The organism is Scytonema sp. NUACC21 (genome assembly GCF_054684315.1).
The window spans coordinates 173,014-288,356 of sequence record NZ_BAAFZH010000105.1 but is presented as its reverse complement, the minus strand read 5'-3'; the positions used below and the strand labels follow the sequence as shown (position 1 = coordinate 288,356).

General features: G+C 41.2%; 82 protein-coding genes, 2 tRNA genes and 3 pseudogenes (1 of these 87 running past the window's edge). 37 read left to right on the top strand and 50 right to left on the bottom strand.

Features of this window, described 5'->3' with window-relative positions; genetic code table 11:
- Positions 1 to 168 carry the 3' end of a DUF1565 domain-containing protein gene (locus ACYRY3_RS37800; RefSeq protein ID WP_460206870.1) on the top strand. Its footprint begins 1,344 nt before the window's first position, so 168 of the gene's 1,512 nt are visible here — the last part of the coding sequence; its start codon lies off the left edge, out of view; its stop codon occupies positions 166 to 168.
- A gap of 68 nt (positions 169 to 236) precedes the next feature.
- Positions 237 to 986, top strand: a complete 750-nt coding sequence (locus ACYRY3_RS37795) for a hypothetical protein (RefSeq protein ID WP_460206890.1) — start codon at positions 237 to 239, stop codon at positions 984 to 986.
- A gap of 4 nt (positions 987 to 990) precedes the next feature.
- On the opposite strand, the gene ACYRY3_RS37790 is transcribed toward ACYRY3_RS37795, so the two are convergent.
- Positions 991 to 2,415 (bottom strand): hypothetical protein, encoded by a 1,425-nt coding sequence (locus tag ACYRY3_RS37790; RefSeq protein ID WP_460206869.1) that lies wholly within the window; start codon positions 2,413 to 2,415, stop codon positions 991 to 993.
- A 29-nt stretch (positions 2,416 to 2,444) separates the two neighbouring features.
- Complete coding sequence (locus tag ACYRY3_RS37785) at positions 2,445 to 2,897, bottom strand: hypothetical protein (protein ID WP_460206868.1); 453 nt, start codon at positions 2,895 to 2,897, stop codon at positions 2,445 to 2,447.
- Positions 2,898 to 3,122: 225 nt separating this feature from the next.
- On the opposite strand from ACYRY3_RS37785, the gene ACYRY3_RS37780 reads away from it, so the two are divergent.
- The 3 genes from ACYRY3_RS37780 to ACYRY3_RS37770 all read left to right on the top strand — a co-directional run bounded on the left by ACYRY3_RS37780 (position 3,123) and on the right by ACYRY3_RS37770 (position 8,924).
- Positions 3,123 to 7,517, top strand: coding sequence for an nSTAND1 domain-containing NTPase (locus tag ACYRY3_RS37780; RefSeq protein ID WP_460206867.1), 4,395 nt, complete (start codon positions 3,123 to 3,125; stop codon positions 7,515 to 7,517).
- 100 nt (positions 7,518 to 7,617) lie between these two features.
- Positions 7,618 to 8,154 (top strand): hypothetical protein, encoded by a 537-nt coding sequence (locus tag ACYRY3_RS37775; RefSeq protein WP_460206866.1) that lies wholly within the window; start codon positions 7,618 to 7,620, stop codon positions 8,152 to 8,154.
- A gap of 41 nt (positions 8,155 to 8,195) precedes the next feature.
- Positions 8,196 to 8,924 (top strand): hypothetical protein, encoded by a 729-nt coding sequence (locus tag ACYRY3_RS37770; protein WP_460206865.1) that lies wholly within the window; start codon positions 8,196 to 8,198, stop codon positions 8,922 to 8,924.
- 41 nt (positions 8,925 to 8,965) lie between these two features.
- Here ACYRY3_RS37770 and ACYRY3_RS37765 read toward each other — a convergent pair whose 3' ends face one another.
- A complete protein-coding gene (locus ACYRY3_RS37765) occupies positions 8,966 to 9,157 on the bottom strand; it encodes a hypothetical protein (RefSeq protein ID WP_460206864.1) in 192 nt (63 codons plus the stop codon).
- A 295-nt stretch (positions 9,158 to 9,452) separates the two neighbouring features.
- Here ACYRY3_RS37765 and ACYRY3_RS37760 point away from each other — a divergent pair, with 295 nt between their 5' ends.
- The gene (locus ACYRY3_RS37760) at positions 9,453 to 12,206 is read left to right on the top strand and encodes a PAS domain-containing protein (protein ID WP_460206863.1); all 2,754 of its coding nucleotides are present in this window, start codon (positions 9,453 to 9,455) and stop codon (positions 12,204 to 12,206) included.
- Positions 12,207 to 12,240: 34 nt separating this feature from the next.
- Here the strand turns inward: ACYRY3_RS37760 and radC are convergent, their stop codons facing one another.
- From radC to ACYRY3_RS37745, 3 genes are all read right to left on the bottom strand, one after another.
- Positions 12,241 to 12,972 (bottom strand): RadC family protein, encoded by a 732-nt coding sequence (radC, locus tag ACYRY3_RS37755; protein ID WP_460206862.1) that lies wholly within the window; start codon positions 12,970 to 12,972, stop codon positions 12,241 to 12,243.
- A 132-nt stretch (positions 12,973 to 13,104) separates the two neighbouring features.
- The gene (locus ACYRY3_RS37750; RefSeq protein ID WP_460206861.1) at positions 13,105 to 14,040 is read right to left on the bottom strand and encodes a phosphoribulokinase; all 936 of its coding nucleotides are present in this window, start codon (positions 14,038 to 14,040) and stop codon (positions 13,105 to 13,107) included.
- Positions 14,041 to 14,414: 374 nt separating this feature from the next.
- A complete protein-coding gene (locus ACYRY3_RS37745) occupies positions 14,415 to 14,621 on the bottom strand; it encodes a hypothetical protein (protein WP_460206860.1) in 207 nt (68 codons plus the stop codon).
- Positions 14,622 to 14,995: 374 nt separating this feature from the next.
- On the opposite strand from ACYRY3_RS37745, the gene ACYRY3_RS37740 reads away from it, so the two are divergent.
- Positions 14,996 to 15,673, top strand: coding sequence for a class I SAM-dependent methyltransferase (locus tag ACYRY3_RS37740; protein ID WP_460206859.1), 678 nt, complete (start codon positions 14,996 to 14,998; stop codon positions 15,671 to 15,673).
- Positions 15,674 to 15,691: 18 nt separating this feature from the next.
- On the opposite strand, the gene trhO is transcribed toward ACYRY3_RS37740, so the two are convergent.
- A complete protein-coding gene (gene trhO / locus ACYRY3_RS37735) occupies positions 15,692 to 16,588 on the bottom strand; it encodes an oxygen-dependent tRNA uridine(34) hydroxylase TrhO (RefSeq protein WP_460206858.1) in 897 nt (298 codons plus the stop codon).
- Between the two features lie 85 nt (positions 16,589 to 16,673).
- Between trhO and ACYRY3_RS37730 the strand changes: the two genes are divergently transcribed.
- Positions 16,674 to 16,746: transfer RNA gene (locus ACYRY3_RS37730), tRNA-Ala, on the top strand.
- Here ACYRY3_RS37730 and ACYRY3_RS37725 read toward each other — a convergent pair.
- Positions 16,747 to 17,136, bottom strand: coding sequence for a 6-pyruvoyl trahydropterin synthase family protein (locus tag ACYRY3_RS37725; RefSeq protein WP_460206857.1), 390 nt, complete (start codon positions 17,134 to 17,136; stop codon positions 16,747 to 16,749).
- Between the two features lie 464 nt (positions 17,137 to 17,600).
- Here ACYRY3_RS37725 and ACYRY3_RS37720 point away from each other — a divergent pair, with 464 nt between their 5' ends.
- Entirely contained in the window at positions 17,601 to 17,858 is a 258-nt protein-coding gene (locus tag ACYRY3_RS37720) for a hypothetical protein (protein ID WP_460206856.1), read from the top strand.
- A gap of 172 nt (positions 17,859 to 18,030) precedes the next feature.
- Positions 18,031 to 18,357, top strand: coding sequence for a hypothetical protein (locus ACYRY3_RS37715; protein ID WP_460206855.1), 327 nt, complete (start codon positions 18,031 to 18,033; stop codon positions 18,355 to 18,357).
- Here the strand turns inward: ACYRY3_RS37715 and ACYRY3_RS37710 are convergent.
- The 3 genes from ACYRY3_RS37710 to ACYRY3_RS37700 are packed head-to-tail and all read right to left on the bottom strand — an operon-like array spanning position 18,310 to position 22,298.
- Positions 18,310 to 20,646: a CHASE2 domain-containing protein gene (locus ACYRY3_RS37710; RefSeq protein ID WP_460206854.1), complete on the bottom strand. Its 2,337-nt coding sequence runs from the start codon at positions 20,644 to 20,646 to the stop codon at positions 18,310 to 18,312. The genes ACYRY3_RS37715 and ACYRY3_RS37710 overlap by 48 nt on opposite strands.
- A gap of 23 nt (positions 20,647 to 20,669) precedes the next feature.
- Positions 20,670 to 21,632, bottom strand: a complete 963-nt coding sequence (locus tag ACYRY3_RS37705) for a DUF1822 family protein (protein ID WP_460206853.1) — start codon at positions 21,630 to 21,632, stop codon at positions 20,670 to 20,672.
- A gap of 33 nt (positions 21,633 to 21,665) precedes the next feature.
- Positions 21,666 to 22,298 (bottom strand): sigma-70 family RNA polymerase sigma factor, encoded by a 633-nt coding sequence (locus ACYRY3_RS37700; protein WP_460206852.1) that lies wholly within the window; start codon positions 22,296 to 22,298, stop codon positions 21,666 to 21,668.
- A 220-nt stretch (positions 22,299 to 22,518) separates the two neighbouring features.
- Between ACYRY3_RS37700 and ACYRY3_RS37695 the strand changes: the two genes are divergently transcribed.
- Together ACYRY3_RS37695 and ACYRY3_RS37690 are read left to right on the top strand one after the other, a co-directional pair.
- Positions 22,519 to 22,734, top strand: a complete 216-nt coding sequence (locus ACYRY3_RS37695; protein ID WP_460206851.1) for a hypothetical protein — start codon at positions 22,519 to 22,521, stop codon at positions 22,732 to 22,734.
- Between the two features lie 517 nt (positions 22,735 to 23,251).
- Positions 23,252 to 23,800, top strand: coding sequence for a DUF2808 domain-containing protein (locus ACYRY3_RS37690; protein ID WP_460206849.1), 549 nt, complete (start codon positions 23,252 to 23,254; stop codon positions 23,798 to 23,800).
- Between the two features lie 60 nt (positions 23,801 to 23,860).
- Here the strand turns inward: ACYRY3_RS37690 and ACYRY3_RS37685 are convergent, their stop codons facing one another.
- The 10 genes from ACYRY3_RS37685 to ACYRY3_RS37640 all read right to left on the bottom strand — a co-directional run bounded on the left by ACYRY3_RS37685 (position 23,861) and on the right by ACYRY3_RS37640 (position 48,194).
- Positions 23,861 to 26,548, bottom strand: coding sequence for a type I polyketide synthase (locus tag ACYRY3_RS37685; RefSeq protein ID WP_460206848.1), 2,688 nt, complete (start codon positions 26,546 to 26,548; stop codon positions 23,861 to 23,863).
- Between the two features lie 267 nt (positions 26,549 to 26,815).
- Complete coding sequence (locus ACYRY3_RS37680; protein ID WP_460206847.1) at positions 26,816 to 27,184, bottom strand: DUF4342 domain-containing protein; 369 nt, start codon at positions 27,182 to 27,184, stop codon at positions 26,816 to 26,818.
- Between the two features lie 260 nt (positions 27,185 to 27,444).
- Positions 27,445 to 28,407, bottom strand: coding sequence for a TauD/TfdA family dioxygenase (locus ACYRY3_RS37675; RefSeq protein WP_460206846.1), 963 nt, complete (start codon positions 28,405 to 28,407; stop codon positions 27,445 to 27,447).
- Between the two features lie 68 nt (positions 28,408 to 28,475).
- Positions 28,476 to 30,482, bottom strand: a complete 2,007-nt coding sequence (locus ACYRY3_RS37670) for a carbamoyltransferase family protein (RefSeq protein ID WP_460206845.1) — start codon at positions 30,480 to 30,482, stop codon at positions 28,476 to 28,478.
- Between the two features lie 92 nt (positions 30,483 to 30,574).
- A complete protein-coding gene (locus ACYRY3_RS37665) occupies positions 30,575 to 31,636 on the bottom strand; it encodes a glycosyltransferase family 2 protein (RefSeq protein ID WP_460206844.1) in 1,062 nt (353 codons plus the stop codon).
- A gap of 122 nt (positions 31,637 to 31,758) precedes the next feature.
- On the bottom strand, positions 31,759 to 35,658 hold the full coding sequence (locus ACYRY3_RS37660; RefSeq protein ID WP_460206843.1) for an amino acid adenylation domain-containing protein: 3,900 nt from the start codon (positions 35,656 to 35,658) through the stop codon (positions 31,759 to 31,761).
- Between the two features lie 12 nt (positions 35,659 to 35,670).
- Positions 35,671 to 40,380 (bottom strand): condensation domain-containing protein, encoded by a 4,710-nt coding sequence (locus ACYRY3_RS37655; protein ID WP_460206842.1) that lies wholly within the window; start codon positions 40,378 to 40,380, stop codon positions 35,671 to 35,673.
- A gap of 8 nt (positions 40,381 to 40,388) precedes the next feature.
- Positions 40,389 to 41,408: a TauD/TfdA family dioxygenase gene (locus ACYRY3_RS37650; protein ID WP_460206841.1), complete on the bottom strand. Its 1,020-nt coding sequence runs from the start codon at positions 41,406 to 41,408 to the stop codon at positions 40,389 to 40,391.
- Between the two features lie 226 nt (positions 41,409 to 41,634).
- Positions 41,635 to 45,567, bottom strand: coding sequence for a non-ribosomal peptide synthetase (locus ACYRY3_RS37645; protein ID WP_460206840.1), 3,933 nt, complete (start codon positions 45,565 to 45,567; stop codon positions 41,635 to 41,637).
- A 53-nt stretch (positions 45,568 to 45,620) separates the two neighbouring features.
- The gene (locus ACYRY3_RS37640) at positions 45,621 to 48,194 is read right to left on the bottom strand and encodes a condensation domain-containing protein (protein ID WP_460206839.1); all 2,574 of its coding nucleotides are present in this window, start codon (positions 48,192 to 48,194) and stop codon (positions 45,621 to 45,623) included.
- A 48-nt stretch (positions 48,195 to 48,242) separates the two neighbouring features.
- Between ACYRY3_RS37640 and ACYRY3_RS37635 the strand changes: the two genes are divergently transcribed.
- The 5 genes from ACYRY3_RS37635 to ACYRY3_RS37615 all read left to right on the top strand — a co-directional run bounded on the left by ACYRY3_RS37635 (position 48,243) and on the right by ACYRY3_RS37615 (position 53,737).
- The gene (locus ACYRY3_RS37635; protein WP_460206889.1) at positions 48,243 to 48,980 is read left to right on the top strand and encodes an amino acid ABC transporter ATP-binding protein; all 738 of its coding nucleotides are present in this window, start codon (positions 48,243 to 48,245) and stop codon (positions 48,978 to 48,980) included.
- Positions 48,981 to 49,749: 769 nt separating this feature from the next.
- Complete coding sequence (locus ACYRY3_RS37630) at positions 49,750 to 51,876, top strand: KAP family NTPase (protein ID WP_460206838.1); 2,127 nt, start codon at positions 49,750 to 49,752, stop codon at positions 51,874 to 51,876.
- A 235-nt stretch (positions 51,877 to 52,111) separates the two neighbouring features.
- Positions 52,112 to 52,804 carry a hypothetical protein gene (locus ACYRY3_RS37625; RefSeq protein WP_460206837.1) on the top strand — a complete coding sequence of 231 codons (693 nt, stop codon included), beginning with the start codon at positions 52,112 to 52,114 and terminating at the stop codon, positions 52,802 to 52,804.
- 274 nt (positions 52,805 to 53,078) lie between these two features.
- Entirely contained in the window at positions 53,079 to 53,375 is a 297-nt protein-coding gene (locus ACYRY3_RS37620; protein WP_460206836.1) for a hypothetical protein, read from the top strand.
- 101 nt (positions 53,376 to 53,476) lie between these two features.
- Entirely contained in the window at positions 53,477 to 53,737 is a 261-nt protein-coding gene (locus ACYRY3_RS37615; RefSeq protein ID WP_460206835.1) for a tyrosine-type recombinase/integrase, read from the top strand.
- 101 nt (positions 53,738 to 53,838) lie between these two features.
- Here the strand turns inward: ACYRY3_RS37615 and ACYRY3_RS37610 are convergent, their stop codons facing one another.
- From ACYRY3_RS37610 to ACYRY3_RS37600, 3 genes are all read right to left on the bottom strand, one after another.
- A complete protein-coding gene (locus ACYRY3_RS37610; protein WP_460206834.1) occupies positions 53,839 to 54,846 on the bottom strand; it encodes a hypothetical protein in 1,008 nt (335 codons plus the stop codon).
- A 397-nt stretch (positions 54,847 to 55,243) separates the two neighbouring features.
- On the bottom strand, positions 55,244 to 55,504 hold the full coding sequence (locus ACYRY3_RS37605) for a hypothetical protein (protein WP_460206833.1): 261 nt from the start codon (positions 55,502 to 55,504) through the stop codon (positions 55,244 to 55,246).
- A gap of 339 nt (positions 55,505 to 55,843) precedes the next feature.
- The gene (locus ACYRY3_RS37600) at positions 55,844 to 56,308 is read right to left on the bottom strand and encodes a hypothetical protein (RefSeq protein ID WP_460206832.1); all 465 of its coding nucleotides are present in this window, start codon (positions 56,306 to 56,308) and stop codon (positions 55,844 to 55,846) included.
- Between the two features lie 177 nt (positions 56,309 to 56,485).
- On the opposite strand from ACYRY3_RS37600, the gene ACYRY3_RS37595 reads away from it, so the two are divergent.
- Positions 56,486 to 56,764 (top strand): hypothetical protein, encoded by a 279-nt coding sequence (locus tag ACYRY3_RS37595; RefSeq protein ID WP_460206831.1) that lies wholly within the window; start codon positions 56,486 to 56,488, stop codon positions 56,762 to 56,764.
- Between the two features lie 248 nt (positions 56,765 to 57,012).
- Here the strand turns inward: ACYRY3_RS37595 and ACYRY3_RS37590 are convergent, their stop codons facing one another.
- The 3 genes and pseudogenes from ACYRY3_RS37590 to ACYRY3_RS37580 all read right to left on the bottom strand — a co-directional run bounded on the left by ACYRY3_RS37590 (position 57,013) and on the right by ACYRY3_RS37580 (position 58,828).
- Positions 57,013 to 57,456, bottom strand: a complete 444-nt coding sequence (locus tag ACYRY3_RS37590; RefSeq protein ID WP_460206830.1) for a helix-turn-helix transcriptional regulator — start codon at positions 57,454 to 57,456, stop codon at positions 57,013 to 57,015.
- A gap of 17 nt (positions 57,457 to 57,473) precedes the next feature.
- Positions 57,474 to 58,715: pseudogene (locus ACYRY3_RS37585) on the bottom strand (hybrid sensor histidine kinase/response regulator); the annotation flags it as partial.
- Positions 58,667 to 58,828, bottom strand: coding sequence for a response regulator (locus ACYRY3_RS37580; RefSeq protein WP_460206829.1), 162 nt, complete (start codon positions 58,826 to 58,828; stop codon positions 58,667 to 58,669). The gene ACYRY3_RS37580 and the pseudogene ACYRY3_RS37585, both read right to left, overlap by 49 nt.
- A gap of 145 nt (positions 58,829 to 58,973) precedes the next feature.
- Here ACYRY3_RS37580 and ACYRY3_RS37575 point away from each other — a divergent pair, with 145 nt between their 5' ends.
- Both ACYRY3_RS37575 and ACYRY3_RS37570 read left to right on the top strand, forming a co-directional pair.
- Positions 58,974 to 60,236: an AAA family ATPase gene (locus ACYRY3_RS37575; RefSeq protein ID WP_460206827.1), complete on the top strand. Its 1,263-nt coding sequence runs from the start codon at positions 58,974 to 58,976 to the stop codon at positions 60,234 to 60,236.
- A 5-nt stretch (positions 60,237 to 60,241) separates the two neighbouring features.
- Positions 60,242 to 60,829, top strand: coding sequence for an HNH endonuclease family protein (locus tag ACYRY3_RS37570; RefSeq protein WP_460206826.1), 588 nt, complete (start codon positions 60,242 to 60,244; stop codon positions 60,827 to 60,829).
- 357 nt (positions 60,830 to 61,186) lie between these two features.
- On the opposite strand, the gene ACYRY3_RS37565 is transcribed toward ACYRY3_RS37570, so the two are convergent.
- Positions 61,187 to 64,270 (bottom strand): bifunctional diguanylate cyclase/phosphodiesterase, encoded by a 3,084-nt coding sequence (locus tag ACYRY3_RS37565; RefSeq protein WP_460206824.1) that lies wholly within the window; start codon positions 64,268 to 64,270, stop codon positions 61,187 to 61,189.
- 703 nt (positions 64,271 to 64,973) lie between these two features.
- On the opposite strand from ACYRY3_RS37565, the gene ACYRY3_RS37560 reads away from it, so the two are divergent.
- A complete protein-coding gene (locus ACYRY3_RS37560; protein ID WP_460206822.1) occupies positions 64,974 to 66,485 on the top strand; it encodes an effector-associated domain EAD1-containing protein in 1,512 nt (503 codons plus the stop codon).
- Between the two features lie 106 nt (positions 66,486 to 66,591).
- A complete protein-coding gene (locus tag ACYRY3_RS37555; protein ID WP_460206888.1) occupies positions 66,592 to 67,095 on the top strand; it encodes a GUN4 domain-containing protein in 504 nt (167 codons plus the stop codon).
- A 423-nt stretch (positions 67,096 to 67,518) separates the two neighbouring features.
- Here the strand turns inward: ACYRY3_RS37555 and scyF are convergent, their stop codons facing one another.
- On the bottom strand, positions 67,519 to 68,784 hold the full coding sequence (scyF, locus tag ACYRY3_RS37550; protein ID WP_460206821.1) for a scytonemin biosynthesis PEP-CTERM protein ScyF: 1,266 nt from the start codon (positions 68,782 to 68,784) through the stop codon (positions 67,519 to 67,521).
- A 496-nt stretch (positions 68,785 to 69,280) separates the two neighbouring features.
- Between scyF and ACYRY3_RS37545 the strand changes: the two genes are divergently transcribed.
- Complete coding sequence (locus ACYRY3_RS37545; protein WP_460206819.1) at positions 69,281 to 69,676, top strand: winged helix-turn-helix transcriptional regulator; 396 nt, start codon at positions 69,281 to 69,283, stop codon at positions 69,674 to 69,676.
- Positions 69,677 to 70,117: 441 nt separating this feature from the next.
- Here the strand turns inward: ACYRY3_RS37545 and ada are convergent, their stop codons facing one another.
- The 8 genes from ada to ACYRY3_RS37505 all read right to left on the bottom strand — a co-directional run bounded on the left by ada (position 70,118) and on the right by ACYRY3_RS37505 (position 78,902).
- Entirely contained in the window at positions 70,118 to 71,212 is a 1,095-nt protein-coding gene (gene ada, locus ACYRY3_RS37540) for a bifunctional DNA-binding transcriptional regulator/O6-methylguanine-DNA methyltransferase Ada (protein ID WP_460206817.1), read from the bottom strand.
- Between the two features lie 251 nt (positions 71,213 to 71,463).
- Positions 71,464 to 72,210, bottom strand: a complete 747-nt coding sequence (locus tag ACYRY3_RS37535; protein ID WP_460206815.1) for a M24 family metallopeptidase — start codon at positions 72,208 to 72,210, stop codon at positions 71,464 to 71,466.
- Between the two features lie 470 nt (positions 72,211 to 72,680).
- Positions 72,681 to 73,604, bottom strand: a complete 924-nt coding sequence (locus tag ACYRY3_RS37530; protein WP_460206813.1) for an alpha/beta fold hydrolase — start codon at positions 73,602 to 73,604, stop codon at positions 72,681 to 72,683.
- Entirely contained in the window at positions 73,605 to 74,885 is a 1,281-nt protein-coding gene (locus ACYRY3_RS37525) for an ATP-grasp domain-containing protein (protein WP_460206811.1), read from the bottom strand.
- Positions 74,875 to 75,822 (bottom strand): alpha/beta hydrolase, encoded by a 948-nt coding sequence (locus ACYRY3_RS37520; RefSeq protein WP_460206809.1) that lies wholly within the window; start codon positions 75,820 to 75,822, stop codon positions 74,875 to 74,877. Before ACYRY3_RS37520 ends, ACYRY3_RS37525 begins: the two co-directional genes overlap by 11 nt.
- Before the next feature lie 113 nt (positions 75,823 to 75,935).
- Positions 75,936 to 77,201, bottom strand: a complete 1,266-nt coding sequence (locus tag ACYRY3_RS37515) for an MFS transporter (RefSeq protein WP_460206807.1) — start codon at positions 77,199 to 77,201, stop codon at positions 75,936 to 75,938.
- A gap of 1 nt (position 77,202) precedes the next feature.
- Entirely contained in the window at positions 77,203 to 78,474 is a 1,272-nt protein-coding gene (locus ACYRY3_RS37510) for an ATP-grasp domain-containing protein (protein ID WP_460206806.1), read from the bottom strand.
- 185 nt (positions 78,475 to 78,659) lie between these two features.
- A complete protein-coding gene (locus ACYRY3_RS37505; RefSeq protein ID WP_460206804.1) occupies positions 78,660 to 78,902 on the bottom strand; it encodes a hypothetical protein in 243 nt (80 codons plus the stop codon).
- Positions 78,903 to 79,147: 245 nt separating this feature from the next.
- On the opposite strand from ACYRY3_RS37505, the gene ACYRY3_RS37500 reads away from it, so the two are divergent.
- From ACYRY3_RS37500 to ACYRY3_RS37490, 3 genes are all read left to right on the top strand, one after another.
- Complete coding sequence (locus ACYRY3_RS37500; RefSeq protein WP_460206803.1) at positions 79,148 to 81,403, top strand: IMS domain-containing protein; 2,256 nt, start codon at positions 79,148 to 79,150, stop codon at positions 81,401 to 81,403.
- 97 nt (positions 81,404 to 81,500) lie between these two features.
- Positions 81,501 to 83,477 carry a hypothetical protein gene (locus ACYRY3_RS37495; protein WP_460206802.1) on the top strand — a complete coding sequence of 659 codons (1,977 nt, stop codon included), beginning with the start codon at positions 81,501 to 81,503 and terminating at the stop codon, positions 83,475 to 83,477.
- 20 nt (positions 83,478 to 83,497) lie between these two features.
- Positions 83,498 to 84,202: a CHAT domain-containing protein gene (locus tag ACYRY3_RS37490; protein WP_460206801.1), complete on the top strand. Its 705-nt coding sequence runs from the start codon at positions 83,498 to 83,500 to the stop codon at positions 84,200 to 84,202.
- 188 nt (positions 84,203 to 84,390) lie between these two features.
- Here the strand turns inward: ACYRY3_RS37490 and ACYRY3_RS37485 are convergent, their stop codons facing one another.
- From ACYRY3_RS37485 to hpnA, 3 genes are all read right to left on the bottom strand, one after another.
- Entirely contained in the window at positions 84,391 to 85,530 is a 1,140-nt protein-coding gene (locus tag ACYRY3_RS37485; RefSeq protein ID WP_460206800.1) for a glycosyltransferase, read from the bottom strand.
- A 328-nt stretch (positions 85,531 to 85,858) separates the two neighbouring features.
- Positions 85,859 to 86,881, bottom strand: a complete 1,023-nt coding sequence (hpnH, locus tag ACYRY3_RS37480; protein WP_460206799.1) for an adenosyl-hopene transferase HpnH — start codon at positions 86,879 to 86,881, stop codon at positions 85,859 to 85,861.
- A 121-nt stretch (positions 86,882 to 87,002) separates the two neighbouring features.
- A complete protein-coding gene (hpnA, locus tag ACYRY3_RS37475; protein WP_460206798.1) occupies positions 87,003 to 87,998 on the bottom strand; it encodes a hopanoid-associated sugar epimerase in 996 nt (331 codons plus the stop codon).
- A 211-nt stretch (positions 87,999 to 88,209) separates the two neighbouring features.
- Between hpnA and ACYRY3_RS37470 the strand changes: the two genes are divergently transcribed.
- The 3 genes from ACYRY3_RS37470 (at position 88,210) to ACYRY3_RS37460 (ending at position 90,577) form a co-directional block, all read left to right on the top strand.
- Positions 88,210 to 88,938 carry a 5'-methylthioadenosine/S-adenosylhomocysteine nucleosidase family protein gene (locus ACYRY3_RS37470; protein WP_460206797.1) on the top strand — a complete coding sequence of 243 codons (729 nt, stop codon included), beginning with the start codon at positions 88,210 to 88,212 and terminating at the stop codon, positions 88,936 to 88,938.
- A gap of 109 nt (positions 88,939 to 89,047) precedes the next feature.
- Positions 89,048 to 89,626, top strand: coding sequence for a Uma2 family endonuclease (locus ACYRY3_RS37465; protein WP_460206796.1), 579 nt, complete (start codon positions 89,048 to 89,050; stop codon positions 89,624 to 89,626).
- Positions 89,627 to 90,223: 597 nt separating this feature from the next.
- Entirely contained in the window at positions 90,224 to 90,577 is a 354-nt protein-coding gene (locus ACYRY3_RS37460; protein WP_460206795.1) for a hypothetical protein, read from the top strand.
- 171 nt (positions 90,578 to 90,748) lie between these two features.
- Here the strand turns inward: ACYRY3_RS37460 and ACYRY3_RS37455 are convergent, their stop codons facing one another.
- The 3 genes from ACYRY3_RS37455 to ACYRY3_RS37445 form a co-directional block, all read right to left on the bottom strand.
- A complete protein-coding gene (locus ACYRY3_RS37455; protein ID WP_460206794.1) occupies positions 90,749 to 95,875 on the bottom strand; it encodes an nSTAND1 domain-containing NTPase in 5,127 nt (1,708 codons plus the stop codon).
- Positions 95,876 to 96,082: 207 nt separating this feature from the next.
- Positions 96,083 to 97,441: a radical SAM protein gene (locus ACYRY3_RS37450; RefSeq protein WP_460206793.1), complete on the bottom strand. Its 1,359-nt coding sequence runs from the start codon at positions 97,439 to 97,441 to the stop codon at positions 96,083 to 96,085.
- Positions 97,442 to 97,544: 103 nt separating this feature from the next.
- Positions 97,545 to 97,913 (bottom strand): hypothetical protein, encoded by a 369-nt coding sequence (locus tag ACYRY3_RS37445; RefSeq protein WP_460206792.1) that lies wholly within the window; start codon positions 97,911 to 97,913, stop codon positions 97,545 to 97,547.
- 237 nt (positions 97,914 to 98,150) lie between these two features.
- On the opposite strand from ACYRY3_RS37445, the gene ACYRY3_RS37440 reads away from it, so the two are divergent.
- Both ACYRY3_RS37440 and ACYRY3_RS37435 read left to right on the top strand, forming a co-directional pair.
- Positions 98,151 to 99,320 (top strand): sigma-70 family RNA polymerase sigma factor, encoded by a 1,170-nt coding sequence (locus ACYRY3_RS37440; protein ID WP_460206791.1) that lies wholly within the window; start codon positions 98,151 to 98,153, stop codon positions 99,318 to 99,320.
- Positions 99,321 to 99,371: 51 nt separating this feature from the next.
- Entirely contained in the window at positions 99,372 to 100,547 is a 1,176-nt protein-coding gene (locus ACYRY3_RS37435; protein ID WP_460206790.1) for a DUF1822 family protein, read from the top strand.
- Positions 100,548 to 100,566: 19 nt separating this feature from the next.
- On the opposite strand, the gene ACYRY3_RS37430 is transcribed toward ACYRY3_RS37435, so the two are convergent.
- The 3 genes from ACYRY3_RS37430 to ACYRY3_RS37420 form a co-directional block, all read right to left on the bottom strand.
- A complete protein-coding gene (locus ACYRY3_RS37430) occupies positions 100,567 to 101,301 on the bottom strand; it encodes an ABC transporter ATP-binding protein (RefSeq protein ID WP_460206789.1) in 735 nt (244 codons plus the stop codon).
- A 144-nt stretch (positions 101,302 to 101,445) separates the two neighbouring features.
- A complete protein-coding gene (locus ACYRY3_RS37425; protein WP_460206788.1) occupies positions 101,446 to 102,615 on the bottom strand; it encodes an FtsX-like permease family protein in 1,170 nt (389 codons plus the stop codon).
- 50 nt (positions 102,616 to 102,665) lie between these two features.
- Positions 102,666 to 103,913 carry a glycosyltransferase gene (locus ACYRY3_RS37420; RefSeq protein ID WP_460206787.1) on the bottom strand — a complete coding sequence of 416 codons (1,248 nt, stop codon included), beginning with the start codon at positions 103,911 to 103,913 and terminating at the stop codon, positions 102,666 to 102,668.
- A 111-nt stretch (positions 103,914 to 104,024) separates the two neighbouring features.
- On the opposite strand from ACYRY3_RS37420, the gene shc reads away from it, so the two are divergent.
- Entirely contained in the window at positions 104,025 to 105,944 is a 1,920-nt protein-coding gene (gene shc, locus ACYRY3_RS37415; RefSeq protein WP_460206786.1) for a squalene--hopene cyclase, read from the top strand.
- A 574-nt stretch (positions 105,945 to 106,518) separates the two neighbouring features.
- Here the strand turns inward: shc and ACYRY3_RS37410 are convergent.
- The 3 genes and pseudogenes from ACYRY3_RS37410 to ACYRY3_RS37400 form a co-directional block, all read right to left on the bottom strand.
- Complete coding sequence (locus ACYRY3_RS37410) at positions 106,519 to 108,150, bottom strand: FAD-dependent oxidoreductase (protein ID WP_460206785.1); 1,632 nt, start codon at positions 108,148 to 108,150, stop codon at positions 106,519 to 106,521.
- Positions 108,151 to 108,219: 69 nt separating this feature from the next.
- Positions 108,220 to 108,804 (bottom strand): annotated as a pseudogene (locus tag ACYRY3_RS37405) (SGNH/GDSL hydrolase family protein); the annotation flags it as partial.
- A pseudogene (locus ACYRY3_RS37400) lies at positions 108,798 to 109,292 on the bottom strand (iron uptake porin); the annotation flags it as partial. The pseudogenes ACYRY3_RS37400 and ACYRY3_RS37405, both read right to left, overlap by 7 nt.
- Before the next feature lie 519 nt (positions 109,293 to 109,811).
- Between ACYRY3_RS37400 and ACYRY3_RS37395 the strand changes: the two are divergent.
- Complete coding sequence (locus ACYRY3_RS37395; protein WP_460206887.1) at positions 109,812 to 110,798, top strand: metal ABC transporter substrate-binding protein; 987 nt, start codon at positions 109,812 to 109,814, stop codon at positions 110,796 to 110,798.
- Positions 110,799 to 110,915: 117 nt separating this feature from the next.
- Complete coding sequence (locus ACYRY3_RS37390; RefSeq protein WP_460206784.1) at positions 110,916 to 111,764, top strand: metal ABC transporter ATP-binding protein; 849 nt, start codon at positions 110,916 to 110,918, stop codon at positions 111,762 to 111,764.
- A 36-nt stretch (positions 111,765 to 111,800) separates the two neighbouring features.
- On the opposite strand, the gene ACYRY3_RS37385 is transcribed toward ACYRY3_RS37390, so the two are convergent.
- Positions 111,801 to 112,211, bottom strand: coding sequence for an ArsR/SmtB family transcription factor (locus ACYRY3_RS37385; RefSeq protein WP_460206783.1), 411 nt, complete (start codon positions 112,209 to 112,211; stop codon positions 111,801 to 111,803).
- Between the two features lie 87 nt (positions 112,212 to 112,298).
- On the opposite strand from ACYRY3_RS37385, the gene ACYRY3_RS37380 reads away from it, so the two are divergent.
- The 3 genes from ACYRY3_RS37380 (at position 112,299) to ACYRY3_RS37370 (ending at position 114,455) form a co-directional block, all read left to right on the top strand.
- A complete protein-coding gene (locus ACYRY3_RS37380; protein WP_460206782.1) occupies positions 112,299 to 113,171 on the top strand; it encodes a metal ABC transporter permease in 873 nt (290 codons plus the stop codon).
- 84 nt (positions 113,172 to 113,255) lie between these two features.
- Positions 113,256 to 113,328, top strand: a tRNA-Phe gene (locus ACYRY3_RS37375).
- A 164-nt stretch (positions 113,329 to 113,492) separates the two neighbouring features.
- Positions 113,493 to 114,455 carry a tyrosine-type recombinase/integrase gene (locus ACYRY3_RS37370; RefSeq protein ID WP_460206781.1) on the top strand — a complete coding sequence of 321 codons (963 nt, stop codon included), beginning with the start codon at positions 113,493 to 113,495 and terminating at the stop codon, positions 114,453 to 114,455.
- Positions 114,456 to 115,343 lie beyond the last annotated feature (888 nt).

Below are 115,343 nucleotides of genomic sequence, written 5' to 3'. Positions count from 1 at the left end.
AATAAAGTTATTATTAATTTTCCAGATACCAAGCAACTTCAACCGAATCGAGAAGCAACACGTGCTGAAGTAGCAGCGATGGTTTACCAAGCATTGGTTGCGATAGGGAGAGTACCTGTTATTCATTCGCCCTATATCGTTTCTCTTCCCATATTAGAAGTAGAATGAAAGACACCTGTTTATGTACTGGGATACGCTTGGCAAACACAACTCTAGCTCAAAATACGACAGGCTATATGAGAGGGGAGCAAAATTTAAGCCTATTGCCAGAAGTCGATAGTCAGATGTTTACTCCAGCCCCGGTAACCTTTGCCGACTTGGCAATAGCCTTATTAATTCACTATAGTTTTGACCTCAGTGGCTATAGCGCCGTTGAGCTAGTAGAACTTTGGCAAAAGCAGTACCCAGGAAACTGGTTGCATTTAGCTGTAATTGAGGCACTATATCAAGGGCGATACAAAGCAGTTTCAGTGCAACAAATCTTAACTTGCTGGCAAAGGCGAGGACAGGCAATCTTTCATTTTAATATGGAATTTGAACGCTTGATTTGCAGCAAATTTCCCCAAAACTTAACCGCCCTTCCAGTATTACCCCCAGCCCCCGCTTCCACTACAGGACACGAGGAGCAAAGACAGTGGGTGACAGAGCTACCAGCACCGCAAACGAGTTTTCCATCGCCAGCAAGTGGTGTTGGGGTGACTTCCATTGAAACCAGTAGTGGTAAAGTATCTGTTGACACACAAATAAGGGAACACGAAGAAATAGCTTTATCTGCCCATTCACCTATTTGTCTACAAACTCACCAAGAGGATAATTCCCTCCCAGTTACAACAAACAATCCTCCCATCGAGCAGTTCACTCCAGAAACACAGGTAGGTTCGGAGTCTTTTACATCAAAATTAAAAGCTATTTCCTATGAGACATTACCTTCTAGAAGACTGGTAACCGGTCGTGTTCGCACTCGGGTTCGCTATGAGAATGACTAAAAGCTTAACGCGATCGCAATTGAGCTACCAGCCAAGCCCACAAGCGAATTCCCAACCAAGTTAATACCGCGGCTAAAATAGCTGCACCAACACCATATATGAGTGGAATCGCTGGTTCAAACCACCAAGTTTTTGAATTTCCCAGAGATTTGGCAAGGACAGTCCTAACTGGGTCAGTTTTAGCCTCACCCAATTTTTCTAGAGACGCAACCATCGAACCAGCTGCCAATCCCACACCCACGATAGCGACAGTATCTTGGAAGTTTTGACCATTTTGGGCTTGACCAACTTCCACCTCGGCTCGAATAAAGTTGACTGCTATCTCTAACATTTGCAAGCCTTTACTGAGATTACGATCGTCCTTTTGTAATTGTCTCAGGTATTTTTCTTGTCCCTGTTGGCTAAATTTATTCAAAAACTTTAAGTCATTTTGAATTTCCCTTGTACTTAACTCTTCCAGTATTGTCTTCAAACGCTGGGAGTAATTATACAAATTGACTTCAATAGTATTACATTGATAATCCAAGTAGTTTAAATCAATTGCATATTGAGAAAATAAGTTTTCGGCTTTATCTAAATTTTGCTGTAGTTGCTTTAAGGTAATTTTTTCTGATTCTTTTTTTCTTAAGAGTAAGACATAATTTTGAATATCAATAAAATCTTTTTTCAAATATGTCTTTAGCTTCCGACTTTCATTATAAGCCCAAATTATTTTACTTCTATAACAGAAAAAACGCAGCCAGTCATCAATCAAATTACCTGCTTTTTCCGCAGTTTTTGTATCGGGATAAATTACGATGATAACATGATGATTATCCTCTATTCTGTCTTCAATCGTTGCTGGAGTTTCCAAATTTATAGAATTAGATTGCCAGAGTTCAAAAATATTGCCTCCCAAAATATTGCCTTTCCCTTGGAGGTTTTTTTCCCAGCTAGCTTTAGGAATTAAGGCATGGTAGCATTCTTTAGCAATGGCTTCGGGATTTTGGCTAGAATTTATATCTGGAACGGTACCAGAAATTAGCCAAGTCTCACCGAGATTAGCGCTCTGGTAATTAATGCTTTTGTAAATCAGGTTTCGCAAAGTTTTGATGCTACTAACTGAATAAGGAGACGTTTTATCTGCAACCGAACAATCTACCAATAAACCATAGGTATCGCTCAATCGGACTGGGTAATAATAACCTTCATAATCTTGAGATTCTAAATTTAAACTGACAATTTGTTTTTCACCAAGTAATTCAAGAAACTCAGCGTCTGATTCTGCTTTAAAATCCTCATCCTGTTCTAAAACCAGAGAATGAATACTAGCTGGAAGTTTTTGAAAAAACAAATCCCGATTTTCTAGAATTTTTTCGTAATTCTGTCCCAGAGCATCTCGCAGATCGTAGAGAAACAAATCGATAGTGGGGTACAGTAGATGAGCCATGAAACTGGTAAATATCCTTTTAAAAGCGGCTAAAGATTTTTTTGAATACGCTCAAGGAAGCTGAGCTTTTTAGCTTCCTCCGTGGGCTCTTCGCTTCTTAAAATAGGGACAACAATATCATTAATAATTTCATTGTTGTTATCAGCTTTGGCAAACTTTGGAGGTTTGGCACCACGTACTTCACGGTGATTATCATTTGCTAGCTCCTGTGGCAGCTCGCCTTGATTGGGTAATAAGGAAACGAGTCGAGCGCTGTCCATAAGATCGAGCTTGGCTTTACTTGCTTGATATCGTTGATATAACGAGATATTCGCCGAAATTACCTTCATCAAGCGTGCTTCAATGTCATGCCAGCGTTGAGGAAAGTCGAGAGCAAGTTGATCCCCAATGGTTTCTAACTCAGCAGTTTCAAAAGGAGTCAAAGTGACATCGAAGTCCTTGAGAGCCAGTAGTAGAGCTAGTAAAGTTGTGTTAGCAGACATAAATACAAAAATCTTAAGAGGACAAGAGTATCAAAGTTAATAAATGAATAAAATAAAGATAAAGTAAAGCACAACTACGAATAATGGTCGATAGATTCATGCCTACGTGTAGCCAAAATATAGTAAAATACCTATACGGTATGCAAAGCATATACAATTCGTTGTAAAGCTATTCCGGAAAATTTGTTAAGACAAAAACTGCCATCCTTCAGGTTTTGCCCGTGCATGGGTACCATTACAGCGGGGAACGAGGGCGCGAACAAATTAAACAGCAACCTGAAATTTACTTTTGTTATGAAGCGGGAAGCCTTAGTAGTTGGTATTAATCGTTATCCTTACATGGGACATCTCTCGCAACCAGCAAAAGATGCGGAGGCAGTAGCACGGCTTCTAGAGGAATATGGCGACTTTGAGGTGCAGCGATTGCCTTTTCACCCAGGGATGCGGAAAGTAGATCCAAAAGGCTTGGTAGATAAACCAGAGCTAGAAGAAGCGATTAAGCGGCTTTTCCAACCCAAAAGCAGTATAATTGCTAACACGGCATTAGTCTATTTCGCGGGTCATGGTTTACTTAAGCAGGCGCAAGAAGAAACACAAGGTTTCTTAGCTACAAGTGAAGCAGATCCAACATATGGGAAATGGGGTATTTCACTGAAAGATTTACGGGGGATTTTAGCAAATAGCCCGGTGAAGCAACAGATAGTCTGGCTTGATTGCTGCTACAGTGGCGAGTTGTTGAACTTTACGGAGACAAACTTATCTAAAACACAAAAAAAACGCGATCGCTGTTTCATTGCTGCGGCTCGCGAGTTCGAGGTAGCATACGGGCAGGAATGTGGAGAATATGGAGAACTGACGAGTGTACTCCTACAAGGTCTTAACCCAAATCATAGAGAAGATGGTTGGGTGACTAACTACACGCTGACAGATTTCGTTGAACAGGCGATGAAAAAAAATGCTCCTCAGCATCCTGTTTTTAGCAACTCTGGTAGCGAAATTATCCTGACTGGCATAAAAGGAGTTTACGGTAAAATCTGCCCCTACAAAGGGTTAGAATGTTTTGACTTCAATCCGGAAGCACCAGAACAAGCAAAAGACCCTGATTTTTTCTATGGGCGATCGCACTTAACGAAGCAGCTCTTGGACAAGGTAGAAAATAGCAATTTCTTGGCAGTACTGGGGGCATCTGGGAGTGGCAAATCTTCTGTTGTGAGAGCTGGGTTACTCTATCAATTGTACTTAGGTGAGAGAATACCAAATAGTACGCAGTGGAAAATATACAAACCCTTTACTCCTGGCGAGCATCCGCTACAGAGTTTAGCAGAGGTATTTTTGAAGCCTACAGTCACCCCAGAAGAATTTATCGAGCTGATTGCAAGTGTTAAAGCTCCTCGCGTAGTGCTTGTGATAGATCAGTTTGAAGAAGTTTTTACCCTCTGTCAGAATAAGAACGAGCGGCAGGAGTTTTTTGAATGCTTGATGGCTGCAGTCGATCGTCTGGGGAATAAACTTTGCCTGGTGGTGATTATGCGATCGGACTTCCAAGGCAATTGTGCTGAGCAGGAATATGCGGGATTAGTCACAAAGATTGACCGGAATCTGGTGAGAGTTATGCCAATGAAGCCAGAGGAATTACGGGAAGCAATTACTCAACCAGCCGAACAGGTGGGGATCGCAATTGAGAACCCACTGGTTGATAAGATGATTGCTGATGTGAAAGGAGAAGCCGGCGGCTTGCCCCTGTTGCAGTACGCACTGACAGAACTGTGGAAACAGCGACCTTTAAAGAGGTGGACTCTGTCAGATTATTATGACATTGGTGGGGTTGAAAAGGCGCTGGAAAAACGAGCGGATGAAGTGTATGAATCTCTTTCAAACGAAGAGCAACTGGTTGCCAAACGAATTTTTTTGGAACTCACTTATCTGGGTGATGTAGCAAACACTCGCAGACGGATACACAAACAAGATTTGGTCAACAGACAGCAAACTAACACTCCTCTGCTGGAAAGGGTAATCCAAAAGTTAGCTGCACCAGAGACACGATTAATCACCACAGACAAAGGGTCAAAACCCGGTGATGTCATTTTAGATATTGCCCATGAGGCTCTAATTCGCTACTGGCAGAAGTTGCACGGCTGGGTAAGAGAGTACCGGGCAGCAATGGAGATAGAACGCAAGATTGAAGCAGAAGCTAAAGAATGGGAGAAAAGAGGCAAGCCGGACAATTACCTTTTGCAAGAAGCTAGATTGGTTGAAGCTGAGGATTACCTGGAAAATTACCGTCATCTTGGTTTGTTGGATAGTATAGCCCTAGAATTTATTGAGGAAAGTCAAAGACGCCGTGAGATTGAGCGACAAGAAAAAGAAAGGGTTGCTTTTTTAGAACGTACACTAGCTGAAAAAGAGCAGGCACTGATTGAAGCTACACTTCCAGAGCAAGCCGAAAGAGTTTTGAGTTTATTACCAACGCAACCTTCAAATGCCCTCAAACAATCTATAGAGTTAATGGGTCAGAATTTAGAGAAACTACCAGACAAAATTCTCACTTCAATTCAGACCAATTTATTAACTGTAATGAACACAGTCCGCGTGTCCAACAGATTCTGGGGGCATGAAGGTTCTGTTGTGTCCGTTGCTATCAGCACTGATGGCAAAACGATTGTCAGTGGCAGTGATGACGGCACAGTCAGGTTGTGGGACAACATTGGTAACCCCATCAGCCCACCATTGCGCGGGCATCAGGGTTACGTTAGCTCCGTTGCCATTAGTATCGATGCCAAGATAATTGTCAGTGGCGGTAAGGATGGGACAGTACGCTTGTGGAATAATGGGGGCAATCCCATTTGCAAACCATTGCTTGGGCATCAAGGTTGTGTCAGAACCGTTGCTATGAGCAGCGATGGCAAGATAATTGCCAGTGGCGGTGATGACAAGACGGTGCGCTTGTGGAACAGTGCTGGCAATTTTATATGCAAACCGTTACGCGGACACAAGGACTATGTCAAAGCTCTTGCTATAAGCCCTGATGGCAAGGTAATTGTGAGTGCGGGTGCTGATAACACGGTACGCTTGTGGGACAGTACTGGCAATCTCATTAGCACACCGCTGCACGGGTATAAAGATTATCTCATATCCGTTATCCTTAGCGCTGATGGCAAGATGACGATCGTCACTGGCAGTAAGGATGGAGTTGTACGGTTGTGGGACAGCGCTGGCAATCCCATTGGTAAACCCTTGCGCGGACATGAGGCTTACGTCAATGCTGTTACCATTAGCACCGATGGCAAGATGATTGTCAGTGGTAGTGCTGATAACACAGTGCGGTTGTGGGATATCTCTGGCAATCCTATCGGCATACCTTTACGCGGGCATCAGTCTTTTGTCAATGCCGTTGCCATCAGCAGCGATCGCAAGATAATTGTCAGTGGCAGTGATGACAAAACAGTACGGTTGTGGGATGTCTCTGGCAACCTCATTGGGGAACCTTTGTGCGGACATGAGGATTACGTCAATGCCGTTGCCATCGGTAGCGATGGTAAGATAATTGTCAGTGCAAGTGCTGACAGTACGGTACGGTTGTGGGACAGCACTGGCAATCCCATCGGCAAACCTTTAAGGGGGCATGAGGATGATATAAATGCTGTTGCTATCAGTAGCGATGGCAAGCTCGTTGTCAGTGGTGGTGCCGATAGCACGATACGCTTGTGGGATAGGACTGGCAAACCCATTGGTAAACCCTTGTGCGGGCACGAGCGTTCTGTCAATTCAGTTGCAATTAGTGCTAAAGGCAAGATAATTGTGAGTGGCAGTGACGACAAGACTGTACGCTTGTGGGACAGCATCGGCAGAAGCATTGGCAAACCGTTTCGCGGGCATAAGGGTTATGTTAAATCCGTTGCCATCAGCGCTGATGGAAAGACGATTGTCAGTGGGGGTGCTGACAGTACAGTGCGTTTATGGGACACTGCGAGCAACCCCATAAGCACACCGTTACGCGGGCATGAGTATTTTGTCAATGCCGTTGCCATCAGCGCTGATGGAAAGATGATTGTCAGTGGCGGTGCTGATGGTACAGTACGTTTGTGGGACGGCGCAGGCGACTCCATTGGCGAACCGTTGCGCGGGCATGAAGGTTCTGTGATATCCGTTACTATTAGTGCTGATGGGCAGATGATTGTCAGTGGTGGTGCTGATGGCACTGTGCGATTGTGGGACAGCACTGGCATTCCTATTGGCGAACCGTTGCGCGGACATGAGAGTTCTGTCATATCTCTCGTTACTAGTGTCGATGGGAAGATGATTGTCAGTGGCGGTGCTGATGGCACTGTTCGCCTGTGGCGTGGCGGGTGGCGGGCATGGCTCGAAATTTGCTGTCAGCGTTTCATCTACCATCTTATTTCAGAAAATCCGGAAATTGATTTGACTCAAGGCACCTGTGGCATCCGTCTAGAAGAAATTTTGAGCAATGCAGATTTAGCGCTAATTTTAATAAGGCAAGGTAACGATTTGGCACGATTGGGACATTTTGACAAAGCAATTGTTAAGTTTCAGCAAGCTGTTGAACTAGACTCGACCCTCAATCTCAATCCCCAAATTGCAGCCCAATGCTGGCTGCGCTAAATTTGCGCCACCTAATACTTCAGATTATACTTTCCAGGTACCATTCAAAGTCAAAAATATAAGCCATACTGGTTAAAACAGAAAATACTTACGTACACAAATGAGAAGAACCCATTTTGTTTTGTTACTAGCATCCAGCCTGTTAGTCATTTCAGGGTTAGCAGTAAAATTGACATCTGTGTCTAGTGCTTCTAGTACTGGTATTCCAAAGGAAGCAAAAGAAGCCTACGAGAACAGTAAAAAAGACACAAAAAAAATTGAGGAGCAATATAAGGACAATAAAAACCTGACAAAAGATAAGTTAATTCGGGAAGATAAGGCTATTGAAAAGGCAGCACCAGGAGGTACTCTGGTTAAAACAAAACTCACAACTTTAGGGTCAACTGAAAAAGAATTAGGTCTAGCTAGGGCATACTATGCAAACGAAAACAGACAGGTGTGGGTAGTTGAAAAAGAGCATTTAGATGGTTTTTTAGCTCCTGGAGGCAAGTATAAAAAAGCCAAAGTCTACAGCCTTATTGATGCAGAAACAGGAGTCACTATGGGAATAGCTGTAAAGAGCAACAGGGATGATTTTAGCCATAATATGGAGGCACCCACTCCCGTTAATCCTGAACCTCCAAAACCCGGAATCTAAAATTTAAAAAAGCTTAAATAAGGATTTAAAGAACCAAAATCATGATTGAGAATCTTAAACTTTTTCTGGTTGCTCTTCCTTTAGTAGTTATAAACAGTCAGACATCATTAGCTTACCGTATTGAGCCTCACGCCTATGCTGAACACTCGGTTTTTGCTCCAGATATCCAAGGTGTGAAAGCTGTCTCCAATAATAAAGTGGATTTGATTGCTCCCACAGGGAATTCTTATGGCTCTTTCATTACTAAGGAGATATGGATTAGAATTGAAAATACTGGAGTCGGAGAATTTATTGAGAACGGTGCTTTAGCTGGGCAGTGGGGTAATTGGGACGGCAGTGGGTTTTACCCTTTTACGGGCCACTTTTATGGTTATCGTTACTGTGATGGAACGGGTAATTCTAACTGTACAACTTACTATGGAAACCCTTACGTTAATAATCCTCCTCCAGGATACAATGCCTATGAAATAAGAAAAATAGGCTCAACTTGGTATGTTATTACTGATGGAAATATTATTTCTTCTACTCCTTTTAGCAATTATCAAAATGGAAAAAGAGGGGATGTTGGTATTGAAAGCAGTGATACTGATTTTTCCTTTGTAAGTGGAACAGCTTTGTATAACTACTCTGTTCGATTAGGAGATTACAATGAATTCGTAGTGGCAAGCGGTATTTACAACACAGACTACAATACTTATAACGGAATGAGATCGGCGTTTAGTTACAACTCTGCAACTAACGAAAACGCAATCAGTCTTTACCACAACTAAAAACTAAAAAAGTCTCGGTTACATAACCGAGGCTTTCTTTACTATCTTATTTTTTTCTTCAAAATGTACAAACCTATGACTCCTATGCCTATAATGCTAGAATGTTCTGGGACAGCTTTTGTGACAAATCCTCTTGGTGGTTCAAGATGTCCTGTTGGTATGTAGGGCGAAACAGATTTTGGTGTTTGTACTTGTAAATTAAGAACAAGGCTTATAGCTAATAAACTTTGCATATCGCTCTCTTTAAATTTGAGTTATCTAATACTATATTATTTGGAAATTTATTTTAAATAATTTAAATAAATTTGAAGCCAGTTAGCATGAATAAAGTTCAGGAGTTAATATTGTTTTTGGTCATTTATTATTCGTAACAAGTGAGGATTTCTGCTCTTTCCAGGAATTACCTAATTAGCAGTAATGTGAGTTTGAGGAATTTATGCCCTTTAGTAGAGGCAACGATTAATATACTAATTGGTATATTCAGTAAAATCTGTGCTTTCCAAGGAAAGTTTAACTATCGCTCAAAATATGGAAAAGGTCTTAGATAGCATTACTGACGGATTTGTTACCCTAGACAAAGAATGGCGCTACACTTTTGTTAATAAAAAGATAACCCAAATAGCAGGGATGCAAAAAGAAGACTTTTTGGGCAGAAGTATTTGGGAGTTATTTCCAGATACAGTTGGTAGTTCCTTTGACACAGAATTACACCGAGCTATCGCAGAGCAAATCACGGTGCATTTTGAATATTTTTACTCCAAATGGAATCGTTGGTTTGAAAATCGAGTGTATCCATCAGATAAAGGGGTATCAATATTTACAATTGACATTACCGAAAACAAACGCGTTCAAAAGCGTTTAGCTGTGCATTATGCGATCGGTTGCGTCCTCGCTGAAGGCACCAAACTTGCTGATGCTGTTCCAGCTATCTTACAATCTCTATGTGAAAGTTTGGAATGGGAAGTCGGCATCTTTTGGAGTGTAGATCCTCAAGCTGATGTTCTGCGCTGTGTTGATATTTGGCATACATCAGATATCAATTCCAAAACTTTTAACCAGTGCAAAACCTTTTCCTTTGGAGAAGGTTTACCTGGTCGTGTTTGGGCAAGCGGTCAGCCTGCTTGGATCGAGAATATTAATGAGAATGATAACTTCCTTAGAACAGACGAAGCAGTAAAAAGCGGGCTAAAAACCGCCATTGAGTTACCAATTATATCGGGTAACAAAATTTTAGGCGTGATTGAGTGTTTTAGCAATCGTATTCAAGAATTTGATGCAGAATTGCTACAGATAATAGCAGCAATTGGCGGTCAAATAGGACAGTTCATGAACCGGAAGCGCACAGAAGAAGCTTTACAAAAAAGCCAAGAACTCTTTGACAGCTTTATGAGTAATAGCCCTGCTACAGCATTTATCAAAGACCAAGAAGGACGCTATGTTTACGTTAATCGATTAGTAGAGCAAACTTTTAACCGCAATTTAGAAGATTGGGTTGGGAAAACAGATTTTGACCTTTTTCCCATCGAGACGGCGCAGCAATTGCGTAAAAATGACTTGATGGTGTTGGAACAAGGACAGACTATCAAGCAATTGGAAACTGCTCCCCACGAGGATGGAGAACACCATTACATCTCCTTCAAGTTTCCTATAGGAAATGCTGTTGGAAAACAACTCGTGGCAGGGATGTCTGTAGATATTACAGAACGCAAGCAAGCCGAAGAAGCTTTGCGAGAAAGCGAGTTAAATTTCCGCACTTTGGCAGACACAATGCCGCAATTGTTTTGGACAACTCGTCCCGACGGCTACCATGAGTATTTTAACCAGCGCTGGTATGAATACACTGGTATGACTTTGGAGCAAACTCAAGGTTGGGGGTGGAGCCATTTGTTACACCCAGAAGACAAACAAAGGTGTTTGGATGTCTGGAATGAATCCTTAAGGACAGGTGAAAAGTACAACATTGAATATCGTTTTCGACGTTCTAGTGATGGGCAATACCGTTGGTTTTTGGGTCAGGCATTTCCTTTGCGAGATGCAGATGGACGGATTATAAGATGGTTTGGCTCCTGTACGGATATTCACGACCAGAAATGTGTAGTTTTTGAGCGCGACCAGGCGTTAGAACGAGAACGAGCCGCACGTGCTGCGGCTGAATCGGCTAACCGTATTAAGGATGAGTTTCTGGCAGTGCTTTCTCACGAACTGAGATCGCCCCTCAATCCAATTCTCGGTTGGGCAAAGCTGTTGCAGAAGGGTAAAGTCACTCAACAAAATCTTCGACGCGGTTTAGAAACTATTGCGCGGAATGCGGAATTGCAAGCTCGATTGATTGAGGACTTGCTTGATGTGTCTAGAATTTTACGTGGGAAGCTCACTCTCAGTGTTTGTCCCGTGAATCTAGAATTCATTATTTCAGAAGCTTTAGAAACGGTTCGTTTGGCAGCCCAAGCAAAAAAGATTCAATTAACGACGGTATTGGAGCCAGATGTCGGTCAAGTTGTGGGTGATGCGGCTCGCTTACAACAAGTGGTTTGGAATCTTTTGTCTAACGCCATCAAGTTTACCCCTCAAGGTGGGACAGTAGAGGTTCGATTAGAGCGAGTTGGTACAATTGCCCAGTTGCAAGTCATAGATACCGGCATTGGTATTAGTCCAGAATTTTTACCAAACATATTTGATGACTTTCGTCAAGAAAATAGTTCAACAACAAGGAAATTTGGTGGATTAGGGCTGGGACTGGCAATTGTTCACCATTTAGTAGAACTACACGGTGGAACAGTGCAAGCGGAAAGCCTTGGAGAAAACCACGGTGCAACCTTTACTGTCCGTTTGCCTTTGGCGAGCAATCGCGCTGATACTTTGATTAACAGTAAGCCACAAGATGAGTTTTTCAATTTAAACGGTATTAAAGTTTTAGTCGTAGATGATGATGCTGATTCGCGAGATTTTATAGCCTTTGCACTAGAACAATCTGGGGCATTGGTTACCGCAGTATCATCGGCATCTGAAGCACTAGAAGTTATGACAAGGGTAATGCCAGATATTTTAGTCAGCGATATAGGGATGCCAGAAATGGACGGTTATGAAATGTTACGACAAATCCGGGGTTGGACAAAAGAACAAGGAGGGCAGATACCAGCGATCGCACTAACCGCATATGCAGGAGAGTGCGATCGAAAACAAGCACTTGCCGCAGGTTTTCAGGTACACATATCAAAACCCATAGAAATTTATACTTTAACAGCCGCAACGATCGGATTACTGAGAGGCAGTTACATGTAGCTAGGAACTTACTTTTACAGCCGCAACCCTACTTTCAATCTCCTTGCGGGCACTCCTCCCACAAAGTTGTAATCTCTCGCAAACTTTGGTGATTGCCATCCCCTAAAATAAGATGGTCTAGCAAAGGAATACCTAACAGCTGTGCTCCGGCTAACAACTGGCGCGTTAATTCAATATCTGCTTGACTGGGTTCAACATTTCCAGAGGGGTGGTTGTGTGCGACTATGAGCCGAGTTGCTCCCTGTCGTATGACTTCCCGAAAGATCTCTCGAGGTGGTGCTAAGGTTTCTGTAGCAGTGCCAATTGTAATCACTTGCGTTCCTAACAAGCGGTTTTTTACGTCCAACAGAACAACAGCGAATTTTTCCTGATTTTGCCACATCAAGTCTTGACTGAGAGCCGCCGCCGCCGCCGCCGGACTATCAATGACTGTTTTTTCTCCCGGACGAGCGTGAAAGGCTCGTTTACCCAACTCAACTGCCGCTAAAATAGTCGTTGCTTTCGCTGGCCCAATGCCAGGAATTTGCATTAACTCAGTGGCGCTAACATCTCGCAAAACGACTAACGGTTCTCGCTGATGTTTGCTCAGTTCGTTTAAAATATATTGCCCCAATCCTACAGCAGAGAGTTTTCCGGGTCCCTGACCAGTTCCTAGCAGAATTGCTATTAACTCGGCTGTGGCTAAAACTTTGGAACCGTAAGTTAGCAAACGCTCTCGCGGACGTTCAGTCTCAGGCATATCAGCGATTCTGAGGCAATAAGTCATACACGCATACAGGTAGATAAGGATGATACATTTACTTCTTCCTAGAAATCCCCTGTAAATTTTGAAACTTATACTTTTTTGACAAATTATTTAATATTTGCCTGTTCCTCAATTGTTTCTCTGCTCTGCTACTTAATGAATTTGTGTAGCCTTAAGCATATGATAGGTAATCAGTAACTGAGTGAGGGCAAGTGGGTAACTTTGGATTGTCTCCCCTGTTGTACCTGCTACTTTGCCTAATTCTGGGTTCCCTTCGCGATCGCATATATTCTGTAAATAGGGCATATCAGAACAAAGAATATGTTCGAGCTTATTCACCTGTTCTAGAGTTGCATGACCATCGACTTCCAAAACATCCACTGGCTTACCCATATCCCTATCTAATCCCAAGCGGATTGCTGATTCAAAATTCCCATTCCCGTAGTTGATAATTTGGGTGAAGTCAGGGTGAGGAATGGTGGGACGAAGTACCAGACGGACATTCAGGTGTCCGTTAGTTTGCTCCAAATCATTACTAGGAGGGTAGAAACTCACCACTATATCAGACCATTGCCGTTGGGGGCGGATAAACTCTTCTGAATCTGGTTCGCGTTTTCTGAGTTCTTCAAGAACTTGTTCTTCCGTATAGCCTCGCTTCTGTGTGTCTCGCTTCACTTTCCACTGAGCGCGAAGGTCTTCAGGGGGTGCAAGGTAAACTTTTACATCATAACTCTCACGAGCGACACGAGTAGAATAACCTAACAAGCCTTCAATAATGACAAATTTCTTCGGTTTTATATATGTAGGAGGCTCAAATGTACCGGTCTTGTGGCTGTAAACCGGTTTGAGAATCGGCTGCCCTGTCCGCAGTAGCGACAGGTGCTGCTGCATGATATCTAGATGGTTGCAGTCATGATGCAGTGCAGTAATATTTATCTCCGCACGCTGTTTGCGATCGTACTTATGATAGTCATCAGTACATATCACCGTGACATTTTCTGGTCCAAGAATCTGAGCAATTCCCTTACTTAATGTTGTTTTTCCAGCGGCGCTGTCACCAACAATACCAAGTATAATAGGACGGCTCATAATTTTTCCCCCAGTAGTACAGTAAATCGCATTTTTAAATTGTATGATACTTTACTAAATTTTAGATTAATAAGGAAACACTATTCCAAAAAGAAAACCCTTCTTGACAACCCGTGTCACCTCATTTTTGTCACGAAATCTTGATAAGAACATCAAAAAATTAGGGTTTTTTGTTATTTAACTATACAGCTATTTATATTTATAACTAATTTAATACTTTTATTAACAAAATATTTAATGGCAACAAAAACCTGGTTTTTCCAAGCAACCAGGTTCCTATGTGAAATGTGATTCAGAGGATTTGAAACGAAAAATCAGTCTTTTCAGACGCAAAAACCGAATTTTCCTTCAATTTTGATTAAGAAACGAGTGCTCTAACAAGATTTGCGAACGTAACTGCAATCGAAGTATTCTAGCGCCTCTGCAGTAGAGTCAAAGTTACCCATAGTGTAAATCGGTTCTCCTTGTCTGCCAGATTGCCCTTCCCACACCTTCAAGTAGTAACTTTTATTATCTGTTGTTCGCCAAATTTCGTAACTGTAACCACCACCTGCCCCATTCAGGGTTAATGAATCAGCCATTACAGCAGTCGATAAGGTTAACAGGGACAATAATGTTAAAAAAGTTACTTTAATTTTTAAGCCAAACATTGTTAGACGTGATAAATTACACTTCTTTGATAACCCTTTTGATTGTAAAAAATAGTAAAGCGTTTTTGTTATAAGAATAAAGAGACCTTGTTTTTTTGATTGCTCAAGAAACAAGTTGCTTGATAATAATCGTAATATTACTTACTCTAAGTATTACTGCTTGAGTTCAAATGTATAAAACATTGAAAATGTCCTTTGCCCTTTGCAAATGACAAATGACTGAGGACAGATAACGACAAATTATAGTTATATTTAATTCGCCTGCTAAGTTAACCTTACAATTAACAATTAGCAATGAGCAAAATATGACAAATCAAACACTGGGACTGGAAAAAAATCTTTATGAGTACCTACTGTCTGTATCTGTAAGAGAACCGGAGATATTAACAAAACTCAGGCAGGAAACAGCACAGCATCCGATGAGCCGAATGCAAATTGCTCCAGAACAGGGGCAGCTTCTGTCATTATTAATACAATTATTGGGGGCAAAAAAAACGTTAGATATAGGTGTATTTACAGGATACAGTTCGCTGGTAGTGGCAATGGCATTACCACCAGGAGGTAAGGTCATTGCTTGTGATGTGAGTCAGGAGTATACAGCGATCGCCCGTCGTTATTGGCAGCAAGCAGGCGTGGCAGATAAAATCGAGCTACATATCGCCCCAGCAGCGGAAACATTAGACCGCTTGCTTGCACAAGGAGAAGGGGAAACATTTGATTTTACTTTTATCGATGCAGACAAAAGCAACTACGATAATTACTACGAGCGAGCTATAAAGTTGGTGCGACCGGGCGGGCTAATTGCTATTGATAATGTACTGTGGTCGGGAAGAGTTGCAGATTCTCAAGTGCAAGACAATAGAACAAACCACATCCGGGCTTTTAATCAGAAGCTGCATCAAGACCAACGAGTTACAATCAGCTTATTGCCAATTGCCGATGGTTTAACTTTGGCACTAAAGCTTAAGACGGTTAGTGGTTAGTGGTTGATGGAAAAACTATTAACCGTTATGTAGCTTCTTTTTTGCTAATTCTAACTGTCGTTGTTTTTCTTGCTGACGTACTTTTTTCTCTTCGGAGAGACTATCAAAACAGTAAGGGCAGGAAACTCCTTCTTGGTATTTAGAAGAGGTTTTATCAGCCTCAGAAATGGGATGTCCGCAGCTGGGACACATATCATAAGTACCTGGTTCCAAACTGTGACGAACAGCGATACGTTGATCGAAAACAAAACATTCGCCTTCCCACAAACTCTCAGACTCTGGCACTTCCTCTAAATATTTAAGAATTCCGCCTTTTAAATGATACACTTCTTGAAACCCCTGGGAAAGCATGAAGGACGAGGCTTTCTCACAGCGAATTCCACCCGTACAAAACAAAGCAACTTTTTTGTGTTTTTTGGGATCTAACTGATGGCGAACGTATTCTGGAAATTCTCGGAATGACTTTGTATTGGGGTTTTGCGCTCTTTTGAAAGTTCCGATACTAACTTCGTAGTCATTACGCGTGTCGATAACGGTAACTTCTGGATCGTTCAGGAGGGTGTTCCAATCTTTAGGATTGACATAAGTGCCTACTTGTTCATTTGGGTCTACCTCAGGTAACCCAAGGGTCACAATTTCCTTTTTCAGACGCACTTTCATGCGTTCAAAAGGTGGGGTGTCAGCCTCAGACTCCTTAATTTCCAAATCGGCTAGGCGAGGATCGGAACGCAGAAAGGACAAAATTGCATCAATGGCTCGACGGGAACCTGCGATCGTACCGTTAATGCCTTCTGCTGCTAGCAGAACTGTTCCTTTAACGTCTTGTGCTTGGCACAAAGACAACAAAGGGTCTTGTTTGTCAGCAAAATCTGGCAAACTAACAAATTTATAAAGTGCAGCAACAACTAAAGCCATTTTTTGATTTATCCCCTTTCCGTAAACCAGCAGTTTGAGTTATGATACTTTCGTCAGGACAAATAGGTTACTTTCTCCATGTTAAGGGGGTATAGCTCAGTTGGTAGAGCGCCTGCTTTGCAAGCAGGATGTCAGGAGTTCGAGTCTCCTTACCTCCATTAGTCATCTTCGTATTCTACCCAAGAGTTTGGCGTCTCTGAGACCGCCACTTTTAATTGCACACCGGGCGGTACCCGTTTCTTGGTTTCATCATAAATATATTTGGCAATCATCTCAGCAGTTGTCTCATACTCAGGAGGCATAACTTCGTTGAGAATACCGTGGTCAAGCCCTCCTTTTGTGACATCCTGCTTAGCCCAACGCAAGGTTCTGAAATCAGCTACCATGACTGGATGGGGACAGTATTGCGAGGAGTGCAGCTTTGATGAGGTTGCTTCAATTCTTACCTTATAAGTGTGTCCGTGCAGGCGACCGCAAGGTCCATCATAATCCTTAATGTAATGGGCGCTATCAAATGTAAATTCAGTGCTCACTTTCCATTTAGGCATTTTTATATCCTTTTATAGCAACACATTTATTAACTAGCATTTTTGCTATGCGATCGACAATTATCTTGACAAGAAAATAGAATAATTTTCCTCAATAATTAAATTATTTGGTATAAATAGTTATTGTAAATAATTTATAAAATTTGCCAATTCCAATTTCTTTAAAATACTGAGTTTCTGATATCTCGCCCTTCAGATTAATTGGATAGGATAGCTATAAAAATTAATTTTCATATTTGTTTAACTTTATCATTAATTTTTTGACTGTATTTTTATTTTTTTATCAATTCAAGAGAGTTTGTTAAGCAAACATTAAAACCTCGTAGGTTGGGTTGAGGAACGAAACCCAACATTTTGCTGTACCGCATGAAAAACGCTCGCAGTAAAGGAGAACAACAGGAAACAGACTCATTAGATGAATCTAGGAGAAACGTTTCTCCTAACTCAGAATCTACAGAATCCGAGTGAAAGATGACGAACTGCGAAAACAACTCTTGTCAGAAGCAATAACAAACAATTGGTCTTTAAGCCAAATCAAAGAACAAATCATCGCCTACTCTTCATTTGAAACACCATCAACTAAAACACCTAACCAAATACCAGAACGGCTGAAAGATATCACCCAGCGCATAAAAAAACGTCAGCTATGGAAAGAACCCAGAAAACAAAAACAGTTAGTAAACCTTCTAAACAAGCTGGAAGCATTACTTGGGGACGAGTAATAACAATTCGCAATTCGCAATTAAAACACTCAGGTATTATCTGGGTTCTAGAGGTGGATATGTTTCATTATTTTAGCGAAATGGTATGAATTAGGGTAAATTATTAAGCAATCTCTATTTCTAGAGTTTTAAAACCAGTAATTCATAATTGGGTTCTTTGGGAGAAACAGAGATGGCTGAAGATTTACAGATTCGGCAATTACTCAAAGCTTGGTTAGATTACATCCACATCGAACATTTGAGTAATGCCAAAGTAGAAGCTGACGACTCAGAACACCCAAACATCTGGGATTCTCAAGTAAATCTGGTAGGGGATAAATTATTAATAGACGAGTCTTTATTTAAAAACATCAAGCAACAGTTTAGAAATTCAAAAAACCAAGGTCAAACAGAATTACCAAGATACAAGTTACAAGAAAAACGGCTGAAAGTCCCTAAGCCTTTTTGTTCCTTACTGATACCTCAAATTGGTAGAAATCATCTGGTGTTGATGGTGTGAAGCCAGGTACATCACCACAGTGCCACTAGTAACTACTAACACTAAGGCTGATGGAACGAGAGGAAGCCAGATGCCTTGGACGAAGAGGAACACACAAATAAAGTATAAAACGAAGAATGCGCTAACTATTGCCAGTATGAGATACAGTCTTGGCCAAAAACCCAAAGCAAGCGTGCCTCCAACGACAGCCCAACCCCAAATCCAAAAGACCTCGCCCCAGAGAGGTAAAATTGACATTAAAGGTCGTCCATCTTTCGCCGCGCTTACTAGCTGACTTACCATTTGCGCTTGCAAAATTACCCCAGGCATTTCCTGGTAAAATCCCTGTCCAACACTGTAGGGGGTACTCATATAATCATGGGCACTTTCCGCAGTAACACCAATCAGGATTATTCGATCTTTTATTTCTTTGGGGTTGACTTTACCTTTGAGAACATCTGCAAGCGTAACAGTAGGGGCAATTTCTAAAGGAGAACCTTGATGAGAACGGTAATTAAGCAATATTTGGTAGCCTTGTGTATCCTCTTGCTGATAGCCGCCCACGGGCGATCGCAACCGTTTGAGAACAACTTTACCTAAGTGCAATTCCCCTTGAGCATTCTTGGAAAGAATGTTTTCTTTTTCTAGATAGTGAAATGCCAACTGGGTACTGAGGGCGTAAGGTGAAGTGCAAGGGGATGCAGGATCGGTCGATTTCATTGCTATCAAATGACGACGCACAACCCTATCCGAGTCTTGGACAACATCACTAAAGCCAAGGCGTGATTGTGGAACTTCTGGAGGGGATGAAGTTCCTGGATGGTTTTTTGTGCGATCGCTGACTTTGCAAATGGCAAAAAAGCTGTCATCAGTTTGCAGACGAGTGACTAAAGCAGCCTGCTTGGATTCTACTGGAAAATCACGGTAAACATCTAAGCCTATCGTCCGTGGTTGGAACTGTGCTAGTTTTTCCAACAGTTGCGCCAGTGCTGTATCTGATAGCGACCCAATTCTATGCTGCTGTTCTGGCAGTTGAAAATCTTCTTCGGTGATTGTGACTATTAACAGGCGCGAATCTTGACTTTCCTGGGGACGCGATCGCATGAGTCTGTCATAAGCCTGTAACTCCCATGTTTGAAGTACTCCTTGGTATCGTACTCCCAGCACGCCGACGGTTACCAACAGACTAATAAGTAGAGAAGTTCCAAGGCAGCGACTGTTAAGCAAATGCCGAGGCTTTGGCCAAGTTATTGGCACTACGCCAGGGTGTTCGCAAATGACAGGCAACCAACTTGCACTCGGGCATTCTTTCTCCAATCCTTCGAGCCTTTCTCTAGCAGTCCGAACTGCTGTATAAATTGACTGTCCTGAAGAAAAAGCCACTAAAAAATGCCTGAGGAATGTTTGAGCCACCAAGTCCGGTACTGGTTCCCGCATGACAATTATTTGCGGAATGTGCAAATCTTGTAGTTCTCGCGCTAATCCCAAACCATCACAGGAGTTAAAAATTGCTAAGTGCAATCCGTTAGCAACAGCATTTCTCAAGGCATACTTGAGTTCGGGAATTGTGAGGCTTTCTGTCTGATTGATATAAATCCGACCTGTTTCACCCTCAGTCTTGCTATGACCGGCGAAAAATAGAATGTCCCAAGGCTGGTTCCACAGTTGGTCGTTGATTTCTTGAGGTTGAGGCTTTTCCAGAAAGGTGATAGCAGCATTTGGTAATTTTTTTAGCAATTGACGGTCTTGGTCTAAATTAATACCGTTGCTATCTCCAAAAATTGCCAAAATTTTAATTTTATTCCTTTTTCCTGGTGTCTGCGATGCAGCTAATCCTTCTGACTCTGGAACACTCAAGGCGACTTCAGCTTTGCGATAATCCCGATCCACCAAATCCCACAAATGCCAGGGAAGTTTATTTAGCTGCAAACAAGGAGTGCGAATGAGCACTCGCACTTCGTCCTCAGGCGTTAAGTATTTGAGTAATTTCTCCCGAACAGGACGAAAAGACTCACACAGCAGCCAGTTATTCAGGTGCTTACGCAACTCATGAGTTAAGTTGTAGCAATCCTCGCGTCGCTGCGAGATAGAACCATCATAAACAATTTTTTTTGCCTTAATGCGGCTAAATTGCCATAGACTGCGGTATGTTGACTGCCAATGGTTAATTGCTGTCACCATGTTTGAATTTGGGGGCAGATTACCAGTTATTTCTGTAGTGGGACGTTCGCCCTCAAACCCAATCTCTAGAGTTACCCGCACTCCCTCTTGCAAATTGCCATCTAGTTTCAGCACAACCAACTTTCTCATTGCCCGCCCCCGTGTTGTTCGCTTCAGATGACAAAATCTTCTACATTGCTGATATCCCCCAGTGCCAGTTTAATACTGAAACGTTCTCCCTCCTCAGCGCTAAACTGCAATTGAATGTTCTTATTGGTGCTTCTTGTTTGGGCTTCCATAACAGATGTTCCCTCAAAGTCAAGTACCATCAGTTGGAGATTTGATGGCAAATAATTTTGTTGACTTGTAGGATGTACTTCCACGATAATGTCCATTTCTCGGTCATTCTCTGGTGTAAGGGTAACTACTAAAATGACTGCTTGCTCAGTTATTTGGTTTCCCAAAGTAATTAACTTGCCCCTGCTAACAAAATCACCTTTAATACTTCTCAGACTGCTAGCTGCATACACTGCTTGAGTGCCTAAGAGAGCTTCAACTTCTTGCCAATCAGCAACAAAAATATCCTCGAACCATTGCCTTAATCTAATTAAATTTTGACTGATATTAAGCGATTGAAAATCTAAATCTGCTGCTTTCAATTGAATCAAATCAGCTAAATATTCCAGTAAAAACTCTAAAGATTGCAGTTGACTGATTGATACTAAATCGCTTGATAGCTCCTTAACAAATCCTAGCAGTTTTGCCTCTCGAAATGATTTACTAATTTGTACAACAACATAGCCAATTCGGTCTGAATGTGCTTCAATTGGCACATAAATAAACTGTTCTCCTTCCAATACCGGACGACACTCTAACTTGCCCAAATTCTTTAGCTCCAAATCGGCTACATCAAAAAGTATTTGCTGCAGTGTATTCCAACTATCACTAGCTTCCAAGTCTGTCTCAAAACCCATGAATTGCAGATACGAATTCACAAAAGATACAGATAAAGTATTCAGACGAACTTGTTCGCTTTTCTCTTGTGTAGCTTGTTGTCGGCAAAACTGTTCGGCTAGCTGTCTGGCTCCTGGAGATATGGGACCCGTATATGTTAAAAAAACTGTTTCGTTCATCATAATTCTTTGATAGACTATAAAATAATATGAAATCTACAAATACTCTCGTAATTTAGGAGCAAATTTTTTCACACACCTTTGATAAAAGTTATGTAATGTCGTAATTCCAATTTTTCCGTCTTGCGAAATTTTTTTCCAAGAAACTCCCGAATATCTTTTCCTAGCTATTGCTTGAAAATTGGCTTCAGGATGACCTTTTATATGTTCTTTGATAAAGATTCCTTCTGGATCGTCTTCTATACATTTTATGATTTGTTCGTATAAAGATATAGATTCAGATGAGGAGAGATTTTCTAAGTGTGAATTTTCCAAATTTATTTCGTTTTTGTTACCAATAATTCTAGGTATAGCCTCTGGAAAAAATCTTTTAGTAAGTAGTACATTCACCCAGGTTATGACCTCACCGCGTTCTGGGTTATATTTGCTAATATTTTCATCTTGACAAATGTAGAAAAATAAGCTTTGTACTGCTTCTTCATAAATATCTTCATAAAGTAGTTGAAATTGACCGCTATAGGGACGACTAAGTTTTCCCGACTGCCAAATGGCATTAATCAACTGTGTTAAAGCCATTCGTCGCTCTTTGGTTGCCTGAGGGGATTTTTGGGCAAGAAGCGCTAATTCTTTAAGTTGTGTATCTAACTGTTTTCTTGGATCGTTAGTCATAAAAGACCTCGAACGCTATGGCACCTCATCGCGAATCTCTATCTCTCTGAGTAAGGCATACGACTTTTACGCAGGCTTAGAGGAATTGTTACAAAAGTTTACTTAATTCCTAAAATAAGTTGTTCTTGGACACTTACTAGGGTACAACAACGCTCCTTCTCAGAAAAACACAAGGATGCTAGTGAAGTTGTATTACAAGTGCTTTTTCTGAGGTCAGACAATGAAGTTCAAATATATTGTAGTTCCATTGGCTACAACTGGAATCGTATCTGTATCCGCAGCCTATGCAAATACATCTTATTTCTTGCAATTCCTCAAAAATCCTCATGGAATAGTCAAAATTCTTCAACACGGGCAACTAGAAGCTAAACTACCACCCAATCGGGGAGTACCTACAACTGGTCGCGAAAGTGGCAGTAGCCGTAGTTTAAAGTAGAGTAATGGAATAACTAAAATTTGATAAATTTACCGTATTTTTATTGAATTTAAATCCATATAAATAGTAGTTCTTAGCTACTATAAAGTCAATCTAAGCAACCAATTAAAGGCACAAAATATCATCGAATTAGCGTGAATTAATTATTAGTAAAAAGTGCTTTTTATGAAAATCTAAACAAGAAAATATGTGTTACATTGAAAATGAATTAGCAAATATGAACAATTCAAAAGTCAATATACAGCATTTTTCAGGTAAATGAAGTACATCGGTAGGGGCATAAGCCCTGGGGATAGGCTACGCCAACCCTTAGCGTGCCGACACTTATGGGCATACGGCTGTTCTCCGTTAGAACCTCCTCTACTTCACACTTGTTGCAATCTGCTGTATTCAGATTGACTTTTGAGGTAAGGTTTTTGATTGAGTTAGGAAATTTTCAAGCCTAGCTCCACTTTTTCATGAATTTTCTTATCACAACCTGAGATAGAAGGTATTTTATAAATTTTGAGTTAATCCCATGAAAATAAATTTTAGGATTTGTAAAACAATCTACGCGAAAAACGCGAGAAAGTGGTTACTAGCTCTTTCAGTGGCTTCTTATGCATTAGCTAATAGCACAGTTGCCACTGCTGAACCACCGCATCTAGTTACTGCAACATCAACTTACACAGATACATTTGTTCGAGAAGCCACTTATTATTTCACAATTGCAGTTCCAGCCAGTGCAGGAAAACCCCTTCAGCAAGTAAATTTTACTCAAAAACAAGGTCTTGAGCAAATTCAATTTGATGGGAAAGACAGCCGTGCTTTTGAAGGAACACCCAATCGTAAAGGACAAAAGCTAGCATTTCAATTAACAAGAAGCGATAAACAGAAAGATACTGTTACAGTAATTTTTGACCAACCAATCCAACCGGGTCAGACAGTGACTATTGGTTTAAAACCATATCGCAATCCCAGTTACGAGGGCGTTTACTTATTTCAACTCACAGGTTTTTTCTCCAGACAGCAGGGTGACAGCCAATATCTTGGCACAGGTCGTTTGCAATTCTATAGAAGTGAATAAAATCCTGTTTTGTATTGAGAAACTAAAGAACCTTTAAATTACATAAAGTCCTCGACCAAATTAAAGAAGTTCGCCCTGACTGTCTTTTAGGTGTTGTTGATGTTCTCTAACTAAGACTGCCAACATTTCCGGTAGTAATTTCATCTGCTCTTGGGAAAAATTCCCAGCCTTTTGCATTAACTGAGCTAATTGTTGAGCATTTCCTTCATTCAATAAGTTAGTAATGGGAGTTTGAGTATTTTCTGGAGATAAAGCTTCTGCTCGTTGGTGCCCTTCTTCAGCCTCTGAAATCCAATAGCGCTGTCGCTGCCAAGGATAAGTTGGTAAACTCAGACGTTGTCGATTATAACCCCTGTCAAATTCAGACCAATCTATAGGGACTCCACGGATGTATAATTCTCCTAAACTTTGGAGTATTTGTTGCCAATCCTGTTGTGACTGATTCAAACTTGGTAGCCAAACCCCTACTTTTTCTGGCAAACATTGTTCAGCCATTTTTATTAAGATAGGTTTTGGTCCAATTTCAACAAACACCATATTATCAGAAGCATTGACTGTCTTGAAACTATCGGTCAATGCTACAACCGAATGCAAATGATTCCACCAATACTCTGGTGTAATACCTTTTTCAGTTAATCGTTCTCCCGTAAAGCCAGAGATCAGGTCAATTTGGGGTTTTGCATAAGTGACACTAGCAACGACTTGCTGGAATCGCTCCATTGCGGGTTTGATTTGTTGAGAATTCATATCCTTCTCATCAGCCAACCCTGCCAGCATCTTTTCTTTTTGCTGCAAACTTTGCACAACTAAAGCACGTTCGGCAATCAACTTTAGGCCATCTTCTAAGTTAAAGACCCCTGCAGCACAGGCAGCTGCGTATTCTCCAATTCCGTAACCTATCAGGACGTTCGGTTTAACACCCCAGGATTGCCACAACTGGAAGAGGGCATATTCCAAGGCAAATAGTGCAGGATGGGCGTAGGTAATTTCATTTAAAGGTGAAATTTCATCTGCCTGAGGATATAAAACACTTAGTAAAGGTTTATGCAAATAAGAACGTAAAATATCCTCACACTCATTTAGGGTTTGCTGGAAGATAGGGTGAGTTTGGTACAACTGGTATCCCATGCCTACATGGTGTGACCCTTCATGAGAGAAGAGGAAAGCTATTTTCGATCGCTTCCGATTATTCACAATTCCACTTATCAGCCCTGCAGGTTGTTTGCCATCAAGAAAATCACTGAGTGCTTGCTTTAACTGCTTGGTTGATGGGGCAACAACAGCAAGTCTGTGGTGAAAATGTGCCCTTCCTGTATTTGCTGTAAAGCAAACATTCGCCAGTTCGGACTCTGTCGGCAAAGTCTGAATATAACGTAATGCTAGCTCGTGTACTGCTTTATCATTTTTTGCTGATAGGGTGAGAATGTGTAAGGGACGCTCAATATTATTGATTAACACACTGGGCGCTGGCGCTTGTTCCAAAATAACATGACAATTAGCGCCACCAAAACTAAACGCGCTAACGCCAGCTACTCGGGGTTCTGTGCCAGTAGACCAAGGTTGGCAGTGAGTTGGAATGTTCAAAGAAGTGCCTTCAAGAGGGATATATCGGCTTCTTTGGTTCAAATGTAAGTGAGGTGGTATTTCCTGATGTTGTAAAGACAGTATTACCTTAATTAAACCAGCGATTCCAGCCGCACCTTCCAAATGCCCAATATTAGTTTTTACCGATCCAATCCAACAGGGCTGGTCAAGTGAACGCCCTTGCATCAATACCTGTTTTAAGGATTCAACTTCGATCGCATCTCCAAAAACAGTACCAGTAGAGTGAACCTCGACATAACTAATTTGTGCTGGTTCTATCTGAGCGTTGTCTAGAGCTTGGCTAATCACTGCTTGTTGAGACAATCCATGAGGTGCGCTGATTCCATTGCTCAAACCATTGTGATTCACTGCCGAGCCTCTAATAATCGCTAAGATATTATCTCCATCTCCCAAAGCATCAGACAGGCGTTTGAGAACAACGACTCCACAACCCTCTCCACGACTAAAACCATTCGCCTTGGCATCAAAAGTTTTACAACGACCATCAGCTGCCAGCATTTTTGCTGACGACATAATCATGGTTGATTCCGGGCACAGATTTAGGTGAACTCCTCCGGCTAATGCTAGATTAGACTCTTGAGTACGCAAACTTTGGCAAGCAAGATGCACTGCAACGAGTGAAGCAGAACAAGCCGTGTCTACTGTCATACTCGGACCGTGTAAATCCAGTAAATGAGAGAGACGATTAGCCAACAGAGAACGGTTAATACCTGTGCCACTGTGAGCATTCAATTTAGTTAAATTTCGATGTATTAAGCGATCGTAGTCACTATAGGTATTTCCAATAAACACCCCAGTTTGACTACCACAGACCTTATCCCATCTCAACGCTGCATTTTCTAAAGCTTCCCACGCTACCTCTAACAACAATCTCTGCTGAGGATCTATCTGTTTTGCCTCTTCAGGTAAAATCTCAAAAAATTCAGCATCAAATTGGTCTACGTTTTCTATGAAGCTACCCCATTGACTGCTAACTTTTGCTGGCTTTGCGGGTTCTGGGTCGTAGAAAGCGTCAACATTCCATCGCTCCAGAGGTACCTTAGTAATCAGATCGCGACCTTCCCTTAACGCGTACCAAAACGATTCTGGGTTATGACCACCCGGAAAACGACAGCCTGTGCCAATAATTGCTATGGGTTCCATGTTAATTCACTATTTTGTTCCACTTTTTGTGGGGAGTGGAAACATTTTTAAAAAAAGGGTATATAGCGGTTCTCAGTTGACAGCACTACATGATGCATATCTTGCGGGATGCCTATCTCACCCGTCTTAGGCAGACGGGATGGTTACACCACAAGAGCTGCATTAGATGCAAGTAAAAAGCGCTATATAACACCAACTCATTCCAGCCATTTTTAATAGACTTTGTAGCAATGATTTTACACTCAACATTGACCACAACTCAATGTTTTACGCAGTGACTCTCTCAACTATAATTCTTACACGGGTCACTAAAGCAGCGATCGCACCAAGTGCTGTGAGTATTGGAAAAAAGGCTGTACCCAGCAATCCCCCTACAACTCCCAATGACAATGGAATTTCCAGTAGTGTATATCCATCTTGTGTCTGAATGAGGATTCGCCGAATACTAGCTTGATGGATAAGGTTCAAAACTGTTTGAACTAAAGCATCGCTACTAATCTTCAATTCTTCTACATGAACGTTTGTTCTTGAGACATCTTCTTGACTGCTAGAAGGTGGATTAACATTGACATCCACATCAAAGTTTTCATTTTTAGTTCCGGTATTTTCTACGGGAGTATTCTTTGCCTCTGTCATTTGCTATGCCTCCGTATTGAGTAAACCCCTGCTCTACATTTTAAGCAATTCCATCACATCTTGACCAGTACAATCATATCTTTTTACACTGTGTCTATTTTTTCTTTAAAGACGATCGCATTTCTCCAACAGATAAGTAGGTCAGCACAATTAAACGTCTCTGTGTCAATAAAAATCAACAAACCCAAAACCTCTTTCCTATTGCCAGTAAGGCTTTTGTAGGGCTTCAGTCTTTTTCTTACGGTTTTTGACTGCTATACTCAAACTTCATTAAAGCTCATCAGTTCGCCCATTGCGACTAAAAGCTTTCTTTCTCCAATATAAGGATTACGCGCATGAGCAGTTAATAGGTTGTCTAGCATTAATAAATCCCCTGTTTGCCAAGAAAAGCTAATTTCTAACTCCTGATAGATTGCACAGATTTCTTCCATCACAGATTCTTCAATAGGAGAGCCATCACCGTAATAGCAATTTCGCGGTAAGTCTTCTTCCCGAAATGATAACATTAGAGCCTCTTGTACTTCCATATCTAAGCATGATATGTGCCAGTGTTGAGGCTGGGCAAACCAGGTTAATTCGTGAGTTTGAGGATGCTTTACGACAGCAGGGCGTACCGAACGAGTTCTTAAACCTCCGTCATCTTTCCATTCATAATTTATAAAAGAGTTTCTACAAATATTTTCTACTTTTGCTTTATCTGTTGTCTGAAAAACCTTTTGCCAGTCCAATCCAACCCCAGAGTTGTAGTTGCGGAGATACATCACCTTCTTTTCTATGAATTTCTCTCTAATTTTGGGATCGAGGAGTTCAAAAACCTTGCGGCTGTCAACAATCGGTGTCTCTCCTCCCTGCTGTGCTGGTTGAGAACAGCCAAAAAATATTTTCCTGGGCCAATGATAGTTGAAGGAGTTTTCGTTATGCCACAACAGTTTTTTCTCTCTAGGGTAAAAAACTGGAGTATATACATTACTGCTAATATTCTCGCGAGGATGTTCTCCATTATCATGAAACAAATCTGCAGAAAGCTTTAAGCAAGCCCGCTCAAACGCGATCGCTGTACTTAAATTGAACCCACGCCAAAGTATAGCACCATACTGATTCAACATTTGTGATATAAACTGCTGATTTTCTTCTATCCAATCTACTATGTCCGGGCTGTTTTCAGACGGTTGTATAACAATAGGAAATGTTTGCTGTAATTGTAAAGAATCTGTGTAAACCATTGCTTTTCTACCCTTTTATAATTGCCTTATTTTCTAGGTGGCTTATGATTCAAGTCATGTCAGGCACATTAGTGCGCGGGTTGCAAAATAATGAAACGGTTTTCCCAAATTTTTATCATTTCCTCAGTTAATGTTTCTAATTTCTCCTGAGCTAAATTTAAACTCGTGGCAATTTTCTCAATCGTTGATTGGCGATCGCTGTTCTTCAAAACATTATAAGCCTCAGAACTAATTAACAAAGATTTACCTTTGTCATAGTTAAAGTAAATTTCGTGGGATAAGGAAGCTGGTTCTTGAGAGTTAAAAACACTTGTTTCTCTCAACCGCACTGAAGGAAGTACACCGACCGTCATATTTTGATAGTAGTCCTTCCAGTTAACATCTGACTTGACAATTAAAAAATCATTGATGACCAAGTAATTTAGTTCAGTTGTGAGGAAACAAGTGATAGCATCCGAACATGAATTAACAATTGGTTCTACATTATTATTAAAAGAAGTATTCAAAACTACGGGAACTTGAGTAATTTTCCCAAACTCGTTAATTAAATTCCAGTATTTTGAATTAGTGGTTTTTGAAACAGTTTGAATCCGAGCCGTACCATCTATATGAGTGATAGCACCTAAAAGCTGCTGTTTATCCTCCTTAACCTTCACAGCGAATACCATATATCCAAAAGAAGATGTCTGTTGTGGTAAATCAAAAAATTCGTCTGCAGCTTCAACAAGTACAGAAGGAGCGAAAGGACGATAGCTTTCCCGCTTTTTCACCATTGCATTAATGCGTGTTTTATTTTCGGCTACTCTCGGATCGGCTAAAATACTTCTATTACCTAATGCTCTTGGACCAAACTCTGCTTTTCCTTGTACCCAACCTATAACTGCACCTTCTGCTATGAGTTTTGCAACTTCAGTAGAAGTATTTTCCATGAGTCGAAAATCAATAAATTTCTTCCACTTGTCTAAAACAGATTGAACTTCATCTTTTGAGCCAACATCAGAACCCCAGTAGACATTAGTGAGTGGTAAAGGTGCAAATTGATTATTATGAATTTGGTCTACTATCATCGCCGCCCCAATGGCAGAACCTGCATCGTGAGATGCTGGATGGACAAAGATTCTCTCAAAAAGCTCAGTATAAAGAAGTTTGCCGTTCATAGAACAATTATGTGCGACTCCTCCTGACATACACAGTTTTTTGTGCCCTGTCACTTTTTGCCAATAAGTTAGAATATGCTTGGTTATCGTTTCTAATGTTTCTTGTAAACCCGCAGCAAAATCCTTGTGGTCTTGGTTAAACTTTTCTCCTTTACGTCTGGGAAGAAAACCTTCAGTTAAAAAGAGTGAATGCATATTCCAATGGTCTAGATGGTACCAACCATTTGGCAGTAGCTCATATAAAGCTTTGAAATACGATCTAAATCGTTCTGGATTGCCGTAGGGAGCTAATCCCATGACTTTATATTCATCGAATAAGGTATAACCAAGTAACTCTGTACCAGCTTGATAAAAATCTCCAAGTGAAATTTCTATGGGGTATTTCTTGAGAATTTTTAATTGTTTACCTTGACCATTTAAAACAGTGATTGACTCACTTTCACCCCTTCCATCCGTAACAACAACCAATGCTTCAGAAAAGCCGGAGTGAAAATAGGTAGAATAAGCATGAGCCAAATGATGAGAGGTGAAAATCAGTCTTTCCGAAGGATATTGATAATCAAACTCTTTTTCTAAAAGCTCAATGATTAATTCTCGAGCATATTTTACAGTAGTGTTTTTAGCTTTGATATATTCAAGATTTAACGAGTTATCGACAAATTGTTCATTGAAATAAAATCCGATATAATCAATATCAGACAATTTAACTTGATACTGTTCTAAGCAATAACGGATGCTCTCAAGACAAAATTTGTTGGTATGTTTAATTCGATTTAGACGTTCTTCTTCAGCTGCTGCAACAATTTTTCCATTCTCCATTAAAACAGCAGCCGCATCATGATAATACCAAAATGGTAAATTAGGAATAAAGTCTTGATCGATCTCTGAAAAACAGCCGCTCAATCCAAGAATTAGCATTGTATTTCTCTCTTTATTAAAAAAGTTGAAAAAATCTAACAGCGATCGAGTTCTAGAAAGCAATCACAAGAAATCAGTTAATACTGCCATCTTCACAGTGAGTGAGAGTAAATGCTTATTTCTGTAAGTAACTTAGATGGCTTTACTATCCGACAGAACAAATCATTTTCCATACAGCTTTTAATATCTGCTGCATTATTTATGACAACACGTTTTTCATAAAACTCTTTCGCAGCTTTCTTATTACCACTCATAACTATGTCTCGAGCTTCCAAATGAAAAGAACCCATGGCATTGGCAATGTCAATCTTGCCGTACCATTGATTGGGAAATAAGCCTAAAGTTTCGTACTTTTTCCAAAAGTTCTCAAATCCGTTACAAGGGTAATGAAGAATCAAGGGGCTAGATACATTTGTCTGCCACTGTGGTATTTGTTTTTGCAATATCGGTAATTTAAATCCACAGACCATTATCGGCAATTGAAATCCATGTACACCCCATGGTAAAATCTCCTCACTTAACGCAGCTGCCGTCTTACCATTATTATAAAAAAGAAAGAAATCGTCTGGCAACTGTGGAATTAAGTTAATAATTTCTTTCTGGTTTTTACTTAAGTAGTCCTTGAGTTCTCCTCTATAGGTACTCCTATAATTTTTTTTGAATAACGTTACATTTTTGAAATAGTCTTCAATATCAGCACTCTCAGGAATTGCCTCAAAATTTCTATATCTCGCGTTGAAAATTTTTTTATCTATCAATTCTTGAAAGTGTTCTGATACTGTCTGATGAGGTGAATAAAATAGCTCGTCGCTATCAATGTGCAATAGCCAATTTAAATGTTTTTGTCTTGCTAATTGGATTGCTATCTCAGTATTGACAATCTGTCTGGCCATTACCTCAGAATTAAGATACTCTCGGATTTCCTTGTTATGTTTATATGATAATGTTTGTTTCCATTTATCTTGAAGCTCATCGTTATTAAGAATAACACTCACTTTTGCAAACTTTTTAGCTTCATTAATTGAAGGGTCTTTTGGATCGTCAAAGAAAAGAAAAATATGCTCAAATCCAATAGAGAGATGATAGGTGAGAAAGGAGGTGATACTGTTGCTAACATTTCTTAATGTGGTAACAATTGCAACTTTTTGTGTCATATTTATCTACTGTTTAACTTTCAATTTTGAAACATTCCCATACTTAATAAAGGGTGGCTCTGTAGTAAGTGAGTTAGTCTTTATTAGTAAGTATGGGCTTGAGTGCTAATGAATTCGCTATCCTAAAGACTTAGCTCCACAGTGACTTGTGTTTTACAGCTTTCTTTCTCATCCATAAAGTTAAGCGCTCTAATTTCTATTTCTGGATTATTAAGCACCTGGTTAAAGATGGTTATGAATGCCTGTCTGAGGAAATAGATTGTTTCTTTCCGGAACAAATTGCAGTTGTAAGCTAAATAACCCTCAATACTATCAACACGTTTTTCAAAATAAAACCACAAATCACTGACAGCAATCTTTTGCTCGCGATCCAATGGTATTTGGGTAAGTTTGAGGTTGGAAAGTGTAATTCGATCTAGTTGCGAGCCGATTTCATCCATCCAGGTATAACCCACATCAAAAACAGCATTTCTGCTAGGGTCTCGCGGAATATCTAACTCCTGTACTAAATGATGAAAGGGATATGCTTGATGGGCAAAAGCTTCCAACGCTGTCTGCTTTATCCTTTGCGTCACATCAATAAATCTGTCTTGTCCGCTAATTGTGTCTCTCAAGACAACCGTGTTGAGATAAAGACCAATCTGAGTTTCCCAATCAATCTGGGTGCGTTCAGAAACTGGTGTGGCAACAATGATATCTTCTTTTCCCGTGTAACGATAGAGTAACGTTTTGAGAACTGCCAGAGCGATCGCAAACTGGCTGACTTGCTGTTCCTGGCTGAATTTTTCCAGGTTTTGGAGCAAGTGAGAAGACAGTGTCAGGGGTACGATCGCACCCTTGAAAGTTTGAATTGCTGGGCGTGGATAGTCGGTAGGCAAGTCTAATGGAAGAGAACCGCGTAACTTTTGATGCCAATAGGCTTTCTGTAGCCGCGCCCTGTCACCATTCAACAAAGCATTCTGCCAAGCTGCATAGTCCTTATATTGAAACTCCAAAGGTTTCAGTGGATTGTCCTGTCCGTCTCTATAGGCTTCATAAAGAGTTGTTAACTCTTGCAAAAGCAATCCGATAGACCAGCCATCAAAGATAATGTGGTGGGTATTGAGCAGTAATATATGCTCCATTTGTCCCAACCGCAACAATTGTACCCGTAAAAGGGGTCCCTTTTCCAGGTCAAAGGGTCGGGCTACTTCTTCTTCCATAATTGACCACGCGGTGCTCTTGGGATCGGCTTCCCCGCTCAAATCGCGCTCCCCCAACCAAAAATCTATATCTTGGTTAATCCGCTGTCTCGGCTCACCATTGACACAGATGAACGTCGTCCTTAAAACCTCTTGCCTGCTTACTATGGATTTAAATGCTTTCTGGAGTGCCTGCTTGTCCAATTGCCCTTCCATGAGCACAGCGCCAGGAATGTTGTAGCCGACCGCCGCACCTATTTGAGCGGACAACCATAACTGTTGCTGGGCAGGAGAAAGGGCATAATGGTCTGCAAGGGGTACTTTCTCAATCGCAGTCAATGACTGCATCTGTTGTTTCCCTTGAATCACCTCAGCCAGTTCTTTAACACTCAAGTTGGCAAAGATTTCTCGCCAATTGAGTTCTACTCCCAACCATCGACTCACCCGAGATGCCATTTGAATTATCTTTAAGCTGTTGGCTCCAAGTGCTAGAAAATTGTCTTTTATACCGATTTTATTTTGGTTGAGGATTTCTCCACAAATTTCCACCAGTTGTGCTTCTAATTGCGATCGCGGTGCTTCATACTCATATCCCAAAGACTGCTTGAGTTCTTCAGGTTTTGGTAGTGCCTTTCGATCCAACTTTCCATTTGCCATCAGAGGCAATCGCGACAGACGTATAATGTGCTGGGGAACCATATAAACTGGTAACTTGCGAGTTAAATGAATTCCCACATCTGCTACGTTGAGATCTGTTGGGCCAACAACATAGGCAACCAGTTCTTTATCACCTTCACCCAACTCATGAGTAATAATTGCTACTTCACTAATTCCATCGCACTGTAACAATTGCTGCTCAATTTCTTGAAGCTCAATCCGATATCCTCGGATTTTGACTTGATTATCTTTTCTTCCCAGATATTCTAACTCTCCCTCTGGCAGCCATCGTCCCAAATCACCAGTGCGGTAAATTCGTTTTTCTTCACTAAAGGGATGGGTAACAAATCGCTGTGCCGTAAGTTCTTGGCGATTCCAATAACCTCGGGCTAAACCTTCTCCACCGATGCAGATTTCACCTGTGACTCCTACAGGCAGAAGTTCAGATTCTTCATTTAAAATATAAATTTGAGTATTAGCAATTGGTTTACCTATAGTAGTCTTTTTTACACTACATTCGGTTACCGTACACCCAACTGTTGTTTCTGTAGGGCCATACTCGTTATAAACCCGCATCTCGGGATTGCGCTCTTTGAGTACTTGGACGTGGTTCGGTTTAAGTTCCTCGCCACCCACAATCACCAATTCGATATTGCTAGGGGTCACCGGAATGTAGTTCAATATTTGAATGTGCGAAGGAGTTAACTTGATGGTATCAACCTCCGTGTCTGCCCGAAAACAAGTTTCCAAAACCACTTCCGGAGAATTCTCCTGATAAATATACAGTGTTTTGCCCCGTAGTAAAGGCAGGAATATGGTGGTGACAGTCAAATCAAAGGCGGGTGAAGTAAACAACGCCATATTACCCAGTTTGGGATTTACAGCAAAGTAATATTTGCTTGCCCAGTAGAGGTAGTTCATCAAACTGCTATGTTCTATAGCAACTCCCTTTGGCAATCCAGTCGAGCCGGATGTATACATGAGATAGGCGAGTTGGTTGGGATGGGTAGACCTTTTAGGATTTGTTGCCAGTTTCGTCGGAATCTCCCTAATATCCACTAACTCAACTGTTCCCAGACAAGCCCACAGTTCCTGTTGGCTGGTGTCGCTCAAAATAATTTGACAGCCGCTGTCTGCAACCATATACTGGATGCGTTCAAAAGGAAGTTCCGGGTCGATGGGTAGGTAAGCTCCTCCTGCTTTCAACACACCAAGAATAGCAATAATTAAATATTCCGAGCGTGTCAGAAGCAAACCTACTCGATTTTCAAACTCAATTCCATTGGTTTTTAAATAAGCTGCAACTTGATTTGCTCGTTGATTTAAATCGCGATAGCTTAACTTTCGCTGTTCGCATACAATGGCTACTGCGTCTGGGTTAAGCTCAACCTGCTCCTCAAACCAATCGATTACTTGCTGATGTTGTGGATACCAAGTTTGCGTCGCGTTAAATTCCTCTACCAAAGTTGTCACATCAGATGCAGATAGGAGTTTAACGTTGCCTATTGTATCGTCCGGATGCCAAAGTACAAACTCCAATGCACGAAACACGGTTGCGGCAATTTGGTTAATTATTGTCTCGTGAAACACTCCATCTTTGTAAGCGATCGAGAGGCTATATTTTCCGAGGGATTCTTCAATATGAAACAACAGTGGAACTTTATCCGTTAATACACGACTTTGGTTTAATCCAGAGTAACTAAACCCGACTTGGAACAGAGCATCAGAATCGTAGTTGTCATTCAATCGCCCGAGCAAAGCATCCAGATTGTAGTCGTGATGTTTATGCGTTTTATTAACCGTAGTCTGAATAGTATGAAGGAGACTCCGAATAGTAGCTTCTTGTTGAACTGGCAATCGGAGAAATAGTATGCTATCTTTTTCTTCAATTTTTTGCGAACTAAAGAGTTTAGGAGTCACTAACAGTATTTCTCTCGTTCCTGTATATTTTGACAGGACTATGGATATTGCTGTTCCTAATAATACATAGACATTGGTTGCTATACCTTTGGTGATTTCATTTAATCTGTCATTAATAGATTTGGGAAATGGAGATAAGTGGTACTGAGGTTCGCTTGCTGTGTCTTCCTTGCCTTTCAATGGAACAAACACATAGGGTTCAAATCCTCTTAACTGGTCAACCCAGAAATCTTCAGAGACAATTCTCTGGATATCTATTTCCATGTTAGTGACTTCCTAAAAATCAAGGTTAAATACAAGTTCTGTCTCAGTTTCTTCTTGAGAGGTTTTGATGTTTAAATCGTCAAGTTTCTTCTCCGGAGAAGCAATAATATCTACCACCAGAGCATATAATCTTTGTTTCATCAATTCAATACGTTCTGGTTTCCACAAATCCGTTTTATATTCAATATCCAGTTGAAGTTGTTCATTGGTTTCAGTAAAGTTAAATATTAAATCGAATTTACTAGCTAACACAATGTTCTGAAATACTGATACTAAAAGTCCTTCCCGTTGAGTATCAGTTTGTGGCTGGTTGTGCAACACAACTTGCACTTCAAACAAGGATGAATGGGCAATGTGCTCCATCTGCTGTAATTCAGAGACGAGAGCATCGAATGGGTATAAGGCGTTGTCAAAAGCTTCTAGGAGAGTTTGTCTAACCAGGTGTAAAATCGATAGGAAGCTTTGATGTCCTGCGATCGCATCCCGGAGAACAAGGGTATTGATAAAGTAGCCAAGCTGTCCTTCCAAAGCGGGATGAGGACGGTCGGCAAAGCTAGCCCCCACTATGATATCATTTTGTTGAGTCATGCGGTAAAACAGGGTTTTGACGATCGCAACCAGCATGATGTATAAACTAGCACTATACTTGCGACTCAACTGATTTAAAGCGGCTGTCAGCGAGCTGTCAAAGACAAGACTGATAACACTCCCATTGAATGTAGCGGTTGGGGAACGAGGAAAATCGGTTGGTAAATTAAGGGCTGGTTGGGCATTTGAGAGTTTGTTGAGCCAATAATCTCGCTGTTTGCATACCCTATCTGTTTGCAGAAGCCGATTGTGCCAAGCAGCGTAATCTTTATACTGGATGGGTAACGGGGGTAGTTGGGGTTCGGTTCCTAACTTATATGCTTTGTAGCAATGAAACAACTCTTGCTCAAAAATTTGCAGAGACCAGCCATCTATAATAATGTGATGAATTGTAAATAAAAGAACGTATTTAGCATCTGATAATTTGAGCAATTTTAAGCGCAGGAGGGGTCCTTGTGTCAAATCAAAAGGTTTCCCAGCTTCCTGAAGACTATACTCGCAAGCTTGCAGTTCTGGATTCTCATTTCCTGTGAGGTCAATGAATTCATAGGGAATCGATACTGCATCGTGTACGCGCTGTCTTGGTTCATCCTCCACTAAAACAAACGTTGTTCTTAATGACTCATGACGAGCTACTAATGCCTTAAAAGCGCTATGCAGAGCTTGAACGTGTAAATCGCCTTCTAAAAGTAAAGACATAGCAAGGTTATAGGCAATAGCGCTAGAGTCCATTTGACTGTGAACCCAAAGACCGCGCTGAGCAGGAGAAAGTTCATAATCGAGAAACTGTGGCTTTGCTGTTGATAGATCGGTAGGTGCTTGTAGGGGCACAATGGGAGGCAAAGGTTCCGTTGTTCTTCCTCTAATTTGTGCCGCTAGGCTAGCTACAGTTGGTGCTTCAAACAAATCACGCAAGCTGACATCTACAGCAAGAGTAGATTGAATTTTGGAAACGAGTTGTACTCCTTGCAAGCTTTGGAGACCTAAATCGAAAAAATTGTCATGCACGCCAACCGCAGTTTTTCCTAGCGTTTGTTGCACGCACTGGGCGATGGCTTGCTCTGTTGAGTTTGAAGGAGCCACAAAACTCGTTTGTTTTAGAGAAACTCCTTTGATTTCCTGTAAAGCAGAATAGTCAATATCTCCATCTGGAGTACGCGGAATTGTTTCGACCCGCATGAGAACAAAAATCTCAGGTTCGGGCAGCAAAGTTTTTAAGATATTTTCTAGTTCTTGAAGAACTTGTATCTCGTTTGTTGTTGAAGTGATATAAATTTGAAGTTCTGTCTTTTGCGTCAGGTCAAGAGACTGATTTTTAACCACAACAGCTTCTTGTACTTGGGGGCAAAGTTTAAGTGTAATCTCAATCTCCTTTAAAGTCATTTGGGTTGCGCCAACCCATATCAATTCGTCCAGACACCCGTGAATTTCGATGCTTTTATCTGGCAATTTACAAGCTTGCTCACCCGTCGGAATCAAAATCCCTGTTTGCTGCCATAATGGATGCTCAATATACAGTTCTCCTAACACCCCCACTGGCTGCTCTTGGGCGTAAGAGTCGCGAACCGTAAACCACATTTCACCAATGGGATCACCAAGGGAAACAGGTTGGCTTCCTCTCTCATACTGCTCATTGGATAGTGGCGTGAGTTGCTTAATTGCATTCGTTAGGGGAACGTTTGGCGATTTGTAGACTCTGTATAATTCCACTAAGGAATCTGAGGAAGCTAAAGATGCTGTAATTTGCTTGAGTTGTTCGTAGTTAACCTTGCCGCTATCCAGGATAATCCATCTTTGCTTCTTGCCAATTAATAGTTCTGGGTTGGCTTGAAATGCTTTCACCAAAGGCAGGAAAGTTTCTAAAGATGCGATCGCAACACCGTTAGTCTCATGGCGATAAGCATCAGGGGTATCTACACTTAAGGAAGCACCAACACTCAGGGCATGGAATAAAATATCAAAATTTTCTACTCTTCTATATCCATTAAGTATGGATACTTGCTCTTTTGCAGCTAAAGGAAGTACTTTCTGCAGACTTGCTATATGACGACTCAGAGCTAAATAACTAAGTGACAAATGGTTTGCCTTGGGAAGTGTTGTTGAGTACCATAAGTCAAGTTTATGATTCTGATTAAGATTATCCTTGCTGTTTTTTGAGATGGTTTGCCAATCGGTATCAATAACTATCAGAGGATTGTTATGGTTAGGTAATGAATCAGCCAATTGTGAATCTGTCAACAACAAACTTCCCGCCCATTTGTCCATCTCTGCCCGCATTTGAGTGGTGGAAAGCCCAGGTTGAATCAATGCTAAGCTCTTTCCTGCTTTAAAAATAGCAAGTATTGCGATCGCTAACTGGATGGGATGTTGCACGTAGAGCAACACGGGACGTGCGGTCGTTTCTTGGGCTGTTATATACCGTGCTAGTTGATTAGCCCGATGATTTAAAACTTCATAGACAATAGATTCATTCCCAGATGCGATCGCAGTTGCATTGGGGTTGCGGTTTGCTTGGCTTTCAAACTGCTTGTGAAGAGGCTCAACATCCCATATCGTGCTTGCTAATGGTAAGACATTGGAATTCTTATCTTGTTCTGAAATGAGTGGTAATTCATACAATCGGCTTTTGGGTGCATTGATGATACCTTGCAACAAGGTAACAAAAGAGCGGCACCAGTGAATAATAGTCCGATCATCAAATGAATCAGTTTGATAAAAGAATTCTAGAATAAACTTATCTTTAAACTGAAGACCGTTGAAACTTAAATAATACTTTGTAAAATAAACCGGACTTGGTACGAGCATTGCGTCCAAACCGTGTAGTGTTGGTATATCGGCAACTTTGTCAACGTTAAAAGTGACTAGCACCTGTGGAATGGTGAGTGTTTGAGAATCCAACTCTCCGATTCCGTCAGTAAAAAAGTAGCTTTGGTGTTCGTAGGTATCAAGCAAAGTCTTTTTGAGATCTGCTAAAAATTCGGTAAATATTAATTCCCGAACTGGGTTGCTGACGATTGGCAACACTGTGCTGCAGTGTCCTACCAAATCCTTAGCTCCAGATACCACTTGTCCTGCTGTGGGAATCCCCACAACTAGCCTTTCTTGACCGGTCAGCCGTGATAGAAAAACCTTCCAAGCTGCCAGAAGTGTCATAAAAACTGTGACTCCCTGAGCTTGGCTGAACTGTTTTAGCTTGTCATAAAATCTACTGTCTAGCGTAGCTGTTTGACGCTCACCATTGTATTGCCGGACAGATCGAGGATTTGCAGGCAAGGTAAGGTTTGGGATGGAATCCTGCAATTTCGACCGCCAATATGCGGTATCATTCTGCACTTGGGAGCTTGTTGGCAATGTCTTTAGCCAGTCTAAATAACGCTGGAAAGATACAGGTTCTGGTTTGTGCAGCACCGTTTGGGTGCAAAGCGCCGAATAAAATTCAGCTATCTCCTGAACCATGACTTCTATTGACAATCCATCTGCAATAATATGATGGAATACCATGACCATCATGTAGTCCTGTTGGTTCAGTCGGGCTACTTGTAGTCGGAAGAACGGACCTTGAGTTAGGGGAAATGCTTCAGATATAGCAGTTTCCAACCAAATATTTAACTGTTCTTGTTTAGCTGGCTCCGATTCTCTAGAAAGATCCAGGTAAGGAATATCAACTTGCAAAGTTGAGGTAATGGTTTGCTCTTCTCCGTTAATACTGATAATTCGCAAAGCATCCCGCCGGTGAACTAAAGTCTGTAAAGCTGCTTTTAAAAGCGGTAGCTGTAACTCTCCGCGCAATCGCAAAATGACTGATTCATGATATGCTGCTGATTTATCTGTCCCCAAACTTGATAAAAACCAGAGGTTCCTTTGCCCTGGAGAAACAGGAACGGTAATTTCTTCTGGAGGTTCTGGAGTTTTTAATATTTTAATAAGTTCTTTAGAATCCTTGTTTTGTGAAATCTGATTCTCTTGATTCTCCTGTGATTTAATTGTTAACTTCTGACCTTCAGAAGATCTCACAGGATTTTTCCGCAAAGTTTTTTCTATGAGGTCTAATTGCTGATTTATGACCATCAATTGCTGCTCTATTAAGTTTTGTGCAGCTAAGTTTAGTTTTTTGTGTGAATTTTCGTATTTCATATTTTAACTCAGCAACGTTTTTCTAATAAAGCTCGGCTGACTGGTTCAGCCATACCAACCAGTATTTGGCGCGAACCAGAGTATGGTCTGCGTCCGTGAGCTGCTAGCATATTATCTAACATCAGAAAATCTCCCTTCTGCCAAGGTACTAAAACCGTTTCTTCCTGATAGCATTGCCGCAGTTCCTCAACAACTGAGTTTTCAATCGGCGTTCCATCTCCGTAAAAACTGTTAGCTGGTAGTTCGTCAGGTTTAAATAACACCATCAAACCTGCCTGAATTTCTGGCTCAAGAGTGCTGAGATGAAAGAACATTGTATGATTGAACCACACTTTTTCACCCGTTTGAGGATGTTGTAGGATAGGTTCGCGAATGACTCGTGTTCTGAGGTTTCCGTCCTTTTGCCATTCCACAATAATGTTATTTTTCTGACAATACGCTTCGACCTCAGCTTTGTCGGTGGTTTGGAAAACTGTCTGCCAGGGCAACCCCATGAAATCGTAAAAGTTGCGGACGTACATCACCTTTTTCTCTATAAAGCGTTGGCGGAGATTTGGTGTTATCCGACTTAAGACCCTGCGAGTATCGGCAATTGGAGTTTCACCTCCAGTAGCAGCTGGCGTTACGCAATTAAAGAAAATCCGCATTGGCCAACTTTCTTGGTATGAATTTTCACAGTGTAGTGCGATCGCTTGATTAGCTGGATGTTCTGTGGAAGTATAAATTTTACCAGCAATAGTACTGCGTGGAGAAGAGCGTTCCCGGTATTCTAGGGGTTCGCCTGAAATCGTGCGAATTAAGGCTTCTAGGTTCGATGAACCATCTACATTGAAATTCCGAAATAGCAGACCGCCATATCGCAATATCTGAGATTCAATAAACTCCCGATGATTGGCTACCCATGAATGTAGGTTAACACCTTCATAAATAGGTTCAATCACCAAAGGTAAATTTTTATCAGGTTCTAAAAATGAGATTTTGACCTGTGTTTCAGAGACAGGATGAAAAACTTTTGATTGATTTGACATAATTTATATTCTCATTGTATTTGAGGAAATTGCCAAATTGCGGTTTAGAAAATTTGCAAATTCACTCAAAGTTTTTTGTAACTAAATTCTACAAATTACCTTCCTGCTTTCTTAAAAAAAACTTAACATCTTCTTCCAATTGAGGTTTGAGGAAGTGTCAGGAGCTACCCTGTCCTCAAGCTAAAGGCTAGGGTAGGGTAGTTGAATCCCTTCCACTCCACGCACATTAGCTGGAAGTCTGCTGAATTTGCTCTAAAATTCCATCGATCAGGAGGGCATTGTACTGCAAATGCTCATTGATAAGCAGATCGCCGTGCTTGCCCGAAGCATTGTAGGTAAACACCTTTCCTGTAGTCAGGTTAGCCCATTGCTCCACGTACTCCGACACTGAGTGATTCTCGGCTGCTCGCAGCAGGTGGATATTAGCCCTGATTTGACCATCGTTGATTCTATTATTCCAGTAGTGGATGTGGGCTGCGGTTTTTGCCTTGAGCTTGGCTTTAAAGTATGGATTCCTCAGCAGCATACTTAAATCCTCATCGTCTTTGACATAATCGGAGTAGTAGGCAATTTCTGCATCAACTTGCTTTTGAATTGCTGCATCGCTCTGAGAGCGAGTGGTTGTTCGGGGAGCAGAATCCAACATAATTATGTCTGAAACTTGACGACCGCGACGCTCCAATTCTTTCGCTAGCTCAAAAGCCAAATTACCTCCGACACAATACCCTAATAATATGTATGGGCTTTCTACTGGGGGGAAATCAAGCAATTGTGCATAGTCCGCAATCGGATCTCCGTCCTCAATAAAGTCTAAGCCATAGACTGAGTAGGACTTGAGATATTGAGCCAGTCCCTTAAATGCAATACCATAACCAAACATGGTGGGTAACGCAAAAACGTATCTCCCGGATTCGGCATTCAGTAATGCGATCTGGTGTTTGCCGTGGCGATCGTTATACATCCCGATGGAGGAAATATACTCGCTTAATGCTCGAATCGTTGAAAACTCAAAGACAGACTTGAGGGGTATTTCAACCCCTAAGCTCTTGCGAATCCTAGAAAGCATGACAAGCGCATTCAAGCTATGACCACCAAGGGTAAAGAAATCATCATAAACTCCCACCTTTGGCATCCCCAGCAAATTCTGCCAAATCTCGGCTAGCGCTATTTCTGTTGGATTATTGGGTCGATCGTTGACTTGATTTTGCCTTTGTATGAGAGCAGTTTTTTCAAGCAATGCTTTTTTATTAAGCTTGCCATTATATGTTAAAGGAAAACGATCTACAAATAGTAAATCATTGGGAATCATGTAATCAGGAAGTTGACTGCTTGCAAAAGAACGGATACTCGCCACCAAATTATCCAGTTGTACCCCTTGGTTCTGTGCTTGAACATCACTAGGTATAAGATAAGCCTTTAACTGCTGCTCTCGTTCTTGAGTTTCACAGATGAGGACAACAGCATCTTCAACCCCTGGGTGCTGCTTGAGCACGGTCTCGATTTCGACCAATTCTACTCGGTAGCCCCTGATTTTCACCTGGTCATCTTTGCGACCTAAGCAAATCATTTCGCCATTTTCCAGCCATTTGCCTAGATCTCCTGAGCGATAGAGCTTAGTTTTTGGCTCTAAGGGATGGTCGATAAATTTTGACGCACTGAGGTCAGGGTTTTTCCAATAACCCTCCGCTAAACAGGAACCCGCAATGTAAATTTCACCTACACATCCAATGGGAACTAGTTGTAAATTTTTGTTGAGGATATAAATCCTTGTGTTATCTATCGGCTTACCAATAGTAATGAACTCTGGCTCTCTGACCTGACTTACAATACATCCGACGGTTGCTTCTGCTGGACCGTATTCGTTGTAAATTTCTATATTTGGATTTAGAGCCAGTAAGGTTTCGACTTGCTCTTGCTGCAATCCTTCACCACCGACGATTGCCATCCCTATGGCAGTTTGCTTTATTTGAAGGTGTTTTAAAGCTGAAATATGTGATGGTGTAAGTTTTATGATATCGATCTGGTCTCCTAAGTCAAAAATCTGCTTGAGGGTATCGTCGATTTCCTCCCTGTCTAGAACTACTACTGTCTTACCGTGAATCAACGGACAAAAGAGGCTAGTGATAGTTAAGTCGAAAGCAGGAGAGGTAAACAGAGGCATATTGCCAAGATCTCGCCCTCTGAAGTAAAACTTCGAGCACCACGAAATGTATTGATAAAGACTGCGATGATTAACTGCGATCCCTTTTGGTTTTCCAGTTGAACCAGATGTAAAAATTACATAAGCTAGGTCTTCCGGTGAGGGCAAATGGACTGTTGGTGCTGTAGCGGGGTCAGCAATTGGAACGCTATGTTTATTTCCCATGACAAAAATGCTGCCTGGGAAGTTTTGCAATTCTGCACTGAATGTGGTGTCTGTGATGACTACTTTGGCACCAGATTCTTTGAGAATTGCTTGATTTCGTTCTATGGGTGCTTTAGGGTCTAGCCCTAAAAATCCACACCCTGCTTTCATCACACCCAATACCGCAATCAAAAAATTTTCAGAAGGATTTTGCAAAATTCCAATTGCATCGCCTCGGTTTACTTGAGCTTCCGTACATAGGTATGACGCGATTTTGTCAGAAGCAGCGCTGAGTTCGCGATAACTGAGGCTTTTGTTAGCGAAACGTACTGCTGTTGCATTCGGAGTTAGATTTGTCTGTGTTTCAATTAGGTCAATGATGGTTTGTTCTTGGTTACAGACGGCATCAGTATCGTTAAATTCTGAGAGCAGCAGTTGCCTTTCGCGATCGCCGATAATTTGAATATCACCAATAGCAATATCAGGTGTTTTCAATATTGTCAATACTATATTATATAAATGGCTCTGGAGGCGTTGTAGAAATGCCGTACTGAATGCTTTCTCATTATATAGGAAACGAAATTTGAGTTGCTCCCCTAGATTGACAACTATTCCAAAGTCGTAATTACTCTGTTCTACCACCTTGACATTCTCAAACCTAAACCCATAGTTATCGATTTCGAGTGCTTCACATACTTGCTCTTGTTGAGGGTAGTTTTGAAATACAAAAACATGATCGATCGAGTCCGATCTGTGCTCGCTTAGTGCTTGAATATCTGCCAAAGAATAATATGTATATTCTTTACTTGCGATCGAATCTTCTTGAACAAGCTTAATAAGTTGAACAAAGTTTAGCTCTGGGTTTACGCGAACACGAACGGGAATAGTATTGATAAACAGACCGACCATCTTTTCAACATCTTTAATCTCAGGAGGTCGCCCTGACACTGTTAATCCAAAAACAACGTCATTGACATCATTGTACTTAGCTAAAAGGATAGCCCAAATACTTTGAAGCAGGTTACTTAGTGTTACTTGGTAGTTGCGAGCTAACTGCTCTAATTGGCTGGTAATTTGCTCGTTTAGTTCAAAGATAAACTCAGATGTTTTGTAACCTTTTTCAGGAAACTGCGCCCTTGGTATCCTAATTGGATAATCGTAACCCTGCAAATACTGCTGCCAATAATTCCTAGCCGCTTCTGTGTTTTGCTGTCTTAGCCACTGAATGAACTCACTATAGGGTGGGGCTATGTAAGAATTTATGCTTCTGCCATCAACCAATGCTTTGTAGATTTCAAAGAGTTCATCAAGCACTAAGCTACAAGACCAACCATCCATAAGGATATGGTGATGAGTCCAAATAATTTCATACCTGTCGGGTTGCGATTGAAAAAGCGTGACCCGCATCAACAAATCCCGATCTAAGTTAAACCCTCTTTCTAGGTCTTGCTGTTGGTAATTCTCAAGAAACTCTCTTTGTTGCTGTTGGCTCAGGTGCTGAATATCTTGATAATAAAAATCTATTTCGCATTCCTTCAAAACCATTTGTAGAGGTCGTGCGGCTTTTTGAGGAATTAATATTGTTCGCAAGATTTCATGCCGCTTAAATAGTTCGTTCCAACTTTTTTCAAATAAGTTAACATTAAAATTACCAATAATCGAACAAAAAATTTGCTCTAGGTAAGTGCCCGCACTTTCATCGTAGAGAGAATGAAATAGCATTCCCTCCTGCATAGGTGACAATGGGTACAAGTCTTTTAAGTTTTCCTTACCTTTTATTGCACTATTGTGTTTATTGCCACTTATTAATGTCATGCTATTTTTGGCTCCTTGAACAGAATATAAATGTGTAAGTACCAGAAGTTTGGCTATTCCTCAGCAAAAATTTCTTCAAATTCCTCTAGGCTGAGATTGCCATAAGTTAAATCGGAAGGAGTCATTTCAGTAGTTTGTTGCTGCAGGCAGTGCTTAAGAATGGTTTGCAATGCTTGTTGATAATGGTCTAAAAGCTTTTGAATGGTTTGTGGCTGAAATCTCTTTCTACTAAACGTTACAGAAATTCTTAGCCTGCGATCGTAAACTATTCCCGAAAATTCTAGTTCATGTGTACGTCTCGACTCAGAACTAATCAAATCCCCATAGGACTCAGACGCCATCTCAAACACACTGGAGTTAATGTCTTCATCAATACGTCCCAGATAATTAAACATGATGGCTGGCTGAAGCTGAGTCAGCAAACTGCGGGAATGTTCTTCTCTAGGTAATAAGTAGCGCCCGATATTGTAACCAATGCCCTTGTGGGGAACTCGTCGCAGCGTTTCTTTGGTAGATTTAAGATGATAACCCAACCCAGCTTGCGGCGCTAAATCAAGTAACACTGGGTAAATACTCGTAAACCAACCCACAGTCCTGCTGACATCGATTCCATCAATATCATCTACACGTCCATGCCCCTCCAGGTCAATCAAAAAACGACGACCACCACACCAGGCATTGAGAGCAAGAGCCAAAGCAGCGAGCAAGATGTCATTGATTTCAGTATTATAAGGACGGTGAACTTCAGTCAACAGTGAGTTCGTTTCTTCTGGGGTGAGGCTAAAGCCTAAGTTGCCAGCATCTCGAACCAGATTCTCCGAATCGGGGACATCAACTGTCAGTTCATCCACTGCAATCTTGCCCATTTGCTGCCAATACTCAAGTTGTTGAACCAATACTGGAGTTGTGCTGTATTTTTGCAATGCTGTTGACCATTGCTGATAAGAATCGGTTTTTAGAGGAAATTGAATTTCCTCACCAGCACAAGCTTGTTCATATCCTTTCGAGAGATCCTCTAGTAAAATTCGCCAAGATACAGTATCAACAATCAAATGGTGAGCTGCCATGAGCAGTCGGTCTCCTCGATCCAAATGGAAAAGAACAAACTGTATCAAAGGTCCGTGCTCAAGATTCATACTGCCTTGAACCTGGTTGGCAAAAGTCTCTAGCTCGCTGATGGCATCAACTCGTCCAATGAGGTCAACAATTTCAAAACACAAGGAACGATCTGCACCATCGTATTTTTGCACAACCTCACCGTTGACAAACTGGAATCGCAACCTCAAGGCATCGTGATGCAGCAGAAGTTTTTGACAAACCCTACGTAAGGCATCGGCATTCCAACGAACTGGGGAGGCAAGCATGAGAGACTGATTGAAATGATGTTTATTATCTGAGTAAGTGGAAAAAAACCAGGATTGAATGGGAGTCAGGGGTACGTTCCCTGATACCAAACCTTGCTCAGATAGATGGTAGCTTTGGGCTACTTGCCGAGATAGTTGGGCAATAGTTGGGTATTGAAAGATCTGCCGTTCTTTAAATGTCAAATTGTGTTGTGCTAGGCGGGCTATGACTTGGATAGCCTTAATCGAATCGCCCCCTAGTTCAAAGAAGTTGTCATGAATACCGACCACTTCCAATCCCAAAACCTGAGTCCAGATATCGGCGAGCATCTTTTGAGTGGGAGTGCGTGGTGGCACAAAATTAGATTCGGCAGTTCTGCTGTGGAAATCTGGCGCTGGCAAAGCATTGCGGTCAATCTTGCCGTTGGGCAGCATCGGCAACGCTGGCAGTAGTACAAAGGCATGGGGTACCATATACTCAGGCAGTTTTTCCCGCAGAAAATTACGTAGCTCCCCAGTGTTGAGTGATTCTGCCTCAGGCACAACATAGGCGACTAATTGTTTGTTGCCTGGTTGGTCTTCGCGGACAATCGCCACCGTTTGCCGGACTTTGGGATGCTGAGCTACAGCCGCCTCAATTTCTCCCAACTCAATGCGAAACCCCCGCAGTTTCACTTGATAATCCAGCCGTCCCAGGTATTGAATATTGCCATCGGCTAAGTAACAGGCTCGATCCCCAGTTTTGTACAGGCGGTCTCCCGGCTCATGGGTAAAGGGGTTGGGAATGAATTTGGCTGCGGTCAGTTCCGGACGATTCAGATAACCACGCGCCACTCCCACACCTCCAATATACAATTCTCCCGGCACTCCAATTGGTACTGGTTGCAATTGGGGATCTAAAATGTAAATCTGCGTGTTAGCGGTAGGACGACCGATGGGGACTACCCCCCAATTGCTCTCAGGCTGGCATTGCCAGAATGTGACGTCAATCGCTGCTTCTGTCGGACCGTAAAGATTGTGCAATTCGCAGCCCAAACGTGCATGGAAGCGCTGTTGTAATTCCATCGGTAGGGCTTCCCCACTGCAGAATACCCGCTTCAAACTCGCACAACCTTCCAAACTTTGCTCTTCTAAGAACACCTGGAGCATTGAGGGCACAAAATGAATTGTTGTGATTTTTGCCTCGGCAATCAACTTCACCAGATAGCTACTCTCTTGATGTCCACCGGGTTTGGCTATCGTCAGACACGCCCCAGTTAACAACGGCCAGAAAAACTCCCACACTGAGACATGACAAATGACAAATGACAAATGACAAATGACAAACGACAAATGACAAACCAACCAATTATTATTGCCCAAGATGTTCAAAAATGGTATGGAAAATTCCACGTTTTACAAGGTGTTAGCCTAACAGTAAATCGTGGAGAAGTTGTGGTTTTGATGGGACCATCGGGTTCGGGAAAATCCACTTTTATTCGCACCTTTAATGCTTTAGAAGAATATCAAAAGGGACAAATTGAAATTGACGGTGTTGCCCTTACCAATGACTTGCGAAATATTGAGACAATTCGCCAAGAGGTAGGGATGGTGTTTCAACAGTTTAATTTGTTTCCCCATTTGACTGTGTTGCAAAATATCACTTTGGCTCCTATTTGGGTGCGGAAGTGGTCAAAGGTTAAAGCAGAAGAAGTGGCGATGCAATTGTTGGAACGTGTGGGAATTTTGGAACAAGCACAAAAGTATCCGGGACAATTATCTGGAGGACAACAACAAAGGGTTGCGATCGCCAGAGCATTAGCCATGCAACCCAAGATTATGCTGTTTGATGAACCCACCTCAGCTTTAGATCCTGAGATGGTGCGAGAAGTTCTAGACGCGATTAAAACCCTTGCTGCTGATGGTATGACAATGGTAGTTGTTACCCATGAAGTAGGTTTTGCACGTGAAGTTGCTGACCGAGTGATTTTAATGGACAGTGGTTTGATTGTTGAGGAGGCTACGCCAGATACTTTCTTTCAAAACCCCAAGCACGAACGGACTCGCAAGTTTTTATCTCAAATTCTTTAATTGTCATTTGTTATTTGTCCTTTGTCCTTTGTCATTTATTATTTGTCCTTTGTCATTAGAGATGTCCAAGAAATAAATTATCCATCTTGTGATCCGGGCGTCCCCGCCCGTCCCGTACAAGTGGCGGGCTGGAAGCCCGCACCACAAGAGAAAGTTGGATATTTTTTTATCTGGAAGTCCCTTAGCGCAAAGCAAAATTCTTGTCCCAACGAAATGTCCTCGGTTTTGTGGAGCTATAGCGCTTCTCACTTGAATCCAACACAGTGATATCAAAACAATGTAGGGGCGAACGGTTGTTCGCCCTCCTATGTACAGCAGATTGCAACTAAATGAGGTACAGATTGTTGTAAGAGCGTAAGTCCTGCGGACAGGCTGCGCCAACGCGTAGCTTGCCAACGAAGGAGGCATACGGTTGTTCACCCTCCTATGTATATTACAAGTAACTGAGAACCGCTATAATAGCCGCTCCCCAAGAAATTGCACTAAAATTGTTCAAATGCATCCAAGAAGAACAATGCAGCAGCACGGGAAGCTTCACGCTATCTTCATTTTTTGTATCTAGAGTAATAATTATTTCTAGCAGAGGTACGGGTGAACCGAACGTATTATTTACTCCATCGGAATCGTGGGTACAGTAACTTTAGACAACTGTTTATAATTTATACCTTAATAGTCATTGTCAGCCACACAAATTCCTTTACATTTAATACCGTTCGTAACTGTGCGCTGACAATGAGAACATAGAACTTTATAAAGGATTTAGAACCAGATGGCAGGCATAGAGGGGAAATTGAGCGTGGCAACTGAGCATTCAAACATCTTATCGGCAGATAATCCTTTAACAGATCCGAAGGATGACAGATTAGGATATGCTCCATTTGCCAAAAATCTTGCAGACAGCATTTGCAAGATGTCTCCTCCAGAGGGCTTCGTTATGGCGGTCTACGCTCCTTGGGGTTCGGGCAAGTCAACTTTATTGAACTTCATAGTTCACAATCTTGAGCAGAAACCAGAGAATGAACAGCCAATTATTGTGCGTTTTAATCCGTGGTGGTTTTCTGGAGAGGAAGATATCTCAAGACGCTTTTTTGAGCAATTACTAGCTGTTTTAACGAAAAAAAGGCGCTTTTTTCGAGAAGGGTTGATAAAACAGATAGACAGTTTAGCCGAGAGAGTTTCCACAATTCCCGATCGCAACGCTAAAATCTTCGCAACAGTAGTAAAAACAATCAGACAACCAAAAGATGTTTACAAATTAAAAGAAGAAGTTGAGACAACGCTGAAGAACCAGCAAAAACGGATATTAGTGGTGATTGATGACATTGATAGACTGACTGTTGAGGAGGTTAGGCAACTGTTTCGCGTTATCAAAGCAGTTGCTAATTTTTCTAATACTATTTATCTTTTGCTTTTTGATAAAGAGGTTGTTATCAAAGCACTGGCAGAGAGCCAGAAGATATCTGGGGAAGCCTATCTTGAAAAAATCGTTCAAGTTCCCTTCGAGTTACCCCTTCCCGATCAAGTGGCGCTTCGCAGACTATTTAGGGAGCAACTTGATGTAATACTTGTTGACACACCAGAGGAATTATTTAAGCCATCCTATTGGAATGAAGTTTACTTTAACGGTATAGAGCATTTTATTACTACACCTCGTAATATTGTTCGTCTAATAAATACCTTGAAAGTAACATATCCAGTAGTCAAGGGGGAGGTCAATCCTGTTGATTTTATTGCTATTGAAACACTCAAAGTGTTTTGTCCATTCGTATACAACATTATCCAAAAAAATTTGGAAGTGTTCACAGGTCACATGAGTGACTTCACATTGTTAAGTTACATGAGTAATGATGAGCAAAAGAATTTTCATACAGATTGGATTAACCAAGTCAATGAAAAAGATAGAAAATCAGTTAAAATCATTTTGAAATCAATTTTTCCTAACTTACAAAATGCTTTTGGAAACCAAGGTGTATTTATTGGGTCGCAAGAGCTAGAAAAAAGACGAAAGCACCTCCGTATATGTAGTGAAGATATATTTCCTGTTTACTTTCGTCTAGCAATACCTGAAGGAAACATATCCTATGCTGAAATGAAAGTAGCACTAACTTTGGCAAACGACTCCAAAAAGTTTGCTGACAAACTTCTGGAACTCTCTAATCAAATCCGTTTTGATGGAACGACGAAAGTCCAAATATTTCTTGAACGTCTTAAAGACTATGCCAATGAAGATATTGTTTTAAATTTTCTGCCCTCGATTTTAGAAGTTTTTTTTGAAATTGGAGATAAGCTTTTAAAATTTGAAGATGAGCGTAATGCATTTTTCAACATGGGCAATGAATTCACAATAGAATATCTGATTAATCAATTTTTAGAGCGAGTTGAAAAACCAGAAAGGAGCAAAATTTTAAGAGACGCGATGTTAAAAGGTCATGCGATTACAACAATTGTGTGGCAAGTTATTTCTCTTGGAGAACAGCATGGTAAGTATGAAGCTATAAGACATAAACCAGAAGAGGAAAGACTAGTTAATGTACAGCAACTTGAAGAACTAGAAAAACTCGCTTTGGAGAAGGTGCGAGAAGCAGCACAACAGGATTCTTTACTGAGAGTACCAAAATTACGCATTGTACTTTCTTTCTGGCGAGATTCTGGTAGTAAGCAAGAAGCTAGAGAGTGGGTTCAGAAGATAATCCAAAAAGACGAAAATCTAATCCATCTGTTAGAAAATTTTCTTGTGATTGAGTCAAGTTACAGACTTGACCCTCAGTGGTATGCTTCTTACTTGGAACCGTCAGAAATTATCATTCGAGTTAGAATCTTAGCCGATAAGAGTGGGCTAACAAAAAACCAGAAAATTGCACTCAAGCAATTCATTAAAGAGTACGACAAGAGATAGCAAGGATAAAACCAATTTACTCATTTCCTTTAGGACGTCTTAGGATGAAACTTATGACTTGAAGAAGATTCTGGTCACGTTTGGAAGAAGAAGTTGGGCAGAGCATAAGCGAACGGTGCATGACAAGTCATTGCCGTCGTGGAGGTTAAAATTTCTTTTAACTAATGAAATAGCTTAATAATGCTTAAATAGCGTTTATTATTTTTTTGATTCTCTTGTTAAGGACACAATTAAAATGCAACTTTTCGTTTATATCATTGAATCATTACGGACAGAAGATATTAGAAATCGTAAAAATCTGGCTTTAGGTCAGGTGTTAGCGCAATCTCTAAATTTCATGGATATTCCTAGGGAATATATTTCTGTAAACACTAAAAGTGACTTTATTAACGCAATTACCTTAAACCTTTATCATGTTATTCTAAAAAATGAAGCATTTCCTATTCTTCACTTTAGTATGCATGGAGATGAACACTGTATAGAGTTTTCTAACAGGGAATTTATAACTTGGCAAGATTTGCGAGAAAAGCTAACTTGTTTAATAAACATAATGTCAAAGCATTTAATTATTAGTATGTCTAGTTGTTTTGGTTTTTCTGGATGTCAAATGGCTATGCATCTTGATGACGGAGAAACTTTTGGTATCTTAATAGGAAATGACAATGAATTAGGATTTAACCAAAGTTTCATAGCTTATCAAACTTTTTATTATCATTTATTAGAAGGTGATACAATTGAGGGTTCAGTTGAAGCAATGAAAATTGCGTCGGCAGACAAAAACTTTAGATTTATTTCAGGGATGGATGCTAAAAAAGTTTATTTAGACTATATTAGAAATCAAGCTTATGAACTAGCTAGAATGCGGGTTCAACAGGCAGAATCTCAAATTAATAAAAATTATTTTTTAGGGGATTTTTCTAATAAATAAGTAAAATTATATTGGCTTTTTAAAATGACTGTGGTACTGGTCAGCTTTAACTTTCCGGTGCTTTTAATTTTTAGTCTTTTATCTATCTTTCTAGTTGACTCAATCCTGTAAGGTTAATACCTTGCGGATTTGACATATTTATAAGCGGATTTTTTGGAAAAAGAGAGATGAAGTTTAGTCCCTAAAATAGGGTTTCGAAAAGCCAGTCTACTGACTATACATTTAAGCTAAGCTCTACCAACACCCGTTTACCAATACCTTACAAGATGTAACAATGGATAACTTATTACCAGGGACAATAGTTAGGCTTAACTTTCCCTTCGACCCACCAGAGAGAACCTGGAGGACGGCTTATGAATCCGTATATAAAACCCTGGGACTCCAGCTACCCTGGAGTGGATTTACTCATGGTATATTTGTAGGGTATTATCCGCCAAAGAATGCAGTACTTTATCTTTATCACGCTGAGGCTTGCTTATTGTACACCTCTATTGACGACTTAAACCCAGTACCTATTGGATATGTAGTAGGGTTAACAGAATTTGTCGTAGAACGCGAATACAAGTCCTAAGCTAACGCTAACCTTTGCAGGAATCCTGTGAGGTTTCGGCGTATATCGCACCAATTTCCTCTATATCCATTAACTAAAGCAAGCAGATTATTACTAGGCGCATGAGCGAGCAGGGAATACTGAAAGCATTACGAAGAAGGGGTGAAAGTGCTGGTGTTGAACCATTAACACCGCATGACTTGAGAAGAACATTTATTAGTGACTTGCTGGATGCAGGGGCAGATATTGTTACCGTATCGCAGTTAGCTGGGCATGCATCCCCTAGTAAGACGAGCAAGTATGACAGGCGTGGGGAAGCTGCGAAGAACCGGGCGATTGATTTACTTAATGTTCCTTACAGCGGGCGGCACATATCACCATAAAATCAATGGTACTGAAAACGGCAAATGAGTGTATGCCGATCTAGTGAAAACGTCATATTTATCAATAGTTTTAGCTGAAATCCTTAGTTAACGGTGTCTGCTCACTTACGTGAATTTTGTTTCCTCTTTTGAGAGAGTGCTTTGTTTCTTTTAAGAATCTTTCTTGTTAGAAAGTACAAGCTTTTATCAAAGAACACTTCCATCCATCTCATAACCAAGTCATTGCTATCAGAACCTAAATAAATGCGTTTCACATATCGTTTATATAGATAACCTGAAATAAAGTTTGTCATTAGAATTCCCATGAAAGCAGAAGCAGAAATAGCCAATTGATTTGTCATAGAAAAATCTGAACTCGAAAAAACGTAGAGACATACAACAATTAGTACAAATCCTACAAATACATTAATAATCAACAAAGCAATTACAAGAATTCGTTTTGCTAAAGGATCTGAATTAGACTTCGTCAGAACATTAAGCTTAAATAGTTCTATAGCAGGAATTATTGCGGCTATTAGAAATAAGTTTCTCACCCAATCATCAAATGGATTAGGGAGAATAGCAGATGTTATAGCAGCTAACCCTGTCAGAGTAGATAAAAGGGTTTGAGCACGAGAAATTTTTTCTTTTAGTAAATAGCGAGGTTGTATTTCTGCTTCAATTTCTTGTGTTACTTCTTTAGGAAGCTGCTGTGGGTTTCCAAGCCTTTCAAGTTCTTGTTGGGTTTGTTTAACATCACGGTGATACTTCGTAAGTATTTCAATTGAAGAGTTCAATCTATCTAAAAGGACTGCTCTTCTAGCTTCAATAGGAATTTCTTTCTTGATTTGATTTTGGAGCGAAATAACTTTATCAGATATATTATCCAATACCTGTCGTTTCTTCGCAATTTCTTCTTCTGTAACACTTTTATCTATATTTAGTTCAGCTACTTTAAATAAATAACTTAATTCTTTTTTTGATCTCTGAGAATCTTGCCAAGCAATAACCGATAACCATATACCAACGAATCCTAAAATTGTACCAATGATACCGGATATTGCTAATATTACTATTCCTACTGGATTTTTAGTAGCAAAGTCTGATAATTGATGTACTAAATTAGTCATTAGCTTTACTTATAAGATGAGAGATTAATAAGATTATTTAAGTAAGTCGGTACAATAAAACCAATGTATGTTTTTTTTAACCTATGAAATGACCAATATCTAAGCTGTTTGCTAATTATATATTTCGTTACATAGATTGTTTTTTCACACTAACTTATTGATATTATTAATAACCTCAAAGCAAGCATGATCTTACGGAAAAGGTTAAAATAACTTTACATTAACGCCACTAAGGGAAGTCTTGCGAATCTGGTATTGCACCATTGCTCGCACCACTCTACTTGTTCAGTAAGACTCAGCGCTCTCCACGAAAATCCTGCTGTGGGATTTCTAATTGCATATGATGCTGCGCGAACTGCACAATACTAGCTGCTAAATCTGATTCTCTAGCTGATAACTAGCAAATACCACCAGCATAGTCTGCTTCATGCTGCTTTATATATTGAATCGCCAGTTCAGTTTTACCAACACCGCCCATACCAGCAACAGCTGAGATAGCTACAGCACCTGTTCTTTGAAACTTTTCATGCAAGATAGTCAGTTCATGTGCTCGCCCTACAAAGTTGGCTGTTCCTGAAAACTGAAGATTATTTGGAGGATTTAACTTTACCCCAACTATAGTACCAACAGCGATCGCTCCAGCAGTCAGTGGCTCCATGTGCTACCTTGTAAGTGCGATATTCTTATTGACTTATTACCACACAGTTTCTGTTCCAAATTCCGCAATCAAAGTCAAAAGATTATAGTTATCGTCTCGATTCATGGTCGTATAGCATTCCACAAAAGGGCATTTTCGTGGAATGGAAGGCTTTGGGACGAGTAAACACTTGTTTAGAGTCAATGCAGTGCCACGGGGATTGCGAAAAGGAGGAGTGTTAATGCGGGTACAATTCCTTTGTAGCTAGCAGTGAGCGATAGCTTTGCTACTGCCTTCGGCAGATCGCTATACCTCCAACCCGAAGAGCGGATCGCTACACCTAGGGAGGTCAAAAGAACACTAATGAGTTGAAGCAGCTTGCCACCAACCTAGGAGAAGATGATTTTTATGCGGGAAATAGCGCCCTTTTTCCCGAATTGCATTGAGTACATCACGTAGTGTTAATAAGTCAATGCCTGTTTCCTCCGACCAATGCTTGATTATTTCTAGAGTTGATAGAAGCTGAAGGTGTGGAGCCTCCTGCTGAACAAAAGAGATTGCCCGCTTGTCGTCAGTCGCGATTGCCCATCTTCGGTAAACGGCGATCGCACAGGTACCAGACTCGCCATCATGCCCAAGAATTGCAGCCATATTTACAAACGATTTCGCCTCCTCGCCTGACTCAAAGTCCACAACTGTTAGTAAACTCTGTACAATGGCTGCCTCGAACTGGGTAACACCCTCGTTCTCCTCATCCTTGAGCGGCTGCACCCAATCGGTCTTGTGTGTTAGCTTCGGTAACAACGACACCTCATAACAACCCATTTCGGGTCATTATCAAATACAATCTGCTACCGGGTTTTTCAGTATGATACTTGTTGACTTCACTACCTTGAGCCCATCTTTATTTTTACATTATAAATGACCTCTAAATCGGGGTTCTGATTCAGTTGATAATAGAATTGTATCTGAGTACAAGAAATTAAGAGTAGAGGTAAAACTATGAATCTTGAACAAACAGTTTTAGAAAACTTCCGAGAATTACCCACAGATAAACAACAAGAGGTTTTAGATTATATTCAATTTCTCAAATATAAATTATCAGCTAAAAAAACACTTGCTATATCTAATAAGCAAGAATTTTTAACAGAAACTCAAGAAATTAATGATTTTTGGTCAGCTTTACAAGACTTTAGACAAAGGGTAGATTTAGAAAGTATTGATGATGATACTTTTGAAAATTTACGGGATAATTCACCAGGAAGAGAAGTTAATTTATGAGTATCAGATATTTACTAGATACTAACGGTTTATCAGAGGCTAAACGCCCTCAACCGAATGAGAATGTCATGAAAAAGTTAAAATTATATAGACAAGAAACAGCTACAGCTACCGTAGTTATCCATGAGATGTTATATCTTATCATATCATGTTCGGATGAACACTTACACTAGGTTTGTCGTTACAATGCATGCGCTGAAGCGCTACTACGAACATATTATTTTATAAGTTATTAACCGAACATGATATTATTCCAGCATTTGGCGTAGGTCGAAATTAGTGATTGACTCCATCAATCCGCTTGAATCCTCCCGCAGTGCTTCTGCAATACGACGGGCTTCTAAGCGGTCAACGCCAAGGAAATCCGCAAAGCGCCCTTCTGTAATCAAACCCCGATCCAATGCCTCAAGTGCCAGGTGCTGATAGACTGCTCTGAACTGCACCTCAAGAGGTTGTACCACGGGTTGCGGTCGAACGAAGTGGCTGACAGACCTTCCATAAGCACGCGCCAGTTTAATCAGTTCAGTTGGCTTCAGGCGGTGCTCTCCTTTCTCAATGGCAACAAGAGTGGTGCGTGCAGCATCAATAATCTTAGCTGCATCAGTCTGAGTGATACCACATTTCTCACGTGCCTGTTGAAGGAGCTCCCCCAATGTCCGCAGGTCGATGTTATCAAGGATGTTACTAGCCATGATGTTTTCCCTCAACCTTATTGAGTCGATATACTTCTTCTAGAGATAATGAGTTCTGAAATAGCATTGACTAATGCTTCTGGCTCAACAGGCTTGGGAATATGTTTCTGGAAGCCGACTTTGAGAGCTTGCCGTTGGTCGTATTCTCCAGCATAGCCGGAAAGTGCGATCGCAGCAACGAGCCCACCCTTCTCTGGAGATAGCTGACGAATTTGCTGCATGAGCATATAGCCATCCATATCTGGCATTCCAATGTCGCTAATAAGAAAATCGGGCGGTTGGCGATCGAAGAGCATCAGCACCTCAGCAGCAGTTGTAGCAACTGTCACTTGTGCTCCCTGTTGTTCCAGAATGACCTTTACCAAATCCCGCATATCTTCCTCGTCATCCACCACTAAAATTTGCAGTTGACTGAAGTCAACCAATTGAGCCGCCGTTAAAATTTCTGGCTCTGACGCTACCCCATGCGCCATCAAAGGCAACCTAACGGTAAATGTAGCTCCAAGTTCTTCACCAGGGCTAGCTGCATCAACGGTACCGCCATGCAGTTCGGTCAAATGCCGCACAATCGCCAAACCCAAGCCAAGCCCACCAAATTTACGAGTGATTTTACTGTCTTCTTGTCGAAAGTAGTCAAAAACGTAAGGTAAAAAATCAGGATTGATGCCTTTCCCGGTATCCTTGACTTGGATTTGAGCATGGTTGCTAATTCGCTCTAAGTAAATTTTAATCTCTCCACCTTCGGGAGTAAATTTAACGGCGTTAGATAGCAAGTTCCAGATAATTTGCTGAAGTCGAGCCCCATCACCTGAAACTTGCATATTATCAAGGCAGAGAAAGGTTTGAATTTGAATTTGTTTTGCCTCTGCTGCCAGACGCACTGTCTCTAGTGCAGATTCAATCACAGCAACCAAGTTGACGGGGCAAATGTTTAAGACTAGCTTGCTGCGTAAAATTCGGGAAACATCCAGCAAATCCTCAATGAGTTGGGTTTGCAACTTGGCATTTCGTTCGATGGTTTCTAAAGCGCGATGGGTTGCCTGTACATCTAATTTGCCTGTTTGAAGTAGTTTTGTCCAGCCTAAAATTGGGTTAAGGGGCGAGCCTCCTTCGGAGGAGCTTCGCTAACGCAATTCATGAGATAGCACTGCCAGAAACTCATCTTTAATGCGGTTTGCTGCTTCTGCTTGCTCGCGGGCGGCTTGTGCGTTTAACAGCAGTTGTTCCCGTTCGGCTTCTGCGCGTTTGCGATCGCCAATTCTCCACCCGAACTGCCAGAAACAAAGATAAATGGTACATCAGGATGCAGAGTGCAGGTAATTTCTAGGGCAGAAATGCCATCAAAACTAGGCACTACATAATCTTCGAGCATTAGGTCAAATTCATCTCGCACCCTCACAAGTCGGAACCAGCACCCGACCACGAGGTAGCTTGTGGTGCTAGTGTTGTAGTTTAATAAATGGTAAAAACGAGTGGTCTAGCATTGGTAAACAACTAACGGTAAAGGGGATAGTTAAATGTTAAAAGAACTTCACCTCCAGCAAGTTGGTCCAGCCGACCATTTTGATGTTGAATTCGCTGATAGACTCAATATATTTACTGGAGATAACGGTTTAGGTAAAAGTTTTTTACTCGATGTTGCTTGGTGGGTACTTACTGGAAATTGGATAGACCGACCCCCTTATCCCCATAGACCTACAGATGAATTACCAAAAATTTTCTCCAAAATTGATACACAAAATTGGGGTATACTTATTCATGAAATAGACTTTGAGAGCCACTTTGATTTTCGCGAGCAGAAATGGCAAGGGAATTGGTCTTTGGATAACTTTTCCAAAAGTTTAGTTATTTACGTGCGCGTTGATGGCGGTTTTTCAGTGTTTGACCCCGCACGTCAACGGGATAATGCTTATAATTTTAATCCCGATACCCTTTGGAATGGCTTAAAGCAAGATGGAAAAGTTGTTTGTAACGGTCTAATTCAAGATTGGGTAACATGGCAAAATCAACCCAAAAAATATCCTTTTCAATTATTTGCTAACGTTATTAAAAAACTAGCACCTCATCCTGATGAGTGGATAGAAATTGGAGAACCTACACGAGTTTCTGTGGAAGACGTGCGCGATATTCCTACAATTAATTTGCCCTATGGTAATGTTCCTGTCACTCAAGCCTCAGCCGGAATGAAGAGGATTTTGGGACTTGCTTATTTACTTGTGTGGACTTGGTACGAACATAAACAAGCTTCTAAACTGCGACAGCAAAAGCCAACAAATCAAATAGTTTTACTAATAGATGAAATTGAATCTCACCTTCACCCTCGCTGGCAAAGAGTAATTTTACCAGCTATTTTAGATGTGGTGAACGAATTACAAAATAGTATGAAAATACAAGCTTTAGTAACTACCCATTCTCCACTTGTGCTTGCTTCCTTAGAACCAAATTTTAATGAAGAAGAAGATAGATTATTTTTATTTAAATTAGAAGATAGAGAAGTTACTCTCAATGAAATACCTTGGTCAAAACAAGGCGATACAGTCGGCTGGTTAACCTCAGAAATTTTTGGACTCAAACAAGCCCGCTCCAAAGAAGCCGAAATTGCCATCGAAGCCGCAGAAACTTGGATGCGGAATGGTAATATGGATGAGTTACCAGAAAACTTGAGAAATCACACGCAAATACATCAGGAATTGCAAAGGGTCTTACCAGGACATGACCCATTTTGGGCGCGTTGGATAGTCACATCAGAAAAAAGAAATTCTGGGTTATCAGGAGAATAACACAGATGATACCGTTTGACCCTCTACCAGAACCACCAGATTTTGATAAAAAAGTACGACAACCAGGAAATGCTTGGTTGGCAAAAAATCCAGACCCAAAAAAAGGAACTAGAGATTATTGGTCGCCTTTCAAAAGTAATTTAGCCGATGGGTTTCGTAATCTTTGTGCATATTCAGTCATGTACGAACCAGTTGGTACAGTAGAGCATTATCTCTGCCGCGAAAATTATCGCAGTTTAGCTTACGAATGGAGCAATTTACGCTTTGCTTCGGCTTGGATTAATAGTTGCAAAGGTACGCTTGATGACCAAGTGCTTGACCCGTTTGATGTGGGAGAAGATTGGTTTGAAATTTTACTTCCTTCCCTACAGCTGGTGTTAACTGATAAAGTTCCTCCCCAACAACGCCAAAAAGCAGAATTTACCTTAGAACGGTTACGGTTACGGGATGATGAGCGAGTACTGCGCCAGCGTCAATCATGGTATCAACTTTATTTAGATGGAGATTTAACTCTACAAGGATTAGAAAAAAAGGCTCCTCTTATCGCCCGTGCAATTAGAAAACAACAGCAGGGAACTTCTGAGCAAGAATGACATAATTTTCTATACCTCCCCAAACACCTCTAGCGATTCAAGGGTAAATCAGCCATGAAAGAGGATTGATTTCCCTTAACCTTATTGAGCCGATATACTTCTTCTAGAGATAATGAGTTCTGAAATGGCATTGACTAATGCTTCTGGCTCAACAGGCTTGGGAATGTGTTTCTGGAAGCCGACTTTGAGAGCTTGCCGTTGGTCGTATTCTCCAGCATAGGCGGAAAGTGTCTGGGTTTGTGAATCGACTCACCAAAAGAAACCAACTTGCCAATTAAAACCAGGCAGTACATAATCTTCGAGCATGAGGTCAAATTCATGTCGCACCCTCACGAGTCGTAACCAGCACCCGCCAAGCTAAGTTAAAGTCGCCAACAACGGCTCTATTTCTTCTGGAGATAAGGGTGAAAAAAACCACATACCTTGACCAAACTCGCATCCTAATTGTTGCAAGCATTGAAATTGCTGTTGAGTTTCAATCCCCTCAGCGATCGCAGCTAATCCCAGTTGGTTACTTAAGGCAACAATTGTTTCAACAATTTTACGATTTCTTTCAGTTTCCTGCATCTGGGTAATAAAGGATCGGTCTATTTTTAAAGTATCTACCGGCAAGCGATGAAGATAGCTTAATGACGAATAACCAGTACCGAAGTCATCGATGCTAATATGAATTCCTCGCGTCTTTAGCTGCGTAAGTAAGTCAATTGTAGCGGCAACATTGTCGATTAACATACTCTCGGTAATTTCTATTGTTAGGGACTTGCTATCCAAACCTGTTTGAGCCAAAGTTCGCTCAATATATTCAACCATATCGGGTTGTCTCAAATCTTGGGCAGAAAAATTAACGCTAACTTTTAAAAAAGAATTGTTGGGAAATCTGGCTTGCCATTGAGCAAATTGGCGACACGCTTCTTGGAGTACCCAACTATCTAAAGGAACAATTAGCCCTGTTTCTTCTGCAACAGTAATAAACTCACCAGGCGCAATAAATCCGCGAGTAGGATGTCGCCACCGTACTAATGCTTCAAATCTAGCAATTTGCCCCGTATCCAAGCTGACAATCGGTTGATAGCAGACAAAAAATTCTTGGCTTTCTAGGGCTTTGCGGAGGTCATTTTCTAAATGCAGCCGATTTATGGCATTGGTATACATTTGGGCATTGAAAATCACATACCGATCTTTTCCCTTTGCTTTGGCTTCATACATAGCGGTATCCGCATCTCGGATCAAGTCGGAAGCTTGCACGTAGTTTTGTGTTCCTAAAACTATGCCAACACTCGCAGTCACAACGACTTCACGCCCTACTAGTATTAACGGAGAGCGGAGTGTATCAAAAATCCGCTCGGCAATCTGAACTGCTTCCTGAATGCCTTCAATTTCCTCTAATAAAACAATAAACTCATCACCACCCAGTCGGGCTGCTAAATCAGTAGATCGAATAATCGATTTGAGTTTTTGAGCGACTGTAAGGAGCAATTCATCCCCAGCCAAATGTCCCAAGCTATCATTGATGACCTTGAATCGATCTAAATCCAGAAATAAAATAGCAAATTGATAATTATTGTGCTGTCTTGCGCGGTTGATTGACCACTCAAGTCGTTTCATTAAGAAGTTTCGGTTGGGTAAATTGGTTAAAGTATCATGTAAAGCATTGTAAAGTAGCTGTTCTTCTGCTTGTTTGCGATAACTAATATCTTGAAAGGCTGCGATCGCACAAACGACATGACCATCATCATCCAATACAGGTGTTGCCCGAACTTCTAGAGGAACCACTCTATCTTCTGTATGGATTTCAATGTCATCGGTTTGAACCATTTCACCTGATAAGGCTTGTACAATTGGTAACTTATCTGTTGGGCAAAATTGCTGTGTACTAGTCAGGTACACTTGATAGGTTTCGGCAAGTTGTGAAGTCGCTGCTTTCGGTATTTTGTCAATCCCAAATAAACTTTTGCCAATCTGATTTATATATAGTAATTGTCCGGTTAGATCGTGAACTGTCACCCCTACAGGTAATGCCTCAATCAGCTGATTCAGACGGTTTTCGCTATCTGACAAGGCTTTATTTAATGAGTGCAATTGGGAGAAGGAAGTTTGCAATTGCATGACCATTTGATTGAAAGAATGCGCTAATTCTTCAACTTCATTGATGCGATCGACACTCACTGTCTGCTGTAAATTTCCTTGAGCAATCTCCTTCGCCGCTTCATGCAACCGCGAAAGCGGCAGAGTTATCCAACGCGCTGTCAAAGTACTGAAATAGATGGCAAAAACAAGCGTACCAATGCATAAATAGATGGTGAGGCGTGTATTTGCGTGAATCTGTTCCATAAAATCCGATTCTGGAACAACAATGACAATGAGCCAGTTAAGTCCCAACCCATCTGAAAAGGGTGTCACTTGCAGAAATTGCCGTTTTCCGTGACGGAAGAATTCAAGCTGCTGCACTTGTTGAATGTGATTCAAAGAGCCAAAACGCTGAATTAGGTATTCTGCTGAGTCTCGAACGAGTCTGTTGTTACTGTCAGTTGCTTGACGGCGTTTTCGCCTCTCCTGCTGTCCCTTGCGAGCGATGTCATAAAGCTTCTCGCCCGTAGAACTGGCAACCAGATTTCCAGAACGCTCAATGATATATGTCTGTCCGGAACGACCAATTTTTAATTTTTGTAAAAAGTTACTAATTTGCTGAAGAGAGAGGGTTGCATTTGTAACTCCTACTAGTGCTCCTGTTTGGGGATTGTATATGGGTCTGACCGCACTGATAATTAAAAATGGAAGCGTATTATTAGGATAAATCTCGCTCCAGGTTGGCTTTCGTGCTGTGACGGCTGCTTTGTACCAAGGACGATTCTTAAGATCTAATTCCTCACTCTTGATGATATGTCCTCGCAGACCGCGATCGGCTTCGCTGGAAGCTTTTGCGTCATCGCGAATGGTATAAGTATACAGTCTGCTTTGTTTGCGATCTGCCCAAAGGGCAGGAGCGAAGCTATCGCGTGCTCGAATGACCAAACTCCCATCGTTTTCAATACCAACCGCAGAGACATTACCTGTTTCACTACCAAACGCCGTAATGAAGAATCCATTGTGGCTTTTCATTTGATGCCAAAGATAAGGCTCCAAAGTTGTGGAATTTTCTAAATTAAGAAGACCGAGTTGGGCATACTCTGCTGTATCCTCAATAACGTGTTGGGGTCTTGACATATAGGTAGTAACTTGCTGAAGAATTCCTGCCGTCAGTTCACTTCGCAATTGCGTTGCAACATCATTCACCGCTTTTTGTCCATTTTGCAAAGATAGCCAGCTTATGAGTCCAACCGCCGCTGAAATTTGTAAAACAAATGGAAGAATCAGAACAACGCGTAGGGGAACTTTGTGAAATATTTTACCAGTTCGATTCCCAATATTGCCGTCTTTGGTATCGCTGCTGTTACTACTCATAGCTATGACCCTTGAGTTTCTCTATCTTACTTAACTTTAGATAAAGTCTGATTGAGAATAAAAGCAGGAATTGCGATGGCGATCGCTCGTGCGCCCCTACCCTCCGCTGACTACCAACCTGCCCAGAGGGCAGATCGCTTTCAGCCTGACCGCACGTACTACAAATAATTCTAATATTACATAAATCGGAAAAATAATCTCCTAAATCTATATAGACTTAGGAGATTTTAATTAAGGGGCAATAGTCAACTTAGCTTACCCAAAGAAAATCAATTTTTAATCAGATTTGGCTATAATTCTGGCTTTCTGCCGAATATTAATTTTGCAATTAGAGTAGACTTCCCATTGCTGGTTTTCAAGATTATAGGAACCAACAGCTAATAAAATCAGTTGATTTATAATTCTTGTGGTTAACTTTTTATCGACTTGTTTAAATTCCGCAAGACCAATTGCTGCTATGAAATAACATTCATGCTGATAAAAATCTCCGCACCCATCCTGAAAATTGAGTAACAGATTCAGACCATACTCTCCTTGCTTCTCCGCTTTCCCTCACCGCCATTATGACTTGGAGAAGAAAATGGACAGTTTAGACCTTCAAAATTTTAAGAGTTCTCTTGACCAATTTCGGGGAACCGCATATTCTGGGAAGTTGGTCATGAATGCATGAGTCCCTAAGTTTATGAAAGACTTGTCTTAAAAAATGAGCCTCGTAGGTCAACAGCGTAAACAATTACAAAAGGCTCTAGTAAGCGCCTTTCCAACGAAAGCATCACTGGAGCAAATGCTGTCATTTGAATTAGACAGAAACCTGGAGGCGATCGCAGGGGAAGGAAATTTACAAGAAATTATCTTCAAGATAATACAAACAGCAGAAGCAGAGGGATGGATTCTTGACCTCATTCGTGCAGCGCGTCAGTCAAATCCTGGAAATTCTCTGTTGAGAGAGATTGAAGAGTTGTTAACTTTTCATCAGATTTCTGCATCTGATATTAACAGGACAGATAGTACTCAACAAATAACACTTCAAACGAAGTCACAGACTATTTCCCAAAAGACAGCGATAAAAATTCTCCATCTTGTTCTCAAACCCGTTGGCAATAATTTCGGTGAATTCCGTTTCTTTTGGGATAATCCTAACAATTCCCAGTCCTGTCAGCTTCCCTTAGCTGAAATCAAAGAACTAATTCAGGAAGCACAAAGGAACTACTACACTATACCCTTAGAAGACCATGTTAAGACGGGACAGGCACTTTATAACTGGTTGGACGGGAGCGATCGCATTTTTCAAGCGGCTATCGAACAACATCGACGTGAGGGTATTGTTCTTGCCATTACTGCAACCCAAGGGCAGGCGCATCTACCTTGGGAAATGCTGCACGATGGTCAAAGGTTTTTGGTAGAACGCAGACCTGCCATTATTCCAGTAAGGTGGAAAGCTGACAGCAGACAATTAAGCTGGGAGAATCAGCCAGAAAATCGTGCGCTGAATGTCCTGTTTATGGCAACTTCTCCCCGAGGAATAGAACCAGTGTTGGATTTTGAGGCAGAGGAAGGACGCATTCTAGAGGCAACAAAGCGCATACCTTTATCTTTGACAGTTGAAGAAAGCGGTTGTCTAAAGGAATTAGGTTATTCAGTGCAAGAGTACGAACAGGGCTACTTCGATGTCTTCCATCTAACAGGTCATGCAACTTCACTAGATGAAAAACCCTGCTTCATTACCGAGACAGAATTAGGAGAACCAGAATATAGCAGTGCAGATGACATTGCTAATGTACTGCAATTTAAACTCCCAAAGTTGATTTTCCTCTCAGGCTGCCAGACTGGGTGTTTTTGGGACAAAGGGACGATGCCTTCAATGGCAGAACAACTATTAATGGAAGGGGCAACTGCTGTTCTGAGTTGGGATAAGAAAGTTTCAGATACAGATGCCACTGCAGCAGCAGCAACGTTATATGAAAATTTATCAGCAGGAAATACAGTCACTGAAGCAGTTGCCAAAACCTACCAAACATTAATTAGAAATCAAGCACAAAATTGGCACTTGTTGAGATTGTATGTGGCTGAAATACTACCAGGAGGATTGGTTACGCCTAAGACGACACCAAGACGCAAACCTGCACCTCGCCCCTCTGTTGCTACCGGGTTTTTAGATTCTGAAAAGAAAGTTAGAGTTGCCTCCCGTGAGAACTTTATTGGTCGTCGTCGTTAATTACAAAACTGCTTGCGGATACTAAAGACTCCCTTAGAAGAGATTGGAGTTTTAATTCACGGTATGGGAGGATTAGGAAAAAGTACAATATAATTTAGGAGCCGATATCGCTTTAGAATCCGAACTTAGAAGCGTTCGAGGAGATTTATCAGAAGAAAACCTATGCAACCAATTAGAAAAAAGTTTACAAAACCTCAGATGGGAAGAAGCCGATCGGGAAACAGATTGGATTTTTTATCAGGTAATGCTCTTGCATGATTACAAAAATTTTGAAGAGCTATTTAAAAACTTTCCCTGTGAAACTCTTAAAAACATCAATCAACTATGGCTAAAATACAGTAATGGTAACTTTGGTTTCAGCGTTCAAAGGGAAATATGGAAAGACATGGGGCAAAGTATGGATCGGTACTTTGAACGAGTAGTAGAGAATAGGGCACCTTTCAAAGATATAGATGATATCTTTGAAGAGAAGAACTTAAGACTAAAATACCCAATGAAAGTATTTCACCGTTCAGTTTCTCGTGTGGAATTTCGGTTAATGTCATATAGTTCAATGATAATGTACTTAAGGAGTTTCGCACAGAGACTTGTAGACTGTAACATATCGTAAGTTCAGCCTCTATAAAAATTTACTACCTGAAGCACTTTCTACAAAAACATAAGCTCAGACGATTTTCAATACCTGGCACGAATTTAAACTTCCAGTTGTTGCAAAGAGTGGTGATGTGATAGCAAAAAATGGATTGAAAGTTATGTTTGGGACGGGGCATTGGAAATGAGAAATTTGATATTAAGATTTTCGCTTTTTCCCAATAGGTATTGATGGAATTGTTTTTTATGTCAATTGGAAGTTGATAAATCACAGGTTTGAAAGTTAACGTCTTGCACCTTCGAGTGGGAGGGGACGTGCGGCATAGCCCTACCTACGAAACAGTAAGCTTTTTAGCCTATGATTTTAGATTGCGAGACGGAGGTGCAAGATAGGAGAAAGGCATAAACTTGAAGCAAGCGAAAGATATATTTACTGGATAAATTACAAACTGGAATATGGAACAATTCTTGATGCAACCGCATTGATTGATTTTTGCTGCCTAGGAGAGTAAGAGTGGTTAGAGTTATTTACGCGATCGCAATTTCCTTCTGCTTGAACCACTCCTCCCCTATCCTTAAGCGCGTAAATCCTTAAGTTTGCCAAGGTTTTGAGTAGCGCGATAGCTTCGCTACAGCATAGCGGCAGATCGCGTTTCAATTTCAGAGTAACCGCCCCAATTCCTACAAAAGCCAGACCCAATATTGATGCTGGCTCGGGCACTTTACTAACTTTTAACACCTGAACGCGACTGTTGTAGAAATCACTGACATAAAGCTTGCCATCATTAAAATGTGCGCCAACTGTCCAATTAAACTGCCCTGGTTCAGGGAGAGGCTGTCCTGGTGGAAGGGGTTCTGGGTTGGCGTTGGGAACTGGTGTGCCAAATTCAGACAAGTAATTACCGTTTTTATCAAATACCTGTACGCGGTTGTTGAGAGCGTCACCCACATAGATATTCTCTTCATCGTCCACTTCAATGGCGACTGGTGAGTTAAACTGTCCTGGTCCGTTGCCTAATTCACCAAAGACCAAGATAGGCTCTCCTTGTGGGTTAAGGACTTGAATGCGGTTGTTGAGAAAATCGGTTACATAGATGTTACCAGATTGTTCGGATATCGATAAACCCGATGGTCCCAGAAACTGCCCCGGTGCATTGCCAGAACTGCCGATTGTTTTGATGACATTACCGTCTCGGTCAAATACCTGAATAGTGTCTGCAGTATAATCATTAACATAAAAGTTCCCGCTAGCATCGAATGCTACGCCACCAGGTCCAAAAAAGGGTCTGTCAGTTTGAGGACCAAATTTGCCAAAGGACTTTAGATAGTTCCTATTAGCATCGAAGACATCGATTTCGCTGTTATAGACATCGCCAACATAAAGGTTTCCAGTCAACTTATCAAATGCTAGGTCTGCTGTCTGGTTGAACTGTCCGGGTCTGCTGCCAAGGCTACCAATGGTGTTTACAAAATTACCGTTTTGGTCAAAGACTGAGACACGATTATTAGCAGAATCGCTGATAAAAACATTCCCTGTCCCTTGTTGCACGTCTATACCTTGAGGTAGGAAAAGATTTCCAGCTTCAATTCCAGGGCTACCAATACTACGTTCATAGGTTAATGTTGAAGATTTGGCTTGAGTTGCTGTTGCCAAGACCATTAACGCTCCACTGACCATAGCCATTGACAAGCTTTTTACCAATTCCATAATGTAGGGCTCCTGTTTGTGTGACTTTTAGCAATAAGACTCTGGAGCGATCGCGCTTACAAACGCATAGCAAGACAGCTCCTTCAGTCTGTGGCTGTGGAATTTTACTGAATTTGACTATTTTCAGAATGATGAATACTTTGATGACTACCCTCACCCAAAGGACGTTCGTCAATGAGGTAAGGGAGGCATACCCGTTCGCGCACCGTCTCCGATAGGAGATAGGAACTTTATATGTGTAGCCGCAGGTTTTAGCCTGTTAATGGCAGGCGCAAGATGCAAGGTGCATGATGAACCTGTAAGGTAGAAGGTATATAACCCTCTATTAGTTACTATAAGTAACTTATTTAAAATGTAAAGTAGGTACTTTGAAGTAACCGCGACACTATGAAGAAATCAACTTATGGTGCTATTGCATCTTTAACCCCTGTATGCATAGCAACTTCACTACTTGCCAGCACTAGTTTTTTCTCATGCTGTGAATTTTGAATTGTTTATGACTCAGTCAAAAGAATCTGTAAGTTGCCCGGTGGGTACCCTGTTAAACTTGCTTGGTGGACCTTGGACGTTCTACATTCTTTGGATTTTGCGTAATAATGGACCCACTCGCTTTGGTGCTTTAAAACGCCAAATAGAAGGTATTTCGTCAAAAGTTCTCACTGAAAGATTGCGAATGCTTGAGGAGGCTGATATCATTTATCGGGTTTATGAGCCTACAATCCCGCCTCAAGTTACCTATGGTTTAACTGAGCGCTCGCAAGACCTCATCGTTGTTCTAGACCAGCTAGCTGCGATCGCCCACAAATGGTATGCGAAAGAAAAAGAACCTAGTATTGAGAACCCAGAATTCGGAATTCAGAATCAATTAGTGGGGGATTTAAACCCCTTGTGAGACACAAAAGAAATTGGTACTGACAGAAGTTGCTGATTACATCTCAATGTGGCAATTTGGCAACAACTCCGTTATTAGGGAAAGTATCGTACTCTTCAATCGGTCTTACATAAAGACACGTAGCAAAAAAAGCAGTTTCTGCTTTTACCCGATTCATTATCGGGGTCAAATTATTTGTAACTTTTTATTTGAAACAGACTTAATCCTAGGCTCAGCACCTAGGATTTGGTTTTGAAGTGCGAAAATACCATTTCACCTTAATCGCGATACAGATAAATTCTCTAAAAACGCTTCAAACAACGCGTCTGAGCACTTTTGATTTGTATCATCCTTGCAAATCTCTGCTGTTGATTTCACTATAGGAAGTAAATGTAACAGCGCTCTTCAATGGAAGGGCTTCGACCCGTTGGGTAAAAGATAGAGTGTCGATGGAAGAACAGGTCATTGTGAATTGGTTAGTTTAGTAACGGTTTGTGCTGCTTCGCGTTCTAGTAAGGCACGTTTGCGATCGCACCCCCAGCGGTAGCCTTTTAAAGTATTGTCACTGCCAACAACACGATGACAGGGAATAGCAATGGCAAGCCGATTTGTTGCACAGGCACGAGCCACCGCACGAACTGCTTTGGGATGATCAATCTGCTGAGCGATCTCAGCGTAGCTAGCGGTACTGCCTGGTGGAATGTCTTGGAGTGCTCTCCAAACACGCTGTTGGAAGGCAGTCCCCTGAATGTCAAGGGGGAGGTTCAGTTTTTGCTGAGGCATCTCTATAAAGGCAATAACCTGTTCAATCCAAAGCGCGAAAGTGGAGTCGCTTTCACAAAATTGGGCATTAGGAAATTGGTTTTGTAACTGCTCAACCAAAGTGTCTTCAGTATCACCCAAGTTAATTGCACAAATTCCTTTTGTTGTTGCGGCAACCAACACCCAACCCAACCACGATCGCTTGACGGCAAACCGAATCTCGATTCCATCTGCACCTTGCTGATATTTAGTAGGTGTCATTCCTAACATCTTCTTTGATTTATCGTAGAAACTGCTACTTGTCTCAAACCCCGCATTATAAATTGCCTGAGTTACTGAGGTTCCCTGGTGTAGTTCTTCACGAATTCGCTTTGCTCGATGGGCATTGGCATATTCTTTAGGTGTAACGCCAACCATTTTCTTAAACAAGCGATGAAAGTGATACTGGCTTAGTTCTGCTATCTTAGCCATTTTCTGAAGAGATAAGGGTTCTTCCGATTGCTCGATGAGTTTGCAGATTCGAGCAATCGTTTCTATTTGTTGCTGATAAGGTAAAACGGCATTAGGCTGACATCGCTTACAGGGACGAAATCCCGCCTTTTCAGCATTGGTGCAACATTGAAAGAATACAACGTTTTTCTGGTTTGGCAGGCGTGATGGACAGGTTGGGCGACAGTATACCCCTGTAGTTTGAACTGCATATAGAAACGCACCATCAGCCTGTGGATTGCGTTGTACAAGTGCTTCCCAACGCTGAGCATCCGTTGAAAATGATGGAGCTAGGGTACTGTTCATAATGGCTTCCTCTGTTCATCCTGTTTAAGATAGTATGGGGTTGAACTCAACACTACCATCCATTTCTTGCGGTCTAATCCGAGTGATAAAACTTCATATCAGCTATGCTGTTGTTGTTACCGCCTTAACATGGTTTAACTTTCTTGGCTGAAATGCTGGGTTAAACGACTTTTTTGGGAAACGGGTGTTTGGCTCAAAGGAGTAATGTATGTAGGTTCCTGCCCAGTTTAGAAACTTTTTTTACGTCAAATTCAAGTTGGAATTAGTAAATCCTCGTAGAAAGCTCCAAATAGGTTTTGAGGATGAACTAAGTGTGTTTCGAGTATCCAATGCCGTTTATTACCAAATTTATCAGGAGCGCTCATTGGTTTGGTATTTTCCAAACAGATATAGTCAAACTTAGTATCTCCAAGTATTCTTTCATGTGGAAATACCCCTATTAAATGACCTGAATGCGATTGTGAACTCAGATTCCAGCCATTTTCCCTAGCATTATACTGCATATATTCATATAAATCTTTGCCAGTCATATCTTGATTTTGTAGATAATAAGCTTTGCCTTCAAGAAATAGACGTTCGCAATCATTGCATATTTTAACTTTATCAGGGTCAATACTCTGACCTGACACAATAATGCTACGTCCAAGATCGGCTTCCATTCTGAAAACGGAATTGACCTCCATGTTAAGAACGGGACCTAGGTCGAAAAAAACGATATCCCCTGGCTTAATTACATGATTCCTAACCTTGACACTATAGGGACTAATAGTATCTTCACCCACACGTAATATCTGTCTGTGCCAAAATCGTGGTTTACAATCTACGGGATAAAGTAGTTGTGCCGCTAACTCGTAAATCGCCTTTTGCACTTCTCTAGTTTCACATCCAGCCTTAATCAAATTATGCATTTTAATGTGTTCAATAAGTAAAAGACCACGATTACGAGCGCAAATTAGCTGATGTTCCAAGGTTGAATCAGTAAATAACAAATTATTCATTGAGTGACAACTTATTAGAAGAGCTTGCAAAAAAGAAGTTGTAAAATGAAGCCAAAAAAGACGTTACATCTTTGCGGCATGATTTTACTATTTTGTAAGGCGGGTCGGACATCTCGTCCTGGGCGTTGCTGAATCAACATATGAATTTCAAAATTCTCATTCATGTAGAGACACGCTATGGCGCGTCTTTACAGGGGTTTGCTGGAAATTGAAAAACATACTAAGTAAGTCGGTACAAAAAAACGTAACTGGTAAGGGCCGTCCTTAGTCATTTGTCATTGGTCATTTGTAAGGGTTTCAGCTGCGTTTACATTTTGTAATGTATTTCTGTTTATTCACACTGACTTACTTACGATCGTAATTCATTACCAAATTCAGCAACGCCTCGTCCTGTATATTTCTTGTAGGACTGTCTGACCCACGCCATAAATATCATCCCTTAATTTAGCAACGGCAAAAAAATAGTTTATTTACGCTAGCCGCTTCCAAAAATTTCGCAAGATGCGAAACACCTCCTCTGGTTCCTCGACATGAGAAAAAGATCCGCTACGCTCGAGAATGTGAAATTCTGCCTTTGAAGCATAGGTAACGATTTGATACTGCAGTGCTGGGTACAGTGCTCGGTCGAACCGTCCTGCAAGCACCAATATGGGGGCAGTCACATTTTTCAGCAGAGGTCGAAAATCCGGTATTTTAGCAACCTGATTGCCGATGTTAAAGTCCACATCCTCACCACAAAATAGCGGGTAGAGATCTAAATTACGTGCTCCTGGTTCGGTGGCTAGCAGTCGAGCGTTTTCCGGATTATAGAAGCGTACAAGCTTAGCGGCGCAGGCAAATTGTTCTTGCATCTTCGGATCGGTGGAGGGAACGCCATCAGCACGCAATGCCTGAATTTTTGCCCAAACCTCAGGACATTGGTTAGCGATTTCGCGGTTGATGTTGACGTGGTTGAGTTGCCACATTTCTGGGCTGTGCAGACTGTTTGCTAATACCAAACTACGCACGAGATGAGGATGGTCGAGTGCTATTGCCTGTGCAAGAAGACCTCCATACGAAAATCCATACACATGAACTGGTCCAAGATTTAGTTCTGATAGAAGCGCAGCTACATCAGCAACATCACTCTCAAATGTAATTTCGTTGAGATCCTCGGGCGCATCAGAGCGACCGCGTCCATATAGGTCTACGTAAACTATTCGGTAATCAGTAGCTAGCGTGTCGAAATGGGGGTGAAAAATAACGTGAGACCCAGCTGGACCAAGGCCAGACAATAAAATTACAGGCTCGCCAATTCCCTCTTGCTCTACCCAAAGTCTTCGACCTCGAACATTGTAATACTGCCCTGGTGGGTGTATAAAGTTAATTTTTGCTTGAGGATTGTTCGTAGACATTTACGCTTTGATATTTGTTTTTTTGGTATTGAGTTTAAGTTGCTGCTCTAAGCTGCGGATCAGCTTGTAATCGGCCATAATTTGGGATCGATCTTTATGAGCCAAGACAACGAAGCCTAGTTTGAGACTGGCGAAAAGATCCTTTGTCGGTTCCAACCAATCGTTATTTCGGATGTGGATCGCCGAAAAATGATGACTGTTTAGTTCCCGTACCTGGTCGAATATTTCGGCGTTACTCACTGTGCCTTCAGCCCGACAAATTAAAAACACTACTAAAACATGAGTAATTAGTTTAAAGCTGTCAGGAATAGAGCCTTTACGGGTAAAGTACCGAACCGCTCGATCTACTTGACTATCCCCAGTAGCAACGCGACAGAAGCGCGGGTGACCACCTCCATGCGGTCGAGTACCAATCTCAATTAGTCTCGGTCCGCGTTCTGTAAGCATCACTTCAAGGTGGGACGTGCCGAACCGCATACCGACCGCGTCAAGTACACCGCACGCATAATCCACGATTTGGTCGTAGACTGGAATCGTCGGAGGAAGCCATTCCATGCTATCGTAAATCGCCATGTATTGACCGTTATCGATTTTGTGATATCTACATATATCACTGATTGAGTGCTTACCTTCATAGCTAATAGTATCGATGACGTATTCAATACCTGCAGTATATTCTTGTACAAGTAGCTTATCGTTGAGTATCCCCAGACGGTTGTGTTTGCCCAGCATTTCATTGAAAATCTTGCGCCAATCTTTACATGATGGCACTTTAGTTACCCCATCGGTACTAGCACTCTTGGGTGGTTTGATTACAAGATCGCGCCCAATAAGGTCTGCTTGATATAACCATTTTTCTACTTCGTCAGCGTCATTAGTACATATTTGGGCAATGATTGGTAGTCCGGCTTGTGCCACTGCAGCTGCCATGTCACCCTTATGCCGACGAGCGCTGGCCTTCTCCGGAACATTAACTAAGTCCTCGACTACCAGGGGGGCGATCGCGTCTGCGAGCTCGACTCCTGATTCACATCCAGGCAGTATACATCGCGGACGCAATTCCCTTAGTTTGTTTGCAACCTCTGAGAGATCCTCAGTTGCGATAATAATTTGTGAAAAGTCTTGAGGTCGATAGGATGATGCGTATACTTCTGGAGGAGCAGGGCTAGATACAACTGCCACAACCGGCACTCCTGCCTCCGCGAACGTTGGCGCAAAGAAAGCACCAGAAGAATATGGGTCAACAATTACCGCAGGACCCTGTGGATTACTAATTGTCATTGGTCAAATCCTCCTTGCAAGCGAGTAAAGCTGCATTGTGTATGAACCTTTCCCAAGCGTCAGCCACCTGGGGACTTAAGCCCCGCGCTCTTACAGCAGAATGCACTAAACCGGGCTCAACGACTAATTCAACTTGGGTTCCTTCTTCACGAAGAAGACGAGCGTATTCCTGAGAGTCAACTAAAAGTGAGTCCATTTCTGCTGCCATGATATATGCTGGTGGCAGACCGTGAAATGTTCCGTTTACTAGTGGAGAGACGTAAGGATGTTTCACCAATTCTTGCTCAGGTACATAGCAGGCTGTGTAGTATTCCATTTCACCACCAGTTAGCAAGGGAGCATCGACACCTCCTTGACACCAGCGAGTAAAATCGAGAACAGGACTTATCAACGCTTGACCCCGCAACTTAGGACCGCCTCGGTCACGACTCATCATACTGACGGCAACAGCCATGTTTGCGCCAGAACTGTCGCCTGAAATCACAATTTTATTCGGATCGATATCTAATCGTTGGGCATCATTGACAACACCGCACAGCACACCATAAGAGTCCTCAAGAGCTGCTGGAAAAGGGTGTTCCGGCGACATCCTAAAGTCTGGGGCGATGGTCACTAATCCCGATTTATCGCACAATTCTGCAACAACCGTGTTGTGTGATTCTAATGAGCCGACGACGAATCCACCACCACGAATATAAATTAACAATCCTTGACCTTTTGTCTGTTTTGGACGGTATACCCTAATCGGTAGCTTTCGTCCTTCATAAGAAACTGTGTCGTTAATCACCAATACATCAGGCGGTATTTGATAGGGAAATTCTTTAGTGAGACCAAGGTACATATCCCGCTGCTGCTTGATAGGCAAAGTGTAAAAATTAGGTGGCATGGCTTTGTTGCATCGGTCTACAAATTCATTGATGCCTTCTGCGTATTTCATTTGATTCTCCATAGAATGATGGTTTTGTGTAAATTTTATGTAGCGGTTCTCAATTAGGTGAAGCACGGCACTGCCGTGCCACTGTATGGTGTATTACACTGATTTGAAAACCGCTATATTTTTGGTCTGCGTTGAGCTGGAATCTCAACTGAGTAATTTAACAATTCGTTAAGAATATCTCTGCGTATTAGTAGAGGTAGACAGAGAATGGTTCCAAGCCCACCAATCCATAAGGTGCCGCTCAAACCAAACCATCTGATAGTTAAAGCAGCAATAAGGTTACCGATTGAAACTGCACCCCATACTAAAAATCGCTGTATCGAGTTGATTCTACCTAGCAAGTGGTCTGGCGTGTCGGTTTGTCGCAAGGTTAACGCTGTGGGTCCAAAAATACCCTCTCCGATACCATGTAATACGCTAGCAGCAATAAGTCCAGTGACTGAGCCAAGCGAGCCAGCTAATGGTATGAGAATTAAACCTGTTACTGACACTATTGCGCTGACAACAAGAGTGCGGGCAACACCAAAACGATTAACGAGCTGAGTACAAAGGAGATTACCAATCGGAAAACCACCGGCAGCTGCGCCCACAACAAAGCCAATGATTAACGAACTCAGACCAAGTACGTTCAAGCAGTACAGCACAAGAGTAGAATCAATCATAATGGAAAACGTAACGTATACGACCCCGCACATAATGACTGGTTCTAGCCGTCCGTGGCGGAATACGAAATACAAACCCTCACGAATATCACGGTATACCCAGCCTTTAATCTGCTTTTTTACCTGATGCTTCGTAGTCTTCGGCTGCCTGTGCTTAATGACTAGTAACGACAGCACGGATAAGACAAAGGTTCCTGCGTTCACTGCCATAATTGCAGCAATCCCCAGCCAGGCAATGATTGACCCAGCAAGCATTGGACCAAGCGTCTTGGTTATGGACTCAGAGAAAAATAGTCGCGAATTAGAACGTTGCAAGTCCCGTGCTTCAGAAAAAAGTTCTGGGAGATAAGAAGTATAGGCAATCTGAAAAAACACCACAGCTGTGCCGGCAATGGCAACCAGCAGTACTAGCATTGGAAACGTCAGGGTGCCTTTTAACGCGAGGGCAGTAACAAGCACGAAGACCACAGCTTGTATGGTGTCGCAAACAATCATCGTGAGTCGTCGCGGCAGTCGGTCAACAATAGCACCCGCAGGTAATCCAAATACAAGGAATGGTGCGAAAAGGACAAACGGGAGCAGTACGGCTTGGGAAGCAGAGACTCCCATAACTTGCACAGCTAGTAAGGGCAGGGCGACTACCAGAAATTGATCTCCTAATAAATTTAACGACTGCCCAGCCCACAGTATTCTAAAATCGCGTTTTGCGCTGCTCATCTCACACCCCCACCGTAGAGAGATGTCTGGCTTTTAGGTTAAACGCCTTGACTGCTAGTTCGGTAGCTGCTTCACAATCCTCAATGGTGTCTCCACGAGCGATCGCATAGCCATACCGACAGGAGACGTGGTCGGTTGGGGGCAGCAACAATTTTTGTCCTGGCGAAACAAGTGGGGCGGCAGCAACAACCGACGCTGGGAGTGCAGCATGGTCAATGTGGACACTATCTACAACCGCATCATATTCAGGATACAAAAACTGAATGGCGGCGACACTTTCATGTCTAGTTTTCACGTCTGGTTTGTGTCCACAGGCAACTGCGACAGCCACTTGACCGGGGTTTATTCCGGAAGCAAACCAACCAACGTAAGGAATCATATCGCCACCAAGTCGAGCATTAATTTCTACTATCTTTGGACCGGACTGTGTCAGACGCAGTTCGGTATGAGTGATGCCGTTGCGAAATCCCACAGCTTGGTGTGCTTGCTCTAGAACAGAGAGAAATGGTGGATACTCAAGCAACAGGTCTTTGGAATGCACCACGTGTCCAATTTCTTCAAAATGAGGAAAAAAGCCAGTGACCTTGCGTCCAACGAACAGGGGATACATAATCCCGTTAACCCATGCAATATCAATGCTGACCTCTGATCCTTGCATATACTCTTCAACGAGTACACCTTTATTGTAAACAGGTACGCCCTCCTCAGTTGCAGCCTTAGCGTGTTCAAACGCTGTATTTAGCTGTTCTGGTTCGTGCACTAGGCTAACCCCATAACTTGCACCCAATGCACGCGGCTTGATGATGACAGGATAACCAATAATCTCTGCGGCTTTAACTGCTTCTTCAATAGAGGAGACAAGTATTGAAGTAGCTTGTGGTACCCCTGATGCCGCCAAAAAGGTGCGCGTTAGGTGTTTGTCACGACACCGACTGACATTCTCAGGGTCTGTGCCTGGTAGACCAAAGGCTTGAGCGAGTTTGGCAGTTTGCACCATTCGTATTTCATCCCAGCAAAGCACCCCGTCAATTTTGACGCCGTCAGGTAAATTACGTGCCACCTCAATCATCATTTGGGCATCAAGTGTATTGACTACCGTATGACCGACAATGTAGGGGATTTGCCAGTTCGGTTCAGAATCAAGAAATAACCAAACATTTGAATGTTCCGCAACCATTTTCAGCAAATACTCACGATAAAGATGGTAGCCGCTGGTTACCAATAGAATGGTAGGGAGGTGGGGAGAATGAGTCTTTTTGTACTGTAAAGCCACTATTTTCGTTCCTTATAAGTACTTTGTATTCATTTAAGAAGGCAGAGGGCAAGGAACTGTAACTTGATTCCTACCCATAGTTACCCTTCCATACCTAAAAAAGGGTAACTATGTGTCAAAATTGGAGGTGGGGGGTTTTCGCCCGTGCTTTGCCCTGCCAAAAAATTTATCAGACTACCCTAACATCATAATATTATTGTCTGTTGCTGTCGAGGTGACTTGGAACCGTAGCTAAGTTCCACTGCAAAAAAATTCCACCGACAATGTAGTAAGTTAAACACCAATTCGATTTGGGGAAAAGTCTGCAAGCTTCGATTTTGTTGAAGTAGGTGGGCGGGAATCAACAGAGCTATAATGACACAGGGTTTTCCTTGATAAGCATCTGCTTTAATTGTGACTGTCTGCCTAAGTGTCAAAAGCGCTATCATGTGTATACGCTACATGCTATTTATTCTTCTTAAAAAAATAATAAAGTTTTGTATTACTTGTCCGTAGTGTCGGCTAAGTTATATCTACGTCATACAGCAAGAGCAATCATAGTTCCCACTAACAGGAAAGCCAACACCTAGTCTTTTTGCTAGCTCAGAACTGTACTTAGGGCTAGGGACAATGTCAGGCAATTGTACTAAATTAAATTCTTGCGTTTAAAGCTAGGGCAGCATGAGGCATTAGTATGCTAGTAACTGTTCCACTAATGTATAACCGTTATTTAATACGGAAAGTTCTTAAACAAGAAACTCATGAAGAAGTCTTCTTAGTAGAAGACCAACAACAGAACAACGAAGTATACACAATTACTAAATTCAGTTCTAAGACACTAGGAGACCTTGAAGCAGAATTAAATATTCTTGCCAACTTGAAACATTCACAAATTCAAGAAGTTAAATATTTTTTTGAAGAAAATGAAAGATTGTGCATTGTCCAAAACAATATAGAAGGACAATCGTATGAAGATCTATTGCAAGAAAAAAAGCAGCAAAATGAGCCTCTCTTTAATGAATATGAAATCGTTCAGTTACTAAATCTAATTTTACCAATACTATCATATTTGGATAACCACCAGGTCACCCATAGAAATATTTCACCTAAAAACTTAATTCTAAGAGAGCAGGACAAAATACCAGTATTGGTTAACTTTGGACTGATACAAGATATTAGAGATTGGGTGTTAGAAGAAACCAATCAGAATGAGTCCCACAATTTCCCGAAATTGGCTACAAGAAACCAAAGTAAGGATTTACAAGACTTAGCAGTGACTGCACTCATTTTACTTACGGGTAAAGAGCATCAGGACTTATTTAATGAAAAAACTAAAACCTGGGATTGGGAACGTTGGAAAATACTGAGCGATCAGCGCAGCCATGTGTTGAAGCAAATGCTGCAAGGGAATCATCTAGATATTAATCCCAATTCTGTTTTACAAGAACTGAATACTACGCTTCCTGTTTTCATTACTCCTCAACCAGTACCAAAATTGTTTGGAAACCTGATTGGAGGAGTTGGGGCTCTACTCCTTTTGACGGGAATAGTGTGGCTTTTGTCATCAAATTCTTCCCCTGATTCTGTTAATCCTCCTGTGACTTTTGTAGACGAACAGGAGTTGCAGTGTCCTAGTAGTTCGGATATAGTTGCCATCAGCTGTAATGCGAATACTTTTACTGAAGTCAATGATATAGATTCTGGGGACTTTGATGGAGGTAAGCTAACTGTCAACTTGACTCAAAATGGTACGCTAGATGACCGCCTTAGAATTGAGAATCAGAGTTTAAATGCTGAATTAATTAAGGTAAAAGACCGTGATGTTATGTACCGCGATACGATTGTTGGCAGTTTTACAGGAGGTACTGGTACTATCCCATTAGAAATTACCTTTAATTCTAATGCTAATACTGAAGTTGTGAAAACAATAGTCAATAGCATCGTTTATCAAAATTTAACCAAGAATTTCAGTCAAAGCACTCGTACATTAGAGTTGCAACTTACGGATGGTGATGGTGGTACTAGTAGAGTTTTAAAGAAAGTCATTAGTATTCACCCTATTAATAGTTCGCCAATCCTCACCGTCCTTAGTCAGCAAGCTGTGAAAGAAGAACAACAATTGTCTGTTCGTGGTATTAGTGTTAAAGACAACGATGCTGGGGATAGCATTGTTGGTGTTGCACTTAGCGTTGAGAACGGTACTCTTATTATTAAAGATGACGTAAAAAATGGAGTGCCTACGGGTCAAACCCAAACTGGAGAAAAGCCGAATGCAGTCATCCTTTTCGGTACTATTAATCAAATTAACAACACTTTAAAGGCAGATAAAGCCATTGTCTACAAAAGTAATGCAGACTTCAATGGTATTGATAACCTTACTATCACTGTCAACGATAGTGGTAAGAATAGAAACTCTACTGTAGGGGACTTAATTTGGCCCCCAAACGCTCTAGATGCTAAAAGTGATACAAAAACTATTCAGATAACAGTTGAACCTGTAAATGATGCTCCTATTTTAGGAAATTTGCAAGTTACCGAGCAACCCTCTCCTAATAATAACACTCAGTCTCAGTTTTCTCGTGAAGACGCTGTCAATCTAATTAAAACATGGTTAGAAGCCAAGAAAGAGGCTTATGGTTCCAGTTACAATGCTCAAGTGATCTATCAATATACAACAGGTAATTATCAACGTAAGAACCTCAGTACACTCAGAACGCTGCAAGAAGAGAATGCTTATTATACTTTTGAACAACCGATAGTTGAACCGATTGGTCAATTTTATGCACAAGACAATCAGGTAACAATTGATGTAAGAATTCGTGAAAACCGCACTCATTATGTGGGAGGTCAATTTGAACCAACATACAGCGGTTCCGTATCTGGTTTATATAAGGCTACTTTGCAATTAGAAAATGGTGTTTGGAAAATAGCAGTTTTGCAAGAAAATTAAATGGCTGAAGTCTTTGAAAGTTTAAGTTACGCTTTTAGAAAATTTTTCTTGTATTTCTAGCAATTTCTAATAATTGAATTAATGATTTAAATAAAAAATGAAATTAAAACTTGCTTTAGAACAAACAAACCTAACTTGGACACTTCATAGCACCCGCTCCTATACAGTCGGCAGTTGGTCAGATTGTGATATTCTCTTAACGCATATCAGTATCGTTACCGGATTTTCTCTTGAGTTTAGTTTTGATTCTTCTTTGGAAAAATGGTATGTAAGAAAATTGGATACTATCAAAAGTACTAGTATTATTATTAATAATCAAGTGATTGCTGACGAGAAAATTGAAATTCAAGGAAAAACTTACATCAATGTAGCTGGTGTTCTGGTATTAATAGCTACACCAATTTCCGTCCCTTTAGATTCAACGTCTTCGTCAAAACAATCATCATTACTGACATCCACACGGCTACTGTCAGGCTATGCTTATTTAAGAGGTATATTCAGCGGTTTTGAGTTGCTCAGTTATTTACGCAGGCATCCTTATAAGGCTACAATTCCTAGTTCTAGTCTAGATTTAGACCAGATTAGCACTCATGCAGTTCAAGCAGTACTGATTTCTTTATTATCTGCTGTTGCTGTTGCCACTATCTCAATTATTCAAGTTCTTATATTTAAGATGTTTGGCTGGAATGACTACAGTTCGCCGCTTGTTATAATTCTGGCTATTGTTGCTGCTGTAATAACTTCCTATGAACTCATTTATTTACGCTGGTCTCTTGCACGTAAATTTCTAAGAAAAAACTATAATCCCAAAATCCAGTTAAAATCTCTGGACTTTCTACAACCTACAGTTGAATATTTTCAACAAGGATTGTACCAAAGCAGTATATTACAAAACATAATTATTTTTGCAGGTTCTAATCCGTTTCTTGGTTACGGAGAGTTAATTCCTAAATCTAGCTGGACGATACCCATAGAGCGAAAACTTGCAAAACAAAATTTAGAAGCACATCAAAATAACATTCAAGAAATTTCTACTTACGAGTTTTACCTGGCTGTAGATGAAGAAGTCAAACGCCTTAATTTGCCTAAGTTACAGAAGTTTTCTCGCTTGTTTGTTGATGGCTTTGAACTAGATCCCGACAGCAAAATTATTAGTCACCCAACTACCGTTCCAGGGGTAATGTCTCTGGACGATCCCCTACTATGGGCTAATGGAGCACACTCATCTGATAGTAAACAAAGAGCCTACAGGTTATATCAGTATACGGAGATAGAACGGGATTATATCCTTTCCCACTTTCTTCGATTTTATAATGCAGGTTCAATTACTTTTGTAGAGTCCAGTGCTTATATACTAACTGGTATTGACCGCGAACGCTTCAGCCTAACTTCAACACTTGATGACGATCTCCTATCTCGATTCATCAAAACGTTGTTAGCTACTGTTGTAATATTACCTGGTTTGTATGCTCCGATTGCGCTTTGGTACATTGGTGTCTTTGTTTTCAATTTTGTTTCATGGCACTTTAATGATGTTAAACAAAAACGTGCCGCTGAGTTCCAAGAAGAATATGACTATGGAGTGTCACAAACTTTACGTGAATATATTGCTCAACCACTCAATCTGGAAGAAAAACGCGATATAACAAGAAATTTTGGGAATCAGAATCAAAGTTTTAAACTGAATCGTAGCATAAAATCTATAATTAGTAATCCAATTTTACTTATTGTTTTCATTCTGATTGCACCCTTTTTACTTGTTTTGGGTCTTATACTAATTCTTCTTAATTTTGTTCTAAATCGGTATCGAAGCTTGGATCGTGATGTCAAGATTAGTTTTGACTATTATGGTTGCCAGGACGTTTTTATGTACTGGAAAGCTATCCAAGACGCTATTTTTAATGGAACAATAAAAGTTTTAAAACGTCATGGTGTAGATACTTCTCAATTTGAAGAAACTGCTGCAGGAATTGTGAATAGTGGAGTCATTATAACTGCAGGAACAATAACAAACAGTCAAATTGCTGGAGGAGCAGCAAGTAGTTCGACACAAACACAAAAAATAATAAATTAATTTTAAAAAAGGAGAAAGTTATGAATAACAATAACCAAGGAGTTATTGTTAATGGAGAAAGTATAAGTAATAGTCAAATTGGAGGTGGAGCAAATAGTCAGACAAAGCAGGAACAAAATATTACATATGCACCTAGTCAAACTACAGAAACTAGCAACCCCAGCGCCAAAACAATCCTGATTCTCGCATCCAATCCCAAAACCACCTTACCCTTACGACTAGACGAAGAAGTCCGAGAAATTGAGACGGGATTACAACGAGCTAAATGTCGCTCCCAATATAAGCTAAAACAAAAGTGGGCTGTACGCATCCAAGATGTTTATCAAGCACTACTCGATTTTAAGCCCCAATTTGTTCACTTTAGCGGTCATGGCACAGATAACGATGGTCTTGTACTGGAAGATGAAATCGGAGATGTGCGGTTAGTAGAGACTACTGCATTAGCCAAACTGTTCAAGTTGTTTGCTCCTCCCATCGAGTGTGTTGTTCTCAATGCTTGTTATTCAGAAGTTCAAGCAAGTGCGATCGCCAAACACATCCCCTACGTAATTGGTATGAAAAAGGAAATTGGAGATAAAGCAGCCATCAAATTTGCAACTGGCTTTTACAATGCGGTAGGGTCTGGGGAATCTATTGAGTTTGCTTACAAGCTTGGGTGTAGCGTTATTCAGCTTGATGGGATTCCAGAACACTTGACTCCAGAATTGAAATACGGATGTAGGTAAGTCTTTAGTATTTTCTCACAAATCACTTAGGATTGCTATAGCTAATAGCTAATGTAGCAATCCTAAATCACTTATAAAATTTTTCTTTCTCTCTTTTCTTGGCGCTCTTAGCGACTTGGCGGTTATAATTTTTACAACTCAAATAGGACTGCTATAGTTAATGCTTAACTGCAATCAGCCATCAGCCATTAACCATTAGCAATCAAACCATCAGCCTCAATGCGGAGTCGGCGTCCCCGCCAAAAAACACGACGTCCAAATCCACCCACAACCCAGATTGTAAAACTCAGCAGGTCTCGCAAGGGTAGAATCCAAAGCCAAGGCAGCAGTTTGGGACATTCCATAGTGTATATCGATACCAGCGCTTGTACGTAGCGGGTGAGTAGTGTTGTGAGGGAGAATGCGATCGCCCATCCAGAAAAACCCGATACTAGCAACAGAGGAAGACAATAGACAGTACCGTAGCAAAACACCTGACTGTAATAGATAGAACCGCGATTAAAACGGATAGTTCTTGCCCAGCGCAACTCCCTGTCAAATAACTCCTTAATACTTTCGTTACCCGTGTCCCAATCAAGAATATAGTGGGATAGTTCAACCTTATACCCTGCCAAAGCTGCCCTTTTACCCAAGTTATAATCTGACCCAATTCGGTTTAAACTTAGCCCTCCAAAATTAACTAGAGTCGATCTGCGAGTAGCGATGGTAACTCCTACAGCTAACCGAAGACCACCATCAATGACACGAGCAATCAATACACTGGGAATAAAGTCAACACAGCGACCAAGAGAAGCCAACGCGGCTCCGAGAAACAGGGGTGCATATCCAATATAAGCACAGGTAACAACATCAACTTCACTATATAAAGGAGCCGTAACTGTGTGAATATAGTTGGGATTAACCCGAATATCACCGTCAGCAAAGATAATCACTTCATGCTGAGAATGTTCCAACAGGTAACTCAAGTTACTGTCTTTAAGATTGACACCGCGAGGTTTTAAGCCGACGAAGAGTTTGACCCGATCTGGAAAGGTGGTAACCAGCTTTTCCAATACGGGAACAGCTGGGTCATCCAGGTCGGTGACTCCAAATAAAACTTCATAAGCTGGATAGTTTTGCGTGCATAGGGAAGACCAATTTTCCCATGCTCCCTCGTCCAAACCACGGACTGACACCAAGATAGAAACTGGTGCATCTTGGTTCTGAACAATTTGCTGTTGTGCAGATGCAGAAGAAAAAAACTGATAGGTGCATAAAGCACATGCCAGGTAAAAGATAACTGACCCACCTATCAATATGAAGAACACAATTTCAACAAGAGTAATCATGTTTAATTGTTAGTGGTTAGTGGTTAGTGGTTGGTAGTTTGTGGTGGTTTTTATTAATTATCAGTAACTACTAACCAATAAATAAAACTACTCCTTTTCCGCTCTAAAATTACCGATTTTTGTAGGTAGGGCTATGGCGCACAGAAGCTAACGGTGGGCAGTGCCTAACGGTGGGCAGTGCCCACCCTACGTTTTGAGGTAATCGAATGGCGGGAAGCGAGTAGCACAAATCGACGAAAATAAGGCTACCATTGCACGCTCGTTATAAAGATTGCAGTATCAGCCTTTTACTTTCATCCTTTAGCCTTCATACTTTAGCCTTTTTTTACTAGCTACTTCTTCCCAAGAGCGCCTTAACAGAACGCCCGATGTTGGATGGTTGCATGGCATCCATTGCAGCAGTTGGTTCATAACCACAATGAACCATGCAATCGGCACACTTGGGATTACCGCTAGCTCGACCGTATTCGCTCCAATCAGTGTTGTCTAAGAGTTCTTGAAAAGTTTTATAGTGACCTTCGTTGAGAAGGTAGCAGGGCTTTTGCCAACCAAGAACGCTGTAACTAGGACTACCCCAAGGGGTACATTCATAGTTTTTTTCACCAATCAGAAAGTCTAAAAATAGGGGATTGTGATTAAAGTTCCAGTTTTTCTGACCTGCCTTATAAGGGGCTAAAATTTCCCGGAAAAGGGCTTGAGTTTGTTCGCGTCTGAGAAAATGGTCTTGGTCGGGTGCCCACTCGTAGCTGTAGCCTGGAGAAATTGATATGCCATCAGTGCCTAATGTGGTAAGAAAGTCAAAGAGCTCCTGTATTTCTTTAGGATTTGTATTTTGAAAAACAGTAGTGTTTGTAACGACACGAAATCCCTTTGCTTTTGCAGCACGAATTGCTTGAACTGCAATATCAAACACTCCTTGGCGGTCTACACATTTGTCGTGTAATTCCCTCATTCCATCTAAATGCACGTTAAAAGATAGGTAAGGGGAAGGTTGAAACTTATCAAGACTTTTTTCTAATAATAAGCCATTAGTACAGAGGTAAATAAACTTTTTGCGTTCTACCAATCCTCGTACAATTTCATCAATTTGTGGATGCAGCAGGGGTTCTCCTCCAGGAATAGCAACCACTGGCGCACCACACTCTTCTACTGCAGCAAAGCATTCTTCAGGAGACAAATGTTGCTTCAGAATCTCTTTGGGATGCTGTATTTTGCCACACCCAGAACAAGCTAAATTACAGCGGAATAGGGGTTCTAACATGAGCACCAAAGGAAAGCGCTTGCGCCCCAACAGACGTTGAGTCACCAAGTACTTACCTATTTCCATTGCTTGTTGTAAATGAATTCCCATAATTCTCCTCTACACCATGACATGGGCTAAAGCTAAAAACAGTTTATATTTAACAAATCAACGGATTTTAGCGACTATTTTGTACGGTTATCTTCCGTTCACCACCAAAAAGCCCTTACTTTTATGCTACATCAACGTATTTCTGAGCAACAAACCAATTTACGGCATCTCTCAAAGCAGTTATAATAGGGGATTGAGGCAAAGCTAATTCCTTGACAGCTTTGGAAGCATCGTAGTACATTGTTTGACACGCCATGCGAACGCCATCTATAGGTACAGAAGGGGTTTTGCCAAGAGGCGCAAGAATTTTTTCATCAATCCAAGCAACACTCAAAGGTAACCAATTTGGGGTACGTATTTGAGGCGCAGGTAAACCCGTGATTTCAGCAAGTTGGTCGAGCACATTTTTGAGAGAAAGGTTTTGGTTCCCCAAAATATAGCGCTCTCCGGTTTTTCCTTTTTCCAAAGCCAATATATGACCCCTTGCCACATCTCGGACATCAATAAAATTCAAACCCGTATCTAAATATGCTGGCATCTTTCGCCGAAGAAAGCGCAAAATTATGTCTCCAGTAGGAGTTGGTTTGATATCCATCGGACCAATCGGACTGCTAGGATTAACTATCACAATATCTTGCCCGGAACGTACTGCCAGATGAGCTTCTTGTTCAGCTAGATACTTAGACTTTTTATAGTAGCCAATAAGTTCCTCAAGGGGGCTTTGGTAAGTTTCATCGACAATTTTTCCCGATTTATCTATACCAATAGCAGCAACAGAACTGGTGTAGACCGTTCGTTCAATCCCTGCAATTCGAGCAGCAGCTAAAATATTGCGGGTTCCCAGGACGTTATTTTGGTATAATACATCTTTGTCAGATTGCCATAACGAATAATGGGCTGCAACGTGGAAAAGAACTTGGCAACCCTGTATTGTTCTGTGCAATTCGGTATCGTTTAAGTCACCTTGAATAATTTCTACGTCTAAGTGTTTTAAGTTGTCTAAATTGCTGCTCGGTCGGACTAGCGCCCGGATGTTATAGCCTTCTTCAAGTAGCATTCTGACTAAATTGCCACCAATAAAGCCCGTTCCACCAGTTACAAATGCTCTTCTTGTCATCAGATGAAAACCTCTTTTGAAGTATGAATTATAAAGTATAAAGTATGAAGTAAAGTGTATCTATCAATTTATAATGTATCTTCCTTAGACATCTCCAGAAATTAATTATGCGATCGCCCTTATTTCATTTTCACTCCTATGTCTCTTGTAAGAAACTGGAAATAAGGCATAATTATACAATGGAGTTATTAATTGATTTACCACCAAACAAGTGTCAGATTTAAAAATTCCTATTGATGCCATTCTCGTTCCTCAAGGTGCTGAATATAAATCTGTTTGCAAAGGATTAAACCGTGTTGCAATTCCGAAACCAACTGTTTTCCCAATCCCTATGGGAACATTGGCATTAAAAAATTATTTAAAAACATGGCAGCAATCTGTAAGTCTCCATCCACCTTCGCGAGTTTTGCTAATGGGTTTATGTGGAAGTTTGTCAACCCAATATAATGTTGGAGATATTGTGGTATATCGCAGTTGCGTTTATTCTTTAAAAAAAGAAAATAAGTATTTTCCTCCGTCTGTCTCTCAACTCCTCTGCGATACGGAATTAACAGCAACACTGCAAAATAAATTATCAGCTAAAAAAACTTTTATGGGTGTTGGATTAACAAGCGATCGCCTTATCTATTCTACTAACGAAAAGCTCCATCTCGGTCAAACTTACAGTGCCAATGTTGTAGATATGGAGGGATTTGTTGCACTAGAAACTCTGAGTCAATTAGGCGTTGCTGTGGGTATGGTGCGAGTCGTCAGCGATGATGCACGCCATAATATACCCAATCTGACTGGTGTATTAAACTCTGATGGTTCCTTGCAAGCGCTTCCTTTAACGATGAGATTTCTTCGAGAACCAATTGCTGCGACGCGACTCATTTTTGGTTCCCTACAAGGACTACAGGTATTGCAAGAAGTTACAACTGCTTTATTTGCGAACCACTAGAGATGAGAAATCACAGCTATACAAACGAAGCTTGCCTACGCGGACTAAAAGTGCTCAAACATTTTTAGTTACAATTATAGAGCCACTCAGTTAGACAAGGAGATTTCTGATGTCACTGATGACAGTAAAAGATTTGGAAAAGTTACAAGCAATTCTCTCTGAGGCTGGACATGATTACCAGTTAGAACTCGAAAATGGGAAAATTATCGTTATGGGACCATCAGACATTGTATCCAGTGAAATCGGAGCTTTGCTGATTCGGTTGTTAGGTAATTGGGTTTATCCTCGTCGTTTGGGACGCTTGTTTGACTCTGCGGGCGGTTTTATCATGCCTGATACAAACCTCAAAGCACCCGATGTCTCCTTTGTTCGAGCCTCTCGCCTTCTCCAAAGTCCTCGTTACTTTGGACAACTTGTGCCAGATTTAGTAGTCGAAATTAAATCTCAAAGTGACAGAATAACCACTTTGGAAAAAAAGGTAAAAAGGTTTCTAGAATTAGGAGCTATTGTTGGAATTCTCATTGACCCCGATGAATCAACTGTAACCGTTTATCGACCCACAGAAGAACCAATAGTATTAAGTAATGAAGATTGCTTAACTATTCCAGAACTTTTTCCTGGTTGGGAATTGCCTATTTCTGAATTATGGCCTCCTATCTTTACTGAGGAAGAAACAAGAATTGATTAAGAAGGCAGAAGTACGAGGGCAGAGGGCAGAAGGTAATCCCCATAAATAAATTTAGGGGATTTAATAATGTTTTAGTGGAGATAGGATACGATATCGGAAACTTTAAGAGTATGCCTTTGCAATTCTTGCGGGAGAATTTGTTCTGTGATGTCCACTCTCCTGTTTTTACTTTTTCTATTAAAACCCAAGTGCTGAAAGAGGGAAGACGTCAATCGGGAAAAAGAAATATAAATATTACAAAGTGTAACACTTTTGTCTGAACAGCCGGAACAAAATGCTAATGCGGTGAATCTTTCATATACAGCCAGAATCGATAAAAATTTATAAAGAGAAAATAGCGAACAACCTGCATAAAACGACAGCAGCAAACATACTGCTTTTAAGAACTGGACAAATCTAGAACTTGCCAGTGCATTCAAAGCCTACATACAGCATTTTTCAGGTAAATGAAGTACATAGGTAGGGGCTCTCGGCCGTTCGCCCTTACAGCAACCTGTACCTCATTTAATTGCAATCTGCTGTAAAAGTTTGTTCTGCAACTTAAAGGAACGCTTTTAAAAGCAACTCAACTAGAAGTGTATGTAAAAGAGAGCGCAAATGAAAAAGCAAATTTTGAGTATAGCACTAGCATTACCAACAATATTGCTCAGTACAATTCCTTGCTTGGCAGATATTACAACACCTGCCAAAGTTAAACTTGGAACTTCCGAAGCTGGCGGAACGCTGATTCCAGGAGCAAGCAAAAGACAAGCTGAGCAACTACCTGCAACAGTTGTACCCAATCCTATTGATTTGTCGGGGCGGCGTTGTCCGGGACGTTGTATTCCCGATACAGAAGCGATAAAATCTCACATTTTGACACAGCCCGGTATGGTGCATCAAAATGGGCTGTCAGAATTTGGCGGTTCTAAACCAACACAACAAGTGGCTCCTAACTTACCAAATTGGTAAAAAACCTTGCTTGACTTAGTTTTTGAGATTTCACTCAGTAATTCCCGGTTGTGACAGTCGGGGTGCGGAATGGGTGTTATATTTATGGCAAAAGAAGAGAGGCTTTGATTTCTCCCCCTTCCCTTGTAGGGAAGGGGGTTGGGGGGTTAGGTTTTCTTACAAGGTCTCGGCTCAATGTTCAGTAGAACAAAGTTGTCTATTTTCTGGAGAAACCTTGGGATTGGTCTTGAGATAATCTTGCAAGCGATCGCAAACGGACACCATCAAAGAATCTAATGTTAAAGTTTGCGTTCGTTTGCTATCAAAACGCCAAAGTTTAGCCTTCCCATCCAAACTAGCTGAAACAAAAGTTTTGCCATTAGGGCTAAAACTTACACCCATCACTCCAGCTTGATGTTCTTGAAGAGTTGCTAACAAGCGACCATCAATGTGCCAGAGTTTCACTGTTTTGTCTTCGCTAGCAGAGGCAATTGTTTGACTGTCAGGAGAAAAGCTACTGCTATAAACTCCGGCTGTATGACCGACGAGGGTGCGAAGCAATTGACCGTCACGACTCCAAACCTTAACGGTGCGATCGGCACTAGCTGAAGCAATCGTTTTGCCATCAGGGCTGAAGCTCACTCCATAAACCCAATGGTCATGTCCTTGAAGAGTTTTTAACAAACTTTTAGTATCAACGCTCCACAATTTTATGGTATTATCGGCACTGGCTGAAGCAATCGTTTTGCCATCAGGGCTGAAACTAACTCCATACACCTCAGCCTTATGCCCCTTAAAAGTGTGCAGCAAAGAGCCATCGCGACTCCAAAGTTTGATATTGTTATCTCTACTCGCAGTTGCAAGCGTTTTACCATCAGGGCTAAAACTGACACCATTGACTTCATCACTATGTCCAGTGAAAGTGCGAAGCAACTGACCATTACTTATTCGCCAAAGTTTAACAGTGCTATCGGCGCTGGATGAAGCCAAGGTCTGACCGTCGGGAGTAAAGCTGATGCCGTAAATTGGGCTGCCATGACTGGGTAGAGTTTTGAGTAAAACACCATCATTTCCTCTCCAGAGTTTTATTGTGCCATCTAAACTGCCAGAAGCAACTATTTTTCCATTGGGAGAGAAAATTGCACTTTCAACTCCATCATTGTGTCCTGCAAGAATTTCCAGTAAAGAAATATCTCGGCGCTGCCAAAGTTTGATAGTGTTGTCATTGCTTGCTGAGGCAATTGTTTGACTGTCAGGACTAAAACTCACATCATAAACTCCGCCACTATGTCCAGTGAAAGTTTCTAACTCCACACCATTGCGGCTCCAGATTTTGATAGTATTATCCCGACTTGCTGAGGCAAGAGTTTTGCCATTGGGACTAAAACGTACACCCCAAACCGATTCAGTATGTCCGGAGAGAGTTTTGAGTAAGCGACCATCGGTGACATTCCAAAGCTTAACAGTTTTATCAGTGCTTGCAGAAGCAAGAGTCCTTCCATCAGGGCTAAAGGTGACAGAATTAATCCAATCGCGATGACCTGTTAAGGTTTTTAGTAAAGTTCCATCACTTGCTTTCCACAGTTTGATAGTCCGATCTTCACTCGTTGAGGCTAGGATATCACCTTGAGGGCTAAAGCTGACGGCGATCGCTCCTGCAGTATGCCCAACCAAGGTTCTCAACAGTTGACCGTTGCTGGTTTTCCAAAGCTTAATGGTTTTATCGGCACTTGCAGAAGCAATCTCTGTACCATCAGGGCTGAAGCCGATGCCATTAACAGTTTGCTGATGTCCTTCGATAGTTTTGAGCAACTGACCGTTCTTAACACTCCAAAGCTTGATGGTTTTATCGGCACTTGCAGAAGCGATCGCTGTACCATCAGGAGCAAAGCGAACGCTGTAAATTAAATCGCTATGACCGGGTATTGTTCTTAACAGAAGACCATCTTGCTTCCATAACTTAATTGTGCGATCGGCACTTCCGGAAGCGATCGTCCGACCATCGGAGCTAAAATCGATACTCGCAACCCAAGCCTTATGGTCTTCAAAGCGGTTGCGTTCTTGGGTATCTGCAAGTACCTGCGCCAATAAACTCATTGTATTAACAACTACATCTGTTGGAACGCCAAGAGTACTTTTTAATTGTTTTGCTGCTTTGACACTTGCTAGAGCTGCTTCTAAGTGCTGATGGGATAGTAAATTAGCTTCAGATGAGGAATTCAAAGCTTCGATCTCTCTCAGTTGTGCTTCTCGTCGTTGCAAATAAGCTAAACTTCCAAGAGTACAGGCGGCGACTCCCAAGACGCTCAACGCCACCACAGCCCTTTGTGCTTGTCGCAGTCTTCTTTTTTCCTGTAGTTGCTGTTGTTTCCTTTGTAACAAACAAGCTTCAATAAATCTTTGAACATCAGCAGAGAGTTCATTAGTGTACTTGATGTAAATATCTTCTGCTTCTGCTAACCGCACACCTTGTAACAAGAAATCAAATTGGCGATCGCTTTGCAACCATAATTGAGAAGCATGCTCAATTTGCCTTTGCTTTCGCAAGCGTTCCCGATTTTCCTCCAACCACCAGCGCAGAGTTGACCAATGACGAATCAAGATTTCATGAGCAACTTCTACAGTCACTGTGTTTGAGGGGAATAAGGGAGAAGAAGGCGTAAATTTTTCCTTGTCTCCTTCTCCCCTAGCACCACCAGGAACTGCATTTTCCGCCAAATTTACAACCACAAGCTTGGCATCTGTCAAAACTTTGAGAGTTCTTTCTACCAACTCCTTGGGATATTTCTTCACCATTAATTCTGACTTGTGTATTCGTCGCCGAGTATCTTCCGTACCCTCTCCTAACTGGGTCAAAGATAAAAAAATCCACTTAGCACATTCTTGAGCTTGAGCATCTAAACTTTCGTAAACCGCTTGACACGATCGCTGCAATGCGCCTTGAATTCCACCCAATTGCTTTTGGTATACTTGTAAAGTCAACTCACCTTTAACGCGGTGCTGCCATAACTGTTCTAAAACAAATTCCAGTAAAGGTAAATCTCCTGAGGAATTATCTAATTCCCGCAGCAAAACCTCGACCAATTCTGGTTCAACTTTTAACCCAACTTGTTGGGCTGGATTGACAATGACATGTCGATAATCATCTAAACTCAACCCAGATGGAACCAATACACTTGACTCTTGCAAAACCTTTGCTAGTTCCGGTATCTCCAAACAAGGAGAGATAAAGTCAGCTCGCAAAGTCACAATTAATTTAAACCGATCCGAAGCATATTGCACCGCACCTAACACAAGTTCTAAAAACTTTTCTCTATCTAAAGCTGGTGCAAGAGTAAATAATTCCTCAAATTGATCTATTACCAAAACCACCATTGGTTCTGACTTACTACGCATCCAGTAAACAAAGCTTTCTACTCCTTGATACAGTATCCCTTCAAGTAAAGAGGGTGAAGAAGATGAAAGACCTTGTCCCATACATAATGCTAAAGTTTCAAGAGGACGAGACCCCGGACGAAGCGTTCCAATCCACCAGCCATCGCTATTAGGTATTTGTTTACCCAAGCGCAAGTTCGGGATTAAACCAGCTTGCACAACTGAAGATTTGCCACTACCAGAAGCACCTACAACAGTAAGAAATGAGGAATTTGCCAGTTGGTGAAGGAGTTGTTGGATTAAAGTTTCTCTACCGTAAAAATACTGGCTATCTTCTTCAGAAAAAGCAGTTAATCCCATGTAAGGGCAAACTCCCAAATCTAATCCTGAACTCTTTTCTCCTCTTTCCGTTTTTGATGGCAAAACTTCTATAATACCTTGTGTACCAGATAGCCAAACATGAAGAGGTATAGCGCTACCTGCTAGGGAAATTTGGATTTTTGCGATCGCTGCTGCTGCAGATAATCCTTCCGATACAGAAGCTGTCATCAAACTAGAAAGAAAAGTTTGAGCAAATTTTTCTGGCTCGGAAACTTTGGAAATACACGCAATCAAACATTGCCCTTGTTGAGAGTCAACCAGCAAATCCTCGACCCAACTTTTTAAAGAGACAATTTTCGAGGTTGGCGCAAGACAATCCAGTATAATCATTTGTTTAGCTTTACACTCATGTAACTGTTGCTTTAACCACGAACGCTTAATACGAATATTCTCTCCTAATATCAACCCTTCCCAAGATTCAGTTTCCTCAATTTGTCCCCGCAAATACAATAAAATTGTTTCAGCCTCTAAAGAGTGCAAACAATTCGATATCGCTTCTTTCAAAACCTCTGTCGATACCTTACCTGCAGGCAAATATTCTAGTTCAAAAACCCCACTACTTCCCAATCGTTTGCTAATTTCTAAAGTTGTTTTATGAGCTGATAAACCCTCAACAATAATTCCCAACCGAGAATGAGTTTTTGGAAGTGATTCTAAAGTTTTGCCCAAAACGAGTTCTCCAACACCTTCCACAATTCGCTTGGGAGTTTGCAAGGGATATTCTTGAAAAAGTTGAGTATCACCTTGACCGCGTTTCTGTTGATTCATCAAGCGTCGTTGCTGATTGGTTTTATCAATATACTGCAAAGTCTGATGGTAAACATATCGATACAAACCATCCACAGAAATAAGACCTTGAGAATCTGCTGCATCTCCCCGCAATCCACGGATTAAAAAATAAGTAAAAACTCCATGACCCAGTTCCGGAAATTCCCACGATTGCTGGTTAGTATCGCAGGAAAGCAAGGCATAAAATCCCTTACTTTTAGCATGACTTTTAGCAGCCACTTCCTGCAAATCTTTGACAAATTGTAATGTAGGATTAAGCAAAGATTCTGTAGTTGTTCCTCTGAGAGTCAGACCACCACTGTGACAAGCATCCAGCCACACAACTTGATTTTGTGCCGCACATTGAGTGAGCAATTTCAATATTTCTGTTAAAGATAAAGCCGTACCGAGCAAATCATCTTTTTGTGTATCCGTCAAACAGAGAAACCCTTGATGAGAGTTTTCCTCTATCATTCCGTGCCCGGAAAAATAGAACAAAATAGTATCAATAGGTTTAGCTGCAGCAGTTATTTGCTGGAGATTGGCAAGGACATTATCTAAAAAAGGCAATTGCTCGGCAAAATCGTGGAAAATTTTTACTTCTTTTTCTGTAAATTCTACTGCGGCTTTGGTTAAAGCTTCTGCCAAAGATTGGCAATCTACTGCTGAATAGCGCAAATTGGGAAGCCGTTCATCTTGGTATTGATTCACTCCCACCAACATTATCCATAGCTTTGCTGTTGGTGAATGTTTTGCTGAGTGTGAGCGACTAGTTGCGATACCAAGAGGACACATATTAATTGTTGAACGGATTGTGAGTGGTTGATGGAGAAATTTATTGGCAAAATTAGCCTAGAAGCCTCTACTGCAATTTTTAGAAAGAAGTTACAAATCTTTGCCTCTACGCGGTTTGAGCAGTCACAAACAAAGACAAAAGTTTATGCGGCCAATTATCCGTGCTGATAGCTTTCCCACGCCCGTTGCATGAGTTCTCTATAGGTATCAAGCATTGACTAAACTCGCCTCCTGTAGTTTCTCAATCCGTGACAGGGCATAGGTAAGAAGCAAACGCTGCTCTATGTTGTGTTTTGCACTTGGACACGGTTCGATTCCTTCTAACCAAAGTTTGGGACAAGCACCACCACAAACCGGAAGCATGGGGCAAGTAGAACAGGGGTATTCTCCTTGACGGACTCTATTGTTAAAACTACTTAGGCGTTCTCGCTTTCCAGGCATTGCTTTTCCTGACAGATGGTCGATAGCGTAATTATTAGGTGTGCCATAGGTAGGTACGTAGGACACCTCAGTGCAGTTAAAAATATTGCCATAGGCATCAACAAGTTCAGCATCAGGCATAACAGCCATGCAAACCACAGGCTTGAGACTGGGAATAGGTGAAACTTTAAAACCCAGTTCGACCATTTCGCCCCACCAGATGATTTCCCATGCAGCAAACTCTTCTTTGGAAAGAGAACGGGCATGAGCATCATTCCCCCAAGAATGGATAGGTGCTACATAAAAATTAACTCTGTTTTGTAAACCCGCCTCAGCTAATTGTTCCAGTAGCAAGGAAACAGAGTGATAGTTTTGATAGTCAACATTGCATCGGATAACAATTTGAACATCAAGGTCTTTTCGACGTGCCAAAGCTTGAACATTAGCGAAAATTTTATCAAAGGTTGGTAACCCATTTTTTTGTATTCGCCGAGTATCATGGTATTCTGCAATCCCATCTAGAGTAATTTCGATAGTGCTTACATTTAATTCATTAATGATTTCAGTGGCAACTTTCTCCGTGAGTGCTAAACCATTAGTCACAATTTTGGCATCATAGCTGCACCCATAACTAGCTGCTAGAGACTTGAGTTGAGGTGTCAGTGTTCTCATCACCGGCAATCCGACTAAAGGTTCTGCACCAAACCAACCAATAGACAGACTCTTAAATTTTTGAGTTTCTAGTTTGGAACGAGTGCGTTCGATAAATCGCTGTCGTTCTTCCTCACCCATCATCTTACTTGCATGCTGCTGACCGCAGTAATGACAACCTAATTGACAAAATGCCGTTGGTTGAACAACCAAGTAGAGTTCGTCGTCATCAAATCTTGCAGCATCATTGCGAGCCAAAATCGTCTTTAGTTCATCTTCGTGAGACGGAACAATGAGTTCAATATCGACAAGGTCAAATAAGATATCTTGAGAAACTTGGTCAAATTTTTCAGATTCAATCAGACTCCAGCTATAGTCGTCAATGATACGTACATTAGCTGTACGGGTTGCAAAGACTACCCGTTTAACACGCTCTTCTATTTCATCAAAAAACGGTTGCGTTACAACATGATAATGAGAAAGTTTTATATTCATGATTGACCTCAAAAGATGATGAATAAGGGATAGGAAGTTTACTCTACGAGAGCAAACTTACTATCGCTCTATTAGCATGACAACACCCGATTATGTGCGACTTTTATCGATGAATCTGGGGTAAAGATTGATTTAATCCACTAGCAGGATTAATCCCTGGGTTGGTTAACACCTCACGTCCAATATTAGGTTTGCCACCGCATTTACCATTATTGCAACCTCCATCCAAGATGCCATTGATTCCTCCTGGTTTTAACCCTTCAGGAAGCTTTTCTATAGAAGGAGACGACAAATCTCTATGCCGTTGCAACTCTGTAGAATTGGTGTTTATGTTGGCTCGATTTAAGATATTATCGACAGACTTACCAGGTTTTGCAGTTTGAGCATAAGCAGATGGAGTTAAAGCAGCGATGCTTGTCATGGCAAGAATACTGAGAATAACTTTCACTTTGCTTTCTTTGGAATTAAACATTTGAAGAACCTCATCAAGATTGGGTAAATTGAACATAAGAGGGTATAAGAAACCTGAAAAACCTCAGTTAAATCTAGGGTGTTTATTTGAGATTTAAACTAGTGTTTTAGGGTTTCAACCCCTTCACTCACTCAGTAGGTTTGCTTTTTTTTGTTTATGCAGTCTGTGAGAAAATTTTTTTATAAAGTTGATTAAAGAAGTAAAAAACTTGTTCTATAGATCTGCTCGTGTAGTTTTATGCAACCTCGAAACAACATTTTGGAAATTTTTTCTACTTTTTTGGAATTTGCCGACGATCGCTTCCGTGGTTGGGTCTCAGTTCCCAAATTGCGTCGCAGTATGCAAAATGCTTTACAGCAATCTCCCCAAGAATCTTCAGATAACTTTTGGGCGTTATTTTGGTATAATAAGGTACAATTAAATCAAATAACACCACTAGCCAAAGAACATCTGATAGCTTATTTACAAGAACCCTGCTACTGGGCATCACAAAAAGTTGTTGTGAACTTTGCCACAAGTCAGTACAAACTTTCCGACTGTTTTCAGATCGCCATTGCTCAAGTTGATAAAGTGTTCAAAGGTTTTAACCCCAAGGAAGGCTTTCTCTTGAAAAACTACGCTAAAACCGTTTTCAGCAGTGCCATCCGGGAAACTTTACGACAACGCCAAGAAATAGATATATGTACCGATTGGGGATTGTTAAGAAAAATTAGTCAAAAGCGTTTGGTAGAGGCTTTGCAAGCAGATGGTTGGTCAGCAGACGCTATTGCTGTGAGTGTGATTGTCTGGAACTGCTTCAAATTACACTATGTCCCCACCTCAGGTAAGACAGCCCGTCAGTTGTCTCGACCAGATAATCAAACTTGGGAGGCTATAGCCAAAGCTTATTATTCACAAACCCATCAACAATCCAACTCCCAAACCTTGGAAACCTATTTACTAAATTCCGCCAAAGCTGCACGCAGGTATCTTTACCCCAATGTCACCTCTATACCCAGTACTCCCAATGATTCGGAAGATTTTGGTGATTCTATAGCTCATTTACCCGCTTCCCTACTCCACTCCCCTCTCAACCAAATGATTGCTGAGGAAGAACAACAAACCCAATTATCTCAACAGTTTGAAATCAACCAGTTTTTAGCATCTGCGATCGCTCAACTGGAAGTGCAAACACAGCAAATTTTACAACTTTACTACAATCAAGAGCTCACCCAGCAACAAATTGCCCAACAATTAGATATACAACAGTACACCGTTTCGCGCCGACTTACAAAAACAAAAGAAACATTATTGCGCTCCTTAGCTAACTGGAGCCGAGAAAAACTGCATATTTCCGTGACATCAGACATACTCAAAACTACCAGTGCATTAATTGAGGAGTGGCTGCAAGCCCATTACAGACAATAAACAGATTCATCTGTGGTTAATTATTTATTTTGAACTTGTTGAGTAATTACCATGACCCAAAATCCTATTGTTTTTGCCTTTGCTTCACCTACAGACCTAATTTTGAAACTTCCACCAGACGCGGGAAATCAAATTTTATCCCAAAGCTTATCTTTTTCCAATCCGACTTCTCGCTATCAAGCCTGTTTAAACCAAATTTGTCTTTCAGCAGTTTTACCTTGGCTGCAGGAAGATTTTGCACCACAAGCAAACCCCTGGCTGGGGTTTCAAAATTTACATTTTTTTTGGGAATTTGTCAATGGAACAGCAATAACAGTTAATAACACTCGATTTATCCTAATTGCCAGTGAAGCTATGGATATCAGTGAATTGCGAGTTCCACAAGAATGGGTAGATATACCAAGTTGGGTAGGAGATTATTATTTAGCAGTGCAAGTCGAACCAGATGATAAATATGTTAGATTGTGGGGTTATTGTACGCACAAACACCTGAAAAATCAAGGAAGTTACGACGAATGCGATCGCACTTATTCTTTAGAAGCAACAGAGATTAACAACGAGATGGCAATTTTACCAGTAACGCTTCAACTTTGCCCTCACGAAACGACAAAAGCCCAGATCCAACCCTTACCAAAAATATCACTTGAACTTGCACGAAATCTTATTACTCGATTGGGAACGAGTTCTTTGATTGCACCCAGGCTCGAAATTCCTTTTCAACTTTGGGGAGCATTGCTTGAACATGGAGGTTGGAGAAAAAGTTTGTATTATCAGCGATTGGGAACTGAAGAACAGTGGTCAGTTGTTAAGTGGTTGGAAAATGGTGTTTCTCAATTTGCTGAAGCAATTGGTTGGACAAGGTTAAATTTACAACTCAATGCAGCCGGAGCTAGAAGCACAGAAGAAATGCCAACAAGTACGTTTGTTTCCCGTCAACTGTTAATTGCAGGACAATCATACGAACTTAAGATAGTCCCCAGCCAACAAGAAGAAATGACCATTTGGCGCTTTGAGTTGCGTAATGCTGTAGAATCGGTAGCGATCCCCGGTGGTTTTAAACTGAGATTACTCACAGAAGACTTGCAGCCGTTCCCCAATAATGAAGATGTAGCTACAACTGCTGTAGAATGCCTTTTTGTGGAAGTTGCCCTAGAACCAGGAGAAGGCATTGTCTGGGAAGTAGAACCCCTTCCCGAAAACTACGACCGAGAAATTCTTAAATTTTAATTAACAACATACTTATGGTTTACTGTTTGAGATATCCATCTTCTATATGGGCAATGCCATCAGCCAAGTCTAAAATTCGGGGATCGTGGGTTACAATCAAAACCGTGCAACCTTGCTCTTTTGCCAGACCGCGCAGTAACTCCATCACTAAGTGCCCGCTTTGAGAGTCTAAAGCAGCTGTTGGCTCATCTGCCATAATTAACTGGGGATTTGTCGTTAAAGCACGAGCGATCGCCACGCGTTGTTTTTGTCCTCCAGATAAATCGCGAGGAAGTTGCTTTCCCTTATCTCCCAATCCAACTTGTTCCAGCATAGCTTGGGCTTGCTTGCGTGCCTGCCTTCCTCGAACCCCCTTAACATTTAAGGAGACTTCTACATTTTCGAGAGCCGTGAGTGCGGGAAACAAATTAAAATCTTGAAAAATAAAACCAATGTTCTGTCTTCTAAATCGCGATAACTGAGTGCGGGACATCCTGGTAATGTCTTGTCCTAGTAGGTAAACGCTGCCAGATGTTGGGGTTAAAAGCCCAGCTAAAATCGACAGTAATGTCGTTTTTCCAGAGCCAGAAGGTCCCATCAAAATTTCTATATCACCCTTTCTTATTTCCCAATTAATCCCTTTCAGAATTTTCAGGTTCTGCTGCTTGGTTGGAATAACCATTTCCACTCTTTCTGCAACAATAGCAGCAGCAGGAGGATTGCTGTGATATTTATTATTTGTTAACTCATTAGAGTTTAGTTTAAAATCTGCCATTTTCTCCTATTCTTAGCATATTATAAATTGTGAAATTTAGAAAAAACCTTATTTTGTGCTTTAGCTTGGATGACTCTTAGCTCCTTAAATATTTTGTAGCAAACCAAACTTTTTTATGTGTATGGAAAACTACTGTTAGTATATTTATCCTTTGAATACAACTGCAGGATCTACATGAGTCACCTTTTGAATAGCAAAGACAGCGGAACTGACACACATCAAGGCTGTAATACCAAAAACAACCGCTGCTGACAGTGGGGTAATCAGTATCACAATTCCCTGAGACGTTGCTGTCCAAGCTGCTACTCCCAAGCAAACAGCCATACCCGGTATATAGCCTATAATTGCCATCCAGAGTCCTTGCTCAATAATCACACTGTATATGTACCAATTAGACGCTCCCATTGCTTTGAGCGTTCCAAATTCCTTAATATGGTCTGTGACAGAAGCGTAGAGAATTTGGCTCACAACCACAGCTCCAACAACTATACCAACAACCGCACCAATACCGAGAACAAAACCAATTCCAGATCGCTGTTGCCAATAGCTTTGTGTTATTTCAGCCATTTCTTCACGAGTGTAAGCACGGATATCTGGTATAGTTTCCTCTAACTTTCGTTGAAGTTGTGCTATATTTTGACCTGGTTTTGCACGAATCAAAATAAAGCTAATTGGGTCTGTAGATACAAAACTTTTAGCAGAGGAACCAGTATCACTGGTATTGTAATTAAGATACGTGTTTGCACTCTCTAAAGAGGTGAACATCAAGCTACCGAAGATAATTGACTGAGTTCCTTCAGTGAAACCAACTAACTTGGCTGGTACCTTATTGATTTTTCCTACCTCACCCAAATGTTTTAAATTAAGGGATTTTAAGCTAGTTTTATCAATGATAAATCTGTAGGGTTCTTTCAAGTCATTAAAACTGCCATTAATAATGTTAGAGGTAGGAAACAGCAGCCCCCCCGGTACTCCACCAACGAGCGTGACAGCGCTTATTTTATCTGATTCTTCTTCATGCCAAAGAGCACCGCGAACGATCGCTCCTTCCGCTCGCTCCACACCTGCCACCTTGCGAGCTTTGGTAACTTGCTCGTAAGATATTGGCATAGTTAACCCTACATGCTGCACATTTCGTGACGCTATCCAAATATCAGCACGAGATTGAGTAACTAACTGGGAAGAAGAGCGTGCAAATCCGTACTGAAGACCTGTTTGAATCGTAACCAAGCTCACAGCAAACATAATTCCTGCTTGCGCTACAAGAAAGCGAGGAATATCTTCAAGCAAATTCTTACGAGCAATAGAAGCCATAAATGTGGTTAGTGGTTAGTGGTTAGTGGTTAGTGGTTAGTGGTTAGTGGTTAGTGGTTAGTGGTTATTGTTTCAGTGTATACTCTTCCTTTCCAGGCTCCGCCTCGCTTTTGCCAATGGCGTAACGCCGAATCCAGTGTCATTAGGGTGTAAAGCAAGGCAATAACAGGTAGGCAGAATGCCAACCAAGGGGAACAACCATAAAATTGGATTGTGGGTAAGTAAGCGTAAGACATAAGCAACCAACTCAATAAACCCACAACAGCCAGAAGCCAATTTCCACTCAAGGTTCCAAGTATTGCACTCAAAGTTGGAACTATGTAAACAAGTATCATTCCAAATAGGGTTAGTATCAACAGCCCCAAAGAATAATTTAGCTGTGTAAATGCAGAGCGGGCTACCATATCCCAAATTGTTCCCAGGGATGAGTAAGGTCGCACGCTGTACGTTGAGTTAGTTAATCCCAACCAAATTCGACCCCTGGGGACAGAAGTCGGGGAGGTGTTGTCAAAATTTTTCCCCATCTCTCCCTCTCCCCCTCCTCTTTTCTTCACTGCTTGAGCAAGGGCACAATCATCAATGAGTGCTGTACGGATGGCTTCGACACCACCAATTCTGTTTAAAGCTTCACGAGCAATCAAAATACATCCGCCTGCGGCGGCTGCTATGGGCTTAGTGGGATCGTTGACCCAACGGAAGGGATAAAGTTTTTGAAAGAAAAAGACAAAGGCTGGAATGAGTAGTTTTTCCCAAAAGCTTTCACATCTTAGCTTTACCATGAGGGAAACAAGCTCTAAATTCTCTTGTTGCGCTTTTAAGACTAGAGAACGAACATTCAAAGCACTATGTTCAATATCAGCATCTGTAAGGAGAATATAATCTGGTGGGCTCTCTAAACTTTGGGCATACTGAATTCCTTGGTGTACTGCCCATAACTTACCCGTCCATCCCGTCGGCAAATCTTCAGCCCCCAAGATTTGCAATTGCTGAGTTTTTTCTAATTCTCGAGCAACTTGACGAGCAATGCTAGCTGTTCCATCTGTACTGTGGTCATCTACCAAGATAACACTGAGAGAACCAGGGTAATCTTGGATGAAAAGCGATCGCAAGGTAATTGGTAGCAAGTCAGCTTCATTACGTGCGGGAACAACAACACAAACAGACGGGAAAGTTGTTAAATTTGTTTCCTGCTTTGTTAGTTGTTGGTCGCAGCGCCAAAACTGACCCCAAAAGCACACCAGTACAATCCAAATCGTTAATGAGAGAAGCGAAAACCACAGTCCAATTTCAGAGCTCATCGTATTTTCACATTTCTACACAAAAAACACATTACAATGACTCCTGATGAAGGAAAAGGATTTTCCTAAAAACTGCTAACCAGCAGAAAATGTGAGAGTGAACGGAAGACTATGCAAATTCAGGACAAACAGTCAGTTTCCGGTGTACAAGCAGCGATCGCAGCCAGCCAGAGTTATCTTCTTTCTCTTCAATATCCTAGTGGTTACTGGTGGGCAGAGCTTGAATCCAATGTGACAATCACTGCCGAGGTCGTCCTTCTCCATAAAATTTGGGGAACGGATACAGAAAGACCGCTACACAAAGTTGAAAACTACCTGCGTTCGCAACAACGGGAACATGGAGGCTGGGAACTTTTTTATGGGGATGGCGGCGAGCTAAGTACCTCAGTGGAAGCATACATGGCACTTAAGCTGCTTGGTGTCCCACAGACAGATCCGGCAATGGTGAAGGCGCGTTCGTTTATTTTAGAGCGCGGTGGCATCAGACGAACTCGCGTTTTTACTAAGTTGCACTTGGCGTTAATTGGATGCTACGACTGGCGGGGTATTCCTTCCCTACCACCTTGGGTGATGTTATTACCTTCAAATTTTCTCTTTAACATCTACGAGTTGTCTAGCTGGGCAAGGTCAAGTACTGTGCCTTTGCTGATTGTTTGCGATCGCAAACCTGTTTTTCTCACTAACCCAACTATATCCTTAGACGAACTCTATACTGAAGGTGATGGTCAAACCAAGTTTGAGTTACCGCGTCAAGGTGATTGGACGGATTTGTTCATTCTGCTTGATAACGCTTTTAAATTAGCAGAAGATTTAAATTTAGTCCCTTTCCGCTCGGAAGGCATTCAAGCTGCCGAGCAATGGACCCTAGACAGACAAGAAGCAACAGGTGATTGGGGCGGTATTATTCCGGCTATGCTCAATTCACTGCTAGCGCTGCGTTGTATGGGGTATGAGGCAGCAGACCCCATTGTAGAACGAGGATTGCGGGCGGTTGACAATTTTGCGATTGAAACAGAGGATACCTACAGAGTACAACCTTGTGTTTCTCCTGTGTGGGATACTGCTTGGGCAATGCGAGCACTAGTTGCTTCTGGATTGGCACCCGATCACCCGGCTGTGGTTAGGGCAGGAGAATGGTTGTTAAACAAGCAAATTCTGGATTACGGTGATTGGTCTGTTAAAAATCGTCAGGGCAAACCGGGAGGCTGGGCGTTTGAGTTTGATAATAGTTTTTATCCAGATGTCGATGACACTGCTGTCGTAGTCATGGCATTGGATGTGGCAAAGCTTCCCAACGAAAAACTGAAGCAGGCAGCAATAACTCGTGCTGTTAACTGGATTGCTTCCATGCAGTGTCGGGCTGGAGGTTGGGCTGCTTTTGATATGGATAACGACCAAGATTGGCTCAACCTCATCCCTTATGGCGACCTCAAAGCCATGATTGACCCCAACACTGCTGATGTTACAGCTAGGGTCTTAGAAATGCTCGGCGGCTGTAACTTGTTCATCGATTCTCACAATCTTGAACGCGCAATTACCTATCTTTTGCAAGAGCAAGAACCAGAAGGTTGCTGGTTTGGTCGCTGGGGCGTGAATTATATATATGGAACAAGTGGAGTTTTAGCCGCTCTATCTCTTATAGCTCCAGAAAGGACGCGAATTCAAATAGAACGGGGTGCTGCTTGGTTAGTTGGGTGTCAAAATTCTGATGGTGGTTGGGGAGAAACTTGTAGAAGTTACGATGACCCAAGCCTCAAAGGCAAAGGAATTAGTACGGCATCTCAAACAGCTTGGGCTTTATTGGGATTAATCGCAGCAGGTCAGGCTACCGGACAATTTGCTCCTATAGCCATCCAACGAGGAGTTAATTATTTAACAGCAACTCAAAAATCTGATGGAACTTGGTACGAGTCAGAATTTACAGGAACTGGTTTTCCCAGTCATTTCTATTTGAAATATCATCTCTATCAGCAAGTCTTTCCTTTATTAGCTTTGAGTAAGTATCAAGAAATAACTCCTTTGCTTGCCTGATAACACATTTTTCCTCTCCCAAATTGGGGGAGGAAAACCAATTTTGTAAGATGAAACTCTACAACTAATTTATACTGATTCAAAAAATGTTTGCGGCAGATAACCCTACCCGCCCTATCGGGCACCCTCCCCTTAATAAGGGGAGAGCTAGTGAGGGGTATTATCAATGTATTGCCTTCTTTTTTAAAATTAGTATTAAAATCGTTTATCGTATTGTTTTGAAACAATTTGGTGGAATTAGTAGGGTGGGCACTGCCCACCGTTTTCTATTACGCAGCATAGCCCTACCTACGTCTTTTTTTATTTTAATATTTAAAAGGCTCTGGTAGAATTAGCCTGCCTTAATTATTTGTTCTGTAGAAATACATGTAGGGTGGGCACTGCCCACCACTTAGATTTGGTAGGCAGTGCCCACCCTACAAATACTTAGATTTTTGCAATAATCAAATTGGATTCCTATATTTAAAAGGCTCTGGTAGAATTAGCCTGCCTTAATTATTTGTTCTTAAGCATTTGGAGGTGGCGGTCATGGTTGGGTGGCGGATCGCTTTCTTGTCATTCTATCAAAGGCGATTTATTTAGGTTCAAAAAGAATTGAATTACGAGTAGAGTTTGAAGGAATTTGTACAGCCATTTCCAGCTCAAAATCTTCGAGTTCCTCAACTTTCTGATTGTCACTCATGCCATAAATTTTAGGCAAACGCCCTGTTTGCGCTAGGATATTTCGCACCTCTAAATTAGAAATTTCAGCAAGGTTTCTTTGTTGGGCGATCGCAATTCCTGCGGCAATTCCCACTCCCTGCCCGACCCCACAATTGAATTCTACAATTCTGCCAGCAAAACACGCATATCCAATAAATCCAGATGCTGGGCTGACAACTGCTAAATTGGGTACATTTTTCATCAAAGCGTGCTGAATGCCAATATTAAACAGTGGAGCCTTCTCAAATACACTTTGGTTGAGCCCTTTCTCAGTTGCTTTCATCTCTAAACCTTCAACCCCAGTACGAAGGTCAAAATAGTAACCAAATGTACCCAAAGCCTCTCTTTCTGGTACCCCACCTGCAAGCATTTCATATCCACACAGAGGTTTAACAGCTCCTAAAATATTACCTGCATGGCGAATATACACTTCGGGTGCGTGCTTCACTTCAGAAGCGCCAATGCTTTCAAACCACTTTCTCACAAAAAGCATCTCGTTGAGCATTTCTAAAGTTGGTTTGGCTTTAGCACGTGCTAAGGTTTCTGCTTGGTCAGCATTAACTTTGTATAATAATGCATTCCAAGACAACCGACCTTTTGATAAAATAGTAATATTGCCTTTATCAAGAATAGCGTTGCTGAATTTCAAGTTTGCGGGGGTACCTCGAACAGTATGGTAAGCAATAGAGAGTGCTCGACTGCGTATATTGATGTAGTCTTTGCCAACTATCATCGTTTTTAAGTTGCCATCTTCATCAACCAAATCTTCCCTCAGCTGTTTTGCGCTCGCTGGATCGCCACCTGCGGCAATATCGATCCACTTTCTTGCTTCAGGATCGACTGGATTGGTTAAAAATTGAAGATAATCCAACTCTAACTTCTGGAGTTTTTCAATACTCAACCCGTAGGTTTCAAACACTAAGCTGATTGGGAGTTCTGAATTTGGTAACCCAAAGGTCTGAAAACCCTTGAGCTTGTTTGCGCCACAAGAAAACGCCAGTTCTGCATTTACAGTGCAATCAATAAATTGTTTGCCCAAATAGGTCTCGTCTTTTGTGAGTTTGATACCGCCAATTTTTTTCCCTTCTGCAATCACAGACTCAATCTCAACATTACTCTCGATATCTACTTGCGCTTCATACAACATATCTCGCAAAGCTGCATCAGCTTTGTCTGGGTCTAGGGCGATGAGTTCCACTCCAGCCCGTTGCAAAAATTCCTTGTAGATAGCGGGCGGGTCACCAAAAATGTCTAAATCCAGTGATTGACGAATAGCAGGAGGAACAACACAGCGATTGAGGTAGGACAATCGACTACGTACCAAATTCCCTCCGATACCTACTTTAGGATTGCCTTTAGACAATAGTAGAGCCCGTGGGTACTTGTTTTGTTGACGATTATACTCCCGTACCGCACTAACTAAAGCAAGAATGCCCGGAACTTCGTCTCCAAAGCAGATAATGTCATAAGCGCGGACTATGGAAGGAACCATGACTTGAGACATAGTGGTTTCACTTTTTTTTCATAATTTCGTTCTTCCTCTTGTGCGCAATTGCGCACAAAAATCGGCAAGTTATTTTGCGTCGTCATTCTTCAATAACTCAACTACCCCCTTTTCGATAACTTCACTTACAAGCTGGTTTCCTTGCAAATTGAGGTGAATGTGGTCGTGATACAAAGCTTTAGGATTGTGGTTGGAGTTAAATATCGGTAAAAAGTCTATATAGGTTATTTTCTTCTCTTGACAAAACTGACTGAGGCGATCGCGTGCTTTGATTTCGTAATCTCTCGGTCCCGGTTCACCGATTTCTCTGAGTAGAGGCGTCATAACGAGTAAAAATTTACCATTAGCTTGATGGGTAAATGCTTGAAGGGAGCCAATTGCTTCTAGATTAATGCCTACCCTATCGCCGCCTTCGTTTTGCACTGCTTGCAACTCTGGTATTGGTTTTGGTTTTAATACATAACGGTTCAAGACTTCCACCAATGCTAAAGGTGGTTTTCGATCTGGATAGTTGCGATCGCGCCCCACTTGCAAAGAGGTTGGAGCAGTTGCGAACAAGTCATCTGTATTAATTATCAATACCACAGCTTGGGCGTTGAAACTACCAAATTTTTGTAAATAAGCGAATTCATTTCTTGGACCCCAAGAGTTAGCGATTGATTGGCTTCTAACTCAGCAGTTCTCGCTTCTAGTACATCTACACGACCGCGAAGAGTTGCAAGTTCAGCGGCAAATTCCTCTTGCAGTCTTTGTAACGTGACTAAATCTTGTTTGGTAACCAATTCTGCTGTAGCAGTGGCTATAAGTTCGTTCACCTTGTCAAGACAAGCATTTAACCCAGCAGCAAATTCATATCGCGTTAGCGCCCGATTTCCCCGATAAGTCCCGTTTGGGTATCCAGCAATACATCCGTATCTCTCCACCAAAGATTGCAGTGCTTGAAATGCCCAATCTGTGGGTTGTACGTCCGATAACTGAGAAACCGAAGTCACTTGTGCTATTGTTCTGTCTTTAGGGTGATTCTCAGCTTCTTTGTTTTCCCAATGAATGGGTTTTTCTTCTGCAATTGCAGTGGTACTAACCATTAACATTGTGCTAAAAACTACTGGGCTAACCAGCAATGCTTTCCATACGTTTGTCATTTCTTCCTCACATTAATTTTCAATTAGCATCCACACCTTGGTTTAGAAAAAGCTAATTGTTATTAACAAGTATTTTTAGAAAATTTATCATTAATAACCTAATTTTTAAATATAATTTTCAGGAATATTATTATTACAATTTAATGAAAAAGTTTAATTCCATAGGATAAAATCTGTGATTTTTTTTATGCATAAGATACTACTTAATCCAATTTTGTGCAATTTATTTCGGGCTAAAATTGAAATTTAGCTAAAACTTACTGAAAATAAGAATTTTAAACCGAGCTTTTAGTTCAAAGCTTGGGATTCCCTGTAAAATTTTGTTTGCTCTACTGCTGATAAATTTGAATTTCTGTTTTTGATAATGATAATTATTATGAATTGTGCTATGATATGGTTCATCTTGTCAATAGGAATTTAAACAAAAAGTCAGCAAGCAGCTTTCTGAAGGAGAATATACTAGTGTTTTGGTCTCATAACAGCACAAAAAGCAGCTTTTTAAGCTTAATTGGCTTGTTAATCATATCATTAAGTACTGGTTGTAATCAATCTAACACAGAGGGAGCAATAAATGCTGAGCCGTCGCCACAAGCTCAGGAAGCCGCATCCACTCCATTACCAAAGTCGGAAAAAATTAACATCGTGGCAACTTTTTTGCCGATCTATTGGTTTACCAAGGCAGTGGCTGGGGATGCGGCAAATGTAACAATTTTAGTGCCTCCTGGAACAGAAGTACATGAGTACCAAGCAACCCCGGAGAATGTTAAGGAAATAGCTACTGCTAATGTTTTGGTCAAAAATGGTTTGGGTTTGGAGGAATTTCTTGATAGTACAATTAAGAATGCCCAAAACCCCAAGCTTACTGAAGTTGAAGCAACTAAAGGAGTTCCCGCCTTGAATGAAATTTCACCTGTTGTGAAAACTTCTCAAGCAGAAGAAGAACACAACCATAATAAGGGTGAAAAAGCTGGAACAAAAGCGGAAAGCCACGACCATTCCGAAGGAAACCCTCACGTTTGGTTAGATCCAGTTTTGGCAAAACAGCAAGTTGTGAATATTCGGGATGGACTTGTTGCGGCTGACCCTGCAAATAAAGCAACTTATGAAGCAAATGCAGCAGCATATACCCAGCAATTAGATAGCTTAAATAGTGAATTTCAACAAACTTTACAGAAGACTCCAAACTGTACCTTTGTTACCTTCCATGATGCTTATCCCTATCTAGCCAAACGTTATAATCTCAAGCAAGTTGCTGTTGTGGCAATTCCTGAAGACCAACTGTCACCTGCGGATGTACAAAATGCAGTGAATGCGGTTAAGAAATATAAAGTTAAAGCCTTGTTTGGTGAACCAGGTTCTGATAACAAATTACTAACAAGTCTTTCCAATGATTTGAATTTGACGCTGCGTCCTCTGGATTCTCTGGAAACTGGTGACACAGACCCACAGTACTATTTCAAAGCCATGAAAGCTAATTTAGAGACCTTAAAATCGGCTTGCCAGTAAATTTTTCAAAAAATGAGTTATAAATTATGCATAGTTAATAATGAATTTCATAATAATTTCATAATTTATAACTCATAATGAGAATTTATATTATTTCTGCCCAGTGACCAATGACTAATGACTAATGACTTTCCTATTTTAAAAGTAGAGGGCTTGACCGTTTATCAAGGTAGCTATCTAGCTGTTCGGGATGTTTCTTTTGAATTACAGCAGGGAACAAATACAGCTATAGTTGGTCCCAATGGTGCTGGGAAAAGTACACTCGTACAAGCCGTTCTGGATTTGATTCCTCGAAATTCAGGCAGTATTGAAATATTTGGTCATCCAATGACACGGTTGGGGGATTTACGCCACCAGTTGGGTTATATGCCCCAAAATTTTATTTTTGACCGCAGTTTTCCTATTTCTGTAGGTGAACTGGTGGAGTTGGGATGGGTGAGATCCCTGCAAGCTGCTTTGATACCGTCCAACTCCCCCGCACGCAGGGAAGAGATAAGGGAAAGTTCGGAAAGATTTCAAAGAGGCAACTTATCTATCACAGGATTTTGGAGAAAGAATAGGGAAAAACAAGTCGCAGTAACCACAGCTTTGCGGCGAACTGATGCTTATCACCTGCGCCATCAGGCAATTGGAACTCTTAGTGGTGGCCAACTCAAACGGGTATTGCTAGCATACTGCTTGGTGATGCCCCGCAAGCTCTTAGTTCTTGATGAGGCATTTGCTGGAGTGGATGTGCAGGGTACAGCAGATTTTTATACACTGCTGAATGAACTCAAGCAGGAAGAAGGGTGGACAGTATTGCAAGTCTCCCACGATATTGACATGGTCAGCCACTACTGCGATCGCGTCATTTGTCTGAACCAAACCATCGTTTGCACTGGAGTTCCAGAAGTTGCTCTTTCTCCTCAAAATCTGTTAGCTACCTATGGTCTGGGCTTCCGCCGCTACCGACACAACCACAATTGAGTTGTAAAGACGTTGCGTGCATCGTCTTTACAGAAGTTATTCTGGTTCATCAAGATGTTCGGCAACGGCTTGGTAAAGATGTAAAACATGGCTATCGTGAAGGCGGTAAAAGACATTACGACCTTGCTTACGGTAACAGACCAACCGCATTGCCCGTAAATTTCTCAGTTGGTGGGAGACAGCAGATTCACTCATATCCAGGACTGCTGCCAAATCACTAACACAAAGTTCCTGTTGAGCTAAAAGCGAGAGAATTCGCAGGCGATTGGCATCTCCTAAAAAGCTAAAAAATTCTGCCATGCGCTGGGCTTTGTCGCTGCTCAAAACCCCATCTAGAAAAGGTTGAGCATTTTCACCCTCTGAATCAAGGGAGCGATCGTACTGAGTAATGTCGGTTTGGGAACTAGGATTGGGAATATTACAGGCGACAGTATTTTTGACTGACATAATACCTACAAAAACCTTACTATTATTTTGTGGAAGAATGTTTTGGATCTCAAAATATCTTTGCAAATAATGTGTAAATAAAAACATATGTATTGCTTACACGATTGCCAGAGCGCTTTGCTTGCAGTTACCAGCTTGAATGACTTGCTAACTTTGTTACAGTTTCCCTTCATGCAACGTGCCCTTGCAGGTGCTGTTTTGATGGGAATACTAGGCGGTTTACTAGGTAGTTTTGTTACCTTGCGCCAATTATCATTTTTCAGCCATGCCGTTGGTCATGCTGCTTTGGTAGGTGTGGCGTTAGGTGTGCTTCTCCAGTTAAATCCCACTTGGATGTTACTACCCTTTACGTTACTTTTTGGGTTGGTTGTTCTCTATTTTATAGATAAAACCGATTTAGCCAGCGACAGCGTTCTAAGTATTGTTCTGTCAGGCGCGTTAGCCCTTGGTGTGCTTTTAAGTAGCCTAATAAAAGGATATCGCGGCAATTTAATGGGTGTACTGTTTGGTGATATTTTAGCTATTGATCTCACAGATTTGATTTTGACGCTGCTTGTGCTAATAGGAGGTAGCATATTTCTATTATCAACCTTACAGCAGCAAATTTTGTTAACTCTTAACCCTGCTGTCGCAAAGGTTCAAGGTGTTCCAGTACAATTGTATCGTTATGGTTTTGTTGTCTTGCTATCGTTGGCTGTTGCTGTGGCAATTAAAGCGGTTGGGGTTTTGCTAGTAAACGCCTTCTTGGTCATTCCCTCCTCAACGGCCAAATTGATGAGCCATCACTTTAACCTCTTTCTGCTTTTGTCGGTGATTGTTGGTTCCGTTAGTAGCTTTGCTGGCATTATCGTATCTGGTCTTTTCAACTTCGCCTCTGGTCCAAGTATTGTTCTGGTACAGTTTGTGGTGTTCCTATCCGTTTTCGGCTTGGTTAAGTTGACGGTGAAATTTACCTCATAAATTTTTCTGAAACTACTTGCCAAATTATTTAAGGTTTGCTAAATTTAGTAATCGTGGAAATAAAAAAGTCCATTCAACTAGTCCGCCGGGATAGCTCAGTCGGTAGAGCAGAGGACTGAAAATCCTCGTGTCACCAGTTCAAATCTGGTTCCTGGCATTTAAGTAAGTAAAAAATTAATTAGCCTGTGTTTAAGATTTGAGGCTTAAAAGAAGCAAAGAATCTGATGTTAATCTCTCTGCTCATAGGAGATTTGTATATTTTTATACTGTAAATTTGGTTAGATGGTGTAAACTAAAAGAATTTTTACACCGTTAATACATATGTACCTTACCAACCAAATACAACGACAGCCGGAAGTCTCTGTTTTAAATACTCATGCAGTAGTTACACCAATTCAGAAACCGAAACCTCAATTAGACGTACTTTGGGATAAATACAGTGAGTTTAAAAAACCCCGTGTTAGTCCCAGTACCTACGCTAAAGACTTTATCAAGCACCGGAATCATATTGCTAAGTTGCCAACGCGATCGCTTGAAGAAGTATCTGCTATTCGAGATTACCTTGTATCAAATCTATCTCCTAATGCTGCCAAGCGTTGCTTAATCCAACTCAAGGCTTGCTGCAATTGGGCAAAAGAAGAAGGATTAATTGACGATAATCCTTTCGCCTCTTTGAAAATCAAGCTACCTAACGGAGATTCTGAGGAAAGAGAGATTAAACCCTTTAGCAAAGAAGAGAGAAATTTAATCATCCGTACTTTTAGTAACGATCGCTACTACAGCTATTACACACATTACGTGTGCTTTCTTTTCTTTACTGGGTGTAGACCATCCGAAGCAATTGCATTGAAATGGAAGCACATTACTGATAGCGTCATTCAGTTTCGGGAATCTGTTGTGATTTCAGGCGATGGTTTAGTTTTAAAAAAGGGGCTAAAAACCCAAGTACAACGAGACTTTCCCATTAATACAGAACTAAAAACGATTTTGGAAGAGATTCGACCTGAACAAGTCAATCTCGAAGCACTAGTATTCACCAGTCCCAAAGGAAAATTTATCGACCATCACAATTTTTCTAATCGTGCATGGAAGGCAATATTAACTAAGTGCAATATTCCCTATCGCAAAAGTTATTACACACGACACACGTTTATTAGCCTCTGTATGGAGGAGCATATTAACAGCACGGTAATTGGTAGATGGACTGGAACATCTACTAAAATGATTGACAACCACTACGCTGCTAGTAATTTTACAAACCTCAGACCACCTGAGCTATCGTAGATAAATTAATGCTTCTTGGTGACAAAGTTATCAGGCAGGTCGGTAAGTGCAGTAGATAGCGCTTTTAACTCTTTGTCTAACGTTTGATGCTGCATAACTGTTACCAGTACAAATGCATCTACCAATCGATAACTAGCTTATAATAGCGTTGACCAAGCATTGCGATGCCTCAATTCATTCTTCAAATTCAGTGCCTGATACCAAATTGAAAGTTACCAAGACCAATTTTTACCAGATACTCCAGATACCAAAAGTGGTCAGAAGTTAGCCAGAGAGGCTAGCAGATTCTTACGAAAGATGGCAAGATTAGTCGCAACGTTTTTTCCGAGACACGCTTGCTGCTTTGTAGGTTTTAATCATCATTAGCAAAAGACACACAAGGGCTGTCAATTTCCTGTCTGGGTTGAAATGAACTGCAGAAAATTACAGTAGAACAATTAACCTCAAATTCCTCAGGGTGAACACACTCGAGTACTCCTTCTAGGTTGGTGGTATGAAAAGCACAGTCCTGGCAAATAGTCTGATGTGGCAATGCTTGCCAATTGTCCTTACTTAACTTATGCTCCATTCAAAACTTCAACCAGTTTAATAATCTCAAGGTTCTTTCAACAACAAAACTTTTGAGTGTGATTGTTAAGCCGATCTATTAAGAGCGTAGTACCAGAATACTCATACTTTTAGCAGAGTAATAAAGGCAAAAAGCGAATAAGCATTTATGCCTAAGGAGTAATGAAATGGCTCCTGAAATTCTCCAGAATAAAAAAATAACTCGTTCCGTACTACCTCTGCTATTATACTACCGATCTAGCAGGGGTTTTTACTACTGCGGTTTGTAAATATTTCAGTATGGATACTGCAAAGGTATTAAAACTTCTTAATATAGGCAGC

Excerpts from the sequence above, each read along its gene's own strand:
- ACYRY3_RS37795 (WP_460206890.1), top strand. The coding sequence starts at position 237 with ATGAGAGGGGAGCAAAATTTAAGCCTATTGCCAGAAGTCGATAGTCAG.
- ACYRY3_RS37790 (WP_460206869.1), bottom strand. The coding sequence starts at position 2,415 with ATGGCTCATCTACTGTACCCCACTATCGATTTGTTTCTCTACGATCTG.
- ACYRY3_RS37785 (WP_460206868.1), bottom strand. The coding sequence starts at position 2,897 with ATGTCTGCTAACACAACTTTACTAGCTCTACTACTGGCTCTCAAGGAC.
- ACYRY3_RS37780 (WP_460206867.1), top strand. The coding sequence starts at position 3,123 with ATGGGTACCATTACAGCGGGGAACGAGGGCGCGAACAAATTAAACAGC.
- ACYRY3_RS37775 (WP_460206866.1), top strand. The coding sequence starts at position 7,618 with ATGAGAAGAACCCATTTTGTTTTGTTACTAGCATCCAGCCTGTTAGTC.
- ACYRY3_RS37770 (WP_460206865.1), top strand. The coding sequence starts at position 8,196 with ATGATTGAGAATCTTAAACTTTTTCTGGTTGCTCTTCCTTTAGTAGTT.
- ACYRY3_RS37765 (WP_460206864.1), bottom strand. The coding sequence starts at position 9,157 with ATGCAAAGTTTATTAGCTATAAGCCTTGTTCTTAATTTACAAGTACAA.
- ACYRY3_RS37760 (WP_460206863.1), top strand. The coding sequence starts at position 9,453 with ATGGAAAAGGTCTTAGATAGCATTACTGACGGATTTGTTACCCTAGAC.
- radC (WP_460206862.1), bottom strand. The coding sequence starts at position 12,972 with ATGACTTATTGCCTCAGAATCGCTGATATGCCTGAGACTGAACGTCCG.
- ACYRY3_RS37750 (WP_460206861.1), bottom strand. The coding sequence starts at position 14,040 with ATGAGCCGTCCTATTATACTTGGTATTGTTGGTGACAGCGCCGCTGGA.
- ACYRY3_RS37745 (WP_460206860.1), bottom strand. The coding sequence starts at position 14,621 with ATGGCTGATTCATTAACCCTGAATGGGGCAGGTGGTGGTTACAGTTAC.
- ACYRY3_RS37740 (WP_460206859.1), top strand. The coding sequence starts at position 14,996 with ATGACAAATCAAACACTGGGACTGGAAAAAAATCTTTATGAGTACCTA.
- trhO (WP_460206858.1), bottom strand. The coding sequence starts at position 16,588 with ATGGCTTTAGTTGTTGCTGCACTTTATAAATTTGTTAGTTTGCCAGAT.
- ACYRY3_RS37725 (WP_460206857.1), bottom strand. The coding sequence starts at position 17,136 with ATGCCTAAATGGAAAGTGAGCACTGAATTTACATTTGATAGCGCCCAT.
- ACYRY3_RS37715 (WP_460206855.1), top strand. The coding sequence starts at position 18,031 with ATGGCTGAAGATTTACAGATTCGGCAATTACTCAAAGCTTGGTTAGAT.
- ACYRY3_RS37710 (WP_460206854.1), bottom strand. The coding sequence starts at position 20,646 with ATGAGAAAGTTGGTTGTGCTGAAACTAGATGGCAATTTGCAAGAGGGA.
- ACYRY3_RS37705 (WP_460206853.1), bottom strand. The coding sequence starts at position 21,632 with ATGATGAACGAAACAGTTTTTTTAACATATACGGGTCCCATATCTCCA.
- ACYRY3_RS37700 (WP_460206852.1), bottom strand. The coding sequence starts at position 22,298 with ATGACTAACGATCCAAGAAAACAGTTAGATACACAACTTAAAGAATTA.
- ACYRY3_RS37695 (WP_460206851.1), top strand. The coding sequence starts at position 22,519 with ATGAAGTTCAAATATATTGTAGTTCCATTGGCTACAACTGGAATCGTA.
- ACYRY3_RS37690 (WP_460206849.1), top strand. The coding sequence starts at position 23,252 with ATGAAAATAAATTTTAGGATTTGTAAAACAATCTACGCGAAAAACGCG.
- ACYRY3_RS37685 (WP_460206848.1), bottom strand. The coding sequence starts at position 26,548 with ATGGAACCCATAGCAATTATTGGCACAGGCTGTCGTTTTCCGGGTGGT.
- ACYRY3_RS37680 (WP_460206847.1), bottom strand. The coding sequence starts at position 27,184 with ATGACAGAGGCAAAGAATACTCCCGTAGAAAATACCGGAACTAAAAAT.
- ACYRY3_RS37675 (WP_460206846.1), bottom strand. The coding sequence starts at position 28,407 with ATGGTTTACACAGATTCTTTACAATTACAGCAAACATTTCCTATTGTT.
- ACYRY3_RS37670 (WP_460206845.1), bottom strand. The coding sequence starts at position 30,482 with ATGCTAATTCTTGGATTGAGCGGCTGTTTTTCAGAGATCGATCAAGAC.
- ACYRY3_RS37665 (WP_460206844.1), bottom strand. The coding sequence starts at position 31,636 with ATGACACAAAAAGTTGCAATTGTTACCACATTAAGAAATGTTAGCAAC.
- ACYRY3_RS37660 (WP_460206843.1), bottom strand. The coding sequence starts at position 35,658 with ATGGAAATAGATATCCAGAGAATTGTCTCTGAAGATTTCTGGGTTGAC.
- ACYRY3_RS37655 (WP_460206842.1), bottom strand. The coding sequence starts at position 40,380 with ATGAAATACGAAAATTCACACAAAAAACTAAACTTAGCTGCACAAAAC.
- ACYRY3_RS37650 (WP_460206841.1), bottom strand. The coding sequence starts at position 41,408 with ATGTCAAATCAATCAAAAGTTTTTCATCCTGTCTCTGAAACACAGGTC.
- ACYRY3_RS37645 (WP_460206840.1), bottom strand. The coding sequence starts at position 45,567 with ATGACATTAATAAGTGGCAATAAACACAATAGTGCAATAAAAGGTAAG.
- ACYRY3_RS37635 (WP_460206889.1), top strand. The coding sequence starts at position 48,243 with ATGACAAACCAACCAATTATTATTGCCCAAGATGTTCAAAAATGGTAT.
- ACYRY3_RS37630 (WP_460206838.1), top strand. The coding sequence starts at position 49,750 with ATGGCAGGCATAGAGGGGAAATTGAGCGTGGCAACTGAGCATTCAAAC.
- ACYRY3_RS37625 (WP_460206837.1), top strand. The coding sequence starts at position 52,112 with ATGCAACTTTTCGTTTATATCATTGAATCATTACGGACAGAAGATATT.
- ACYRY3_RS37620 (WP_460206836.1), top strand. The coding sequence starts at position 53,079 with ATGGATAACTTATTACCAGGGACAATAGTTAGGCTTAACTTTCCCTTC.
- ACYRY3_RS37615 (WP_460206835.1), top strand. The coding sequence starts at position 53,477 with ATGAGCGAGCAGGGAATACTGAAAGCATTACGAAGAAGGGGTGAAAGT.
- ACYRY3_RS37610 (WP_460206834.1), bottom strand. The coding sequence starts at position 54,846 with ATGACTAATTTAGTACATCAATTATCAGACTTTGCTACTAAAAATCCA.
- ACYRY3_RS37605 (WP_460206833.1), bottom strand. The coding sequence starts at position 55,504 with ATGGAGCCACTGACTGCTGGAGCGATCGCTGTTGGTACTATAGTTGGG.
- ACYRY3_RS37600 (WP_460206832.1), bottom strand. The coding sequence starts at position 56,308 with ATGGGTTGTTATGAGGTGTCGTTGTTACCGAAGCTAACACACAAGACC.
- ACYRY3_RS37595 (WP_460206831.1), top strand. The coding sequence starts at position 56,486 with ATGAATCTTGAACAAACAGTTTTAGAAAACTTCCGAGAATTACCCACA.
- ACYRY3_RS37590 (WP_460206830.1), bottom strand. The coding sequence starts at position 57,456 with ATGGCTAGTAACATCCTTGATAACATCGACCTGCGGACATTGGGGGAG.
- ACYRY3_RS37580 (WP_460206829.1), bottom strand. The coding sequence starts at position 58,828 with ATGCTCGAAGATTATGTAGTGCCTAGTTTTGATGGCATTTCTGCCCTA.
- ACYRY3_RS37575 (WP_460206827.1), top strand. The coding sequence starts at position 58,974 with ATGTTAAAAGAACTTCACCTCCAGCAAGTTGGTCCAGCCGACCATTTT.
- ACYRY3_RS37570 (WP_460206826.1), top strand. The coding sequence starts at position 60,242 with ATGATACCGTTTGACCCTCTACCAGAACCACCAGATTTTGATAAAAAA.
- ACYRY3_RS37565 (WP_460206824.1), bottom strand. The coding sequence starts at position 64,270 with ATGAGTAGTAACAGCAGCGATACCAAAGACGGCAATATTGGGAATCGA.
- ACYRY3_RS37560 (WP_460206822.1), top strand. The coding sequence starts at position 64,974 with ATGAGCCTCGTAGGTCAACAGCGTAAACAATTACAAAAGGCTCTAGTA.
- scyF (WP_460206821.1), bottom strand. The coding sequence starts at position 68,784 with ATGGAATTGGTAAAAAGCTTGTCAATGGCTATGGTCAGTGGAGCGTTA.
- ACYRY3_RS37545 (WP_460206819.1), top strand. The coding sequence starts at position 69,281 with ATGACTCAGTCAAAAGAATCTGTAAGTTGCCCGGTGGGTACCCTGTTA.
- ada (WP_460206817.1), bottom strand. The coding sequence starts at position 71,212 with ATGAACAGTACCCTAGCTCCATCATTTTCAACGGATGCTCAGCGTTGG.
- ACYRY3_RS37535 (WP_460206815.1), bottom strand. The coding sequence starts at position 72,210 with ATGAATAATTTGTTATTTACTGATTCAACCTTGGAACATCAGCTAATT.
- ACYRY3_RS37530 (WP_460206813.1), bottom strand. The coding sequence starts at position 73,604 with ATGTCTACGAACAATCCTCAAGCAAAAATTAACTTTATACACCCACCA.
- ACYRY3_RS37525 (WP_460206811.1), bottom strand. The coding sequence starts at position 74,885 with ATGACAATTAGTAATCCACAGGGTCCTGCGGTAATTGTTGACCCATAT.
- ACYRY3_RS37520 (WP_460206809.1), bottom strand. The coding sequence starts at position 75,822 with ATGAAATACGCAGAAGGCATCAATGAATTTGTAGACCGATGCAACAAA.
- ACYRY3_RS37515 (WP_460206807.1), bottom strand. The coding sequence starts at position 77,201 with ATGAGCAGCGCAAAACGCGATTTTAGAATACTGTGGGCTGGGCAGTCG.
- ACYRY3_RS37505 (WP_460206804.1), bottom strand. The coding sequence starts at position 78,902 with ATGATAGCGCTTTTGACACTTAGGCAGACAGTCACAATTAAAGCAGAT.
- ACYRY3_RS37500 (WP_460206803.1), top strand. The coding sequence starts at position 79,148 with ATGCTAGTAACTGTTCCACTAATGTATAACCGTTATTTAATACGGAAA.
- ACYRY3_RS37495 (WP_460206802.1), top strand. The coding sequence starts at position 81,501 with ATGAAATTAAAACTTGCTTTAGAACAAACAAACCTAACTTGGACACTT.
- ACYRY3_RS37490 (WP_460206801.1), top strand. The coding sequence starts at position 83,498 with ATGAATAACAATAACCAAGGAGTTATTGTTAATGGAGAAAGTATAAGT.
- ACYRY3_RS37485 (WP_460206800.1), bottom strand. The coding sequence starts at position 85,530 with ATGATTACTCTTGTTGAAATTGTGTTCTTCATATTGATAGGTGGGTCA.
- hpnH (WP_460206799.1), bottom strand. The coding sequence starts at position 86,881 with ATGGGAATTCATTTACAACAAGCAATGGAAATAGGTAAGTACTTGGTG.
- hpnA (WP_460206798.1), bottom strand. The coding sequence starts at position 87,998 with ATGACAAGAAGAGCATTTGTAACTGGTGGAACGGGCTTTATTGGTGGC.
- ACYRY3_RS37465 (WP_460206796.1), top strand. The coding sequence starts at position 89,048 with ATGTCACTGATGACAGTAAAAGATTTGGAAAAGTTACAAGCAATTCTC.
- ACYRY3_RS37460 (WP_460206795.1), top strand. The coding sequence starts at position 90,224 with ATGAAAAAGCAAATTTTGAGTATAGCACTAGCATTACCAACAATATTG.
- ACYRY3_RS37455 (WP_460206794.1), bottom strand. The coding sequence starts at position 95,875 with ATGTGTCCTCTTGGTATCGCAACTAGTCGCTCACACTCAGCAAAACAT.
- ACYRY3_RS37450 (WP_460206793.1), bottom strand. The coding sequence starts at position 97,441 with ATGAATATAAAACTTTCTCATTATCATGTTGTAACGCAACCGTTTTTT.
- ACYRY3_RS37445 (WP_460206792.1), bottom strand. The coding sequence starts at position 97,913 with ATGTTTAATTCCAAAGAAAGCAAAGTGAAAGTTATTCTCAGTATTCTT.
- ACYRY3_RS37440 (WP_460206791.1), top strand. The coding sequence starts at position 98,151 with ATGCAACCTCGAAACAACATTTTGGAAATTTTTTCTACTTTTTTGGAA.
- ACYRY3_RS37435 (WP_460206790.1), top strand. The coding sequence starts at position 99,372 with ATGACCCAAAATCCTATTGTTTTTGCCTTTGCTTCACCTACAGACCTA.
- ACYRY3_RS37430 (WP_460206789.1), bottom strand. The coding sequence starts at position 101,301 with ATGGCAGATTTTAAACTAAACTCTAATGAGTTAACAAATAATAAATAT.
- ACYRY3_RS37425 (WP_460206788.1), bottom strand. The coding sequence starts at position 102,615 with ATGGCTTCTATTGCTCGTAAGAATTTGCTTGAAGATATTCCTCGCTTT.
- ACYRY3_RS37420 (WP_460206787.1), bottom strand. The coding sequence starts at position 103,913 with ATGAGCTCTGAAATTGGACTGTGGTTTTCGCTTCTCTCATTAACGATT.
- shc (WP_460206786.1), top strand. The coding sequence starts at position 104,025 with ATGCAAATTCAGGACAAACAGTCAGTTTCCGGTGTACAAGCAGCGATC.
- ACYRY3_RS37410 (WP_460206785.1), bottom strand. The coding sequence starts at position 108,150 with ATGTCTCAAGTCATGGTTCCTTCCATAGTCCGCGCTTATGACATTATC.
- ACYRY3_RS37390 (WP_460206784.1), top strand. The coding sequence starts at position 110,916 with ATGACTAATGACTTTCCTATTTTAAAAGTAGAGGGCTTGACCGTTTAT.
- ACYRY3_RS37385 (WP_460206783.1), bottom strand. The coding sequence starts at position 112,211 with ATGTCAGTCAAAAATACTGTCGCCTGTAATATTCCCAATCCTAGTTCC.
- ACYRY3_RS37380 (WP_460206782.1), top strand. The coding sequence starts at position 112,299 with ATGTATTGCTTACACGATTGCCAGAGCGCTTTGCTTGCAGTTACCAGC.
- ACYRY3_RS37370 (WP_460206781.1), top strand. The coding sequence starts at position 113,493 with ATGTACCTTACCAACCAAATACAACGACAGCCGGAAGTCTCTGTTTTA.